The organism is Arthrobacter sp. D5-1, from assembly GCF_017357425.1.
Lineage (GTDB): Bacteria > Actinomycetota > Actinomycetes > Actinomycetales > Micrococcaceae > Arthrobacter.
In genome coordinates, this window is sequence record NZ_CP014571.1 from 4455196 (window position 1) to 4566769 (window position 111574).

The window sequence follows — 111574 nt, forward strand, 5'->3', positions numbered from 1 at the left end:
TGCAAAAGCGTGCGGTCCGTCATGATGATCTCGAGGTCGACTCCACTGATTCCGCCGCGCCTGCCGGTAATGCGTTCGACGAGGGTATCTGCCATGACTTGGCCTCTGTTCCGTGATTCACCAGCGGAACGCACAGAATCTGCCTTCCGGGTGAGCGCAGCATAGACGGCAACCCCATGGGCGACCGGAAGCAGGGCGGTCAAATACGTCATGGCATCCGGCGCGGGGCGCAGGCTGACGTTCCGCTCCGTGGCAGCCTGGCTGGCGCGCTGGGCAACAGTTCGGGGATCGCGCCGATAAGCGGCGGCTTTCGCTGCGGCGATGAGGGTTTTGTCGCCGACACCGTCGAAGGTGCCTGCGTCAGGTGCGAGTTCCTCGTCCACGGCGCGCCGATCTTCCAAGGAGAGGCAGGCTGTCTCTTTCACGAGCAAAGTGGCGCGCCATTCATTGAGCTGTCCGGATTCCAACGCAGCCATGGTGCGCGGCATCTCCGTCACCAACGCCTTCGCCAACCCAAGGAGACGTGAGCCCCGGCTTGGTGATTCGCGACGCGCCAACGCTACCTGCGCCCCTGTGCCCTGCCCTTGCTCGGAGATGGGAATGCCGGCCGACGCTTGCTCGCGGCGCTGCGCGAGGTCGAAGGCTACGGCCGCCCTGGCCTGGACACTTGCGATAGCGGACTTCATATCCTCCAAACCACGCAGTTGGTCAATCAGCTCACCGCTGCTCGACCCGAGGCAAAGAGCCTTCAGCAGCCCCGTGAGGGCGGAGACACTGGGCACGGAGCCGTCAGAGCGAAACCCCAACAGCAGGGCATGTGCGTCCGAATCAATCGCTGGCCGCTCACGAATCTTCTCCATGGCCCAACTCTTCCAGCGGGCTACGGGCGCCATAAGGCCGAAATCTCCCTATGTGGAAAACAACCGCATCCCGGGTCCAGCAAACTACCGCAGGCGCGCGTCACCCCTCAGAGCGTCAGCTTCATGCCCTCATGGCTGGCTACAAAGCCGAGCCGCTCGTAGAAACGGTGCGCTGCCGTACGGGATTTGTCGGTGGTGAGCTGCACCAGGGAGCAACCCCGCTCCCGGGCCTGCTCAAGTGCCCACTCGATCATCAGCGCCCCGACACCTTGGCCACGCAGCACGTCCGACACCCGAACCGCCTCGATCTGGGCACGCCAGGAACCCTTACGGGACAAGCCGGGCAGGTAGCTGAGCTGGAACGTGGCCACCACTTCGCCCGCGAGCTCGCCCACCACCAGGAGGTGGGCCGGGTCGGCGTCGATCGCGTCAAAAGCCTTCTGGTAGGGCACTAAATCGGCGGCATCTTCGCGGGTGGCACCCAGCTGGTCATCCGCGAGCAGCGCGAGGATCCGCGGCAGGTCGGCTTTGGTGGCGCGCCGAAGGCTGAAGGTACCAAGCCCGACGTCGGCGGTCATCAACGTGGGCGAGGTACCAGATTCTGCAGTCACCACCCCAGCATGCCATTTAGACCAGAACTCAGTATTGCTAAGTACCGGTACTTAGTTCTACTATGTAGTGGTAGCTAGTAATACTGAGTACTGAAGGAGGTGTCCAATGGGCAAGCAGATGACGGAGATGCTCAAAGGCACACTGGAGGGCATTGTGCTGGCCCTCCTGACCGGAAAGGCAGCGTATGGATACGAGATCACCACGTTGCTCCGGGAGCAGGGCTTCACCGAGATTGCTGAGGGCACCGTGTACGCGCTGCTGGTCAGGATCGAACAAAGGGGGTTGGTGGACGTTGAAAAGCGGCCTTCCGAAAAAGGACCACCCCGCAAGGTGTACACGCTCAACCCCCAGGGCCAAAAAGAACTGAATGAATTCTGGAACACCTGGAGCTTCTTGTCCGAACGGCTTGAACAGCTCCGCAAGGAAGGAAATTAACATGGCAGCAAAATGGATCGAACTGGTCACCGGATCACTCGAACAGAAGAAGCAGTACAAGCAAGCCAAGGCGCGGTTGGATTCCTTGCCCGAGCCCTACCTGACCGTGGCCGCCGCCTTCAACCGGTACTTGATGTACTACGGCGGCGTAACCGAGGGCGACACCATGGTTCAGATGTTCACGGACCTCGCAGACCTTTGGGAACGCGCCGCAATCGACGGCACGCCCGTCAGCGAAATCGTGGGCGAAGACCCCATCGAATTCGCTGAAAGCTTTGCCCAGGCCTACGGCGGAAAGCGCTGGATCGACAAGGAACGCGATCGCCTTAACAAGGCCATCAACACAGCGAAGGAGGCGGAATCATGACCGCTGCAGCAATCAGGGTGGAGGGCATTGAGAAGTCCTACAAGGATCTCCACGTCCTGCGTGGCGTTGACTTCGAGGTGGCGTCGGGCAGCATTTTTGCCCTTCTCGGCTCGAATGGCGCCGGCAAGACCACCATGGTGAAGATCCTCTCCACGCTGCTCACAGCGGATGGCGGGCATGCCGCTGTCGAGGGCTTTGATGTTGCCACCGAGTCGCTCCAGGTGAGGCAGTCCATCAGTCTGACCGGACAGTTCGCCGCAGTGGATGAGGTCCTGTCCGGGAAGGAGAACCTGATCCTGGTGGCGAAGCTGCGCCATCTCAAGGACCCGGCACAGATCGCGGATGAGCTGTTGGCCCAGTTCAGCCTCACCGACGCCGGGGCACGCAAGGTAGCAACCTACTCAGGCGGCATGCGTCGCCGGCTGGACATCGCCATGAGCCTGATCGGCAACCCCAAGGTGATCTTCCTGGACGAGCCGACCACGGGCCTCGATCCGGAGGCGCGGCTTGAGGTGTGGCAGATCGTCAAGAACCTCGCCCATCAGGGGACCACGGTCCTGCTGACGACGCAGTACCTCGATGAGGCCGAGCAACTGGCAGACCGGATCGCCATCCTTCATGAGGGCCGCATCATCGCCAACGGCACGCTGGCCGAGCTGAAGCAACTCCTGCCGCCGGCCAAGATCGAATACGTCGAGAAACAACCGAGCCTGGAGGACATTTTCCTGACCTTGGTTGGCACCGGCACCGGCTCCCAAAAGGCTGGTAACGAGTCAGTAAAGGACAAGTCATGAATACCCATTTCTTCGCAGACACGTCCGTGCTGCTGGGCCGTTCCATGCGGCACATCTTCCGCAGCGTGGACACCATCATCACCACGGCCATCACACCGATCGCGCTCATGCTGCTGTTCGTCTACGTTTTCGGCGGCGCCATCAAGACCGGCACTGAAAACTACGTGAACTACCTACTGCCCGGCATCATGCTGATCGCCATCGCTTCGGGCATCGCCTACACGGCAGTCCGGTTGTTCACGGATATGCAGAGTGGCATCTTTGAGCGGTTCCAGTCCATGCCGATTGCACGCTCCTCGGTTCTGTGGGCACATGTGCTGACGTCCTTGGTAGCCAACGGACTTTCGCTGGTGATCATTGTGCTGGTGGCGCTCCTCATGGGGTTCCGGACGTCAGCCAACATATTTGATTGGCTGGCCATCGCGGGAATTCTGGCGTTGTTCACCCTGGCACTGACATGGATTGCCATTATCGCGGGGCTTTCGGCAAAGTCCGTGGATGGCGCCGGCGGGTTCTCCTACCCGCTGATCTTCCTGCCATTCATCAGCTCGGCCTTCGTCCCGACGGAGACCATGCCGGGCCCGGTCCGCTGGTTCGCAGAGAACCAACCGGTCACCTCCATTGTGAACACCATCCAGGATCTCTTCGCGCAGCGTCCGGTGGGCGGCGACATCTGGGTAGCCCTCGCATGGTGCTTGGGGATCCTGGTTGTCTCCTACGCCTTTGCCACTGCCGCCTACAAGCGCCAGATCGCCTAGTCACCGCAGCATAAGGACCAGCGCCCAACAAAGGCCTAAGCTCCCCCTTCATCAGGGCGGGAGCTTTCGCCATTCAGACCGATTCGCCATTCGTCAGGCATTAGCTATAGCTTTATCGAACAGATTTGTAACGGCCGTCACTATTATGGCGGATCCTTCGAAGGGTTCTTGAACTAATGTCCGACCAGACAACACAGGGGCAGCTCCGCGCCTCCAGCAGGGACAGCGAGCCCCACCTGTCACGCTCGCTCAGCAACCGCCACATCCAACTCCTGGCCATCGGCGGCGCCATCGGAACCGGCCTCTTCATGGGCTCCGGCAAAACCATTTCCGTCGCCGGGCCCTCTGTGATCTTCGTGTATATGATCATCGGCTTCATGCTCTTCTTCGTCATGCGGGCCATGGGACAGTTGCTGCTTTCCAACCTGAACTACAAGTCCTTCAGCGACTTCGCAGGCGACCTCCTTGGCCCCTGGGCCGGCTTCTTCACGGGCTGGACCTACTGGTTCTGCTGGGTAGTCACCGGCGTGGCAGACGTCATCGCGATCGCGGGCTACGCCAACGAACTCTGGCCGGGAATCCAACTCTGGATCCCGGGCATCGCCACCATCATCATCCTGCTCCTCCTGAACCTGCCCACCGTTAAGGCGTTCGGCGAGACCGAATTCTGGTTCGCCCTCATCAAGATCATCGCCATCGTGGCGCTGATCGTTGTGGGCCTGGTGATGATCTTCACTGGTTTCCAGTCCAACGCAGGCACGGCCAGCTTCACCAACCTGTGGAGTCATGGCGGATTCTTCCCCAAGGAATTCATGGGCTTCGTGGCCGGCTTCCAGATTGCCGTGTTCGCGTTCGTGGGCATCGAGCTTGTTGGCACCGCAGCAGCCGAAACCAAGAACCCGGAGCACAACCTGCCCCGCGCCATCAACGCCATCCCCTTGCGCGTGATGCTCTTCTACGTAGGCGCACTCATCATCCTCATGTCCGTCACGCCGTGGACCGAATTCAAGGCAGGCCAGAGCCCGTTCATTGCCATGTTCTCCTTGGCCGGTTTGGGCATGGCAGCCACCGTGGTGAACCTCGTAGTGCTCACCTCGGCCATGTCATCGGCCAACTCGGGCATCTACTCGACGTCCCGCATGGTCTACGGCCTGGCCAACGACGGCGACGCACCCAAGCTCTTCGGCCGCTTGTCCACCCGCAAAGTACCCCAGAACGCACTCTTCCTCTCCTGCGTCCTGCTGCTGGCCGGCGTCGCGCTTCTCTACGCGGGCAAGGACGTTGGCGTGGCGTTCGACATGGTGACCACCGTATCCGCCGTCTGCTTCATGTTCGTCTGGTCCATCATCCTGGCCAGCTACCTCGTGTACCGCAAGCGCCGGCCCGGGCAGCACGCGGCCTCGCCGTTCAAGATGCCCGGCGGCATCCCGATGGTGTGGGTTGTCTTCGCGTTCTTCGCGTTCCTCGTCTGGGCGCTCACCACGCAGCCGGACACACTCACCGCGCTTATGGTGACGCCCATCTGGTTCGCGATCCTCGGTATCGCCTACGCCGTGGTCCGCAAGTCCCCGCTCCACCAGGCCCGCGTGGCCGAATGGAAGGCCATGTCAGAGGCCGAAACCGCGGAAGCGCGCTAACGCTTCAAAAGTAAAGCCCGACGTCGGCACCCACCCTGGGTGCCGACGTCGGGCTTTCTTGATGCAAGCGAGAGAGCGTCCGGCCCCACCACGCGAAAGGTGAGCGAGCGTCAGGCGAAGTACACGCCGATTCGGTTCCCGTCGATTTCCTCAATGCGGATGTCGATGTCGTAAACGTCGTGCAGCATCCCGGCGCGCATGATCTCCGAGGGCGTGCCCTGATGGATGAGCCGGCCGTCCTTCATGGCCAGGATGGTGTCCGAGTAGCAGGACGCGAAGTTGATGTCATGGACCACCAGGACGATCGTCTTTCCGAGCTCGTCGGCCAGCCGGCGCAGCAGCCGCATCATTTCCACGGAGTGCTTCATGTCCAGATTGTTGAGCGGTTCATCGAGCAGCAAGTATTCGGTGTCCTGCGCCAAGACCATTGCGATGTACGCGCGCTGGCGCTGCCCGCCGGACAGCTCATTCACGAACTTGTCAGCCATGGACGTCAGATCCAACTGCCGGATGGCCTCGTCCACGTGCTCAAGATCCTCCACCGTGGGCCGGCCGCCGCTGTGCGGGAAGCGGCCGAAAGCCACGAGGTCGCGGACCGTGAGCCGCATGGTCAGGTGGTTTTCCTGCCGCAGGATGGCCATGGTCTTGGCCAGTTCCTTGCTGGGCGTCGCTGTGACATCCAAGCCAGCCACCGACACTCCCCCGCCGTCCATGGGCTGGAGGCGGCTGATCAGGGAGAGCAGAGTGGACTTGCCCGCACCGTTGGGTCCAATGATGGACGTGATGCCGCCGCGGGGGATCTCGCAGGTGACGTCGTCCAGCACGGTGGTGCCGCCGTAGCGCTTGGTCACGTTCCGGACGGTAATCATGGGCACTTCCCAATCATTTCAGTGAGCCTTTCAGCAACAGGTAAAGGAAGAGGATGCCGCCGGTGAACTCGATGATCACGCTGAGGGCAGTGGCGAACCCGAACACGCGTTCCAGCAGCAACTGGCCACCTACCAAGGCGATGGCGCCAATCAGGACCACCATGGGGAGCAGCCAAGCGTGCCGGAAACCGCGGCAGAGCTGGTAACCGAGGCTGACCACCAGCAGTCCGAAGAACGTCACCGGCCCCACCAGTGCGGTGGAAACCGCCACCAGCAGCGAGCAGGCGAGCAGCACCCGCATCACCACGCGCTTGTGGTCGACGCCCACGTTGATGGCCACTTCCCGGCCCAGCGCCAGCACGTCCAGCGTGTGCCGCATCCGCCACACCCCAACGCACACCAAGGCGATCAGCACCGCAGAAACACCCAGAAGTCCCGGGTCTACGTTGTTGAAACTGGCGAAGAACAGATCCTGCAGGATGATGAATTCACTGGGCTCCATAAGCCGCTGCAGCAGGGAGGAGAAGCCACGGAACAGCGTCCCCAGGACGATGCCCACCAGCAACAGCAAATGCAGTGATCGCGTGGCCCCAGTGAACATCCACCGGTAAAGGAGCACGCTGAACCCCACCATCAGTACGATTTCCAGCCCGAACTTGAGCGTGGACGGAGCCGTGGCCAGCGTCGCAGCACCCGCCACGAACGCCAGCGCCGTCTGCACCAGGATGTACAGCGAATCGAAGCCCATAATGGACGGCGTCAGGATCCGGTTGGCCGTGACGGTCTGGAACAGCAGCGTGGAAACACCCACCGCCGCGGCCACCAAGAGCATTGCCGAAACCTTGATAACCCGCCGCGGCAGGACGTAGGCGATGTTGCCCTTGAGGTCGATGGTCAGGAAAACGGCAACAAGCACGACGGCGGCAATCGCCAACACGGCGATCACCAGTCCCGGCGGGGTGCTTCGGATGGCGTCGCGCCAACGGGTGCGGGCGGACAGGCGGGGTGCGGTCAGGAGTGTTTCAGGCATTGCGTTTCCTCAACAGCAGGAAGAGGAACAGGATGGCGCCCAGGACCGACATGACCATGCCCACCGGCACTTCGTAGGGGAACCGGATGGTCCGGCCGATGATGTCGCAGACCAGCACGAACGCTGCTCCGAACAACGCCGTCCAGGGAACAGCCCGGCGGAGGTTGTCGCCGAAGAGCAGGGACACAATGTTGGGCACTACCAAGCCGAGGAACGGCACGGCACCCACCGTGGTAACCACAACGGCCGAGATCAACGAAACGATCATCAGCCCCAACCGCATGGTGCGCGCGTAGTTCAGACCAAGGTTGGTGGTGAAGTCCTGCCCCATGCCGGCCACGGTGAAGCGGTCGGCAGCAAAGAGGCCCACCAACACCAGGACAGCCACGATCCACAGCAGTTCATACCGCCCGCGGAGCACGCCGGAGAAGTCTCCGATCATCCAGTTACTCAGGGTCTGGAGGAGATCGAAGCGGTAAGCGAAGAATGTGGTGACGGCTGCGATGATGCCACCCAGCATGATGCCTACCAGCGGAATCAGCAGGGTGTTACGGGCAGGAAGGCGCCGCAGGATCGCCAGGAAGAGGGCTGTGCCCAGAACGGCGAACACAGAAGCCACCAGCATCTTGGTGGGAATCGGAGAGTCGGGAGCCAGCACGGTGACCACCAGGATCCCGAGTGTCGCCGACTCCACGGTGCCCACAGTGGACGGCTCAACAAATCGGTTCCGGGCCATGAGCTGCATGATCAACCCGGCAACGGCGACGGCCATGCCGGCCAGGACCACGGCCACGGTGCGCGGCACCCGCGAGACCCAGAAGATTTCCCAGGCACCGGCGTCGTTCGCCAACAGAGCGGGCAGTGAAACATCGCTGACACCCACAAAAATGCTGGCCACGGCGATCACCACCACAACGGCAGCGGCCGCAACCAGGCGGGCAGTTTCGCCAGTCCGGTTGCGGCTTGCTGGCACCGTGGGGCGCACGGCGGTAGTTGTCACGTCAGGATTTCAGGTGGAGCGGTTGTCAGGCGACCGATTCGGCCACTGCGGTGACCATGGCCTGGACGTTGTTCAGGCCGTAGCCCACGATGTACCAGCCTGCGGGATCCAGGTTGATGATCTTGTTGTTCTTGGCGGCGTTGGTGGACTTCACGAGCTCGTTGTCCAGGATGGGGTTGGCGGTGGAGCCTGCGGTGCCGATCGCGGTGTCGCGGTTGATGACGTAGAGGATGTCCGGGTTGGTTTCCTTGATGTATTCGAAGGAGACAGCCTCGCCGTGGGATCCCTCGGACTTGACGTCAGCGGCCGTCGGAACGCCCAGGACATCGTGGATGATGCCGAAGCGTGAGCCCGCGCCGTATGCGGTGACTTCGCCACCGGAGGTCAAAACGATCAGGCCCTTGCCGGCCGAAGCGGCTTTGGTCTTGGTGTCGGCAACGGTCTTGTCCACTTCTGCGAGCTTGGACGCGACCTCGTCTTCCTTCTTGAAGATCTTGCCGAGCTTCTCGGTCTGTGCCTTGAAGCTTTCCATGGGCTTGGCCGCATCAACGGAGAGGTCGATGGTGGGGGCGATCTTGCTCAGTTCCCCATAGGCGCCGGCAGTCCGGCCGGAGACGATGATGAGGTCCGGGGCTGCGGAGCTGACGGCTTCGAAGTCGGGTTCCTTAAGCGAACCCACCTTGGCGTACTTGGCCTCGGAGAACTTCTTGAGTGCCTCCGGGTAGCTGGCCTCGGGAACTCCGGTGGGCTCGACGCCGAGCGCGTTCATGGTGTCCAGGACGCCGAGATCGAAGGTGACAACCTTGGCCGGATTCACGGGAACGTTGGTGGTTGAACCCTGGGCGTGCTCGATGGTGATGGTGCTGGCCTCCTCGGGTTGCGAAGACGCCGTTGCCCCGCCGCCACAGGCCGTAACGGCCAGCAAAGCAGCGCCTGCAGCCAATGCCCCAATGTAGCTCGACAGCCTCTTTTTCACGCCAGTACTCCACTCACTAATAAGTCATAGATGTGTTGCCTAATTGCTTTTTGACTCTATTAGTAAGGTGAGGCTAACTTCAAAACCGAAAGGCCCTCCAGCGGGAATTTGTGACTGAAGTCACCCTTTTTTCTCCCGCTGGAGAGCCTTTGTTACTTTCGAGTGGCGCTTACGCCTCGGCCTGCCGATCCTCCACGAGCTTTTGGACCGCCGGGAAGAGCGGGTGCGACGGCGTCAGTTCCGTGATGCGTTCGACGGCGGCAGCCGCGTCCAGTTCGGACAGCAGCGTGGCAAGTTCCACGGCTTCGTCATCGTTGCCGTCGTCGAAACGCAGCGCTGCGGACATCGCCTCAAGGAGTGCCACTGGGGTGACACCGCGTTCAGCGAGCTCCGCGGCAGGACCAACGAACCGCTCATGCCGGCCCAGTTTCCGCAGCGGGGCACGGCCGACGCGGACCACCGTGTCCGGCAGGTGCGGGTTGGTAAAGCGGGACAGGATCTTCTGCACGTACGCTTCCTGCTCGGCCTCGACAAAGCCGTGCTTGGCCACCAACAGTTCCTTGGTTTCCTCCAGAACCGCCCGGACCTTCGCGGCCACGGACGGATCGGCCATGGCATCGGAGATCTTCTCCAGCCCGGCTTGGTAACCAAAATACGCTGCCGACGCATGCCCGGTATTGACCGTGAACAGCTTGCGCTCAATGTACGGGCCCAGTTCGTCTACGAACGTGGCGCCGGGGATCGTGGGCACCTTGTCACCGAACGGCGTGCGGTCAATGACCCACTCGTAGAAGGTCTCCACCGTGACGTCAAGGCCCTGGCCCGGAGCCTGGTTGGGGACAATGCGGTCCACAGCCGTGTTGGCAAAAACCGCGATGGCGTCCAAATCACCTGCGGAATTGTCCCAAGCCGACAGGATCGCCGTATGCAGGAGGTCCGTGGCGTTGATGGCGTTCTCGCAGGCCATCACGTGGAGAGGCGGCAGGTCTGTGGGACGGGCCGCCAGACCACGGGCGATCACCGGTGCCACGAACTTCAGGATGTGCGGCCCCACCGCCGTGGTGACCACATCCGCCGTCGAGATTTCCTCCACAACAGCGGCCTCCTGCGATGCGGAGTTGAAAGCTCGGAAACCAGTGACGGTCTTGACCGCTGGATTCTCACCAACCTCGTGGACGTCGTAGCTGCCGGCCACCGCGAGCTGGCTGATCAGCGCGTCCGCGACATCCGCGAACACCACCTCATAGCCGGCTTCATGAAGCAGCAGCCCCACGAAGCCGCGCCCGATGTTTCCTGCCCCAAAATGGACTGCCTTCACTATGCATTGACCTTTCTGAACAGCTCCAGGACCTCGTCAACCGTGGTGGCCTCCTCCAACTGGGCAACTTGTGCCTTGTTGGTGAAGATCTTGGCAATGGAAGACAGGATGTGGAGGTGCTCATTGTTGACGCCGGCGACACCGACCACGAACTTCACTTGCTTGCCGCCCCAGTCGATGCCCTCTGGGTAGCGGATGATGGACACGGCCGAGTGGTTGATGTGTTCCTTGGCATCGTTGGTGCCGTGCGGGATGGCCAGGAAGCTGCCCATGTAGGTGGATACGGATTCCTCGCGCTCGTGCATCGCGTGGACGTAGCTGACATCCACGGCGCCGCGGTCCAGCAGGAGCTTTCCGGCCTCGTCGATCGCCGCGTCACGGTCAGTGGCCGTGCCGTTCAGGACCACACTTTCGCGGAGGAGGACACCTTTGCCCCCGGCTGCCTGACCATCGACGGCGGGGGCCGGTTCAGCGGCATGCGCACCGTGGGTGGCGGCTGCTGCGGCCGCGGGCTGTGCGCTGGCTGCGGGGGTAGTGCTGTTGCTGCTCCGCACCAGTTCAACGATCTCTTCGTACTTGGGACTGTTCATGAAGTTGTCCACCGAGTAGTGCACTGCGCTGGACGTGCGCGGCTGGGCGCGTTCGGTGAGGTCCTGGTGCGTGACCACCACATCGTAGTTGTCGTTGAGGTTGGCGATGGCCGAGTTGGTGACCTTGACGTCCGGGAAGCCGGCGGCCTTGATCTTGTTGCGGAGGACTGAGGCACCCATGGCGCTGGAACCCATGCCTGCGTCGCAGGCAAACACGATGTTCTGGACCGGGCGGGTGAGCACGGTACCGGGCTGGGAGCCTGCCGGTTCGCCGGCGCGGTCACCAACAAGCGCGGAGGAGACGGAGCTCTTCTTGCCCTTCATGGCTTCCATGCGGGATGTCGCTGCCGAGAGATCATCCTCGCCCTTGTTCTTGGAGGCACGGAGGATCACCGAGGCGATCAGGAAGGAAACAGCCGTTGCAATAATGACGGCCAGGATGACCCCCAGGTAACTGTCACGCGCGGTCTGGGCGAGCACAGCAATGATGGAGCCCGGAGCAGCCGGAGCCACCAAACCTGCGTTTGTGATTGTAAGTGTCGCGATACCTGCCATGCCGCCACCGATCGCAGCGAGGATCAGGATGGGCTTCATCAGCACGTACGGGAAGTAGATCTCGTGGATGCCACCAAAGAAGTGGATGATCGCAGCGCCGGGCGCTGAAGCCCTGGCCGCACCGCGTCCAAAGAACATGTAAGCCAGCAGGATGCCGAGACCCGGGCCTGGGTTGGCCTCAAGCAGGAACAGGATGGACTTGCCCTCTTCCAAAGACTGCTGGATGCCGAGCGGCGTCATCACGCCATGGTTGATGGCGTTATTGAGGAACAGGACCTTGGCAGGCTCAATGAAGATGGAGGTTAGCGGCAGCAGGCTGTTGTTGATCAGGAACTGGATCACCGCGGTAGCGCTATCAGTGAACACCTTGACCACGGGTGAGATGGCAAACAAACCGAGCAACGCCAACAGCGCCCCCCAGATACCGGCGGAGAAGTTATTCACCAGCATCTCGAAGCCGGGGCGGATTTTGCCATCCCACAGGGCGTCGAGCTTCTTCATGGTCCAGCCGCCCAGCGGGCCCATGATCATGGCGCCGATGAACATAGGAATGCCGGCACCAACAATCACACCCATGGTGCCAATGGCACCCACCACGCCACCACGAACGCCGTGGACCATCTTGCCGCCTGTGTAAGCAATAAGTAGCGGCAGCAGGTACTTCACCATGGGGTCAACGAGGCCCAGGTTTTTGACTCCCTCAGCATCAGTACCGAATCCGCCGAGGACGGGTACTGGAATCCAGCCCTTCTCGATAAAGAGGGCTGTGATGAGGCCCCAGGCGATGAAGGCGCCGATGTTGGGCATGATCATGCCGGACAGGAATGTTCCGAACTTCTGAACACCAACGCGCACGCTGGTGCGGGGCTTCGCAACTGTCTCTGTTGCCATGTGAATTCCTAACGTGTGTCCCGCGGCGGCGCGGGGTCAGTCGATAAAGATCGAGAGAACGCAGCCTTAGGAGCTGCTGGAAATGCGGTGAAGCCATTCAAGGAAAAGCTTCAGTTCAGAGCTGGAAAGTTGGTCTGAATGTGAGGCCTGCAGTGCCGCATTCAGGGCGATTGCCGCAACAACCACGGACGATTTACCGGAGTCGTCCGCTGCGGCGCCACGGGCGGTGTCCGTGGAGACGGCAAAAATCATGGAATCCCGGGTCATCGTTGAGAGCTCGAGGTTCCTTTCTTCCACCGGTTCTGCGATCAGCATGAGCGTGACGCCCACGTTGGCCGCCAGGATGCTACGGGCCGCTTCGCGGGGCGGCACGTTGATCTGACCGGAAATTGCGGCCTTGTTCAGCATTTCCTCCAGAAGCGCTTCAGCATCGGCCACGATTGCAGGGCGGCTTTCCGGCCTGATGTTGCCGAACATCACCAGGTACAGATGCGGCTGGCTCAGCCCGAACTGGACATGGTTATCCCACATCCGCCGGACGTCTTCCAAAGGCTCCCCGGACGGCGCAAAATCCCGCTCCCCCGCCACATACTCTTCAAATCCGGCTGAAACGACGGCGTCGAACAAGCCTTCTTTGTCGCCAAAGTGGTGGTAAAGCGTTGGTGCGGTGACCCCGGCCAGCTTGGTGATCTGGCGCGTTGAGACCGCTGACCCCTCCGAATTCGCCAGCAACTCGGCAGCTGCGCGAAGCAACCGAATTTTAGGCGGAAGCTGGTCATCGAAACTCATAACCGCTACCCTAGCACCTATAGCGTTGCTATATGAGGTGGCTCACAAAGGAATTTTGTAGGCTAGTTTTCGAGGCTCCCGGTGCCGTCGCCGGCGGGTCTGAACCAACAAGCAGGAACAGAGGATTCAGTGCAGAATTTCCAAGGAGTAGGGGTAAGCCCTGGCCGCATCATTGGTTCCGTCCGCCAGATGCCCAAGCCGGTGAGCGAACCGCCGTCGGGAGAACGGTTGGCTGCGGACGTTGCCCCGGAAGACGCCGTCGCAGGCTTGAAGGCTGCCGCGCAGTCCGTCCATGACGAGCTCAAGGGACGTGCGGAGAGCGCTTCGGGCGACGGCAAGGCCGTGCTCGAAGCCACCGCCCTCATGGCCAAGGACACCATGCTCCTGAAGTCGGCGGCGAAGCTGATCAACGCCGGCTCCTCTGCTGAGCGTGCCATCTGGGAAGCCGGCGCGTCCGTCTCCGAGATGCTGCACAACCTGGGCGGCTACATGGCCGAACGCGCAACTGACGTCCTGGATGTGCGCGCCCGCATCGTGGCTGAACTCCGCGGCGTGCCCGCACCCGGCATTCCCGCTTCGGACACGCCCTTCATCCTGGTTGCCGAGGACCTCGCGCCGGCAGACACCGCAACACTGAATCCCGCGGTGGTGCAGGCGCTGGTGACCTCAGGTGGAGGACCGCAGTCCCACACGGCCATCATCGCGCGCTCGCTCGGCCTGCCTGCAGTGGTCGCGGCTCACGGCGTTGACGACATCGCCGACGGAACCGAGATCTACGTCGATGGTGCGGCTGGCTTCGTGGCGGCTTCGCCCTCTGACGAGCACCGGGCTTCTGCCATCGCATGGGCCGAAACGTCAGCCACCCTCGCCGAATTCGACGGAAACGGCACGACGGCGGACGGGCACTTGGTGCCGCTCCTCGCCAACGTTGGTGGAGCCAAGGATGCCGTGGCGGCCGCCGCTTTGGGCGCCCAGGGTGTTGGCCTGTTCCGCACCGAGTTCTGCTTCCTGGAACGTGACACCGAGCCCTCCGTGGACGAGCAAGCCGCAGCGTACAAGGCCGTGTTTGACGCGTTCCCGGGCAAGAAAGTTGTCCTCCGCACGCTGGACGCCGGCGCCGACAAGCCCCTGCCGTTCCTCACGGACGCCACCGAACCCAACCCTGCGCTGGGTGTCCGCGGCTACCGCACCGACTTCACCACGCCGGGGGTCCTGGAGCGCCAGCTTGAAGCCATCGCCCGGGCTGCCTCCGATTCCGACGCTGATGTGTGGGTCATGGCACCCATGATCTCCACGGCTGCCGAAGCCGGACGCTTCGCTTCACTGTGTGCAGCTGCCGGAATCCGGACGCCCGGTGTCATGGTGGAAGTTCCCTCTGCCGCCCTGACCGCTGCCACCGTGCTGCGCGAGGTGGGGTTTGCTTCCCTGGGCACCAACGACCTCACCCAGTACGCCATGGCCGCCGACCGCCAGCTCGGCCCCCTCGCCGAACTCAATACCCCCTGGCAGCCCGCCGTACTTCGGCTCGTGCAGCTCACCGTGGAAGGCGCGGCGCAGGAAAGCTCGGGCCGTGAAGGTGACGCCAAACCCGTGGGTGTTTGTGGTGAAGCAGCTGCCGACCCGGCCCTCGCCGTCGTTCTTACCGGGCTGGGTGTCACCACACTGTCCATGACCGCCCGGTCGCTGGCCGCCGTCGGGACTGTCCTGAAGACCGTGACCCTGGAGCAGGCGCAGGAACTCGCCCGCCTGGCCCTTTCTGCGCCCAGCGCCACCGAGGCCCGCGACTGGGTCCGCGCCAAGCTCCCCGTGCTCGAAGAGCTCGGCCTCTAATTTTCACTTCCGACCTTAGGAGAAACCATGCCCGAACGCACAGCCACCATCGCCAGCCGCTCCGGCCTCCACGCCCGCCCCGCCGCGCTGTTCGCCGAGGCCGCAGGCGAGCAGCCGGTTGAGGTCACCATCGCCATGCAGGGTGACCCTGCCGATGACGCGCTCGACGCCGCCAGCATCCTTTCGCTCATGACGCTCGGCGCCGCGAAGGGCGACGTCGTGGTGCTTCGGGCGGAGGGTGACGGTGCCGACGCTGCGCTGGACGCACTGGTGAAGCTGCTGGAGACGGACCTGGACGCGGAGTAGTTTTAGCTGGGCTGTCCCGGTTAGATGGTTTGCTGCGTGTTGGACGGCAGGAGTCGCCCAACGCGCAGCGAACCATCGAAATGGGTAGCGCTTTCAAACGCACGGCTCACGCTAGGCTTCTGCCATGGCATTGATAGCTCCCCGCGTCACCGCAGGACTCCCCGCCGACGACGCCCGGAATCTGGCGCGCTCCCTCCAGGACAGCGACGACATCACCGTGTTCGTGGACGGCACAGTCCACCGCCTGCCTGATGAGGCGAGGGATGCCGTCGTCGACCTTCTCGCACGGCTGGGCCGCGGCGAAACCGTGACGGTCAGCAGCGTGGAGGAAATGCTTACCACCTCGCAGGCCGCCGAGCTCGCCGGGATCTCGCACACCTATCTGCGCAATATGACCGACCGCGGCGAGATCCCCGTGGAATACCGCGGAACACATCGTCGGATCCGGCAAGCTGCCATCATCGCTTGGCTGGAATCCCAGAAGAAGAAACAGGCTGCCGCGGCGGAGGGCCAAGCCGGCGAAAGTGACGCCGACGCCGACTCATAGGGTCGACAGTGATAAGGATCAAGCAACGATCCCAGCCAACAGGCGGGCACCCCTTAAAGCCGGGGTTACGCTTGATCGGTGGGCAATTTCAAAGGGTGGCATATCGTGGCCGGGTTGGCCGCAATGGCCCTTGCCGCACCCTTGGGCTCTGCCATGGGATTGAACTTTGTGGCAACCTTCATGTTCGCGTGCACAGTGTTCGTGGCCGTTGCGATGTGGACGGAATCAAAAATTGCACGACGCCGGGACGCGGCTGAGGCGTCCGCCGCCGCCGAATCGGCACGCCCGGCAGGCGACCCCAACGAATCCGATGACGCCACAAGGTCCGACGACGCCACAAGGGAGTAGGCATGGGGTTCAATAGCGGTATGGCTTCGACTTCCCCCTCCGTTGTGTGGCCCGTGGTGCATGAGGAACGTCGCGCCCTGATCCGGGACCTTGAACCACTTCAGCCCTCCCAATGGAGGACCCCGTCACTGTGCCCTGGCTGGGACGTCCATGATGTCCTGGCGCACGTGATCGACAGCGCCAAAACCACGCGCCTTAATTTCATTCGCCGGATGATTGCCTCCCGGATGGACTTTGACCGCGACAACGCCGTAGGTGTTGAGCGCGAAAGGACCCCTGACCCGGCTACGACCCTGAGTCAGTTGAAAGCCGTGCTCTCCCGGACATCGGGGCCGCCTGCAGGCCTGGGGACCCGGTTGGTGGAGGCGTTCGTCCACGGCGAGGACATCCGCCGCCCGCTGGGGATGCGCCGCGACTACCCCGCCGCGCACGTGGCCACTGCCCTGCACTATCAGGTGCGGACCAGCACCAAGATGGGCGGAGGCAAGGAGGTGGCAGGAGGCTGGCGCCTGGTGGCCACCGATGCATCCTTCGATCACGGGGATGGCCCTGCTGTGGAAGGGCCGGCCATTGCCCTGCTGCTGGCGGTGTCCGGCCGACCAATAGCAGAGGACGAGCTGAGTGGCCCCGGGGCTCCGGTGTTCTTGCGGCGGACACCATCATGAGGGCGCGGAGCAGGCCGGCAGCAATGCTGTCTGCAGACGTAGAAGTTCTGGGATTGAAGGGGCGGATCCTGTGGGCTGGGGGCACGCCTGAGCCTGCCGCTGTCCCCGCTGCCGGCTCTGAGGCCGATCCCACCGGGCCCGTCTATGTCCTGGTTCACGGCATCGGGGTCTCGCACCGTTATTTGGCCCGGTTGCACACAGTCCTTGCAGCGAGCGCACCCACCTACTCCTTGGACCTCCCGGGGTTTGGAGGGACTCCAAAGCCTGATCGACAGCTTTCGGTGGAGGACTACGGCGCCTTCATTGCGGAGGCCCTCGCTTCCCGCGGCATCGGTTCGTACGTTTTGGTGGGCCATTCGATGGGTGCGCAGTTTGTTATCGAGGCGGCTTTGCATTCACCGGATCGGGTCCGCCAGGTGGTGCTGATGGGGCCAGTGGTTGATTCGCGGCACAAAAACGTGAGGCGCCAGTCCGTGGCTCTTCTCCTTGACGGGATGCTCCGCGAAAGCCCCTCCTCCAATTTGATCGTCACGTCGGACTATCTCCGCTGCGGTCCGCGCTGGTACCTTACTGAACTGCCGGTGATGATGACGTACCCCACCGAGAAACGCTTGACTGGCATCAAGGTCCCTGTGCTGGTCCTAAGGGGAAGCCGCGACAACGTGGCCGGCCCGGACTGGTCGCTTCGGCTTTCGAGGGCCGTTGACCAGGGGCGCTTGGTGGAGATCCCGGGCGTCGGGCATGTAGCGCAACACATGCGACCCCAGGCCGTGGCGGACGCCATCCGGAGTTTCGTTGCAGCGACAGCGCTTCACGGCCAGGCGCCTTGATGAGTCCACGCGTCCCGGCTAGGCTGGCGAAGCCATCGCATTAGTAAGTTTGCTTATGAAAGGGCTGATCGTGACCACTGGAGATAACAAGGACGAGCAAGGCTTCGGCGCAACCGGCGCCACTGGCCCCTACGGTGCCGCAACGCCCCCGGCCACCACCAAGGATGACGTCAACGCCGACCCCGAATTGCGCCAGGACGAAGACGAGGACCCCGCCGCATCCTCCAACCCCGATCCCCTCGACGGGAACGTCACGGGCTTGGAACCCGGCGGAGGAGTGCCTCCGGGAGAAACCCCGCCGGCCGAGGGCAGCATGAGCAGCGACCAAGGACACGAGGAGTAAGCAACTGCGGGCGCCAAGCTAGGGCAGCCCCAGGAGCTCCCCAAGATCATAATCCGCCGGCTCTTCCAACTGGGAGTAAGTGCAGCTCTCCGGCGTTCGGTCCGGCCGCCACCGCCTGAACTGCGTGGTGTGCCGGAACCGCTCGCCCTCCATGTAGTCGTAGGCCACCTCGATGACCAGCTCGGGACGCAGGGGTACAAACGAGAAATCCTTGCCCGCGCTCCACCGGCTTTGGGCACCTGGCATCCTGGAACCGCCGGCTCCGTCGCCCTGGCTGGCCCACTCACCCCAGGGATGCTCGCCCAGTTCAACCTGATACGGCTCGAGCTCAGCTACCAGGCTTTCCCTGCGGGCCATGGGGAAGGAGGCCACCACCCCCACATGCTGGAGCCGGCCGGCGTCGTTATAAAGACCCAACAGCATGGACCCCACAACTTTCGCGGTCTTGTGCCAGCGGAAGCCGGCCACCACGCAGTCCGCAGTGCGCTCGTGCTTGGTCTTGAACATCACGCGCTTGTTGGGCAAATACGTCCCATCCAGGGGCTTGGACAGCACACCGTCCAGGCCTGCGCCTTCCAACTGCACGAACCATTCCTTTGCACGCTCAAGGTCCGTGACTGCAGGGGTGACGTAAACGGGCGGCTCCGCCTTGGCGAGCGCATGTTCCAGGATGGCCCGACGCTCCGAAAAGGGAGTGCCCATCAGGTCGTCATCGCCGAGGGCAAGGATATCGAACGCGATCATGGACGCCGGAGTCTTCTCGGCGAGCATCCGGACCCGGCTGTCCGCGGGGTGGATCCGCTGCTGCAGCACCTCGAACTCCAGCCGGTTGCCCTCGATCAGGACAATCTCGCCGTCGATCACGCATTTGTCCGGAAGGTTCTTCCGCAGCGCCTCCACCAGTTCGGGAAAGTAGCGGGTCATGGGTTTCTCGTTGCGACTGCCCAGAATGATCTCATCGCCGTCCTTGAAGACTATGGTCCGGAAGCCGTCCCACTTGGGCTCGTAGTGCCCAACATCGGGGATGGCCGGAACGGATTTGGCGAGCATGGGCGAGACGGGTGGCATCACAGGCAGGTCCATAGACAATGTCTACCTGCCGGTGCACGCGGAAGCTAGTCCCAGGCGATGGATATCTTGGCCGTGGTGGCTGCCGCACCGGGAGCTCCCAGCGCCGGCCCCGAAGCCTAAGCGCCAGGACCCTCTCATCCGGGGAGGCCTACCGTCCGTTATATTAATGTGACTTTACTTTCCGGCTCATGTACCGTCGTAGGGCGACCCGTATCTCCGCTGGGCCGCTTCCGGAATGACGCCGAGCTCTGCCGCATTCCGGAATCCGCCAGACCCGCGGCAGAGGCGGGGGACCCAAAAGTTCCCGGACTTTCCCAAGTCCTTGGGGTGAAGCCGCTACGGCGGCCGGACGGCCTCGTCCGAACCCGACAGCTAACCTCGAAGGCGTTGAGAGGCAACCACCATGTCCCCAACCATGGATCAGCCGCGCCGCGCCGAGACTGAACGCGGGCGCACCAAGCCAACCGGACGCCGTCGGGCCCACCCCAGCGGATCCCCCCTCAGCGCGCAGCCAGACACTGTGGCCGCACCCGGAACGACAAGCACGACGCCGGAGGCCGCCACCGCGGCTATCCCAGCCGTCGCAACACCCACCACGCGTGCAGCCGCGCGCGCGGCCGAGCGGGAGCGTGCGGCACGGGCCGTGATCGCGCCTGAAGCACCGGCCTCGCAGCCGGCACCGGAAACGGCCGCACAGGAGGAACCCGCAACTGCGGCGATTCCCGTCGTGGAGGCAGCACAGGCTGCAGCTCCGGCCTCCACTACGCCAGGGCCTCCTACCGCGGCCATTCCCATCGTGCAGCAGGCCGCCCCGAACCACGGTTCTCAGGAACCCGACACCCCGGAGCCCGTAACTGCCGCCATTCCGGTGGTGGCCGAGTCCGCCCGCACTGAGCCACCGCGGGGCAAGTCCCCTGCCCAGGTCGCGGCGGCCGCAACGGCCTCGGCAGCACTGGCGAGCCGCAAGGACCTACGCAAACCGGCAGCTGCGCCCACGGCCGCCAAGTCGGGTTTTGGCGGCTCTTCGCCGGGCCGGGAACCCCATACGGTCCTGCGGAAAGCTGCATCCGTCAAACACATGAGCCAGCGCATGGCCGTGGTGGCCGGCGCCCTCGGGCTGGTCCTGACAGCCGGTACCCTGGGGCAGGCCCTCGAGCTGCCATTCTTCGGCCAGGAGACCCCCTCCCAGGAAGCCAGCGGCGCCGACCGGAATTCAGGCTCCGCGGCTCCCGCGCCCAGCGCCTCCTATTCAAGGGCATCATCGCCCTCCGCGTCAGCTGCTGCGACGTCGGCAGGCGGCCAACCGGCCACGGTTCCGGAGGCACCCGCACCAGGGGCGCCGTCGTCGGTTCCCACCCCGAAAGTTTCCTTGGCCGACCCCGTATGGGTCCCGTCCGCAGTGCCGTCAACCATCGCCGCGGACCCGGCCACCGCCAGCCCGATCCCAACCCAGCCGGCGCCGGCACCCAGCGAGGTGCCGTCGGACACGATCACCACGCCACCCACGACGCCGACGCCCACAACCACACCGACGGTCACACCCACGCCGGCTCCTACCCCCACGCCGACGGGGACTCCCACGCAGACCACCAAACCCAAGCCCTCGGGCAAGCCCAGTGCGGCCACCGCGCCGCAGCCCTCCGGGACGGCACTTGAAGAAATCCTTGACGCGGCAAAGGACACCCTCAAATGAGCACCCGCTTGCCACGCACCACCACGCATGTGGGATGGCACAGCCGGTACTGCAGCAGCAGCCGGACGGCCACGTTCCGGCGTCGATTGGGCCGCTGGAGCTGCCAGCGGCTGAGGCGGCCGTAAAGCAAGACCATGCCAATGAGCAGGCGCCCGCACCGGGCGCCTGCTCATTGTTCTTGACAACCTCAGATCCGCGGCCGGCCGGCCCAGCGGCGGGCTTTCAAGGCAGCGTGCAATTCGACGCGGATCGCTCCGCTCAACGGGTCAGCGCCGATGAGCTGCCGGATCCGGCCGAGCCTGTTGTAGATGCTGCTCCTGTGGAGATGGAGTTTGGCCGCGACGTCCTGCACTGAACCATCACTGTCATAGAGGAGTTCCAGGACGGGCAGGAGTTCGCCGTTCTTGTCCTGGTCCTCCAGCGTTCGGAAGTGCACGGAACCTGTGTCGTCCCAACCTCCGGGTGCCAGCAAGCGGTCGAAGAGCTGATAGACGCCTACGGACCGGCTGTCCACGAGCTCGCCGAGGGGTTGATCGACGGCGGCAGCCTGCGCTGCAACCTTGGACTGCCGGTACGCTCCTGCGAGCTGCCGGATCACCTGGAACGGCTCGCTGATGCCCAGGATCACCCGGTCCACCGCCCTGCCGGAGCGCTTGGCGAGTTCCAGTTGATAGTGGACCAGCACCTGGGCGTGGTCCGCCCGACCACCGGACTCTCGAAACAGGACCACGGAATGCGTCTCCGTTCCGGCGCTGAACAACGCAGCGTTGACGCCGATGGTGGACTGCAGTGCAGCTGTTCGGTGCGTCAGGGTTGCGGCGAGGGGATCGACGTCGGACCTCGCGCCGTCCGCGTCCAGGATGGTCACCAGTTGCCATGGACCGCGGCCTTGGATCTCCTTCCACCCGGCCACGGCCGCCACGGCATTCGATTCGCCACTGCAGGCCGAGAGGAACTCCTGCTCACGCCTGCGCCGGAATTCCGACTCTGCAGTGTTGGAATCAAGGAGCAAACCCGCCAACAGGTCCAACTCATCACGCACGCCGGGCAACTCGGCGAGTATCGCCGTCGGACTTTGCTCTTCAACGTCCAGCTGGACCCACAAGTAGCCCACGCGGAAGCCGCGCACCAGGAGCGGCACGCAGACGCGGCCCAACATTCCGAGTTCCTCGTTGGCGGGAACGACGACGGGACGCACCGCCGTGGCGATGCCGTGGGACAGTTGCCACACGCTGACGTCGCTGGGGACACGCTTGCTGAGGAGGAAGTTCACGCGGACGCGGTCGGCGTGCGACTGGTTGGAGCTGTACGCGAGGAGGACGCCGTCGAGGTCTTCGAGGGACAGGCCGCGGCCCAGCTTCAACGCCACGCGTTCAACGATCTGTTCCACGTCCTGCTGCATCAGGAAAGCGTACCAACAGCAGGCGACACCTGACGCTCCAGGGCTCGACAAATGTCGAGCTGCAGAGGTGAAGATCCTTGAGTTTCCGGGGCGCCTCCGCCTGTCCGCGGCAAAACCCATGTCGCCTGCCTCACAGCCGGATTTATTCTGGAATCACAGCCCGCAACACATTTTCGGCCGAAAAGGCCGCTAACGATGGAGCCCACAGATGATCATCGGCGTCCCCAAAGAAATCAAGAACAACGAGTTCCGCGTAGCCATCACGGCCGCAGGTGTCCACGAATTCCGCACCCACGGACACACCGTTCTGGTTGAGCGTGGCGCAGGCCTCGGCTCGGGCATCACCGACGAGGAATACTCGATCGCCGGCGCCGAAATCGTCAACGAAGCTGACGACGTCTGGGGCCGTGCGGACATGGTCATGAAGGTCAAGGAGCCCATCGCGGCCGAGTACCACCGCTTCCGCAAGGGCCTCATCCTCTTCACCTACCTGCACCTCGCCGCAGAACCGGAGCTCACCGCCGAGCTCATCAACTCCGGCGTCACGGCCATCGCTTACGAAACCGTGCAGGAAGGCCGCACCCTTCCGCTGCTCGCTCCGATGTCCGAGGTAGCAGGCCGCCTGTCCGTCGTGGTGGGCGCTTCCTCGCTGATGGCTCCCGCCGGTGGCAAGGGCGTCCTCCTGGGCGGCGTACCGGGTGTCCGCCCGGCCAAGGTTGTTGTCCTCGGCGCCGGCGTTGCAGGAACCAACGCCGCTGCCATGGCGCTGGGCCTTGGTGCTGATGTCACCATCATGGACATCAACATCAACCGGCTGCGTGAACTCGACGCCCTCTACCAGGGCCGCCTGAAGACCGTTGCCTCCAACGCCTACGAGATCGAGAAGTCAGTCATCGATGCAGATCTCGTCATCGGTTCCGTCCTGATCCCGGGCGCCAAGGCTCCCAAGCTGGTCACCAACGAGCTCGTTGCCCGCATGAAGCCGGGCTCGGTCCTGGTGGACATCGCTGTTGACCAGGGCGGCTGCTTCGAGGACACGCACCCCACCACCCACCAGGAACCGACGTACAAGGTCCACAACTCGATCTTCTACTGCGTTGCCAACATGCCTGGCGCTGTTCCCAACACCTCCACGTACGCACTGACGAACGTCACCCTGCGCTACGCCGTGGCACTGGCCAACCTGGGCGTCAAGGCTGCCTTCGACCGCGACCCCGCGCTGGCTGCCGGCCTCAATATCGCCGCCGGCCACGTGGCACACCACTCCGTTTCCGAGGCGCACAACCTGCCCCTCGTCAACGACTGGCACACCCTGGTCTCCGCGTAGTTCCAAGGCCTGACAAACACGACGGCGGGGTGCGGCTTCCACACGAAGCCGCACCCCGCCGTCGCGGTTTAACCCGCACCGTTATCCACCCCGGTAGTTCTCCCCATGGCAGCCCTGTTCCGCAGTAGTTATGCTCGGGAGACGCCTGGTGCCACGACTGGTCCGCAGGTTTTTACCAATGTCGCTACGTTCAGGGGATGCGTGATGGGGCTGAGTACATAATGGGGCAGGGACTGGTAGGCGCCGACGTCGGTGATCTCCGCCGACTCTCGGCAGTGATGGACTCCGAAGCTGAGAAGATCACCACACTTCAACAGCAGCTCAATGTGCTCATCCAGAATGGCCACTATTGGCGGGGAAACGATGCCGAGCAATTCCGCAGCAACTGGCACAGCCAGCTGTACGGACGGCTCGGTGCGGCAGCGGTTTGCCTCAAGGACAACGCCCGCGCCCTGAAACTCAATGCCGACCAGCAGGAGCAAGCCTCGCTGGGCGGGGCGGGACGGGGGCTTGGCGACGGAAAGGGCAGAAGCCCCTCAGGGCCGCTGGGATTCACTTTTGATCCCACCACCTTCGGTCCGGTCACTGTGGAAGGCAATGGCGGATTCGACAGTCAGGCATCGGGCGAAACGCACGGATCCATGGGGCCGGGCGGAATCGCGATTGGTGGCTCCGGTGACGCGTCCACTGGCGGTGAGATGACGTGGACAGCGGAATCCGGATACGGGCCGGTGGACACCACTGTCACCAACGAAACATTCATCGGAGCGCGCGCCAACGGCGAGTTCGATGCAAGCGTGCCCTCCGGGCTGCGACTCCCCCATGCCAGCGCCACCGGCGAAGCTTTTGCAGGGGCCGAGAACACCACCACCGTGCGGTCCGACTTCTTCGATGGCTGGGTCACCAACACCTCTACCACGCGAATGATGACCGGAGTAGAGGCCAGCGCACACGCCGAAGCGACCAGCCCATTCCTGTTTTCTGCGGGCGGTGAGGGTTTTGCCGGTCAGAAGGTCACGATGGATAACAAGACCGACTTCGCCGGAGGGCTGTTCTCCCTGGGGCAGGGCGGAGAACTGCGCGCCGGTGCCTGGGCAAGCGCCGGCGAAGGCGAGCTGAGCGTCAAGGGCAGCGAGACAACCGGTACAGCCTTCAGCGCAGGTGCCGGAGCGGAACTGACCGGGAGCCGGTACGTCGAAGTTTTGGGCCAGACGCTGACCCTCAACGCGACAGTTGCCGCCGGAGCCGGGGAGGGTCACTTCTTTACGGCTTCCATGGACGAAGACGGACTGACCCTCGGCGCGGGTGCCAAGATCACTGCGGAGCTGGGACTGGGAGCAGGTGGCCAGATCACCATCAGCCCGTCCGGGTTCGTTGATTCAGTGACCGGGTTCGTCGACTTCCTCAGCAAATAGCTTCCTGCACTGACAGCGCTCCGAAAGGGCTCCCATGACATCGCACCAGGTTTTCCCATCCGCCGAGTTCCCCGCCTACCCCTCCATCAAACTCAACGCGCCCGCGGGATGGTCCCAGCAAGTTGTCCCCGATGCGGTGGGCGCCCTGATGGCACCCGCTGCGGAAGGACGCTACACGGCGAATGTGGTGATTTCCGTGTCGCGCCGCTTGCCCGGCTATCAGCTCAGGGACATCGCCGCGTCCGTGGACTCGTTCCTGGACGCCTTGCCGGATGCAGTTCTGCTGGGCACGGAGCCGGTGGTGATCAATGGCCGGGATTGGCACGTACGCGAAGCACGCTACACGCATCCGCAGGCCGGCTCGCTGGCCCAGTTCACCGCCGTCACGGTAGTTCACCACGAGACCGCAGCGGATATTGTCCAGCTGACGGGCAGTTGCCAGCCCACTGAAGGCAACGACGACCTCAAGGCCATCTACTCGCTGGTTGCCAGCGCGGACGTTACGCCAGCGTCCTAGCCTGCTCAATCAGCTTCAGCACCGCAACGGAGCCGTCCGGATCAACAGGCAAGGGAAGCGCCGAGGCTGTGCCGCCGTCGTCGAGCTTTTCCGCCAGAATCCGGTAGAACTCGGGGTAGGCGCCACGCTCTGTGGGGACTTGGATGCGCTGCCCGTTCAGTTCCAGCGTGCCATGGTTTTCTGCGGGTTCGACGCCGTACCGCGCGTCCGTAGGGAGCCCGCCTCCCAGCACGTAGGGCTCCTGGGGGTCGGTGCCGAACTTCACGAAGCCACCCTCGGTGCCGAGGACGCGGAAGCGCGGGCCGTGCAGGTGGCTGGTCAGGTTGATGGTGACATGGCTGACCACGCCGGACTGGTGCCGGAGTGCCAGGAAGACATCGTCATCGACGCTTTCCTGGGGACGGCGCGCCTGGATTTCCGCGTAGGTGACGGTGGCTGGACCAAAGAACTGCAGGCACAGGTCAAGAACGTGGGTGCCGAGGTCGAACAGGACACCGCCGCCGTCTTCCGCAGTAGCACTGGCCTTCCAGGCTTTGGCAATCTCCGGCGCCCAACGCTCCATTCCCACCTCGAACCTGGTCACTGTCCCCAGCGTTCCGGCGTCGAGCAATTTCCTGACGGTGAGCGAGTCGCCGTCCCAGCGCCGGTTTTGGTACACGGTGAGGACACGGCCCAATTTCGCCGCCAGTCGGATCAGTTCCTCGCCCTCGGCGCTGCGGACCGTGAACGGTTTGTCCACGACGACGTCGAGCCCGGCTTCCAGCGCGGCTTTCGCGAGCGGGAAATGGGTTGCGGGCGGTGTGCCCAGGACGATGAGGTCCAGCTGGTCAGCCAGCGCCAGGATGTCCTCCGGCGTGCTGACAATGGTGGCCTGCGGGTAGCGGTCCTTGGCCTTGGCTTGGCGCGACTCGTCCGAGGTGGAGATGACGGCAAGCTCATATGCAGGGTTGCTGGCAATGAAGGGCGCGTGGAAGACGCTGCCCGACAGGCCAAAACCTGCCACGGCGGTACGGATCGGCTGGGAAGTCATGACCCTAGGCTACCGACCCTCTCTCACATAACAGCCCTTTCACGCCAACCCTCTATCACCGGGTGAGAGAGAGTCCGACCCAAGCACGCGGGACGTGAGAGAGCGTGGGGACGGCGAAGGCCGGGAACCTCCCCGACCCGATGAACAGGTTGGGGATGTTCCCGGCCTTCTGGAAACTACATCTTGGACAACTACAGCGGGGAGGCTACTTCTTGGCGCCCTTTTCCCAGCCGAGGGTGGTCCAGTCCGGAACGTTGGAGAGGCTCTGGAACAGGGACGGGCCGTAGTTGGCCAGCCCCTTGCGCACGAACTGGATCTCCGGGCCGTTCATCACGACGCCCATGGAGAAGTACTTCTCCATGTGCTTCTTCTCTACCTCCATGGCGGCCTTGTTGCGCTCGGCGTCATCCGCGATGCTCGAAAGTCGCTTGATCTCGGCATCAAGTTCAGCGTCGCCCAAGCCATTTTCGTTGGTCTCGGAGTCGTAGTACTGCTTCACAGCGTCGGTAGCGTCCGGGCCAACGGTGTACCCGGAGATGGTGACATCGAACTCGCGTGAGCCAACAACCTTGCCGAAGTCAGCGTCGCCGCGCTGGTCGATGGAAACATCCATGCCGGCGGCCTGGAGCTGCTTCTGCAGGGTCTGGGAGGTGGCAGCGGTAGTGGGGTCGTCACCGAAGTTGGTGATCTTGAAGGCGACCGGGACGCCATCCTTCGCCATGATGCCCTTGTCGTTGGCCGTGTAGCCAGCGTCGGTCAAGACCTTCTTGGCTGCATCTGCTCCGGTGTCCTTCACGGGGTAGTTGTCCTGGTAGTACTCGGAGAACGGCATGAGCATCATGGAACCTGAGCTCTCTTCGGACCAGTTCAGGCCGTTGAAGCGGACATCGCGGATGGCCTTGCGGTCGACGGCGGTGAAGATCGCCTTACGCACGGCAACGTCGGTGAGGGCAGGGCGCTTGGCGTTCAGGTTCAAGCCACCTGCGAACAGGCGCTGGCCACGACGGATCTCGGAGTCGGTGGTCCCTTCGAGCTGCTTGTAGCGCCCCAGGGTGCGGCCGTTGGCTGCGTCGATTTCGCCGTTCTTGAAAGCGGCGATGGTTGCACTCGGCTCCATCTGGCGCCAGATGACCTTCTCGAGGACCGGCTTCTGGCCCCACCACTTCTCGTTCGGAACCATGGTGACCGTCTTGGCGGTGGTGTCGTAGTTTTCAACCTTGAACGGGCCGGCCATCCACTCGGGGTGCATGTTGCCCGCGAAACCGGTGTTGAAGGTCTCCGCGGAGTTATTGGCCGGGTGGATCAATCCGAAGAAGAGTGAGTCCAGCGGGTAGACAGGCTGGGTGGTGGTAACAACGACTTCCTTGTCGTTGGCGCCGGCCTCGACCGAATCAACGAAGGCGTAGTTGCCTGCCGTGACAATGTCGATGGCCTTGTCTTCACCCTTCAACATGTTCCAAGTGTTCTGGAACGTCTTGACGTCGATCGGTGTGCCATCGTTCCAGGTGGCCTTCTCGTTGACCTTGATGGTGATGGTCTGCTTGCCATCCTTGACTTCGCTCTTGACCTCTTCGCAGAAGTCCTTGTTGGGCTCTGCCTTGCCACTGAAATCCAGTTTCCAGCAGCCACCGATTCCACCGCTGCTGATGGCAGCCGGGTTGACCGGTGTCAGCAGTGCAGAAGTATCCGCGCTGTTGCCGACATTGGAGAAACCATTGAAGTCCGGTCCAATGCTGCCCACGCCCAGGGTGACAGTGCCGCCCTGCTCAAGATCTTTTGCTTCCTTGGCGTTGACGCTGATCAGCTTGCTGATGTCGCCGCCACTTTCTTCTGCCTTCTGCGAGGCCGGACCCGACGGCGTTCCCCCGCCGCAAGCGGTCAGCATGAGCGTTGCTACGAGCGCTACGCCGCCAATCGTCGTGTACTTCTTCATGGTTTGCCCTTCGTGTTTACGACTGAAATATCTTTGCGAGTTGAGACCAGGGATGTATTCAATGCTTCATATGTCGTCAGGCATGCACCACCAGCATGTCGGCATCCAGCTCTCCGTCCGGGAAGAAGCAGGCGAAGTCCTGCGCGCCTTCCTTCTCAGAAGCCAATGGCGGCTCCAGAGTAAGGCACTTCTCCTGCTTTGCGGCAGGTAGTGCGGCGAACACGGGACAACGGGTGGCGAAATTGCATCCCTTGGGAGCATCAAGCGGGCTGGGAAGGTCACCCTGCAGGATGATGCGTTCGCGGGTACGTTCCAGGTTCGGGTCGGGCACCGGGATGGCGGACAAAAGCGCCCGGGTGTAAGGGTGGCGCGGATTGTCGAAGACATCGTCTACGTCGCCGGTCTCCACGATCTTGCCCAGATACATCACGGCAACCCGGTCTGAAATGTGGCGGACCACGGAGAGGTCGTGGGCCACCATCAGGTAGCTCAGCCCCAACTCGGCCCGGAGCTTGTCCAACAGGTTGATAACTCCGGCTTGGACGGAGACGTCCAAGGCAGAAACCGGCTCGTCCAGGACCACGAGCTTGGGATTGACCGCCAGAGCCCGGGCTATGCCGATACGCTGGCGCTGGCCGCCGGAGAACTGGTTGGGGAAGCGGTTCACGTGGTCAGGCTGCAGGCCCACCAGCTTCATGAGTTCCATGATGCGTTTCTTGATGGCGGCCTTGGGCATCCCGAGGTTTTCCAAGGGCTCAGCCAGGACTTCATACACGGTGAAGCGTGGATCCAGGGCGCCGGTGGGGTCCTGGAAAACCATCTGCATTTGCTTGCGCATGGCCATCTTGGTCTTGTGGTCGGTAGCCACTTTGTTGCTGACGCCCCCGATGATGACTTCGCCCATCTGATCCGGGTGGAATTCCATGATCTCCAGGAGCGTGGTGGTCTTACCGCAACCGGACTCGCCCACGATGGAGACGCACTCGCCCTCGCGGATGTCGAAGCTCAGCCCGTCCACGGCCTTGACCGTGCCGATCCGCCGCTTGATCAGGGCACCCTTGAGCAGCGGGAAGTGCTTTTTTACATCCTTGAGTTCCAGGACCTTGTCGCGCTCGACGCGGGCAACGCCGTCGAACTTTGACACCGGCTTGGGCGGCGCGTGGAAAATCTTGTGGGCGTCAGCGTCGCCGCTGAGCTGGTCTGCCTTAATGCAGGCTGCCTTGTGACCCAAAGTCTGACCTTCAACTCCGGGCACCGGGAACAGTTCCGGTTCGCCCTGAAGGCAGGCATCGCTCACCATCGGGCACCGAGCGGCGAAGGAGCATCCAGTGACGGGCAACGCCAGGTTGGGCGGGGTCCCTTCGATGGGCACCAGCGACTGCTTGCCCGAGGTATCCACACGCGGCACGGCCCCGAGCAGGCCCAAGGTATATGGCATCCGGGGGTTGTAGTAGATGTCCTCCACAGTGCCGGTCTCCACCGGCTTGCCCGCGTACATCACCATGATGTCGTCGGCCATGCCCGCTACGACACCGAGGTCATGGGTGATCATGACGACGGCGGCGCCGGTCTCCTCCTGCGCCGTGTGCAGGACTTCCAGCACCTGCGCCTGGATGGTGACGTCCAACGCCGTCGTGGGTTCATCAGCGATGAGCACCCGAGGATCGTTGGCAATCGCGATGGCGATCATGACGCGCTGGCGCATGCCACCGGAAAACTCATGTGGGAAGGCCTTCAGCCTGTCCTTAGGGCTCGGGATGCCCACCATGCGTAGAAGGTCGACGGCGCGGGCTTCTTTGGCCTGCTTGCTCATGGTGGGATTGTGGACCGTCAGCGCCTCAATGATCTGGTTGCCCACCGTGTAGACGGGCGTCAGCGAGGACAGCGGATCCTGGAACACCATGGCAATGTCACTGCCGCGGTGCTTGCACATGGCTTTGTCAGACAGGCCAAGGAGCTCCTTGCCCTTGAAGCGCACGGAGCCGGTGATGTCCGCGGTTTCGGGGAGCAGTCCCATGACGGCCATGGACGTCACGGACTTGCCGGAGCCGGACTCACCCACGATGCCCAGGGTCTTGCCGGGCATGAGGTCGAAATCCACTCCGCGGACAGCATGGACCACGCCGTTTTCGGAGTTAAAGCGAACGTTGAGGTCGCGAACGCTGAGGACGGCGTCGCCGGGAGCGTAAAGTCCAGCGTCACGGAGGCGTTCGGCCGGCGTGTGGGAGATGTTGGTGCTCATTTGTTGACCTTCTTTGCGGTCTTGGTCTTCGCCCGGCCGATGGAGCTGGAGCTGGGGTCGAAGGCGTCGCGGAGGCCGTCGTTCATCATGGCCAACGATCCGGTCAGCAGGAACATGACAGTCAGCGGCACCCAGAACATCCACGGGAAGGAGGACACTTGGCCCGTGGCCTGGCCAATCAGGACACCCAGGCTGACGTCTGGAAGTTTGATGCCGATGCCGATGAAGGAGAACGCAACTTCGGCCAGGATTGCGCCGGTGATGCCGCGGGTGAAATCGAGCACCAGCAATGAGCCAATGTTCGGAACCAGGTGGCGCCACACGATGCGGCGGGACGGGACGCCCATGTACTTGGCGGCTTTGACGTAATCGCGCTGCATGAGCGACAACGACAGCGAACGCACCAGGCGGGCAGTTCCCATCCAGCTGAAGAACAGCAGGACGACGACGAGCAGGAGCCAGCTGGGGAGGTCCTTCAGACCACCGCTGCCGCTGGTTGCAACGGCCACCACCAGGATGGCGGGCATCATGATGAGTGCTTCGAGGATGAACAGCATGGTGGCGTCCACCTTGCCGCCGAAGAAGGCCATGGTGCAGCCATACACCGCGGAAATCAGCACGGAAATGCCGCCCACGATCAAGCCGATGAGGATGGAAGTCCGTGTGCCGTCCACAATGAGCGCCATGAGGTCGATGCCGGCCTGCGTGGTGCCCAGCAGGTGGTCCGGCGAGGGCGGCATACCAATGTTCAACGGATCAAGCGTGTCTTTGTCCCACGACGTCAGGAACCCGCCGAAAATCGAGAAGAGGAACAACGCGAGGAAGATGAACAACCCGGCGACGGCGGTACGGTTCCGCATGAAGCGACGGAAGATGATGCGGGACTTGCCGATGACGACGTCCTGGTCGCCGACCCGGGATTCGTCGATTTCCGCAATGGGATCGATGATGTTGGTCATTACTGGACCCTCACTCGTGGATCGACCAGCGTGGTGGCGAAGTCGGCAAGGATGGCCCCGATCGCGAAGATCACGGAGCCGTAGGCCAGCGTGGCGGTGGCGACGTTGACATCCTGCAGGCTGATCGCCTGGATGCTCCAGAGGCCGATGCCCGGCCACGCGAAGATGGCCTCGGCGAAGAAGCCGCCGGTGAAGATCGCCGGGATGGTGAACGCGATGCTCTGGGCGACCGGGATGAAGGAGACGCGCAGGGCGTGCTTTCGGATGGCCTGGTTGCGGGTGAGCCCCTTGGCCCGTGCTGTGCGGACAAAGTCGGCATTGACGTTGTCCAGGAGGTACTGCCGCTGGGCGATCTGGTAACCGGCCCAACCAAAGATGGTCATCGCGAAGGTGGGCACGGCGTAGTGGGCAACCAAGTCCACGAAAGCCGGCCAGCCAGGGTCGATTCCCGGCGTCGAAATTCCCGTCACGAAGAAGATGCGCTCCCCAACGGCCTCGTTGATGCTGATGGCGCCGAGCTGCACCAGGAAGTAGGCGATGGGCGCTGGGAGGATGTGGACCAGGTAGCTGTAGGACGTGATGACACGGTCTTGGAACTTGTACTGGCGTGCGGCGGAATAGACACCGAGTGCGACGCCGATGACCAGGGTCAGGATGATGGAGGCGATGAACAGCCGGGTGGAGACCATCACGCGGTCCGCGAACTCGGCGTTGACGAATGCGCCGTTGGGGCTGCGTCCCCAGTCCCAGCGGGTGACGATGCCGCCAAGCCACTGAATGTACCGTTCCCAGGGGTTTAACTCCGGGTCAAGTCCCAGTCCACGGAATGACGCTGCTACCTGTTCCGGGGTTGGCCGCGGAATTTTCTCTTGCTCCAGAACCGCCGGCTTGAGGGAGGAGACTGCCAGGAAATACCCGGCGCTGGTGGTCAGGAAGATCATGATCAGGTAGATGCCCGACCGCTTCATCAGATATTTCAGCATGTCGGGCGGCTGCCCCGAATCGTGGCAAAACTCAATGCTCGTCCTTCCGCGGTTCCCGGCTGTGGCCGGCGTCAGCTACGAATTGATGCAGCGGGTTCTTGGGTCCCCCACACCCCTTCAGTGATCACCAGCCCTGTATGGCATGCGTCACATTCAAGAGGAAACTACCACAATAACTGCTTCACGTTTTGCTTCCTCGCGTCCAGTTTCCCGCCTGCAGCCAGATTGTTATGTGCAGACTGCGTCACGTTACCGACGCCAATGGCACTTATGCGCCTGAAGTAGCGGCAATGGGGGCGCTAACAGAGCGGGGCGGCGGGTTGCGCGGCCGGCAGTGGCGGAGCGCGGCCGGCAGTGGCGGAGCGCGGCCCACCCGCGGGCAGTCAGGTGGCGGGCAGCAGCCGCGTGATCAGTTCGCGCCAGGAGTCCGTGAGGCGCGTGGGTGAAATGCCGCGCACTCGGACGTCATCGACAATGCGCTCAGGGTCCAGGGCATAGGTCAGGGACATGGCCATCACCCAGGGATCAGCAATCCCGGCCTCGCGGAGCAAGATCTCCATGTGGCGGTGGGAGAGCTTGGTTGCGGGGACATCGAACCTGTTGCGGGTGGCAGCACCCGCCGCCTTCAGGAGTTCGCCGTTTTCCAGGACGAAGAAGATCCGCCCTTCGCCGAACGCAATCAGTCGTTCCTTTGCGGCGGCGCCTGGACCCAGCGGCGGTGGCCCGAACATGAAGCCGTGTTGAAACTCGGATTCAGAATCGCTCAACAGAGTCATCATGAGCCCCGCCCTGCTGCCGAACCGGCGGAAGACAGTGCCCTTGCCTACATGGGCCTTACAGGCGAGCGCGTCCATAGTGAGTGCTTCCGCGCCGAACTCAGCCACCAGGTCCCGGGCAGCGTTGAGAAGGCGCTCACGATTTCGGGCGGCATCGCTGCGCTCGTGGGGCGCGCCCAGGGGCACGTCCGGCCGAAGAGGGATGGAGCTCACAGAAATATTCTAGACCCCGGGAATAGAAAGCGGACCATAGTCCGTTTAGTATCGATGAAGGCTCCAAAGCCCAGATACCGCAGGTCGGGTTCCGCAAGGTACCCGGCCAGACACAAGGAGACACCATGTCCAAGAGCACCGTTCTTACCCTCGTCGGCAGCCTCCGCGCCGATTCCCACAACAAGAAGCTCGCCGAAGCCATCCAGCTGAACGCGCCTGAGAATGTTGATGTGCAGATCCACGGCTCGCTGGGCAACATCCCGTTCTACAACGAGGACATCGACGTCGAAGGTCAGGTCCCCGCCGAAGCCGCCGCACTCCGCGCCGCAGCAGCCGACGCCGACACCATCCTGCTGGTCACCCCCGAGCACAACGGCACCATGCCCGCCTCGCTGAAGAACGCCATTGACTGGCTGTCCCGCCCGTTCGGCGCCGGCGCCCTCTCCGGCAAGCCGACCGCCGTCGTCGGAACCGCTTTTGGCCAGTTCGGTGGCGTGTGGGCCCAGGACGAGGCCCGCAAAGCAGCCGGCATCGCAGGTGCCAAGGTCCTGGAAGACGTCAAGCTGGCCGTCCCGGGTTCGATGATCCGCTTCGCCGAACTGCACCCGAAGGACGACGCCGAGGTCGTAGAGCAGATCAAGGGCATCTTCGAGCCGCTGACCGCCGCCCAGGACGAAGAAGCAGCAGCCTAGTCTTTCGCCTTCAATGCCCCCGTTCCGCTTTTGTGCGGGGCGGGGGCGTTCGCGTTCCTGCCGACTGTCGGCCTGCCGGACAGCCCCAGCGTGACCAACTCTTGTCCGAACCGTCACCGTAGCGGCATGTTGTGTTCCGTCCACCCGGCCTAACGTTGGAGATACAGGTGGACAGGAGCGCGGGGCTGTCATGTATGCCGGACGGGGACTAAAAAGTACGACGGCGATCACGGCTGCCTGCCTCTTCTTCAGCCTGGGAGTGGCTGGCTGCACCACTGTCCCCGCAGATCCTGCTGTCCCCGAAGGCGCAGCCCCTTTGCCGACCGTCTCCGTGACGCCGACGGCACCCTCACAGAGTGCAACGCCTTCTGCGTCGCGCCCTGTTGCCTCGGCTTCTGCCCCCGCAGTCCCCGGCACGCCGTCCGTTTCCGTATCCGCCGCGCCGCCCTCGCCGGCAACACCAACACCGCCGGCACCTTCATCCGCTCCCCCGGGCACCCCGGACGTTTCCGCAGCCGCACCTACCCAGCCCCGTGCCGCCGTCGAGCCTTCACCCGAACCGGGCACCAGCGCTCCGGAGCCTGCAGAAACCGGCACGGTAAAGACCGTGGATGCCTCCGGTCCGGCGGTGTACTACGTGGCAATCGACGACGGCGGCGCCCGTGGCGTGCGGTTCGGCTGCAACGACAGCCTTGTTCCCGTCCGCGGCATGGCCGTTCCCGGGGATCCGCTGACCGTGGCGCTGGGCCGGCTGCTGGAGGCAGGAATGCCGGTGGACAGCGATGCAGCCCTCTACGATGCCCTGGCCGGTTCCTCCCTGCGCTACCTGTCCGGCTACATGAGCGGGGCCACCGTGGTGGTGAACCTCAGCGGGTCACTGCGGCCCGGGGGTGTATGCGACATTCCACGCATCCAGGCGCAACTGACGCAGACCATCGTGGCGGCCAGCGGTGCGTCGCGGGCCGAGATCTATGTGAACGGCAGGACGTTGACGGAGGCCCTCAGCGTACGGTGAGCAGCGGTACGAGGAGCAGAGTCTTTGGAGAGCAACTCTTTGGGGGAAAACGCTTGATGACATGTCCTGACGAACAGGTCTGGCCCGCTGCTGCGACGGGCTACCGCCGCTCGGAGATCACTGCGGTGATATCTCCGAGCACGGGAGCCATCGGTGTTTGGGAACGCGCCACGGAGCAGGTGCTGCGGTGGGGAGTGAAGACCGCAAGTCGATTCACCGAATCCCGTGTCTCGTGGTGATCGGGTGCTGGTTACCGCACATACCTTCAGTTTCAGGGTGCTGGAACCCGTGGAAGTGGTCGCGGCGGTAAAGGAGCCGGACCGGTCCTCGAAGAATCGGCCACCTTCATCACGCAGTCGCGATCGCCAGCACCCTCCGGAGGGCCCAGGCCACCCGCAACAAAGCCAAGGCAGAAGCGAACGCCAGTACGAACACCACACCCTCAGGAATCCACAAGCCAGTGGGCGCGCCTCCTTCCAGCACCATGGTGACCAGCGCAGCGATCAGCAGCAGGCCAAGCCCGGGGATGGCGAACAGGAACACCTCACCGATCTGGCGGCGATGGGTTGCCGATAATTTCTCCAGGGGAAGTTCCCGCTGGCCCGGCGCGGCTTTCTTGCCCAGCACGTTGATAAGCATGGAAACACTGGTGAGTGTCAGCCCGGCCGTGGCGCCGGCCAAGGTGGCGAGCGTTTGGAAGAGGGTTCGCCGGGTTCCGACATCAACCCCTTCCAGCAACAACGGCTGACGCGCCAGCAATGTAATGCCCCACCAGATCAGGACGGCAAGAACCGCCCACAGGTAGTCGGCAGTGGGATGCAGCAGGAACCACCGCCACAGGGTCCGTCGCCTTCCGGAGCGTTCGATATCAACCTCGTACAAGCTCATGGCCGGCACCGCCTGCCGCGGCTTCATCAGCGAGTGCCGCGGCGGCGAGAGCCTCGCGCACAGCAGTCATTCCGCCCGCAACGATGTCCGGCACCAGGCTCGAGTCAGCAGGGCCCTTGACGTCCGGCAGGGTCCTGGCAAAGAAGGCCTCGTTGTCCCGGGCTTGTTTGTTGAGGATGGCAATGGCCTCGGCCACTGACTTCTGAGGATCGTTGAACACGTCCGGGTCAACCTCGATGTGTGAAACGAACCGTTCCTTCAGGAGATCCACCACCTCCCGGTCACCTGTCAGCGAGTCCTTGCCCTCCGCCACCACGTAGTCAAAGTGCTCCACGGACCCAGCCCGGCGGAAGAGGTCGATGAGTTGCTGAATACGATCCCGGATCCGCTGCTTATCCTCCGCCCTCCCGGAACGGCCCACGCTCAGGGAAATGCGGAACGTTCCTTCGTTCATGAGGCGCGAGGCGCTCTCCAGGACGTCGGCCCATTCACCTTCCATCAGCTTCCCTGAAAGGCGCTCCGCGGGAAGCGCAAACTCGAAACGGCTTACTTCAAGCCGGGTGAGGATTTCCTCGATGTCCTCCCTCACCACAGGAACCAGTGCGGGTTCCAGTCCCAGCATCCCTCCGAGGTACTCCCCCATCCGGGATGCCCGGGGCCCGTTACCGCTGGTGAGCACGGCGATGACGTTCCTTTTTAGGAAAGCGAAATAGGTGGTCTCCAGGAGGTGGTCGCCGGGAGCCAGCGGGAGTGGTTTACGCCGGCCAAGGGCGTCGCCGACACTCGGCAGGTTGGTATCCCGGACACGGTCCAGCAACAGCACAGGATGAGGCGAGGATGCCACCGCCTGCGCGAGCAACACAGTCCCGTCCACACTGGTGAAATGCCGGTCCGTCGCGGAATCCTGGGCTTTCTTTAGGACCTCCACTACCCGGCGCGCCGGAAAGGGACGGCTGAGCTCGTCACCGTTCAGCTGTTCGATCCGCCAAAACTGCACACTGCGTCGTGCCATCCGTACTCCCCTGCCGTGGTGGCCTTTGCTACAGATCCCAAGCTATCGGTGAGGTCCGACATTAAAGGCGGGCTCCGCCGTCGTGCGTTGCATCAGTTCACAAGCTGTACTTGGGCCCCTCCGCAAAGAGTGCATCCATCTCGTCGTGGCTGCGCGTGCCGGCGAGGCCGGCCCAGTTGCCGTCGGCCAGGATCTCCTTCGCAACCCGGGCCACCTTGGCGTAGGCAGCCTTCGCGGTGTTGCCGCCGATACTGACGCGACGGACGCCGGCGTCGTGCAGTTCCAGCGGCGACGGCGCCCCTACGCCCGCCAGCGCGTTCAGCGGCGCCGGTATGCGGCTGGATAGTTCATGGAGGACATGCAGATCCAGGACGCCGGGCACGAAGACGCCATCGGCACCGGCAGTGAGGTAGGCCTCGGCACGCCGCAGCGTCTCGTCGAAAGCCTCCTCCGGAAACCGTCCGGACAGATACGTGTCCGTGCGGGCATTGATGAACAGTGGGATCCTGCGGTCATCGGCCACGGCGCGGATGAGGGCTATGCGACGCGATTGCTCGGCGATGTCGGTGAGCGGTTCGGCCGCGGAGTCCTCGATGTTGATGCCCACAGCACCCTCGTCCAGGACGGCGTGGACGGTTGCCCGCAGTTCATCATCGGTGCGTCCGTAGCCCGTCTCGATGTCCGCGGTCACCGGCAGGGTAGTGGCGCCAACAACGCGACCCAACGCGGCCATGGCCAGCCCCCACGGCACATGGTCCCCGTCCCGGAAGCCCAGGCTCCAGGAGACGGCCGAGCTTGAAGTGGCAATCGCCGTCGCCCCTGCTTCCTGGACAACGCGGGCGGAAGCGGCGTCCCACACGTTCACCAGCACCAGCGGCACAGGCCCTGCATCATGGAGTTTGTGGAACTGTTCGGCCTTGGTCACGGATCCCCGGTGCGCTGTCATAGCTACATTCCAGCCCTTCCCGATCACGACGTAAAGCGGGGACTGCCAAACTGGGAGAGATCCGAAAACAACTGTTGCCTCATTAGCAACATCGAGGAGTATCCTGTCACTGTGACCCACGAAACATTGGATGCCGGCGCAACGCTGCCCGCTGAAGCCATCGACGCCATTGAGCGGGCCGCCACGGCCGCCCACCCGCACGAGGAACTGTTCTCCGCGCGGGCCGCCAACATCAAGCAATCCGCCGTCCGCGATGTCTTCGACATCTCGATGCGGCCCGGCCTTGTCTCACTCGCCGGGGGCAACCCCTACCTGCAGTCGCTGCCGTTGGAGAAGCTCGGCCAGACCGCAGCCCGCATCATCGCCGAGGAAGGCATGACGGCCCTGCAGTACGGCGGCGGCCAGGGCACCGAAGAGCTCCGTGCCCAGATCTGCGACATCATGGCGGCAGAGGGCATCACCGACGCTGATCCCGGCAATGTGGTCATCACCGCCGGCTCACAGTCGGCGCAGGATGTGGCCACCAAGGTCTTCTGCAACCCCGGCGATGTGGTCCTGGTGGAAAACCCCACCTACGTGGGCGCCTTGAACACGTTCGAGGCATACCAAGTCGAGGTGGCACCGATCGACATGGACGACGACGGCCTGGTACCTGAGCTTCTTGAGGCCAGGATCGCTGCGCTCCAGTCAGAGGGAAAGAACATCAAATTCCTCTACACGATCCCCAACTTCAACAACCCCTCCGGGATCACCCTGGCCGCCGAACGCAGGCAACGGATCGTCGATATATGCCGGGACGCGAACATCATTGTCCTGGAGGACAACCCCTACGGACTCCTGCGTTTCGATGGCCATCCCATCGCCCCGATGCGCGCGGCCAACCCGGACGATGTCATCTACCTCGGCTCCTTCTCCAAGATCTTCGCTCCCGGCCTCCGGATCGGCTGGGCACTGGTTCCCGCGCACCTGCAGCGCCGCTTCTACCTGGCCTCCGAAGCCGTGACGCTCTGCCCGCCGCCACTGAACCAGATGCTGGTCTCGGCATATCTCCGCGACTATGACTGGAAAAGCCAGATCGATACGTACCGCACGCTGTACGCGGAGCGGTGCGAGGCCCTGCTCTCCGCGTTGGATGAGTACATGCCCGCCGGGCTTACATGGACCCGCCCGGACGGCGGCTTCTTCGTCTGGGTCACCCTGCCCCAAGGCGTGGACACGTACCCCTTGCTCGCCAAGGCCATCGACGCCGGCGTCGTCTTCATCCCCGGCGCAGCCTTCTCCCCCGTCGACGGCCCCTCCAACAAGCTCCGCCTGGCCTTCAGCGCAGTGCCGCCCGATACGATTGCCGAAGGCGTCCGCCGCCTGGCCCCAGTTTTGGCAGAAGCCATCACAGCCACCAATGAAGGAGCAGCACAATGACCGGAGTTGTGATTGTCGGAGTAGACGGCAGCGAGACGGCAATGAGGGCAGCACAGGCCGCCCAGCAGCTGGCCATCGGACTCGGAGCCAGCCTGCGCGTTGTCAGCGCTTTCGACAGCAACCGTACTGAGGTGGTTGAGATCGGCACCGACAAGTGGATCGTGTCAGACGCCGCCGAAGCGGAGACCGTGGCCCGTACCGTAGCGGAGCGACTGACCCATGAGGGCCTGGACATCACCTACTCCGCGGCGCGTGGCAAGCCCGGCGAAGCCTTGGTGAAGGAAGCCGAAATGCAGGATGCCCGGCTGATCGTGGTGGGCAACCGGCGCATGCAGGGCCTGGGCAGGGTTCTGGGCAGTGTGGCAAACACCGTGGCCCACACGGCACCCTGCGATGTCTACATCGCCAAGACCGACCAGCCGTAAAGCGAGCTGAATCACGCCGCCGGGTGGGGAGCCTCACCCGGCGTTTGGCGTCTTTCGAGCCATTCCCCTGAAGTCATCGTTATAAAATCGAGATGCCCCCAATGGCGCGTGCCGCCTCCACCATCCGACTTCAGGGGATCATTTTCTTGCTTACTTTGCAGCCGCGCCAGCGCGTGGGACACGACATTCTGCTTGCCCGCCACGGCAACAACATCAGCACCATGCGCTACGACCGCAGTAACGATCGCATCATCGCGATGCTCGACGACGGCTCCTGGGACAGCGCCCCCAACATGATCACTCCGGGACTTGATATGCCGGAGACTTTCGGCAGCGTGTTCCGTAAGGACTGGCGCTTCCTATCCGTGGCATGCGTTGCCATGCTCACCGTCGCCGCTGTTGCCATGGGCATCAGCGTCGAGATGGCCAACCACATGTCCACCACCGAACTCCAGGCGCTGCTGGTCAGCTACCCGGCGTTTTAGCTGAGACGGGATGCGGCTCCTCAAGAGGGGTTGCGTCGTCGAAATCCAGGGCGATATTGCCTCCGGCCCTCCTGCGGCTCACCACGTAGATGGTTGCACCCACCGCAAGCCACGCTGCTCCCAGCAGATACGTGAACCAGGCGAGTGACGTCCACAGCCACGCGATGAAGGCGAATCCCAGCAGCGGCATGATCAGGTTCCGCAGCGCGCTTTGGGGACCGCGCTTACGCAAGTCAAAGAACAGCACCTTGATGGTGGCCAGGTTGACCGCGGCGAAGGCGAACAAAGCCCCGAAGTTGATCATGTAGACCGCCTGTTCCAAAGTGATGAACAAAGCAACCAGTGAGACTGCGGATACCAGCAGCGCCGCCACATGCGGCGTGCGAAAGCGCAGGTTCAGCGTGGAGAAGGCCCCGGGCAGGATCTTGTCCCGCCCCATGGCATAGATGACCCGGCTGACACTCATCTGGGCCGCCGTGCCGCAGAGAACAAGTCCGCCGAGGTTAACCACCACGAAGACCACCATCAGGACATCGCCGCCGGCACGTTGCATGAGCTCCGTTCCTGCTGCATCAAGGTTCTCAATGGCCCTCCACTCGGGAGCGATGAGGCTGCCGGCTACGGAAAACAGCGCGTAACCAACACCTGCGAACAGCGTGGACAAGATAATGCCCCGCGGCACGTCCCTCTTCGGGTTGCGCGCTTCCTCGGACAGCGTGGAGACGCCGTCGAACCCCAGGAACGCAAAGGACACCATTGCAGCGGCGGCCATGACCGGCGCCAGCCCACCCTCCCCAAGAGTGAGGGGCCGGATGAGGTTCTCCACAGTCAGGTCCGGAGCGTTGAGGACCGCCAGCACGAGGAAGACAAGAATGACGACGACGGACGCCGCCACCACTACAAAGTTCATCTTCTTGATCCACGCAACACCGATCACACTGAAGAGGCCCACCACCAGCAGACAAGCCAGGACTGCGAGCTGTGATGGTATGGCAGGCAGCAGGCTGTTGAGATAGAGGCCGAAGAGCAGGAAGTTGACCATGGGCAGGAACAGGTAGTCCAGCATCATGGCCCAACCCACCATGAAGCCCACAGGCTTGCCAAAAGCCCTTGACGCGTAGGCGTACGCGCCACCGGTGACAGGAACATTGCGTGCCATTTGTCCGTAGCTATGAGCTGTAAAGAGCATGGCTACCAGGGCAGCTATGTAGGCTGCTGGAAGATGTCCATCACTGATCTCCGTACCGGGTCCGTAGACCGCCACCACGGACAAGATACCCATGGACGTTAACCCGAAGGCGACCAATGACGGCAAGCCAAGGACCCTCTTGAGCGTTGGCCCAGAGGGCGGGATTTGGGTAGCACTTGCTGGGGTAGTGTCCATGGGCTTCTCCTCGATGCGATTCACATCACATAAATGAATGGTGATCATTAGAGTAGGCGCTCGATCGAGTTCTGTATAGATTTGGTATTCCAAAAAGCTTGTCTCGTTCTTTTGTAAGCTGATTTTCAAGCGTTTTTCCTGCAAAACTCCATCGTGGTGGCACTTTGGTATACCGTTGAGACATTACTTGGGAGGCCTTATGACAACACATTCACCAACCCGCGAAGTAGGCCAAAGCCGTTGGTCCGGCGGCCCGTCTCTCCTCACGACGCGGGGCTTAGTGGACGCACACATTCACCCGGATAAGACCACAGTGGGTTCTGCATGGTTGCCCCGCCGATCCGCCCCCACGCTGGCCGACCTCATCGAAAACGATCTCCGTGCACAGCTCTCGTTCCAGGACAGCGTGGAGGAACGTTCCTTCGCGTTGATGAGGCAAGCTGTCCTCCAGGGGACCATGGCGATGCGGGCGCACGTTGACGTCGGTACCCAGATCGGGCTCAGGAACATTCACGGCGTCAGGGCGGCCGCGGAACGCCTTGCACCCTTCCTCGACGTCCAAATCGTCGCTTTCCCGCAGTTCGGCCTCCTCAGTAATCCGGGGACGCTCAACCTCATGGAAGCGTCATTGGCTGAGGGGGCAGACCTGGTGGGCGGCCTTGACCCTGCTTCGCTGGACGGTGATCTGGATGGCCATCTGAAGGCGGTCTTCGGACTGGCGAACAAGCATGGCAGGGACGTGGACATCCACCTCCACGACGCCGGACCGGACGGACTGGCACAATTGCGGGACATCGCACAGCGCACGCGGGCGGAAGGCATGCAGGGCCGCGTCACCATTGGACATGCTTTTGCTCTTTGCGACCCTGCGCAACCCGGGCTCGAAGCCACCCTTGATGCCATGGCCGAGGCCGGAATGTGGATGGCGACGTGTGCCCTGGGTGCCGATCCGGTCCCTGTTCTGGATGTCATGGAAAGACACGGGGTCAAAGTTGCGCTCGGCTCCGACGGAGTCCGGGACGCGTGGTCACCCTTTGGTACGGGGAGCATGATGGACCGCGCGCATCTGCTCGGATACCGCACTGGTGCTTCCACCGATGCTGAGCTGGAACGTTGCTTCAGGATCGCTACGGTTGCAGGCGCAGAGCTTGTGGGATCGGCGGCTGTGAGCGATTTCTCCGGTGCGGAATCAGGTGACCGTCTCGAATTCGCAGCAAACTCAATCCCCGAATTGGTGGTCGACCGGCCATCACCGCTGAGGGTTATCCGGGATGGGCAACAAGTGGTGATCTAGGCGGCAAGCCAGCAGTGCTAGAGCATCATGTCCTGCAACAACCACCACAGGCCGGCGATCACCACGCCACCAAACAGCGAGCCGACGATGACCTGGCCCAAGGTGTGGGCACGCAGGACCAGTCGTGACCAGCCCACTGCTGGCACCAGGAGAAGTACAGGCAGCCATGCAGGCCCAAACATGGCGACCACAATGACGGCCGCCGCGGCAAGGGCAGACGCATGCCCGCTCATCTTCCAGAAGGCGCTGACCACCGCCAGGATCCCGATACCACCGATGAGCGCGATGATCATTACCAAGACGCTGACCGGACCATTCATCAGGTGCAGCACCACCAGGCCAACCACCACCGACACCAAGGCCATCAGCAGCAGGGCCGGCCGTTGGCGCCGGTCGCTGACATGGTGGTCCGTGATCCGGCCCAATTTGACCATCACCAGCACATAGGCCAGCGGGAGGACACAAACGAACAACGCGGCCAGGAGGCCGAACCACATGGTTCCAGGAAATCCGGGCTCGATCGCGGGGCTGATCAATAACAGCCCAAACACCACAACCGGCGGCTGGAACACCTCCGTCAGGGCACGGGCAACCGTGCGCCACGGCCCCGACACCAGTTGAGGGGGCACGTGGCCTGGGACGTTGGCGGACACCTCAGCGACAGGCGCGGCGTCCGGGTAGGGCGCGGCGTCCGGGTAGGGCGCGGCGTCCGGGTAGGGCGCTGCAGCGTCCGCTTGAGACGCTGCACCCGGACGCGGTGAGGCGTGCCTGTCAGTCAAGCAGCAGCGCCGGTTCTTCGAGAATGGCCGCAACATCGGCCATGAACCGCGCCGACAGGTCGCCGTCCACCACGCGGTGGTCGAACGAACCGCCCAGCGTGGTGATCCAGCGGGGAATGACTTCGCCGTCCAGGACCCAGGGCTTCTGCTTGATGGTTCCGAACGCGATGATGGCAACCTCGCCCGGGTTGATGATGGGCGTTCCGGTATCAATGCCCAGTGCACCGATGTTGGTGATGGTCAGGCTTCCGCCCTGCATCTCCGCCGGCTGGGTCTTGCCTGCACGTGCCTTGGTGGCCAACTCGTTGAGCGCCAAGGCCAATTCCTTGAGCGAGAGGTCCTGGGCGTCCTTGATGTTGGGGACCATGAGGCCGCGCGGGGTGGCGGCTGCAATGCCCAGGTTCATGTAGTGCTTCACCTGGATCTCGGCGTTTCCGTTCCCGTCAGCATTATCCACCCAAGTGGCGTTGACGCTGGGGTTGCGGGCAGCGGCCCAGATGACCGCTTTGGCCAGGATGAGCAGCGGCGAAACTTTGATGCCTTCGAAGTCGCGCGAGACCTTGAGACGCTTGACGAACTCCATGGTGCGGCTGGCATCCACGTCCACAAAAATGCTGACGTGGGGAGCTGAGAACGCTGACTCCACCATGGCCTTGGCGGTCGCCTTGCGCACACCCTTGACGGGTAGACGCTCAACGCGCTGGTCCTGCGGTTTCTTGGACGCGCCCCAGAACGAGTCAGCCTGATCGTGTTCGGCATCGCGTTGCGCCTGGTAGCTGACCAGGTCCTCACGGGTCACCTCGCCGCGCTGGCCCGTGGCCACGACGTCGGCGAGATCGATGCCCAGATCCCGGGCGAACTTGCGAACAGGAGGCTTGGCTAGGACCTTGTTCACCAGGCCACTGATGGTGCCGCTGATGGCTGCACCCCGGGAAGCGGCCGTCGGCGTGCCCGCGGGCTGGGTTGCTGGTGCGGACGGCGCCTGGATAACCGGCGCCTGGGCGACAGGCGCTTCGGCGACAGGCGCTTCGGAGACAGGCGCGACGACGGTGCGTGCCGGCGTCGTGCGGTGGGAAGCCGGCGCTTCGGCCGCCCTGGCTTCAAGAACTGCCTGGTGGTCCTGAACGGTACCTTCGGCATTCTCGGCGACCGTGGCTGCCTCTACCGAAGCTGCCGGCCGCTTACGCGCGCGGCGCTTGACGGCGTCGGCCTTCGGTCCCGAACCGACCAGCGGGCCACCGGCTGGACGGTTGTCATCGTGGTCGTCATCGGCGGGCAGTTTGCCGTACAACGGCATCTCGATGGCGGGAGCTGCCGGCGCGACATCGCCTGTACCCTCTGTGCCTTCCACGCCTTCGGCAACAGCGATGATTGCCGTGCCGACCTCCACTGTGATGCCCTCTTCCACCAGCAACTCGGTAACTGTGCCCGCGAAGGGCGACGGCAGCTCGACGAGGGACTTGGCGGTCTCGATCTCGCACAGGACATCGTTGATCGCCACAACGTCGCCGGGCTTGACCTTCCAAGCCACTACCTCGGCCTCGGTCAGGCCCTCGCCTACGTCCGGCAGGTTGAATTTCTTTACAGTCACAGTGGTCCTCGGTTTCCGGTTACCTGGCAGCGAAGCCGGGCAGGATCAGGGCGGTTTGGTAGGCCAGTGGGCGCTGGTAGGCCTCTGGGCTTTAGTAGGCCAGGGAGCGGTCGAGCGCTTCGAGGATCTTGTCGATGTCCGGCAAGTAGTCCTCTTCCACCTTGGCAACGGGATAGGGCATGTGGAATCCGCCCACACGGATCACAGGAGCTTCAAGGTGCAGGAACGCCCGCTCGCTGATACGTGCCGCGATCTCACCTCCGATGCCGCCGAAGGTGGGGGCCTCATGGGCGACGATCAGCCGGCCGGTTTTCTTGACCGAGGCTTCCACGGTGTCGAAGTCCAGGGGCGAGATGGAACGGAGGTCGATCACCTCGATGCTCCGTCCGTCCTCGGTGGCAGCGTTGGCGGCTGCCAAGGCCACAGGCACCAGCGGTCCGTAAGCCACGATGGTGGCATCGGTCCCCTCGCGCACAACGTGCGCCTTGAAGGGATCCTCCGAAAGGCCGGCATTCTCGACGTCCACTTCACCCTTGAGCCAATACCGGCGCTTGGGTTCGAAGAAGATGACAGGGTCCTGGCACTCAATGGCTTTCTGGATCATCCAGTAAGCATCGTGGGCGTTGGACGGCGAGATGATGCGCAGGCCGGCAGTGTGTGCGAACAGCGCTTCCGGAGACTCGGAGTGGTGCTCGATCGAACCTATGCCGCCGCCGTACGGAATGCGGATGACAACAGGCACGGTGAGTTTGCCGAGGCTGCGGGCGTGGATCTTGGCAAGCTGCGTGGTGATCTGGTTGAAGGCCGGGTAGACAAAGCCATCAAACTGGATCTCGCACACCGGTGAATACCCACGCAGGGCCAAGCCGATTGCCGTACCCACAATGCCCGATTCGGCCAACGGCGTGTCCAGGACGCGTTCGTCGCCGAATTCCTTGATGAGGCCATCGGTGACGCGGTAGACGCCGCCAAGGTGGCCGATGTCCTCACCCATGAGCAGGGACTTGGGATTATCCGTCAGCGATGCGCGCAGACCCTCGTTGATGGCCTTCGCAATGGTCATGGTTACCATCAGTTAGCTGTCTCCTCATCGCTTTCGAATCCGGCCGAGTACTCCTCGAACCAGGCCAGTTCCTCCGCAATCAGAGGGTGTTGTTCGGCGTAGACGCTGGCGAACGCATCCCGGATGTCCGGAACTTCAAGGCCATGCGTGGTGCTGCGGACATACTTGGCCAGCTCATCGCCGTCGGCTTTGACCTGGTCAAAGAAAGCTTCGTCCGCAAGCCCTTCGGCGCGCAGGTAGGTCTCCAGGCGGTCCAGGGGATCCTTCTCGCGCCAGGCAGCTTCCTCGGCGGATTCGCGGTATTTGGTGGGGTCATCAGCGGTGGTGTGCGCACCCACCCGGTAGGTGTACGCCTCGATCAGCACCGGGCCGCGGCCCTCACGGGCATGCTCCAAGGCCCACTCGGTGACGGCGTGAACTGCGATGACGTCATTGCCGTCCACACGGATTCCCGGGAAGCCGTAGCCCTTGGCTCGATTGGCCAGCGGCACTTTGGTCTGGACTTCGGTGGGCACGGAAATGGCCCAGTGATTGTTCTGGCAGAAGAACACGACCGGTGCGTCGTAGGACGCTGCAAAGACCATGGACTCGTGGACGTCGCCTTCTGAGCTGGCTCCGTCACCGAAGTAAGCGATGACTGCGGCTTTGGGGTCTGTGGAGTCAGTTGCTGCGGCAAGCTTCTGGTCCCTCTGGATACCCATCGCATAGCCAACTGCGTGCAGCGTCTGGGCTGCAAGAACCAGCGTGTACAGGTGGAAGTTGTTCTCACGGGGATCCCAGCCGCCGTTGGACACGCCGCGGAACTGCTTGAGCAGTTCAGCAAGGTCCACATTGCGGACCAGCGCGACACCGTGTTCGCGGTAGGTGGGGAAGATGTAGTCCTGGGGCTGGCTTGCATGGCCGGACCCGATCTGCGCAGCTTCCTGGCCTGTCAGCGGCACCCACAGCGCCAACTCACCTTGGCGCTGCAAGGCGGTGGCTTCCTGGTCAAAACGACGGATCCTCGCCATATCTGTGTAGAAAACACGCAACTTCTCCGGATCGATGCGCTTGGCGTAATCCGAGAACACTGGATCTGAACCCAGTTTTCCGTCAGGGCCTAGCAACTGAACCATTTCCACCGGTTCGCCTGGCGCGGCTGCTGCCGCGGAGGTTGCCGCGAGAGTGTCTTCCGTCCCGGGGGGCAGTTGTGTCGAGCCCATTCCGTCTCCTTGCTTGCCACGGCGGGTGCCGGGCAATGTCTGTCGCTGGGATATATGCCCGTTCCGGAATGTATTCCGGAACGGGCATATTATTGGCTTTCGTCCCTTACTTTATCGGCAGTAAGTTGGGTTGGCGCATTTGTTAACCGCTAGGAACCCAGCGGCGCCTTTGTATAACCTGCACAGAGTTCCAGGAATCGGGTGTTGGCCTCGACCTCACCGATGCTCACCCGAACACCCTCATTGGCGAAGGCCCGCACGGACAATGCTTGCTCTGCCGCCAAGGCCGCAAACTCGCCACTGTGCTCACCAAGATTCAGCCAAATGAAGTTGCCCTGGGCTTCAGGAACAAACCACCCAAGGTCCCGCAGACCGGCTGTGACACGGTCCCGCTCGTCCACCAGGCTTTGTACCCTTTCCACAACCTGATCGAAATTCTCGAGGGAGGTAACGGCGGCGCGTTCTGCGATTTGGGAAACTGCAAAAGGAGTGGCGGTGACGCGGAGGTGCTGCGTGAGCGCGGGGCCCGAGACACTGTATCCAACCCTCAAACCGGCCAGTCCGTGTGCCTTGGAGAAGGTCCTCAGTACCACCACATTGGGATAATCGCGGTACAACTTGATGCCGTCCACCGCGTCTGCATCCCGAACGAACTCCTGATACGCCTCATCGATGACCACCACCACGTGTGGGGGTACAGACTGGATGAAGCGCTCAGTTTCTTCTGCCGTGAGGATGGGCCCTGTGGGGTTGTTCGGGGTGCACAGGAGGATCACCTTGGTGCGGACAGTGACGGCCGAGGCCATGGTCTCGAGGTCGTGCCGTCCGTCGGCCAGCAATGGGATCTGGACACTGGCGGCACCTGCAAGGCCGACACAGATGGGGTATGCCTCGAAAGAACGCCAGGCGTAGATGACCTCGTCCTGCTTGCCGTCGTCGTTCTGCCCGGCAAACGTTGCGAGAATCTGGTTCAGCGCTCCAAGGCTGCCCGCACCAGTGACGACATCGTCGGCGGGGACATCAAGGAAGCCGGCAAGCGCGGTTCGCAACTTGGTGGCGAGTGGATCCGGGTAACGGTTGATATCGGACTGGTCAGCAATTGCCTGCAACACTGCAGGAATCGGAGGCAGCGGGTTTTCGTTGGACGACAATTTGTAGCTGGTGAGGCCCTCAATCGCAGCGGGGGGTTTACCTGCCGCGTACTTCGGTAGCCTGTCCACGACCGGTCGAGGGAGTACGCCCTCCGGTGCGTTGTCAGTAGTAGTCATGGCTTCAAGCCTACTTGGCTGCTTATGGCTAATGCTGAGCTGATTAACAGCTCCGTGTGAAAGCATGGGCCCATGGGTTCATTCATCATTCGCGTCCTCATTAATGGGCTTGCCCTGTGGGTGGCCACCTGGCTCCTGCAAGGAATGGATATCACCACAAGTGCCACCGAGACAGCCGCCACCAATGCAGGACTCACCCAGGGCGCAGACACCGCCGGCATCATCCTGGCGTACTTGTTCATAGGACTGATTTTTGGTGTAGTGAACGCAGTCGTCCGCCCTCTGGTCAGGCTGCTGTCCCTTCCGGTAACCATCCTCACGCTTGGTCTGTTCACCATCGTGATCAACGCGGCGATGCTGTACCTCACTGCCTGGCTGAGCTCTTTCACGCCGGTGCACCTCACCCTCGACTCGTTCTTCTGGACAGCCATTCTGGCCTCGCTCATCATCAGCATCATTTCGATGGTGGCGGGCCTGATACCTGGAGCCCGCAAGCGGTAGGAGCAGCGCACCTACCGCGTTCCGGCCCCCTTCCTCGTGTCCTGGACTGTCGGCGGCGAATCCGGCTTCACCGCCAACGGCAAAACTGCCAACCGCGAGACCGGCATCGGCGCCCTTTCCATCTTGAACCGCGTCACTCTTGCTACCCCACCGGCCCCCACAACCCCCGCGAATACGGCGGTCGAAGCGACCAGTGACTCGTCGTGGCTCGCGGCAACCAACTCTGCACCTGCCGCGTAATTCTCCTGATCGTGTCCCGGGCCAAGGCCAGAGTCCTGGCCTTCGGGCGTCCTGACCTCGTCTGTCAGCGACACCGTCACCCTGTCTTTCGTATCGGCGTTTACTTGGCCGTCTATTCCCGGGACCCAGTCCTGCACATGCTCCAGGTGGAGTGAGGTAATGCCCGGCTCGGGGGTAATGCCGCCGACAGGGGCTCCGGCTGTCAACACGTATTTGAGGTCGAACTCTCTGAGAAAGGCCTGGTTCCGACTGAGGTTCATGGCGTGTATACCGCCTTGGCTGTGCCCCACCGCTACGACGTGGTCTCCGGCTTCTGCTCCGGCTTCGCGGAGGGCCTGGCCAACAGCCGGGATCACTTCCTCCGAATCGTAGGCAACAGCCTCGCCGATCCCTTGAATATCGAGCGGGTTCGTATTGGGTGAGTTGGGTTGGGTTCCAGGTATCAGCACCATCCAGGACGACGAGCCGTCCTGTTCGAACTGGATGACCTCGATCTCGCCGTCATTCCGGGCGTGAAGCCTCTCGAGCCGGCGAAGGCTTTCTGCCATTGAAGGCTCCACATGTTCTACTGCTTGCTCAACTTTTCCGACCCTGACGTCTCTGGGTTGAAGGACTTCCAGGAGCGGCGACTCCAGAATTCCGTGAAGGGTATCCCTCGTGTTCGTCCAAGGTGGAACCACGACACCCCTGAGGACGTTGTGCGTCATGTCGCGGCCAGGGAACCAGCCTGTTCCGGAGACCCTTAGCTCATCGAGACGCAGTTGCTGCCGGAAGCCGTTGCCTGCTTCCATTAGCTCGTAATCCCGGTGGCTGGCCCGAACACCCGCGCTGACCTCAATCAACTCCTGACGCACTTGCGCCACGTCCCTCCTGCTCCCGGCAATGGCGTCGGCGGCACTGCGGCCCGAGTCGAGGGACTCGTATAGATACGGTTCCAGATCGTCTTGGACCCGACGTGCCTCGTCTTCGATACCAAGGAGCTGTTGGACTACGTCATCGAGTTGGGTTGCGCCCCGCAGAAGTTCCTCCAACTGGAAAGACATCCCTCCCACCCCGCCCCGTATGGTGAGAATTCCGTCCGGCGCCGGTGGTAAGGGTCGTGGCGCTTCCCCGGCTCCCACTGGAGCTGAATCGGCCATTACTGGCCCCTCTCACCGGAAACTGAAACGTTCCGGGAATGACGCAACACCAAGGCAGCTGCGGCGTCCATGGCCTCACGGGCACGCATCAGCGCTGAAGCATGCAGGGCAACGGTTGTCCGGTAGGCGCGTCCGGCGGGAGACTGCCAGTCATCCATTTGGGTTCTTCGCAAGGACGTCAGAACAGCATCCACTTGGTCCACGCACGTCTTGAGGCGCCAAGCGAGCCGTTGGACTTCGTGGCTTCTGGACGCACACTCCAGGGGGCCAAAAGTGGGCGGGTTGGCTGCAGGCATCAAGCCGACGCTCATGTCCGTATACTCCATTGATTGTTCTGCTGATCGGTAGGTTCGACGCTACGGAGTGCCAGAGCCCGACGAAAGCGCTGACGTTGCGTATGTGGATAACCCGGGGGTCGTCCACATAGCGTCGTCACCGACTCGGGCACCATTGCGGAACATGAAAGAATAGGGACCATGGCTGAATCCCCTCGCGTGTCCCTCGCTTCCGAACCCCTCGCCCTTGGCGCCCTTGACGGCCGCTACCGTGCCGCCGTCGCGCCCCTCGTGGATTATTTGTCCGAGGCTGCACTTAACCGCGATCGCGTTCACGTCGAGGTCGAGTGGCTCATCCACCTGACCAGCCAGTCAGTACTGCCGGGTGCCGGTCCTCTCTCCGACGAGCAGATCGCGCAATTGCGTGCCATCGTTACCGATTTCAATGCCGAATCGGTCAACGAACTCGCCGAGATCGAGGCTGTCACTGTCCACGACGTCAAGGCCGTGGAGTACTACATCGGCCGCCGCCTGCCCGCCATTGGCATCGAGAACCTCACCGCCATGGTGCACTTTGGCTGCACCTCGGAAGACATCAACAACCTCTCCTATGCCGTCGGCATCAAGGGCGCAGTGGAGAACGTGTGGCTCCCGAACGCCGCCGCCCTCGTCCAGCAGATCGAGGCCATGGCGGAAGAGAACCGCGCTGTGCCCATGCTGTCCCGCACACATGGCCAGCCCGCCACCCCCACCACACTCGGCAAGGAACTGGCGGTCATCGCCCACCGCCTGAACCGCCAGCTTGCACGCATAGCCAAGACCGAGTTCCTGGGCAAGATCAACGGCGCCACCGGCACCTACGCCGCACACGTCGCGTCGGTCCCGAATGCTGACTGGGAAGCCGTCGCCAAGACGTTCGTTGAAGGCCTGGGCCTCACCTGGAACCCACTCACCACCCAGATCGAAAGCCACGACTGGCAGGCCGAGCTCTACGCCGACATCGCCCGCTTCAACCGCATCCTGCACAACGTTTGCACGGACATTTGGAGCTACATCTCAATCGGCTACTTCCGCCAGATCCCGGTTGCCGGCGCCACCGGTTCCTCCACGATGCCGCACAAGGTCAACCCGATCCGTTTCGAGAACGCGGAAGCCAACCTTGAAATCTCCAACGGTCTCCTGGACACCTTGGGTGCCACGCTGGTGACCTCCCGCTGGCAGCGCGACCTGACGGATTCCTCATCGCAGCGCAACATCGGTGTTGCCTTCGGCCACTCGCTGCTGGCCATCTCCAACGTCGCCAAGGGCCTCAAAGCCCTCGACGTCGCCGAGGAAGTCCTCGCAGGCGACCTCGACGCCAACTGGGAAGTCCTGGGTGAAGCCATCCAGATGGTCATGCGCGCAGAGGCCATTGCCGGCGTCGAAGGCATGGAAAACCCGTACGAACGGCTGAAGGACCTCACCCGCGGCCAGCGAGTGGACGGTGCCCGAATGCAGGAATTCGTGCAGGGACTTGGCCTCTCCGCCGACGCCGAGGCCCGCCTGCTCGCCCTGACCCCGGGCAAGTACACGGGCATCGCCGACAAGTTGGTGGACCACCTGCAATAAGAACAGAAGTACGACGACGGCGGGCCGGGGCTTGGGGCCGGTTCTAGCGGTCGTTGCAACACCCAGAATTTTTGGGAGTTGCAACGACCGTGTCGTCTTTAAAGAAGGTACCGGTAAACCGGCGGATGTACGCGCCTGAGCTAAGGACTCAGTTCTTTCAAGCCCTTGATCGTCTTGGCAGCGTCACTGCCGCAGCTTCGGAACTTGGACTGAATCGGGTGACTTGTTACCAGTGGTGCCGGAAGGCTGGCGTCCGGAACGAGAAGGTCGTCAGGACGCAGTACGCGCCAGAGCAGAAAGAAGAGTTCTTCACGGTCCTCCGGCGCGTGGAGAGCGTGACTCTGGCCGCTGCCGAACTTGGTTTGAACGTCAATACCTGCCACCGCTGGGCCTCGGAAGCGGGAATTGCCAGCAAAGCCCCAGGATCCGACCGGCGGGAAAAATTCCTCCGGCTGCGGAAGGTCGGAATGAGCCGAAGCGAAGCCATCACCGCCGTAGGTGTCAATCCTAAGACCGCCCGGGAGTGGGAACGCGGGATCAGGAAGTCTGGTGGGCGACGCATTTATCCGGATGGCCGGGTGGTCGATTACAAACGTGGTGTGACCACTAAGACCTCTTCCACCGGCACACCAGGAGTGGTGCCGGTGGAAGTATCAGCGTTAGAGAAACCTATTGACCCGCGATACCTCAATGTTCAGGAACGGGAATTGATCCGGGATCTGCAGGCAGCTGGCTCCTCGGTGAGGGCGATCGCCCGCACCATCGGCAGATCGCCTTCAACAGTCAGCCGGGAGCTGGCACGAAATACCGACCCCCTCCTGGGCTACTTGCCCCACGGAGCGCATCGCAAGGCAGCTACCCGGCGGAGGCGGCCCAAGTCCGCCAAACTGGCCATCGAGTCGGGCCTGCGCAACTACGTGAAAGACAAGTTGCTCCTACGCTGGTCTCCAGAGCAGATCAGCCACACCCTGGTCGAAGAATTCCCCGACAGACCGGAGATGCGCGTGAGCACCGAGACCATTTATCAGGCCCTCTACCTCCAGGCACGGGGCGGACTCAAACGCGAGGTCCAGGCAGCGCTACGCACCGGCCGGACCCGCCGGAAACCCCACCGCACGGACGAGCAGCGCACCCCCAGATTCGTCGACCCGATGATCATGATTTCCGAACGACCACCCGAGATCGAGGACCGCGCGGTGCCCGGCCATTGGGAGGGCGACCTCATCACCGGGGCCCTGAACCAGTCCGCGATCGCGACCTTAGTCGAGCGCACCACCCGATACGTGATGCTCGTCCACCTCCCGGGCGACCACACCGCCGAAACTGTCCGCGACGGCCTCATCAAAACAATGGCGACATTGCCGGCACACCTGCGAGGCTCCCTGACCTGGGACCAAGGCGCCGAAATGGCAGCCCACAAATCCTTCACCCTCGCCACCGACATGCAGGTCTATTTTTGCGACCCCGCCAGCCCCTGGCAACGCGGCTCAAACGAAAACACCAACGGCCTGCTACGCCAATACTTCCCCAAAGGCACCGACCTATCCGCCTACGGACCCGAAGACCTCGAACACGTCGCCCAGGAACTCAACGGCCGCCCACGCAAAACGCTCGGCTGGAAAACCCCAGCCGAGCGCCTACGTGATTTACTACTAACCACCTAACCAACAGGTGTTGCAACGACTCCTAGAAACCGCCTGGTGCCTCGGCCCGCCGTCGGCGTTAATCGTGCTTTCTCCCAGCTTCCCTCCCGGGATCGAGCGCGGAATTCCGGGCCACGGCGTGTCGGGTCCCTCCGGTGCTTGAGTGGCTGATTGGCTGGGAAGACTGGAGGAAACTCGCGGTGCAGCCAGTGGAAACCAGCACAGCCGGCGCAGCCAGTGCGGCGGTTCATGTGACCGCGCGACCCTCTCTGGAAAAGGATCAGTGACGACGTAAGGAGCGGAGCACTTATGAAGCTCCTGTTGATCAGGCACGGACAAACGCCCGGAAATGTTGCCGGCCAACTGGACACAGCTTTTCCAGGACCGGGACTGACAGAACTCGGTGAGCGCCAAGCAGCGGCCCTCCCGGATGCGCTGGCGGACGATGCCATCGAGGTGCTCTACACCTCCACGCTGCTGCGCACCCAACGGACTGTCGCTCCTTTGACGAAGGCCACAGGCTTGAAGCCAGCCATTCTGGAGGGGGTCCACGAGATTGAGGCGGGCGCCTTGGAGAAGAAAACAGACCATGAGTCGCACCTCCGCTACATGAGCACAGTCTTTGCCTGGACGGACGGCGACTTGGACGTCCGGATGCCGGGCGCTTTCACTGGACATGACTTCTTCGCCCGGTTCGATGCGTCCGTGGAGGAAGTTGCGGCCGCTGGACACTCCACGGCCGCGATCGTCAGCCATGGTGCCGCGATCCGCTGCTGGGCGGGACGCCGGGCGACGGACATCGACACTGTTTTCGCTCAAACCCATCAACTCCCGAATACCGGAATCGTGGCTCTCGAAGGCGACCCCCGGAATGGCTGGAAAGTGCTGCACTGGGACCAGATCCCCGTGGGCGGAATGGCCTTGGCCGACCGAACCGCGGAGGATCCCACGGGCGAGGCCCGTCAGCCCTGATCGGCGCGAGTCCGCTGCGGGCGGATTCTGATTCTTGGCGTTGTGAGGCCGGCTCTGCACCCCATAACGCCTCCGGAGTGCGCAGAGCGGGCCCCACAATGCGGGAAAGGCCGGCAATTCTCCGGACGCTTACGCGCAGGAAACACCGCGGTAACCACTGCTCCCTAGGCTTGAGAGGCATAGACACCTCCCCGAAAACCGGCGAAAAGAGGCAAGATGCAGACCAACCCACGGCTCAACATCCGGCAGGTCACATGGGCCAACCCCGTGGGTGCTGACCTCCGGGCCGCACAGCAGGCTGAACTCGATGCCCGGTTCGGCAGCAAGGACCATGAGCCGGGGCCTCCGCCGTCGGAAGCAGATACCGCCGTATTTGTTGTGGCGTACGAGAAATGCTCAGGTCAACCGCTGGGGTGCGGCGGACTCAGGATGCTCGACGAGAAGACTGCGGAGATCAAGAGGCTGTACGTGGTTCCCTATGCCCGTGGTTCGGGAGTCGCGAGCTCCATCCTTGCCGCGCTGGAAGCCCAAGCGCATTCCCACGGGTTCAGTGTCATCGCTGCGGAGGCGGGTTCGGCCCAGTCTGACGGTCGAAGCTTCTACGAGAGCGCCGGTTTTGCAGCGGTACCGAATTTTGGCCCATATGTTGGCGCCACCGAATCGTATTGCTACTCCAAGAGGATCGACTCCCACAGCGCTTCGCACACAGCCATGGCGTAGCAAGGCCGGCGTGGCTGGAGTTGGTGTACGGGGTTGCGAATTCCGCGCCGGGACGCCCCCACTGGGCGTTGTGAACACGGCAGCGTCGGAGCCGGGCGGCGGTCCTGCGTCGCAACATCAAGCGGCCGCCGCCGCAGTTCGATAATCTCGGATTATGGAAAAAGCAGACATCACCTTTCGCACCCGCAAATGGGTGCGGCCCGAGGACCTCAACGCCAACGGCACGCTCTTTGGTGGCAGCCTGCTGAAGTGGATCGATGAAGAGGCCGCGATTTACGCCATCCTCCAGCTTGGCAACGGCCGGGCCGTGACCAAGTACATCTCCGAGATCAACTTTGTGAGCTCGGCTGTGCAAGGCGACCTGATCGAGATGGGGCTGACAGCCAAGCGCTTCGGCCGCACCTCCCTGACCATGCGCGCCGAAGTGCGCAACATGATCACCCGCCAGGCCATCCTGACCATCGAGGAAATAGTCTTCGTGAACCTGGGCACCGACGGACGGCCGCAGCCGCACGGCTACACGGAAATCACCTACGACCGGGACCGCATCCCCACGCATCACCTGACGGAAACGCTCGACGAGGACTGAACCACCCGGCGTCGTGCTCTTTGTACGGACGCTGGGATGGCGGCACAGCGTTCAGTCGCGTTGCTGACTCCGGCAACGCGGGACAATGCCAAGGTGCGCGCCCGGTCCGGTGCTGGTCGACGTCACGCGGATCAAGGTCACGGGGCAGGATGGCGTGTGGTCGGAAGCAACCTACTGCAGGTACCGGAAGACGGTCCAGGACCTGGAATTCAGGCAGCAGTCGGCGGAGTGCCGCGCGCTGAAAGTTGCCTTGCGGCCAACACCGGCTGAGCGGAACATGGCCTTGCCTCCGCAGGCCAAACAGACCAATTGCTGCCGCCGCGGTTCCTGCCGGTACTCATCAAGGTTGTCGAAGTCCTCGGCGTCCCAGTCCTTCCGGTCGGCGAGGCACAGTGCCCTTCTCATCTGCGGTGGCTTTCGATCGTAAACAGCGGTTAAAACGGGTGCTGGCGGCCGCGGGAACGCGGCCGCCAGCTTGTATTTCCGGTGACGGGAGTGATGCCACCGGAACCTGTGGGGTGCTGACCGGTAGGATCAGCAGCGGTCGAACGTCAGCGCCGGTCAAACGTCAGGCCGCCGGGCACCTGGAACGTCGGCATGAGTTCGAGCATGCCCACGTTGACGTGGCGCGGCGTTTCGATGGCGTAGTCCAGGGCATTGACGATGTCGTCCGTGGTGAGGGACTCGTAGCCTTCGTAGTAGGTCTCCCATGCTTCCTTCATGGCCTCGGGCGTGCCGCCCATGTTGCGGCCGAAGATCTCGGTCTCCACCCGGCCCGGGCAGATCTCGGTGACACGGATGCGCTTGCCGACGGTGTCGTTGCGCAGTTGCCGGGAGATCTGGTGCACTGCGGCTTTGGTGGCGTGGTAGACCGTGTGGCCGTAGAAGTTGTAGGTACCGGCGATCGAGCTGATGTTGATGACGTGGCCGAGGTCGCGCTCCACCATGCCCGGCAGCACCAGGCGCGTAAGCTGCAGCAGGCCGCGAAGGTTGACGTCCACCAGTTCGTCAATGTCCGCTTCAGACGAGTCCAGGATGTTGCCGGGCCGGGATACTCCGGCGCAGTTCACCAGGACGTCCACCTTCAGGTCGCTCACGACGGCGGCCAGCGCGGCCGTGTCGGTCAGGTCCACCACGTGCGGGACTGCTCCGGTTCGGTCGGCCAGTTCGGCGAGGCGTTCCTCGTTCCGGGCCACGGCGTGGACGGTCAGTCCGCGCTTGGTCAGGCGCTCGGCGATGGCTGCACCCATGCCGGTTGAAGCTCCGGTGACGAAGGCTGTGGTGTAGTCAGAAAAAGACATTGGTTTCTCCAAAGGTGGGGACTCGGTGGGGCTCAGTGCGCCGGGCCCGGAAGCCCGGCGCATTGCCCGGAGGTCGGTGGTGGCTAGGCGTCACGCAGCGGTTCGTGTGCACGGTCCTTGACGGTGCTGACCGCGATCAGCGTGCCAAGGGCCGTGACGACTGCGTAGAACGCGGGCATGTAGATGTTGCCGGTGCTGCCGATGAGCCAAGTCATGAGCAGCGGGGCGGTGCCACCGAAAAGCGCGGAGGAGATGTTGTATCCGAGGCCGTATGCCGAGTAGCGGACACGGGTGGGGAAGAGCTCAACGATCAGGATGTGGATGACTGCGGTGTGGCCGGCGAACACGACGGCCATGATGGAGGCACCCAGGATGGCCAGGCCCATTTCGCCTGTGGCGATGAGGGCGTAGGACGGGATGCCAAGGACTGCCATGGCGATAGCGGAGCCGGCGATGACCTTCTTGCGGCCAACACGGTCGGACAGTGCGCCCATGAACGGGATGGCGATGCAGATGACCACCAGGCTGCAGGCGGTGACGAGGAGGGCTTCGCCGATGGTGAAGTTCAGTTGCTTGCCCTTGAGGAACGTGGGCATGTAGGAGAAGAGGACGTAGTAGCCGGAGCCGTTCATCAGCGGGATGAAGAGGGCCAGGAGCATGGCGCGGCGGTGCTCCTTGGACTGGAAGGCTTCCTTGAGGGGGTTCTTGGAGAGGCCGCCCTCTTCCTTCAGCTTTTCGAAGTTGGGGGTGTCGCTGATGGCCTTGCGGATGTACCAGCCGATGATGCCCATGGGGATTGCCACCAGGAACGGGATGCGCCATGCGAAGGAGCCGAAGCCGCCGCCGTCAATAGCTGCCTGGGTGAGCCACGGCGACATGGAATAAGCCACCAGGGTACCGGTGAGCAGTGCAGCGAAGGATGCGATCTGTGCGTAGGAGGTGATGATGCCGCGCTTGCCTTCGGGGGCGTGCTCGGCGAGGAAGGTCATGGCGCCGGCGGCCTCACCGCCAACGGAGAAGCCCTGCAGGAGCCGCATGAGGACCAAAAGAATGGGAGCGGCGATGCCGATGGCTGCGTACGGGGGCAGCAGGCCGATGCCGGCGGTGGCGACACTGATCAGGAGGATGACAAAGACCAGGAGTTTTTGCCTGCCGATCCGGTCGCCAAGGTAGCCACACACAACAGCGCCGAGCGGGCGAACGAAGAACGAGACTGCGTAGCCTGCGAACACGAAAAGCAGGGCGTTGTCCGGGTTGCCCGGGGCCAGGAAGACGAGCGCCAGCGTTCCCGCCATGAAGGCAAAAATGCCGTTGTCGTACAGTTCCACGAAGATGCCAACACAACCTGCGGTGACGACCTTGCGGGTTTGACGGCTCGTAAGCCGCTCATGCTGCACTGGCGCAGCGTTGGTGCTTGCGGTCATGACTTTTCCTTACTGAGATGAGCGTAGCAACGCCTACTGGGTATTACGACAGGTTCTTTAGCTGCATGCCGCAACCGGTAGGTCCTGCCACTGGGGACGGCATCCGATGCCGAGGAGTCCGAAGACGGTATTGACGGATTCGCGGAGTGTTTCGAGTTGGGCCCGCGAGCGCCGATGGGCGGCAGTTGCTTCTGCCACTGTGGTTTTCCGAAAACGGACCTTGTCCCCTGGCCGTGCTTGGGCCAGGACATCCAGTCCGGTGCTGGTGACCACTGCGAGTACGGGATACCCGGCGGTGACGCCGCGTCCCCGGTGCAGTACCAGCAGCTCTTCCCTTGAGGGGACCTCGACGGCGCCCACTGGGACACCGCGGGAAAGCACCTCACCGCTTGAGGTTCTTTCCGGAAGTTCTCCGCCGAGCCGCAGGCCGATGTGGTTGCTGCGTCCGCTGACGGTGTACTCGGAGGTAAAGAGCAGTTCACCGGATTCGCCAAATTCGGCGACGTCCGGCCCGTCGGTCACATCGACCGACAAGTCTGAGTCCATGCTTGGCCGCTCAAGGCCGAGCCGGAACAAGGGAAGGTCGAAGTACGGCTGGCGTACCGGTCCCACACTGCGGCGTGTGACGAGTGTGGTTCCTTCCCGCAGTTGAAGTCCGAAGCCCACCACCGTGTCGGGGGCGGCGCTGTCCAGCAGCGTCTCCGCTTCGATGGAGCCGTGGATCGCGAGGTAGGCGCGCAGTCCCCGGTGGATGCCGCGGATGGAGACGGTTTCTCCTGCGCGAACGGAGACAGGTTCCCACTGGCTGGACGGACGGCCGCCCACGGTCAGCGTGAGGGGAGCACCGGTGACCGCGATCAGGATGTCAGCGGTGGCCTTCATCCGGAAGTCCAGTGCTGTGATTTCCACCAGCGGATCGTTATCAAGGTTGCCTGCCAGGATGTTGGCTGCCCGGGCGGAGTACTGGTCCAGTGCACCGTTGACGGGAAGGCCGAAGCGGGGTCCCCTGGTCCGGCCGAGGTCTGTGACGACGGAGTTGCCCGGCTGTTGGATCAGGATTTCGCCGGTCATGGCCGAAGCTCCCGTGGTTCCAATTCCATCCCGGTGTACTGGCCGAAGTCTTCGGTACGGATCTGTCGAAAACGGAGGACGTCGCCCGGCTTGTACGGCACCAGTGGCTCGCGTCGGATGTTCAACACGGACAGCGGAGTCTGGCCAATGACGCACCATCCCCCAGGGGCTACCGCCGGAGCGATGACCGCTTGGCGGCCGGCCACGGCCACCGCACCTGCAGGCACGCTCAGCCGGGGGTCCTTCAGCCGCGGTACGGGACGGGGAAATGCGGGACCGTCCAACATGGGCGAGCCTGCGGGGGCACCCAGGCAGCGGACAATGTAGGTCTTTTCCGTGTGCAGGCGGATGACTTCAGCGGTGGAAATGCCTTGGTGTTCGGCAACCTTCCCGAGGTCCGGTCCGTACTCTCCGCCGTACACTACGGGGACGTCGAACTCGCGGGGAGCTGAATGGGCACCCTCGGAGCGGCCAAGCTCGGTGAGCCCCAGCTTCACGAACGCGCGGACCTGGCGGGCTGAAACGAGGACAGGATCGAACTCCACCAGCACGGAGTCGTAGGTGGGGACAGCACCGTGAAGACCTTCTGCGCCACAGCTTTCCAGCCAGTCTGCCAGCCGGTGCACGGTGAGCCAGTTGTCTTCGCGGGCCTCCGAGATCGCCACGACACGCAGCGCGGAATCGCCGGACTCGTAGATCTCAGTCGGGGCTGCTGTGAGTACCGGCATGTCAGGCTGCCTTCCTCTTGGCGTCCATGACCTCTGCCAGAGGGGCGATGCGGACGCCGGCCGAGATGAGCTCCGAACGAATCAGCCGGGCCAGTTCAACGGCGCCGGGGTTGTCTCCGTGGAGGAGGACGGTATCGACGTCGATATCCATGTCGGCACCGTTGGCGCAGCGGATCTTGCCCTCAACCACCATGCGCAGGGTCCGCTCCACGATCTCAGCAGGATCGTGCAGGACAGCGCCGGGCTGGCTGCGGGGAACCAGCGTGCCGTCTTCCTGGTACGCCCGGTCCACGATGCCAACGATGGCAACGTTCAAGCCGGCTTCGCGTGAGGCCTTGGCCAGTTCGCCTTCCTGTGCCACCACGATGAGTTCGTTGTCCACGCGGGCTGCGGCTTCTGCCACTGCTTTGGCGTAGTCGGCGCGGACAGCGACGAGGTTGCCCAACCGGCCGTGCGGTGCGAGGTGCGTGACCCTTGTCCCGTGGAATGCGGCGAAACCGTTCAAGGCGCCGAGTTGGTAGAGGACATCGTTCTGAACCTCTGCTGCGGAGAGGCCCATGTCCCTGCGGCCGAAGCCGCGCAGATCAGGGAAGCTCGGGTGTGCTCCGATGCCGACTCCGCGGCGAACACATTCGGCAACAGTGGCGGCCATGATGTCCGGATCACCGGCGTGGAACCCACATGCGATATTTGCGCTTGAAACGATCTCCAGGAGTTCGGAATCGTCGCCGATGGTGTACGCGCCGAATCCCTCTCCAAGATCCGCTACAAGATCAATTGTCGGGTTCACGTGGTTCTCTTTCCGTGGTTTTGCATTCATGGTTCGGAATTCAAGGATCACCCTCAGGAGGTAAGTTGAATTTCCGGGAAATGGCTGGCGCTTTTGGATATCCAAAGCATCGCCTGAAGTTCTTTCCAAAAGTCTCGCACCCTCCAACTGCCTTGCACAAAGACCTATTCACTATCCCGTGATAGCTCTCCGTTATGACGTGGGCCACTGAGGCCTGTGGTGGTAGTCGCAGAGGGTGGCCTACGGCGGGTGCGTCTATATTTGAACAACCAGAAAGGTGGATCCATGGACACGCGGAAGCTCTCGTACTTCGTGCAAATTGTCGACTCGGGGAGCATAACGAAGGCCGCTGCGGCGCTGCATGTAGCCCAGCCGGCCCTGAGCCAGCAGGTGTCTGCGCTTGAGAACGACCTCAAGCAGCGCCTGCTGATCCGTAGCAAGCAAGGCGTGGAACCTACAGCCGCCGGACACACCCTTTACCGTCACGCGCAGTCGATCCTGCGCCTGGTTGAGCAGGCCCGTCAGGACGTTGCCTCCTCCGGCGCTGCGCCATCGGGCAGGGTTTCCATCGCCATCGCGCCCTACAGCATGGCATCCAGCCTGACACCGCACATCATCAGCGAAGTAGGCCGCCGCTACCCCGACATCGTGGTCCACTTGACCGAGATTTTTGGCGGCGTCCTGAGCGAGGCCATCAAGAACGGCCGCCTTGATATGGCGCTGATCTACGAGCCGGGAAAGATCCGCGGCGTCCAGTTCACCACCATGATCGTGGAGGACCTTCACCTGGTGGTCCACCCCGACATGGACGTGGCCCAAGGCAGCGCCAGCCAGGACACCGTCACGCTGAAGGAAGCCAGCACCGTGGGGCTTTTCCTTCCCGAGAAGAACCACACCCTGCGCCAGCTCATAGAGAAAGGCCTGTCGGAGCAGGACTTGCCGTTGCGGCTGGTGGGCGAGGTGGAGTCTGTCCCTTCGCTGACCAGGCTCATCCGGGCCAACCTGGGTGGCACCGTACTGCCGAAGTCAGCCGCCGACGCGCTCTTCCCGGAGCAGGACTTCAAAGTGTTGCGGATCGTCGAACCGGGCCTGCAGAGCAAGATCGCCCTCTGCACTCCGGATCATGAGCCCCTGTCCGAGGCGGCCTCGGCTGTGCTGCTGGTGGTCAAGGAGATGCTGCATCAACAGCTCATCAACAAGTACGGAACGGACCCCGTCCAGCTGCCCGCCCATCCATAACAAAGTCTTATCCGGACAAACAGCTTTGGTCTTATTCAAGCCGGTTTTAATTTCCTAGTATCGAATTAAGAAGTAATTCGAAAGCAGCCTCCGGCGGACCGGAAGCATATTCAAAGGATAAAACGGTGAAAAAGATCAGCACGGCCGGATGGGTTTCAAATCCAACCCGCGGAACGATCAGCGCACGGACAGGATTTCACTGCCCACGAAATGGTTTCTGGCGTCCTGTTGGCGGCATCGGCGAGCCCCTGTTCATTTTTGAAGGCAGCCTGATACCCACGCATGCCGGCAACAGCATCGAATGGCATCTGGTGGACACGCGCCCCGGCCATTCCGGACTGGACTGACGCCGGATTCGCACCGACCCGCCGACCCGGCCGTCCGCCGTCGAACGCTAACTGAGCCTGCAGCACCCTAAGGCGCCTTGCCACCCGGCACGGCGCCTTTTCCGTGCCTTCGGCACCGCGCCTTTCCGCGCCCTCGGCACCGCCGCGACACCGGGCACACGCGCCGTACCCACCAGACAGGGCCCCAACGCGCCGTACCGGGAACAAGAGCACGCCAAAGGGCCGGTCACCGCAGTGACCGGCCCTGGCTGGAGAGTCAGTCCTCGACCAGGAGGCCCTTTTCCTTGAGCTTTTCCGTGAGGCCGCAGAGCTCGATGGTGTTGCCGCCGTCATGGTAGAGCTTGATGAGCTCGCGCTCGTGGTCGTCGCGCGCCTGGGAGAGGGCGATGACTTCCTCAGCCTCTTCGCGGCGGACCACCACCACGCCGTCGGCATCGCCGCGGAGAATGTCACCGGGGTAGATGATCTCGTCGCCGAAGACGATGGGGTGGTTGATGGGGCCGAGCGTTTCCTTGACCGTGCCCTTGATGCTGACGCTGCTCGAGAAGACAGGCAGGCCCAGCTCGATCAGGTCCTGTGTGTCGCGGACGCCTGAATCGGTGACCATGGCGGCGACGCCCTTGGCCTTCATGGCGTTGCCCAGGACGTCACCGAACGTGCCGGCCTCGGCCATCTCCTGCGCCCCTACCAGGACGACGTCGCCAGCCTGGGCGTAGTGGATGGCGACCTGGAGCATGAGGTTGTCCTGCGGAGCACAGGCCACAGTGACTGCCGGACCGCAGAAGGACATGGAGCGGTCGATCGGCTTGATCTTGGAGCTCAGCGCGCCGCGGCGGCCCTGGGCTTCGTGGATCGTGGCAGAGGAGAACTTTGCGAGGCGGCTGACGACGTCAGCGTCGGGGCGCTCGAACTTGGTTTTGACGTGGATCATGGTCGGATCTTTCTGTGGGGGCCTGGTGAGGGCTTAGGTGAGGGCGTTAACGGCGTCGCGGATGGAGTCCACGCCGGCGTTGATGGTCTCCAGCGACGTGGCGAAGGAGATCCGGAAGTACGGGCCAAGTCCGTAAGCCGAGCCCTGGATGACGGCGACGCGCGCAGCGTCCAGCAAGTAGAGCGTGAAGTCCTGGTCGTTTTCGATGACATTTCCGTCGGGCGTGGTCTTGCCGATCGCACCGCTGCAGTTCACGTACGCGTAGAACGCGCCTTCCGCGGGCGCAACGGACAGGCCGTTGACGGCGTTCAAACCGTCGACGGCGGTGTCCCGGCGTTTGCGGTACACCTCCGCGCTGTCGCGGACGAAGGACTGGTCGCCGTTCAGCGCCGCCGTGGCGGCAGCCTGGCTGATCGACGACGGGCACGACGACGTCTGGGACTGCAGCTTGTTCATGGCCGCGATCAGCGGGGCAGGTCCGACGCCGTAGCCGAGGCGCCAGCCGGTCATCGCGTAGGCCTTGGACACACCGTTGACCAGCAGGATGCGGTCCTTCAAGGCGGGTACCGCGGTGACCAGGCTGGTGACGCGGCCGTCACCGAAGTAGACCTCGTCGTAGATCTCATCGGTCAGGATGAAGACATGCGGGTTCTCCTCGAGGACCGCGCCCAGGGCCTGGAGCTCTTCGCGGGAGTAGACGGCACCGGTCGGGTTGGATGGTGCGTTCAGGATGAGCCACTTGGTCCTGGGGGTGATGGCCTTGGCCAAAGCATCAGGGGTCAGCTTGAAACCGGTGTCTTCGCCACAGGGGACGATCACAGGGGTGCCGTCGTTGGCGAGCACCATGTCCGGGTAGGAAACCCAGTACGGGGCCGGGACGATCACTTCATCGCCCTCGTTAAGCGAAGCCATCAGCGCAACGTAGAGGACCTGTTTCGCGCCGCCGCCGATGGTCAGCTGGTTCCGCTCGTAGTGCTGCCTCGTGTGGCCTTCGATCTTGCGGAGGATGGCGGTCTGCAGTTCAGGTGTACCGGTCACCGAGGTGTACTTGGTCTCGCCGGCTTTAATGGCGTCGATCGCGGCGGCCTTAATGTGGTCAGGGGTGTCGAAGTCCGGCTCGCCGACGGTGAGGTCGATGATCGGGATGCCTTCAGCTTTCAGTTCGCGGACGCGGGCGGCCGCGGCGACGCTCGCTGAGGACTTGATGCGGGTGACCCTCGACGCCGGCAGGTAGTCGGACATGTCTCCTCCAGGAATGTGGAACTCAGGACGCGCGGATTCGCGTATCCCCTTTTTCGAGACTAGGGATTGGTTCGCGCGCTGGATAAGACCTAATGTGCGTGGATCTATAAGGGGGTCTTATGACACGGGGGCCTTTATGGGTTCCCTGCTCCCAAACGGGCACATCTGTGCGCATATGGGTACCCTTCCATGCACTTTGCTTATGGGTTCACGCGGTATTGGTATTTCCTTGGTGCGGTGAACGCTGCCTAGATTCGAGGTGTCAGAAGAGTCAGTCAAAGAGTTTCGAAGGGGAGCCCATGCCAACCCGCAACCGGTCCGCCCTGCCCTCCCCGGTCCAGCCACGGCAAGGCCGTTCAGTAACCGGCAGGTACACCTACCGGGCCAAGGCGCCGCGGTCGCAGGTCGACGGGGAGCATGCCAGGCTCGCGCGTGCCCTCGCCGCGCACCGGCAACTCCTCTCCCATGCGTCAAGCGCCATCCGGACCCTGACAGCCGCGAGGAACGAGCTGATCGCCCAAGCCCTGGAGGACGGGCTGACTCTGACCACGGTATCTGCGGTGACTGGAGAGAATCTGCGCGCCGTCCGGACCATCGGTTTGGCTTATGACGATCTCCACCCAAGCGGACTCCCCCGCGATGCACACGTCGCGGCGTTGAGGGCCAAAAGCACCGAGTTGGCAGCTGCGGAACGGCATCGGGACCAGATCACTGACCGCCGGGAAGCGTTGATCGTCATGGCCCTGCGGAACCAGGTCTGTGATGACCTTGAGTTGGCTTCCCTGACAGGGCTGACACCGGACCACATCCGCAGGTCCACCCGGGGAATCGCGCGTCCTGCTTAGTTTCATGGCAGCGTCCCGTTGAACCCGGCCCAGCAGCAGGGTAGAACGGAGGAATGAGCGACGTGAACTCTTGGATGGACCAGTACGAACGGGCGTGGACCTCGAATGACCCTGAGGAAATCAGGGCACTTTTCACCGAGGACGCCGTCTACAACGACCGCCCCAACACGGCGAAACCATGGAACGGCCACGAGGAAATCGTGAAGGCATGGGCCGCCGCCGGTGACAAGCCTGAGGACTGGACCTTCGAATGGACGCTCCTGGGCAAGGACGGTGACACGGCCTTCGTCCAAGGCTTGACCACGTACCTGAACGGCGACCCCACCTACGACAACCTGTGGGTCATCCGCTTCGCTGAGGATGGCCGTGCCCGCGAATTCACTGAATGGTTCATGGCGCGGAAGTAGCCTTCCACGGTTCAGCGGGCGACGATCAGCACATTCTCGTGAATCTGCTTCCAGCCCTCATACTTCGGTTGGCTGGCGTCGACTCCGTCCCTGATGAACTTCGTCGTGGACCCGTCAACGCCAGTCAGGGCAAGGATCTCCTCGTCCGTCGCCGCTCCGCCGCAGGCAGCACGCCACCGTTCCGGGACAGCTTCGGGGGCCACGATCAAGCAGACGGTCCCTGCAGTGGAACCACGGGCTGCGAAGTACCTCACGCCGTCGTCGGTTGCCAGCAACCGGACTGTCCCGGCGTCGACGTCCAGATCCACGCCTGTAAGGCTCATGGACTCCGGAAGCTTGTCCTCCGCCGTCGCTTCCCTGTCCAGCGCTTTCAGCCCCGCCGGCGCCGAGCAGCCGGCAAGTCCAATACCGGCTGCAACAGCAAGCACGGCTAAGACACGACGATTCATGGCTCTGCCCCCTCAGGCTCTCGTTCCGTCGAGCCTAACCCACTGGGGACGGTCAGTAGCTTTCGCGGTCAGCCGTTTCGGACACAGGAAGGAACGTGGACGCGAACCCTTCCGACGCGCGGGCCAGCACAGCAACATCCGCGCCGACCAGCACGAAGGAGGCACCGGCGTCGAGATACGCCCGCGCGGTTGTCTCGTTGAAGGCGTTCACGCCCGCCGGCTTTCCAGCCGCTTTGGCGGCTGCCAGGCAATGCTCGACGACGGCCCTCACCAAGGGATTCTCCTGCTGTCCCAGCAGGCCCATGGAAGCGGCGAGGTCCGAGGGGCCGAGGAAAATGCCATCGACACCGTCGACGGCCAGGATCTCCTCCACAGCCGACGCCGCAGCCTCGGATTCGATTTGGACCGTGAGGCTGATGGATTCCGACGCCGACGCCAAATAGTCGGGGACCCGGTTCCAGCGCGAAGCCCGGGCGAGTGCCGAGCCAACACCGCGGACACCATGCGGCGGATAGCGGACAGCGGCGACGGCGGACGCGGCCTCGAAAGCCGAGTTCACCATGGGAATGAGGAGGTTTTGCACACCGAGGTCAAGGTATTGCTTGATGACCACGGTGTCGTTGACGGGTGGCCGGACCATGGCCTGCACTGGGTATCCGCTCACGGCATGAAGCTGGGCAAGGATGGATTCCAGTCCGTTGGGGCTGTGCTCGGCGTCGATCAGGACCCAGTCCAGGCCGGAACCGGCGCAAATTTCCGCAACCAAGGGACTACCGGAACAAACCCACATGCCGGCCAACGGACGGCCAGCCTCGGAGAGGGCCGAATAGAAGGTGGGGCTCAGCTGAAGTGACATGTCACAACTCCCAACGGTCCGTAGTCAGCGTGCACGGTATCACCTTTGTACACCCAGAGTGGGCGCGTAAACGAGCCCGCCAGGATGATATCTCCGGCCTTCATGGAATCCCCGTGCGCGGCGATCTTGTTGGCCAGCCAGTGCACGCCGTTGGCCGGATGATCCAGCACCCCGGCGGCCACTCCGGTCTCCTCCACGGTCTGGTTTTTGTACAGGATGGCGGACACCCAACGGAGGTCGACCGCGTCGGGCCGAACCGGGCGGCCACCCACCACCATGGCACCCATCGCGGCATTGTCCGAGATGGTGTCCACGATGGTCCGGCCCTCCATTTCGATCCTGGAGTCCAGGATCTCGAGGGCCGGAACCACGTAATCGGTGGCGTTGAGGACATCGAAAATCGTGCAGCCGGGCCCTTTGAGGCCGGACTTCAACACGAAGGCCAGTTCCACCTCAACCCGGGGATGGGTGTACTTGTCCCACTCCACGGAACAGCCGGTTTCCAGGACCATGTCATCGAAAATGGCACCATAATCCGGCTCGGTGATGCCCGTGGCGGCCTGCATGGCCTTGGACGTGAGGCCGATCTTGCGCCCCACCAACGTGCGCCCCGCTTCCTCGTTCCGCCGCATCCACAGCTGCTGCACGGCGTACGAGTCCTCCACCGTCATGTCGGGGTAGCGCGCGGTCAGGCGCGGGACCGGTTTACGGTTCCGGCCGGCTTCGAGGAGCTCGTCGGCAATGGCTTCGATCGTCTTCGCGTCCAGCATGGTTTAGACCTGGGCTCCCAGCTTGAAGCCCTCCGCCGTATCTGAAGCACCCTCGGGTCGGGTGTAGGAGAAGCCGTCGGCGCCGACGGTGACAGCCATCTCAGAAGCATCAGTCCGCTCGATGATGGGCTGCGGGTTGCCGTCGAGGTCCAGGACCAAGGAGGCCTCGGTGTACCAGGACGGGACGACGGGGTTGCCCCACCAGTCGCGCCGCTGGTTGTCGTGGACATCCCAGGTGACGGTGGGGTTGTCCGGGTCGCCGGTGTAGTAGTCCTGGGTGTAGATCTCCACGCGGTGGCCGTCCGGGTCCAGGATGTAGAGATAGAACGCGTTGGACACACCGTGGCGTCCGGGTCCGCGTTCGATCCTGTCGGAGATGCGCAGGGCACCCATCTTGTCGCAGATCTGGATGATGTTGTGCTTCTCATGCGTGGAGAAGGCGATGTGGTGCAGGCGGGGTCCGTTGCCTCCGGTCAGGGCGGTGTCGTGCACGGTCTGCTTGCGGTGCATCCACGCGGCGTACGTGACGCCGTCGGAATCCTTGATGTCTTCCGAGACGCGGAAGCCCAGGTCCTCCAGGTACTTGCGGCCGCGTGGGACGTCCGGGGTGACCTGGTTGAAGTGGTCCAGGCGGACCAACTCACCGGCGGAGTAGAGGTCGTAGCGCTGGGTGAGGCGTTCGACGTGCTCCACGTCGTAGAAGAACTCGTATGGGAAGCCCAGCGGGTCCTCCACGCGGACGGAGTCGCCCACGCCCTTGGTGAAGCCTTCCTTGCGGCGCTCCACCCGGCAGCCCAGTTCGCGGTAGTAGGCCTCGGCGGCGTCCACCTCCGCCGGGGACTTTACGCGGTAGGCGAAGGCTGCAGCGGCTGCGACCGGGCCCTTGCGGAGGACCAGGTTGTGGTGGATGAACTCCTCGAAGGAGCGCAGGTAGATGGTGTTCTCGTCCTCTTCAGTGACGTGCAGGCCGAGGAGGTCCACGTAGAACGCGCGGGACTTGGCCAGGTCCGTGACCACCAGTTCCAGGTAGGCGCAGCGGACGATGTCCGGTGCCGGGACTGTGGGGGTGGGGATGGGGCCGGTGAAGTTGCTCATGGGATTCTCTCTTCGTTGAAAGGTCTGGTGGGAAGCGCTAGGCGCCGAATTTGGGAGTGTGAACAGCTCCGAGGGTGATGTGCACGGCCTGCTGGTCGGTGTAGAAATCGATGGAGCGGTAGCCGCCCTCATGGCCCAGTCCGGAGGCTTTCACGCCGCCGAACGGGGTGCGGAGATCACGGACGTTATGGCTGTTGAGCCACACCATGCCGGCTTCGACGTTCTGGGAGAAGTTGTGGGCCCGGGTCAGGTTTTGGGTCCAGATGTAGGCCGCCAGGCCGTACTTGGTGTTGTTGGCCAAGGCGAGGGCTTCGTCGTCGTTCTCGAACGGCGTGATGGCCACGACGGGACCGAAGATTTCCTCCTGGAAGATCCGCGCGTCAGGCGCGACGTCGGCGAACACCGTCGGTGCGATGTAGTTGCCTTCGGGCAAGTGGTCGGGCCTGCCGCCGCCGGCGAGGAGCCGACCTTCAGACTTGCCGATCTCCACGTAGGACGCCACCTTGTTGTAGTGCTCCGGGTGAACCAAGGCACCCACCTGGGTCTTGGGGTCGTGGGGATCGCCCACCACGATGTTCTTGGCCCGGGCGGCGTACTTTTCGCAGAACTCGTCGTAGATGGCACGTTCCACGAGGATGCGGGAACCAGCGGTGCAGCGTTCGCCGTTGAGGGAGAATACCCCGAACAGCGCCGAATCGATTGCGGCGTCCAGATCGGCATCGGCGAACACGACGCACGGGGACTTGCCACCGAGCTCCATGGACAGGCCTTTGAGGTTGGCGGCGGCGTTGCGGAAGATGGTCTGGCCCGTGGTGGTCTCGCCGGTGAAGGAGATCAGCGGCACGTCGGGGTGCTTCACGAGGGCATCGCCGGCTTCTTCGCCCAGGCCGTTGACCAGGTTGAACACACCGTCGGGCAGGCCCGCATCCTTGAAGATCTGCGCCCAGAGCGAGGCGGACAAAGGCGTGAACTCGGCCGGCTTCAGCACCACAGTGTTGCCGGTGGCCAGCGCCGGGGCGAGCTTCCAGGACTCAAGCATGAACGGGGTGTTCCACGGCGTGATCAGGCCTGCGACGCCAATCGGCTTCCGGTTCACGTAGTTGATCTGCGAGCCCGGGACCTTCATGGCGTCGTCGAACTGCGCCACGATCAGATCAGCAAAGAAGCGGAAGTTTTCGGCAGCCCGGAGTGCCTGGCCCTTGGCCTGGGTGATTGGCAGACCGGTATCGAACGTCTCCAGCTCGGCGAGGCGGGCTTCCTGTGCCTCGACGGCATCGGCGATCTTGTTCAGCACCCGGGCGCGTTCGCGCGGCTTCATCTTCGGCCACGGGCCATTGACGAATGCCTCACGTGCCGCGGCGACGGCGAGGTCGATATCTTCCTTCTGGCCGGCGGCAGCGGTGGCGTAGTTGCCGTTCGATACCGGGTCCAGGACATCGAAGGTCTTGCCGGATACCGAATCAACGAACTCGCCGTTGATGAAGTGCTGGATGTGGGACGGCAGGTTCTCTGGGATGTAGTGCTTGGCGGTCTCTACTGAGGTCGTCATCGTTGAAGTCCTAACTAGCGATCAGTGGTTGGTAGTTATTGCTTGGCTTGGGCCAGGTAGGCGTCCAGGGTGGAAGCGCGGTGCTGGCGGGCTGCTTTTTCGATGGTGTCGGCGTCTGCACCGCTCTCGATGAGCTGCAGCAAAGCTTCGTGTTCCCGTACCGATTCCTGCGCTCGGCCAGGGACGAAACGGAAGGTCGAGGACCGGATGGAGGCCAGCCGGTTCCAGCCCCGGTGGACCAGGTCAAGAATGTGCGGGTTGGGGCAGTGCTCAAACAGGACACTGTGGAAGTCCTGGTTCAAGGAGGTGAAGCGGACCGGATCAAAGTGCTCCAGGCACTCCCGCATCTCCTCGTTCACCGCACGGGCACGGGCAATGGAGACCGAGTCAATCAGCGGCGCGGACAACGCCGTGGCCGCACCTTCCACGATGCTCAGGGTCTGCATGGTGTACAGGTACTCGGTGGGGTCGATTCCGGACACCGTAGCGCCCACGTTCCGCTCGAACTTCACCAGCCCTTCAGCCTCCAGGCGGCGGATCGCTTCGCGAACCGGGACCACGCTGAAACCCAAGTCCTCAGCAATCTTGGCGAGTACCAAGCGGTAACCCGGCGTATAAGCGCCCTCAACGATCCTCGCCTTCACGGCGGCATACGCCTGCTGGGACTTACTTTGGGCTCCGGCGTTTTCGACGGCGGTACTTCCGACGGCGGTTTCAGTCACTGTGGGCTCCTTGCCGGCTCTGCCACTCCTGGAAGCGTGCCTGCCAGTCCTTGTTCATCGGGTACAGCCCGTCCACGCTGTTGCCTTCCTGGACCATCTGGAAGATGAAGGTCTCTTCTTTTTCCTGCTGGATGCAGTCGTCCACCAGTTCCTCGGCGATGGCCGGCGGAATCACCAGGATGCCGTCGGAGTCGGCCACGATGATGTCGCCGGGCTGGACAGTTGCACCACCGCAGGCGATGGTGATGTCCGTGTCCCACGGGATGTGCCGGCGTCCGAGGACTGCCGGGTGCGGATTGGCGAAGTAGGTGGGCATCTCCAAGTCGGCCACGGCGGAGTAGTCGCGGACGCCGCCGTCGGTAATGATCGCCGCCGCTCCACGGACCTGGGCACGCAGCGCCAGGATGTCACCCACGGTGCCGGTGCCTTTCTCGCCGCGGGCTTCCATGACCAGGATTTCGCCGTCGTTCACGGAGTCGATGGCCCGCTTCTGGGCGTTGAATCCGCCGCCGTGGGTTGCGAAGAGGTCTTCACGGTTGGGCACATAGCGCAGGGTGCGGGCCAGCCCTACTACCTTGCGGTCGGGCCGGGTGGCCTGCAGGCCGTCGATGCTCACATTGTTCAGCCCTCGCTTGCGGAGCTGGGAGGACAGGGTGGCGGTGGCGACGGACTCCAATTTCGCCTTCAACTCCGGCGTCAGGACACTCTCGGCAGCTGCCGGTCCCGAAGCCTCCAGACCGGCAGCTTCCCGCGATCCGTAGGCCTCCTCACGCTGAGTATCATCAGTCTTGGGGCGGGCACCAAAGTCCGCGAACGGCGTCGTGCCTTCCGTGACTTTGGTGGCCAGGCGGCCACTGCTGAAGTCACCGCCGGTGACCTCGATTTCGACGACGTCACCCGGCTTGGCCACCGAGGCGCCTGCCGGTGTTCCGGTGAGGATGATGTCGCCCTCCTCGAGCGTGAGCAGCTGCGAAAGGTCCGCAACGAGCTGCGCGAAAGGGAAGAGCAGGTCCTCGGTGGTGTCATCCTGGACGAGGTGGCCGTTGTGCCAGGTGCGGATCCTTAGAGCAGCGGGATCAACGGCGTCGGCCGGAATCAGCGCCGGGCCAACGGGGGTGAAACCATCGCCGCCCTTGGACCGGACGTTGGAGCCCTTGTCCGCATAGCGGAGATCGTACACACCAAGGTCGTTGGACGCCGTGACCCACTCGACGTGGCTCCATGCATCCTCGAGACCCACGCGACGGGCGGACTTGCCAATCACCAGCGCGATCTCGCCCTCATAGCCAAGCAGTTCGCAACCTGCGGGACGCTCAACAGTGCCCGGGGCGTCGGCGGAGCCGAGCGCCAACGACGACGACGGTTTCAGGAAGTACGACGGCTGATCGGGAGTGCGCCCGCGCTGGGCCGCGCGGCTGGGGTAGTTGACGTGGACGGCAATGACTTTGCGCGTCCGGGCCAGCATGTCCTGGCTGACTTCCTGGGTCCGGAACTCCACTGTCACGGCGCCTCCTCTTCCTCGAGCTGCATCAGGTACGAAATCGTATACGATAACTATGAACCCGATATGTGACCCGCGTCAACCCCCCTTTCCGCGCCCAAGCGGGTGGGAATGCTGGTCCTTGGTGGGGGCAGTGGGAGGCCGCTTAGCCGACCACCCTTACATCCTGTCGGAGGCCTCCCGTAGGGTACCGGCATGGACATCATCCTCGTACCCGGTTTCTGGTTGGACGCATCGTCGTGGGAGGAGGTGACTCCCCCGCTGGTTGCCGCCGGCCATACAGTTCACCCACTGACCTTGCCCGGCCTGGAATCTGCCGATGCTCCACGCGCCGGCATCGGTCTTCGGACGCACATCGAGGCGGTGGTAGCGAAAGTGGACTCGCTGGAGGGCAACGTTATCCTGGTGGGCCACTCAGGCGGCGGCGCCATCATCCACGGCGCAGTCGACGCCCGCCCGGACCGTGTGGCCCGCGCCATCTATGTGGACAGCGGACCACTTGGCGAGGGTGGGGTCATCAATGATGAGCTGCCCGACGACGGCGACGACATCCCGCTGCCGCCTTGGGAAGCGTTCGAAGACGAAGACCTGGTTGACCTCACCGATGACCTGAAGGAAACTTTCCGCGCCCGCGCCATCCCCGAGCCCAAGGGAGTGGCACTCGACCAGCAGCACCTGAGCGACGTCCGCAGGTACGACGTTCCGGCCACGATCATCGCGTGCCAGTTCCCGTCGTCGCTCCTCAAGGAATGGATGGACGCCGGGCACCCATTCACCGCCGAACTCGCACGGATCCGGGACGTGGACTACATCGACCTTCCCACGGGCCACTGGCCGCAATTCACCAAGCCGAAGGAACTGGGAGAGGCGATCCTGACCGCTGCGGAGCACGCCAAGCAGCCCCCGACGCCGGCCCTCCCCTGACACCGAAGCCCAGGGACCGGGGCCGTCCAACGTGAGGGGTACTACGCTCGAGGGATTTAGGCCTTGGGCGGCGTGTTCGTGGCGGGCCCCTCCGGCACTGCGCCACCCTCATCCGCCCAGTCACTTCCGGTGGTGTCATCACGGGCTGGGTCCGACACGACGTCGGACGTGACCGTGGGGACGGTGGTGACAGTAGGGCCAGTGGAAGAGTTGCTGGTATGTGAGGGACCAGACCGCTGGTCCGCCTTCGGCGAGGTAATGCCGGGGAACATGCTCTCGGCCTTCTCCATCAGCTTTTTGCCGGCCTCATAGAGGTTGTCCAGGATGTCCGGAACCGACTCCTGGACAGCTTCAGTTGCATGGTGGACGTTCTCCTGGACTTCCGGATTCTTCCAGACCTTTTCAGTGCCTCCGCGGAGGCGCCGATACACCTCCGGCCAGGACTTGGATCCCCAGACGTAGCCAACGGCCACTCCAACGGCGAACAATGCTTTCCCTTTCACAGGAATCACTCCTTTCGAGGCGGTATTCTTCGACACTAGTCCCGGCGGGCATGACCTGTCACCTGCCCATTGATTACGGCATGCTCAATAGTAATTTGCCGAAATAGAACATTTGGAATATCCGCAAAGCCAGCCAGCGGGTAACCGCGGGAAGCAACACCGGTGACGGCGGCCTCCAGGCCGGGGCACGGCGGGCCATCTCAGGCAGACCTCCAGCAGTCGGGTGGGAAAATCGAGGCCGCCATTAAGGGCGTAGTGGACTCCCCCGAGGGCCACTGGGGCGCGGATCCCCGGCATTCCGGGCCCGCAAGCAAGGCTGAGCTAATAGTCAGGTTACTTGCTACTAGCCCCGGGAGCCGCTAGCGTTACTGGTGTAGTACCGAGACCGACCCAATCGGCAGGAGTGCTTTATTGGCTGCTTTTCATAAATTCATCGGGGTTGCATAAACAGTTCCAATCCCCACATTCCATAGGGCCTCCAGGGGCCCCATTACGGTGCCTATACCTCGGAACAGGCACCCGGTGAACTTACTCGCTTCATCACGTTCATGGAATTTCCATCAACAAGAAAGTAGGACCAAAAATGGGTTTCTTTGGTTTTCTTCTGCTCGGTCTTCTGGCCGGCGCTATCGCTAAACTTATCCTTCCGGGCCGCCAGGGTGGCGGCTGGCTGATCACCCTCCTGTTGGGCGTCGTCGGCGCTCTTCTGGGCGGCTGGATCGGTGGCCTGATCTTCGGTACGGGCCTGCAGGAATTCTTCTCCTTGACCACTTGGCTCCTGGCTATCGGCGGCTCCATCATCGTGCTGCTGATCTACGGCCTGGTCACCAGCCGCAGGACCCACCATGGCTAACAACCAGAACCGCGACGCCAACGGCGACGACCTCGAAGGCCAGTACTCCGAGGGCGACTACGGCGATTCCGGGGTATCCCCGGAAACCCTGAAAGAAGACGCCGGAGGCGACTACACCGCAGGGGACTACGCCGAGAAGACGGTACCCTCGGCCGACGCTGAGCTGGACGAGCACAACACGGAAGACATCCCTGAGGACCGGCCCTTCTCATCCGAACCGGATGAAGAAGCATCCGGCTCCAGTCGCCCGTAAGAATGAACCGGTTGTCACCTAACCGGCAGTAACTGAATAACACCAAGGACCCGGAGTGCTGCAGCCGCAGCCTCCGGGTCCTTGCGTTGCATCGGATTCCGGCAGCGGAGGTGGCCCCGTTTCGGGGCTTCGCTGCGCGGCGTGCCGTCCGATCGGCTCTGATCGCAACGGGCCATCGAAGCGGGCCCTGATATTTTCGGGCAAGGATAGGTGGGGCATCGGTCCCAAGCCCTCCGTAGTGTCAAGGGCAGGAATGAAGACACGGTAGGGAAACAAGGCGAGGAACAGGTCAGCATGCAGGAGTGGAACCGGGCAATAGAGGCAATCGAGCAGGACCTCACGGCAGACATTGACGTGGCGACTTTGGCCAGGATCGCCTTGACGTCCGAGTATCACTTCCGGCGGATGTTCTCCTCCTTGGCCGGGTTGCCGGTTTCGGAGTACATCCGGAGGCGCCGCCTGACAGCGGCCACGGCGGAGATCATCGACGGCGGCACAGTCCTGGCCGTTGCTGTCCGCTACGGCTATGCCTCTGCTGAGGCGTTCACCCGTGCGTTCAAGGCCATGCACGGCCTCACGCCGTCTGAAGCGAGGCAGGCCGGCGCCGTGCTTCATTCCCAACCTCAGCTGAGGTTCCACCTGCGAGTCGAAGGGAATACCGACATGAAACACCGTATAGAAGACAAATCCGCTTTCCGCCTCATTGGCCTGAAAGCCCGCGTCCCCCTGGTCCACGAAGGACCCAACCAGGCCATCATCGAATTTCAACGGGGCCTGGATCCCGCTGTCACCCAGCGCCTGCTGGGGCTGTCAGACATGGAGCCGGCGGGCCCGCTGTCCGTCACTGACAACATCGATGAGCAGCGGAGCGAGGGAAGCGGGCTGGACTACTGGCATGCCGTGGCGTCCAGCCAGCCGGCACCGGAGGGGTTTGACGTCCTGGACATTCCAGCGGGCCTGTGGGTGGTTTTCGAAACCGAGGGGAGTTTCCCGGAGGTCCTGCAAAGCATGTGGGCGGACGCTGCTACTGAGTGGTTTCCGGCCAACCCGTACAGGTGGGCACCGGGGCCGGAATTGCTCAGCGTCCAGGCGGAGGAAGGGGGCAACCGCGGCCGCGGACAGCTCTGGATTCCGGTGGAGCGGGAAGAACCAGGCGATCGCTAGGACCAGGCTGGGGGCCCGGCTTCGAGGAACCGCAGGATCTCCTCCAGCGGCAGCACGGCTTGCCGGTATTCGCGGGTAAAGACCCGCAACACCGACTCGGCGGCCTCGGCGTTCTCCGTGCCGGTGGCCTCTGCAGCATAGATCACCCTGATGTTGTGGGCGAAGGCGTCGGCCGCAGTCTGCGCGATGCAGTTATGGGCGGAGATTCCGGCCAGGATCACAGTGTCCACCTCCCAGTTCCGGAGCCGCATGGCGAGGTCTGTCCCGAAGAAGGCGCTGTCCCGGGTCTTGAAGAGCCGGGGAAGGTCGGCAGTGAGCAGGCCGGCTACGAACTCCGCCTGCCCACTGCCCCGGAAGATGAAACCTTGATCGTCGTCCAGCATATTCAGGCTCCACGTGGATTTGTCCCGTTCATGCACGGTTCCCACCAAGAGCACGTATGCGCCCGCTTCACGCGCTGCGCTGGTCAGGGAGTTGCAGGCAGCAACAACTTCTTCCTGGCGGGCCTTCAATGCGGGGTCCTCGAAGTAAGCGTTCTGCATGTCGATGACCAGCACGGCGATCATGGGCGCCCTCCGGCCAAGCGGCTCACAATCCCTTGCCTCCCGTCACAGGAAGCACGGCCCCGGAAATGTAGGAGCCTTCATCCGAGGCAAGCAACACGTAGGCCGGGGCCAGCTCAGCAGGCTGCCCGGCCCTGCCCAGCGGCGTGTCCTGGCCGAACGTGGGAAGCTTGTCCGGCCATTCCGTAGCGGGAATCAACGGAGTCCAGATGGGTCCCGGGGCCACGGCGTTGACCCGGATTCCCTTGGGCCCCAGTTCTTCGGCCATGGCCTTGGTGAAGGCCACCTGGGCAGCCTTGGTCATGGCGTAGTCCACCAACTGGGCGGAGGGGTTGAAGGCCTGGATAGAGGCCGTGACAATGATCGATGCTCCTGGCCTCAGGTGGGGAATGGCCGCCTGCGCAGTCCAGATGAGTGAGTACAGGTTGGTCTTGAAGACGCGGTCAAACTCCTCCGTGGGGATGGTTTCCAGGCCTTCACGGTTCTTTTGGTAAGCGGCGTTCAACACCACCACGTTGAGACCGCCGAGTTCCTGCACGGTCCGCTCCACGATCTCGGCCGCGAACGCCTCGTCCCGCGCATCACCGGGCAAGAGGAGCACCTGCGAGCCGCACTCGCGGATCCATTCCGCCGTCGACCTTGCGTCTTCTTCTTCCTCCGGCAGGTAACTGATGGCTACCTTCGCGCCCTCGCGGGCGTAGGCGATAGCCACAGCGGCGCCGATCCCGGAGTCTCCGCCCGTGATGAGCGCGGTTTTGCCTTGCAGCCGGCCGTGTCCCACGTAACTCTTCTCGCCGTGGTCCGGCTGCGGATCCAAGGGCCGGGTCAGGCCCGGTTGTTCCTGCTCCTGTTGTGGGAACTCGCCGGAGTGGTATCCGCGACGGGGGTCCGCCGGCGGAGAGGTGAGACGATTCTGTGGCTGGCCGGAGTTGTCCGGATCATGATGAGTCATGATTGTTCCTTACCCGCATTCGGCGCCGCCTAACCGCGCTGACCGCTTCTCGCACTTACCGCTGAATCCGTATCCGCCCTTCCCGCCATAACAGTCCGGAAAAACTAGGTCCGCAGGGTTCGCGCCTTGACCATCAGGAACAGGCCGTACGCGATCAGCCCCACTGCCACGGCAGCCAGCAGGTACACCCCGTAGGGCTGCTCCCTGAGCGCCTTCAAACCGCCGTCGAGCCCGGTTGACTGTTCGGGTTGGGCCCGCACCGACGCGATGACCACCAGCAGGCCCACCAGGAAGAGGGCGATCCCCTTGGCGATGTACCCCACCACGCCTACCCCCATTTGGAACTTCTTCACCGAACTGTTGGAGGACAACGTCAGGTCCTTGGTGAATTTCCGGCGGAATCCCCGCACTGCGAAAACGATTCCCGTGATGGCGATGCCGGCACCAACGGCGACCAGCAGAAACACCCCAAACGGGGCCTTGAGGAGCGTGACGGTGAAGTCACTGCTGGACTCCCGGCTGTTCTGGCCCTTGCCGGCAATGAAGGAGACGATGGTGGTGGCGAGGGCAGCGAAGACGATCGCCTGCCCTATGGCGGACAGCTTCTTGGTGATCTTGTCCGAGCCGTTCCGGTGGCCAAGGATGGCGTTTCCCAGTTGCCACAGTGCCAGCGCGGCGCAAGCAGCGAAGCACGCCCAGAGCAGCAGCGGCCCATAGGGCTGGCTGGCGAGGGACGTCACGGCCCCGCTGACATCGGCTTCGCCGCTGCTTCCGAACGCCAGTTGGAGGGCAATGACGCCAATGAGCACGTGCAGGATTCCGCTGACCACATACCCGCCGCGCGCAACAGCGGCAAAGGCCTGCGAATTCGACGCTTCCTCAGCCACTTCGGCGGCCTTCCTCATCTCTTCCTTGATGACAAGCCTCCTTATTTATTGAGCTGCATCCATCGTCCCTTAAAGGACGCCGGGCAGGGTACCTCCCGGATGGGGGAGGTGCCTGCCCGCTTTAAAGCTCCAGGTTTCTGGGTCAGTACGACCCTTCTAGAAACCGACCACCGACTGCGGCCAGATGCTGCGCAGTCCTACGCCCAGCGGGTTGAACTGCTCACGGACGGCCACACGCGTCTGGCCGAGAACCTCGCCGGCATGCCGGACGGCCTCTGCGGTGCCTGACAGGGCGTCATGAACGACGCTGGCGTTCTGGGACTGGGTGGAGATCTGGTCAGTCATTTGGGTGGTCCTTCCTGGAAGCTCCGTCAGCGGTTGGCTGATGTTTCAACCATCGGACGGAGCCCTCAAGAAGGGCGCCGGGTCATCTCAAGATTCGCTCAAGATTCCGGGCCGGCACTTCAGAGGGCGAACTCCACTTCCAGCACCTGGTCCGGGCCCAAGGCGAGGCGGGCGCTGACGCTGGCGCCGTCGTCGAACAGCTCAAAAGCGGGAGGAGGCCCGACGGCGGGAGGAACCCAGGCAGGCGGCTCGCCGCCGAGGTACACCAGGGAGGCGAAACAGCTGCGCTCCCCGGACAGTCTGCCCTCCAGATAGCGGCAACTGGCAAAGGCGCCAAAAGGGGACACCCCATGGGCCTGATACGTGCCGCTGTCCGTGTAGCCGTGGAGCGGCCAGATGGCTGTGTGCAGCCGGCCGTCAGCAAGGACGCCGCTGCTTGGCATCGGCTGATCACCCGCGAGCGCATATCCGCCGTCCCGGACCGCGAGGATGGAGCTGTCCGGCGCCTCCACTGCGTGCACCCGTAGTTCGTATCCGCCTGCAGCGGCGGTCCCCGTCGCGGCGCGCCAGTCCGAATCAGCGGGATCCTCGGCATCGTTCCACACCGGGGCGTGCCAACTGGCTGCTTGCCCCGGCCCCGCAGGCAGCCGGTGGATCCGCGAGCGCCGGCTTGGCGTCCCAGCATCGTTGAGGAGGGCGAAGTGGTTGTCGACGGGGTGCTCCGTGAACAGCGGCGCCGTATGGCTTGAATAGGCGAGGCGGCGGTAGAGGGGATCATCCGGGCCGGGCGCATAGTACTTGTCGCTGCCATGGTTGAGGAGGCGGGCGATGCCGTCCGCAGCAGTGGAGTGGAGCAGGTAGTTGGGGGCTTCGGCATGCTTTAGGCCGTCTGCGGCTTCCAGGGGCGAAGGCTCCTCAACGGCGGTCCACACCGGGTGGTCGGCGGGAAGGAGCAGCCCGACGAATGCCTTGGAGGTCCAGTACGGCGAGGCCGGCCCGGAGTATTCCTGGGTCATCGGTTCAAAAGCGCCGAGCCATCCCAGTGACGGCAGGCCGTCGTCGTAGGCTCCGTTGTCGAGGAAGTACTTTGCTGCACCGCTGGCGATCCTGCGGGTCTGGCCGGGGGCGAGCGGCGTTGCGCAGATCGCCTCTCCCATGAAGAGGGGCGCGACGGCGGCGTAACGGTAGATCGGGGAGCGGCCTTGGAACATCGGGGCACCGTTGGCGCCGAAGAACCTGACATGGTCCTCCAGGAAGGTGGCGAGGCGGCGGCGGGAGATTTCAAGCCGGTGATCGGCTTGTGGATGCCGGCCGGCAGCAAACTCGGCCCACAGGATGGGGTACAAGTGCATGGCCCAACCGCAGTAGTAGTCGAAGAAGTCGCCGGTGCCGTCGTTGTCTCCGTCCCGGTACCAACCTCCGCCCGCGTACCAGTCGTCCAGCCTGTCCAGGCCATGCCCTATCTGGGCTGCGTTGTACTCAAAGCCCGCACCGGCCAGGAATTCGGCGATCATCACTTGGAAGAGCACCCAGTTGTTGTCCACACAGGTGCTGCGCGAGGAACCCCGCAGCCAGGCAGCCACCCGATCCTGTTGCGCAGCGGACAGCGTGTCCCACAACCAGGGCTTGGTGAGCTGGAGCCCCAGGACCACGGAGGCGGCTTCCACCATGGGCTGGGAGCGGTCGGTGATGGGCAGCCACGCTTCAGGCCCGTTCTTCTGCGTGCCGTGAAGCAGGCCCTCACGGTAAAAGTCCAGATGCCCGAAGGGGTCGCTGCCCTGCTCCCCCGCCACCCGGAAGGCCGCCAGCAAGAACGTCCGCGCGAAGCCCTCCAGGCCATCGGACACAGCTCCCGACGACGACGGGCGGCCACCCAGCCGGATGGCCGCCTTCAGCGGGGAGAAGTGGGGGCGCACCGCGAGTAACTGCTGATCAGCGAAGGCTACCCAGTGTTCCCGGGTCCAGCCCGTGATGGGGCTGAGGTTAAAATCCGGGGCGGGCATGGTGATTGCGGTTGCCATGATTCTCCTGCAGGGGCACGTAGTAGTAGCCCCACCACAGTAGGAGTTCCATCCTTCGCATGACGCGAGTTGAACAATAGTGAACCCGACGCCAGGCCTACTGCATGAGGCGCTCGATGTCGGCAAAGCCCAGGCCCGAGGCAATCGCAAGGTCCGGAAGGCCTGCTCCCGCCGCCGTCGCGTTTCGCATGGCCCGTACCAGGCAATCCTCAGCCTGGTCCATTTCCCACTGCAACCCCTCCACCCGGGCGGCAGCTGTCCACACTTCGTCCAACACTCCGGTTCTTCGGGCCGTAGCGGCCTCGGTGATCAGTACTGGGGGCGTTACTTCGAGGGAAGCTCCACCTTGCGATTCCCTCACAACTACTGCAGTCACTTGGTGCCTTCCCGTGTAAGAATGTGTCTCGACAAACTAGTTATATGTGAATCTAGCTAAATTGGCGAGTTGCGGTGGGGGTGATGCACATCACTAAAACTCGAGCGTGAGGAATCCCTGCATCTGCACGTCTTATTCATGACGGCGCACAACAAGCGCTGCAACCAACGGACAGGAGCAATCGCCATGACGATCCAGACGCACACCCCCGCAGATGTCCCGGCCAGGAACACCACGGCGGGCGACAACCCCACAGCGGCCCATGACACCACCACTCCTGCACTGAATAAGGGCAAGGATGGCCGCGGGGCCACCACGGTTGCCGACGGCGTCGTCGCCAAAATCGCCGGCATCGCCATCCAGGAAATCCCGGGCGTCCACGCCCTCGGCGGCGGTGCTGCCCGCGCCATCGGCAACCTGCGCGAGAAGGTGGGCCAGAAGGACCTCACCCAGGGCGTCACCGTTGAAGTGGGCCAAACCCAGGTGGCCGTAGATGTCACCCTGGTTGTTGAGTACCCGCACCCGCTCCAGGAAGTAGCGGACAACGCCCGCGACGCCGTCTACACCGCCATCGAGGACCTGGTGGGCATGGAAGTGACCGAGGTCAACATCACCATCACCGACATCCACGTTCCTTCCGAGGATGAAGACGCAGACGACGCCGGGCGCGAGCCGAGGGTCGCATGAATCCCACCATCGCCGGCATAGCCATCGGAGCGGTCCTGGCCCTGGCAGGGTTGGCCTTTGGTTTCTGGGGCCTCCTGCTGACGGCACTGTTCATGGGCGCCGGGGCTGTGCTGGGCCGTTCCGCCGAGGGAAAGCTTGACCTGCGTGGCGTGCTGGATGCACTGCGGGGCAAGCGCTCCTCATCATGAACCGCGCCGGAACGAACCGCCCCGGACATACCCGCATCACCCAGCACGCCCTCCGGAAAACCCTGGAAGCCGTCACCGCCCAGGCGTTCCGGGTGGGAGCGGGAAACGTGGCAGCCGAGCTGGAGGACGATGCCGGCAAGCTCGGAGTAAGCCTCTCCGTCAAGCTGTCGCTCGCGCCGCTTCCGGGCCCGCGGAAAACCACAGCCACCGTCTTTCAGCAGGCTCAAACAGCACGAACACAACTGGTGTCCCGCGGCCTGGAGCTGACCGGGCTCGAGATCGGCCGGGTGGATATCCGCCTCGCCGGAGCCAAGGAGCAGCCCCGTACCAAGGAACACTCCACGGAACGACTCAAGGAAAGGAGCGTGCTGTGAACCAGGACCGAACCCAACGGCGGATGATCCGTCGGGAAACGCACTCTTCGCGGGCTCTTCCGTCCATCCTTTCCGCCTGCATCCTCATGGTCGTCTTCCTCTGGCTCGCAGTGGAAGCCGTGCTGTGGATACTTAAGGACCAGGCGTTGCTGGCAAGCCCCGCACAGATGCTCCAGTGGCTCGTGGACCTTCCGGTCACCACACTCCCGGTGGGAATGGCAGCTGCGGGAGCGGGCCTTGGAATTCTGGGCCTGCTGTTGCTGGGACTTGCCGTGGGCAGGGGACGGAAGGCCCGACGCTCCCTGGCGAGCCGGCGCGCCGCCGTGGTGGTGGACGACGACGTGATCGCCGCAGCTCTCTCCAACACCACCCGGCTCGCCGCCGGCCTGGCCCCCGGGCAGGTGACCACCACCGTCGGTGGACGGTCCGTACGCGTCCGGGTGCGTCCGACGTCGGGCGTTCCGTTGGACCTTGAGTCCGTGACAACAGTGGTCGACGGCGAACTGGCCGCCTTTGCGCTGGACCGCCGGACCTCATCTGATGTCCAGGTATTGAACCAAGGAGCAGTGGGGCAATGAGGCAAACAAACCGTGCACTGAACCGTATCCTGCTTGCGCTCCTGGGCCTTGCACTGCTGGGAGCCGGTGGCGCAGTCATTGCAGCTGGCACCATGCCGGGAGCAGCGGATACCTGGACAGCAGTGGCATCGTCCGTCCGCGAATCCGCCAGGAACCTCGTGGGCGCCGCACCTCTACCGGACCCCGTCCGGAGTTGGTGGCTGGTGGCAGGAATCGCCGTGTTGCTTGTGGGGATCGCCCTCAACGCAGCCTGGCTCGCCTCCCAAGGCGGAGGACGCACTCCTCGCCTCGCCGAGCAACTGGACGGGACGGTCGCAGGCAACGGCCCCCCGGGGACAGGCGGGGCCCGGGGCCGGACAGTGGTGGATGTCAGCCTGGTCTCCAGAGCCCTCCGGGAAGCCCTAGGCGGGAACCGCGACGTCCTTGCCACGTCCGTTTCGGCGTGGGAGTCACGGCGGGGAACCGCCCTCCGGCTCCGCGTGGAAGCCCGCAAGGGAAGCTCGCCACGCGAACTTGCCGACACCGCCGAAGAACTCATCCGCGAAATAGATGCCCTGCTGGGACATCCCATCCCCGTCCTGATCCGAATTACCAGCGGCGCCCGAACCCAGGTGTCAGGATCCCGACGTGCACGTTAACCGCTGGAACGCACTTCTCTCCACTCAAACCTGCGCGGCACCACAGAGCACGCGCACTGAAAGAAAAGGGAACACCATGGGAATCAACGACAAGATCAGCAACGCTGCCACCGAACACCTCGGCGCTGCCAAGGAAGGTGCCGGAAAACTGACCGGCGACCAGTCACTGGAGCGCGAAGGCCAGCACGATCAAGCCCAGGCAAAACTCCAGCAGGCAGGCGAGAAGGTCAAGGACGCTGCCGCCGACATCGGAGACAACATCAAAGATGCGGCCCGGAAACTCAAAGAGGGTTTCACCGGGAAGTAGGCCCCTCCCGGGCCGGCCCCTTACCGATGGGGGGCCGGCCCCTTTCCACCACTAACCTCGACCCCACTGGGAAGGCAGAACGTGACTGGTTCACCCGTGGCGCAGCACCAACTGGACCTCGTTCCGGATGCCTTGCTGGCCGGCCGGGCAGCAGACGGTGACACGGCAGCTTTCGAAGCGCTTGCCCGTCGCCACGGCCCTCTGATGCGGGCCACCGCCCGCCGGTTGACCGGCAGCCTGGCGGACGCCGATGACGTGGTCCAGGAAACACTGGTGCAGGCCTGGAAACAGCTGGACACCCTCCGGGAGCCTGCCGCCGTCAAAGGCTGGCTGTTGAGGATCCTTGGCAGCCGCAGCATCGACCACCTCAGGAAACGACGCCACCACATGGATCTGGACGACGTGGAAAACCAGCGCGATGACAGCCCCCGGACGAGAACCCAGGATCCGGAAAACAACGCAGTCAATGCCTCCCGGGTGGAAGCCCTCAAGGCCGCACTGGCCGCACTCCCCGAGGAACAACGACGCTGTTGGGTACTCAAGGAGTTCAATGACCAGAGCTACGAAGAGATTGCGCTGACGTTGAACATCAGCCCAGCCAGTGTCCGCGGCCGGTTGGCCCGGGCACGGATCACGCTCGCACGCACCATGGAGGAATGGCGATGAACACCCCCAGCGACACCCTCGAATGCGGGCACAGCCTTGCGGATCTCAGTGCCTATCTGGACACGGGACAGATTGATGATCCCGCCCACCTGGAGAGGTGCCCCGAATGCCAGGCCGCGTTGGCCTCCTTGCGCCATCTCTCCCAACTCGGCGGAGATTTGCTCCGGTCCGATGTAGCAGACGCGGGCTCAGGCAATGACGACTGGATGCAGTCCATCCTGGACAACCTGCGCCTGGAACTGCGGCCCGGACGGAGCATTCCCTTGCAGGCGGAACACCCGGATGACACGCTCTGGGAATCCGAAGGAGCCATCTCCGCCCTGATCCGGTCCGTGGCCGATGCACTCCCTGGAACAGCCGCCGGCAAATGCCGGCTGCAGGGAGAGGTGACCACCATGGGAGCCCCCATCACCGTGGAGGTGGAAGTGGCCGTGGTGTACGGACACCCGATGGAAGAACGCGCAGCCACCCTCCGCGACGAGCTGGCAAGGACCCTGGCAGCCCAGACAGAACTGAACATCCAAGCCATCAATATCACCGTGACGGACGTCCTTGAGCCGCCGGCACCGCCGGTCCAGCCCACAGATACACCCGCCACCACCGGACCGCTGAGCACGGAGGACCAGCCATGACGGAGTTTTTGAAAGCCGCGAACACTTCCCCTTCAGGCGGGTCGGCAGCCGCGTCAACCACCCTGGCTGAGGAACTGCTCGTGCTCGTCCAGGCGGTAGAAGGGGTCCACTCGGTCTATCCCGCGCAGCCGTTGTGGCAGTCCATAGCCGGCGCCGCCCTTGCCGCGGTCACCGGAGAGACACTTCCCCTGATCGGCCTGGCCGGGACCGCCGACACACTGGCAGTGAAAGTCAGGATTGGCGTGGATGCTTCCCGTCCTGCTCCGGCTGTTACGCGCGAAGCAGCCGCCGCGATCCGCAGGCACCTTCTCCCCCGGGCCGCCGTCGTCGAGATATCCGTGGTGAAGCTGGGCAGTTAGCCGACGGGTCCACGCAGCCGGGTTCTGGTTCATAATGAACAAACTGAACACAAGTGAACTTGATAGGCGGACACCTGCATGCTGACCGAGGATCGTCAACAGCTCATCCTGAGGGAACTCGCCCTGAACGGTTCCCTCAATGCCAGCGAATTCGCGGCGAAACTGGGCACCTCGGGGATGACCGTGCGGCGGGACCTCGCAGTGCTCGCTGAACAGGGCCTGCTCGAACGGGTCCACGGCGGCGCCATCCCGGTGGGCGGCAAGCCGTCGGCAGGACCCGCTACGCAGCCCTCCACGTCCTGGCGGCCTGGCGGGAGGCGGCCTTTGGCCACCATCGGGATGATCGTGCCGTCGGCGTCGTACTATTTCCCGGGCGTCATTCGCGGCGCCGAAGCCGCCGCGCAGGAAGCAGGCGTCCGCTTGGTGCTGGGCGTCACCAACTATTCAGACGCGGAAGAGCGGCGGCAGCTGCGGCGGCTCTACGAACACGGCGTGGATGGAATCCTCATTACGCCCAGCGGGCAATCGTTGGCAGGTACCGAAACACTGGACCTGCTGGCCGAGGCAGAGGTGCCGGTGGTAGTGGTGGAACGGTCTATCGACGACGCCTTGGACCACGGCCGGCTCGAAGCCGTGCGGAGCGACCATGTCCGCGGCTCGGAAATCGCCGTGAACCACTTGTTGGGCCTCGGCCACCGGAAAATCGCCATTTGCCTCCGTGAAAACAGCCCCACCGCCCCGCAACTCATCGATGGCTTCCACCTGGCCATGCACCGTGCCGGACATGCCCGCGACGACTCGATGGTGCGTGCCATGTCCCGCGCCCAAAACGATCCCCAGGCCCACCGTGAACTGGTGGACCGGATCCTGGATTGGTGCGGATCGGCGGAGGTGACGGCCGCTGTTGTCCACACCGACGAGGACGCGCTCCAGTTCGTCAGTGCCTGCCTGGAACGGCAGATCCGCGTGCCGGAGGACTTCGCTATCGTTTCTTACGACGACGAGATCGCCGCCCTCGGCGCCGTCCCGCTTACCGCTGTGGCACCGCCAAAATACGACGTCGGCCACCAGGCTTTGGTGATGTGCCTGAGCCGCATCGGGGCGCGGCGCGGAAGCACGTCCGCGCTGCAACGGGTGAACCTGTCCCCGGCGCTGGAAGTGCGCGGCTCCACGCAGGTGTAGCCTGCCCACACCTGCGATTCGACTGTTTACTTCTGTTCATTTTGTTGATGATGTTCACTTTTGTGGATTTCATGGTGCCTAGTCCGAAAGTGCCCCCAGAGCACCACGACTTTCGCATCGTGAACTTCAAAGGAGAACAGAATGAAGCGTCGCCAGCTTCTGCTTGGAGCAGCCAGCCTCATGGCCAGCGCTGCACTCGTCACCGGCTGTGGCAGCACCCCCACCGCCACGCCAGCCCCAACCCCGGTGGAAGACCCCAGCGGTAACATCACGTTCTGGTCCTCCATGGCCGGTATGGACAAGGTGGCGGAAGCGTTCAACGCCAGCCAGGACAAGATCAAAGTCACGTTTGAAACCATCCCCAACGGCGGAGCCGGCGGTTATGCCAAGCTCTCCACTGCCATCACCGCAGGCAACGGCCCGGACGTCGCCACCATCGAATATCCGCAGTTGCCCCAATTTGTCAGCAACGGCCAGCTACAGCCTCTTGACGGCTACATCAACAAGGCTGAAACCGTGGACAAACTCACGGATGAAACCAAGGCCCTGGTGCAGTTTGGCGAGCAGACCTACGCACTCCCCTACGATGCCGCGCCGATGATCATGTGGTACCGCAAGGACATGCTGGACAAGGCCGGAGTCTCCACTCCCAAGACCTGGCAGGAGTTCGAGGAGGCCGGTAAGAAGCTCAAGGCCGTTGCCCCCGAAGCGCATTTGGCCAGCTTCAACCCGAACGAGGCTGCGCTGACTGCTGCGCTGTCCTGGCAGGCGGGCGGCAAGTGGTTCGGCACCGAAGGCGACAGCTGGAAGGTGGGTGTTAACGACGAAGCCACCCGGAAAGTCGCCACGTACTGGCAGAAGCTTATCGACCAGAAGATCGTCAAAGTCCAGCAGTCCTTCAGTGACGAATGGTCCGCAGACCTGGCGAGCGGCGCCGTCGTCGGAGTCCTGGGTGCCAACTGGAGCGCCACCGGTATCCAGAAGCGGACGGAGGCCAGCGGCCAAAAGGGTCAGTGGATCGCTGCCGAGGTGCCCAACTGGGGCACTCCGGCGGACGCGTTCTACGGCGGCTCCAGCTTCAACATCACCAAGAGCAGCAAGAATCCGGCCGCCGCGGCGAAATTCATCGAGTTCCTTGCCACCAGCAAAGAGGCCATCTCTGCCCGCGGCAACACCGGCTCTGCGTTCCTTGCCTACCCGGGCCTGACCCCCGTGGCGCAGAAGGCCTTCGATGCCAGCTACTTCGGCAACGACATCTACGAGGTCTTCGACAAGGCATATTCCACCATCACGCCGGGCTGGCAGTGGGGTCCCAACTGGGACATCACCAACACCGCGCTCAAGGACGCCTACGGCACGCTGACCAGCGGCGGCAAGGTCCTGGACGCCGTCGATACCGCCCAGGACGCCACAGTGGCCGGGCTCAAGCAGAACGGCCTCTCCGTCAAGGAGTAGGCCCGCACAGTGGGGCGGCTCCGCACTTACGGAGCCGCCCTGCCAGCGAGGAGAATCATCATGGCCGACCGTGCCACACCGTCCACAGCAACTACTTCACCCACACTGCCCAAGGCAGCCAACGCCGTCGAGCCTCGAAACCCGAAGAAACCCCGTGCAATGTCCGGAACCGGGGGCCGGACGGCTGCACTGTTCCTGACGCCGTTCTTCACCATTTTTGCCCTCGCCATGGTTGCGCCAGTGATCTACGCGATGGTGCTCAGCTTCTTCGCCCAGCAGAAGTCCGGGCTCGGCTTCGGTGAGGCCAAGACCGCGTTTGTGGGCTTCGAAAACTACGTCCAGGTCCTGCAGTCCGAGAGCTTCGTTGGCGGCATCGGACGCCTTGTCCTGTACTGCCTGCTCTACATCCCCTTGATGATGGGCGGCGCCCTGGCATTTGCGCTGCTGCTGGATTCGGCCGTCGCGCGGGCCAGGAAACTGTTCCAACTGCTCGTCTTCCTCCCCCACGCAGTGCCCGGCGTCATCGCCGCATTGATCTGGGCCTACCTCTACACACCCGGAGTCAGCCCGATCGTTTCAGTCCTGGAAACCGGCGGAATCTCGCTGAACTTCCTGGACAACCAGCTGATCCTGCCGTCCATCGTGAACATCGCCGTGTGGGAGTGGACGGGCTACAACGTCATTGTGCTCTTCACTGCCCTGCAGGCAGTGCCCCGGGAAATCCTGGAAGCTGCCCGTGTGGACGGCGCAGGGGAGATCCGTGCAGCCATGAGCATCAAGCTGCCTCTGATCCTCCCGGCGCTGAGCGTGATCATGCTCTTCACCGTGATCGGCACGCTGCAGCTCTTCACCGAGCCGAACATCATCTCCAAGGCCACGGCATCAGTAACCAGCACGTGGGTGCCCAACATGTGGGCCTACGACGCCGCGTTCAACCGCCACAACCTCAACCAGGCCGCGGCTGCCTCCATCATCATCGCGCTCATAGCCGCAGTCCTGTCCTGGGCCGTGACCCGCTTCAGTTCAAAGAACACAGCATGAGCACCTCCACGATGTCCCGGACCCCAGCCGAAGCCCCCGCGCCGTCACAGGGCAGGCGCCGGCACGCCCGCAACGGCGGCTTCGCGAGCACGTTCACCGTGAATGCCCTGCTCATCCTGGGCTGCGCCTACATGGTGCTTCCCGTGGTGTGGCTGTTCTTCGCCTCCACCAAAAACACTGCGGATCTCTACGGAACAGCCGCCTACGCTTTTGGTGAACCGGCCTTCTTCGAGAACGTCCTGGCGGTCGTGAACCAGGACGGCGGGATGTTCCTCCGCTGGATGGCCAACTCCATGTTCTACGCCGCCTTCGGAGCAATTCTTGGCGGCCTCATCTCCGTCATGGCCGGTTACGCATTCGACAAATTCCAGTTCCGCGGCAAGGATTCGTTCTTCGGGATCGTCTTGGTGGGCGTGCTGATTCCCAACACGGCCACGGTTCTGCCCATGTATCTCTTGGCCTCCGTTTTCGGCATCACCAACACCATCTGGGCCATCCTCATCCCGGTGCTCTGCAACCCGTTCGGGGTGTACCTGGCCAGGGTGTATTCGGCGGCCTACGTTCCTGCCGAGACCCTGGAGGCAGCCCGCGTTGACGGAGCCGGGCCCATCCGGTCCTTTTTCTCCTTGGGCCTTCCCATGATGATGCCCGGGTACATCACTATCGCCCTGTTCCAGTTTGTGGGCGTCTGGAACAACTTCATGCTCCCGCTGGTGATGCTCCAGGACCAGAAGCTGTTGCCCGTCAGTGTGGGTATCTCCATCTGGCAGGGCTATTCCATCCCCCAGCCCGAATTCACACCCATGGTCATTACCGGTTCCTTGCTCTCGATCATCCCGCTGCTGCTCGCGTTCGTCATGTTGCAGCGGTTCTGGAAGTCCGGCCTCACAGCAGGGAGCGTCAAGTGACCTTGAACGTTGCCTTGGCCATGCCGTCCCACACAGCACGGGCGGTGTTTCCGCCCAGGAGCCTGGATCCCCTGGAGCCAGCACTGACGCTGCTGAGCCGTGACCCCATTCAGGACTTCACCACTGCGGAAGGCCGCGCCGTATTGGCGGAGGCCGATATCCTCATCACCGGTTGGGGGTGTCCGATGATCGACCACACCGTCCTGGATGCCGCACCCCGGCTGCGCTATGTCCTGCATGCCGCGGGCAGCGTCAAACACCACATCGGTGACGCCTGCTGGGAACGGGGCATCCAGGTCAGCTCCGCCGCGGACGCCAACGCCATCCCGGTGGCCGAGTACACCGTGGCCATGATCATCCTCGCCAACAAGCGCGTCCTCCAGATCGCCCGCGCCCTGCACACCACCCGGACCGACGTCCTGGCTGAGCAACTCTTCCCGGACATGGGCAACTACCGGAAGCGGGTCGGCATCATTGGGGCCTCGAAGATCGGCCGGCACGTGATCAGGCTGCTGGCTCCGTACGAGCTGGAGGTAGTGGTGGCCGACCCTTACCTCTCCCCCGAGGAAGCGGCCGTCCTCGGCGTCGGGCTCGTCAGTTTGGAGGAGCTGGTGTCAGGCAGCGATGTGGTCAGCCTCCATGCGCCGTCGTTGCCCTCCACCAGGAACCTCATGGACGCGGGGTTGATCGAGCGGATGCAGCGGGGCACCACGTTCATCAACACCTCCCGCGGCGAACTGGTGGACCAGGATGCACTGCTCGCACGGATAGAACGCGGCGACCTCTACGCGGTCCTGGACGTGACCACCCCGTGGGTGCTGCCCGCCGAATCCCGCTTCTACACGCATCCCAACGTGCTGCTCACCCCGCACGTGGCGGGGTCGCTGGGCAACGAGCTGGAGCGCATGGCGGCGAGCGCCGTGAACGAGGCCCTGCGGTTGTCCCGCGGGGAAACGCTGAGGTTCCCGGTGAGGCTGGAAGACCTGGCGTTCACAGCCTGACCGCACCACAGCGCAACCGAAACAGCGCACGACGGCGGCCTCCCGCCGTCGTGCGTTTGCCGCTTTTGCTGGTGGCCGGCTCAGCGCGCGTCATTCTTGGCTAGGCGTTGGGCGCTTTAAGACCCCTCGGAGGTTTCCCGGAGCCAGGAGAGAGCTTCCGTGTGGGAGGTGAAAAAGCGCGTGGGGCAGGGCGGTTCTTGGACGGCCAATTGGTAGTCGGCGAGCATGCGGTCCACGGGATTGTTCCCCAGCAAAGCAATCCTCGAGGCAGCGCAGGGTTCAACAAAGACGTCGCGGGCTGCGCGGCTAAGATGCGCGGTCTCGGCCATGGTCACCAAGAGGGGGTACCTGCTGCCTGCGGCGAGGTCGTTCACAGCCTCGACGGCGGCCCGCGCGTTGGCAGCTTCGATGCGGACCCCGGAATTCCACACCAAAAACATCACGTCGTCCGGTTCAAAGCCAATGACGTAGTCGCAGGGATCCTTCTCCTCCATGGAAGCACCTCCCTCTCTGTGGCGCTGCCCCCGGCGCCACGGTCTGACTCAACCCTGCACCCAGGGACAATCATGCCCTCTCATCCGAAAAGAGTGATCTTTGGGTGCTCGTCTGCCCTGGTTTCGGGTCAGTCAGGCGGAATCAACACCTCAACCTGCCGCTGAAGAGTCCGCGTTCTCGGGTTCCTCCGATGCTGTCTGCGCATACGAGGCCGAGACACGCCGGTAGACCGGGGTCAGGAAGGCAAGCAGCGCCACGGCAATCATGATGAGGCCGGCCACCAGGAATACCAAGGCGATACCACGGGAAATGCCCTCACCCAGCAGCGGTTCCAGTTGTGCTGCCCCCTCGGACGAACGGGCGTAGGGGATGATCCAGAACTGGGCGATCGGGGCAATGAGGAAGGCGGTGATGGGTGCGGCCGCCGACTCGAATGCCATGGCGAAGCCGAACACCCTTCCTTGGCGGGGCAGCGGAACCACCTTCTGGATAACTGTCTGCTCGGCTGCTTCCACTACCGGAACCAACGCCATGTACAGCCAGATCCCCACGATGTAGAGCCAGGCCCATTCCCGCAGCGTAAACACGGCACCGATGAGGCCCATCAGCCCCACCGCGATGAGCATGGTCCGCAAGGGGTTGGGTCCCAGGCCAAACTTGCCGATCAGCGCGCCGCCCACCACAAACCCGGTGGCTCCTATCGCGAAGACGGTTCCCCACATCTCCACGGAGAACATTTCCAGGCCGTAGGGGTCCATCAGCGCCATGTAGACGCCGCCGATGAAGTTGTTGAACGTGGAGAAGAGAATCAGTGCGAACAGTCCGGAAATTGCCATAACGGCAGCCCAAGAGCCGCGCAGGTCGAATCCACCTTCGGCGTCGGAGGCGGCTGCCCGTACTTCTTCCGGCAGGCGCAGCGTCAGCAGGTGTCCGAAGGCCAACGCCGTAAGCACCAGGGCGACAACCACGGTCCACCCCATGCCCAGCAGCCCCACGGACAACCCGGACAGCACCGAGGTAACAATGAACATGAGCCCCTGCACCATACCCACCAGCCCGTTGGCGTTGGCCCGGCGGTCAGGCTCTATCAGGATGGTGACCGTGGTGGACAGTGCGATGTTGCGCATGTTCTCCACCACCGCGCCGATCAGGATGATCATGGTGAAGATCCAGAACCAGGGCTGTGTCAGGTCAAGCAGGGCTTCCTCCGGTGTCAGGAGGAACATGACCCCTGACAGCACGAACATCACCAGGGTGAACGCGGCGGCGAACCGCATCACGGCCAATTTCCTGTAACGGTCCACGAAGGTTCCGAAGCTGATGCTGGAGAGGGCAATCAACAGCATGTAGGCGCCGCCGATTACCCCCGTGGCAATGACGTTGCGGGTCTCCAGGTACACCCAAAAGGTCAACGCGAACCAGAGATAGCTCGTGGTGATGTTGGCCATGGCTGTATTGACCAGGATCCCGGTGAACGTGCGGGATCTTTGTGCCGGGGTCCGTAGGGAGAGATCGATGCTGTCAGTAGACGCGGCGGTGGCCGGTTCCTGCTCGGTCATGCGTTCCAGTAAACCACCGGGTCCAACCTCCCGGTAGTATCGGCAGGGAATTCACGAGACGCTGGGGGGATTGTTTTTATGACGGAAATTCAGGGGCAGCTGTCCTTCACCAAGGACGCCGGCAGGGACTTGGAACTCCAGGAATACGGCCTCGACCCCGCCATGGATTCGACGCTCCTGCCCAATGCCGCCGTCATGAGCGCCTTGCAGAACCTCGTGAGGCTGGCCACGGAGCTGTGCGGGGCGCCGTTTGGCGTGGTCAACATCATCAGCGCCGAGTACCAGCACCAGATAGGGGCCTGGGGCGTGGACCCGGGGGTTTGCTCCCGCGAAGACTCCATGTGTGCCAAGGTTTTCCTCTCCCGCGAGAGGACGGTGGTGGCGGACGCATCCAAGGATCCGCGCTTCGCGGACAATCCCTTTGTCACCGGGGAAATCGGCAAAGTCCGCTTCTATGCCTCGGTTCCCTTGCAAACAGAGTCCGGGTTCGTCCCCGGGACCCTGTGTGTTTTCTCTGATAAGACCCAGGAGCTCCGCCCCGAACAGGTCAGCATGCTGGAGGTCCTGGCCAAGCAAGTAGTGGAGTTGCTCGAGCTGCAGCACCGCACCGTCCAGCTGGACCGCACCTACACCGAGTTGAGGGACAGCAACGCCAAACTCGCCGGATTTGCGGGCCGCGTCAGCCACGATCTCCGCATCCCGTTGACCACCATCCTCGGCTACGTGGAATTGGTGGAGGATGATCCGGACGTGGAACCCGACAGCACTGCTGCGCGGTACCTGGACCGCATCGGTGCCAGCGGCCGCCGGATGCTCGGGATGCTCGAAGATGTCCTGAGCTACTCCCGCGTGGGCGGTGGCATCCAGCCCACCAACGTCTCCCTGCACGAGGTCACCCAGGAGGTTGCCCGGGACCTTGGCATCGAAAACGACGGCATCGTGGAGGTCCAGGAGCTCGGGCTCCACGCGGACCGCGGCCAGCTCCGCACCCTGCTGCAGAACCTCCTGTCCAACGCCATGAACTACCGCAGCCCGGACCGCGACCTCCGCATCCGGATCAGCGGCGTTTCCAACTACCATGGGGCCACCATCTACGTTGCGGACAACGGCAAGGGGATCGCCCCCGAGGACCGCGCCAAGGTCCTGGAACCGTTGGTACGCCTGCGGAGGCAGGGCGATGGCCCGGGTTCCGGCCTGGGACTGGCCACCTGCAGCAGCATCGCCAAAGCCCACGGAGGCGACCTCACCCTCGCGGAAACCCCGGGCGGCGGAACCACCGTGGCAGTGAGCTTTCCCTCCGGAAGTTGATGCACGACGGCGGCAGGTCGCCGTCGTGCGTTGGCCACCAGCGCTTGGACTACTTCCCGTTGCCCTTGCTGTTCTCGGACTTCTTGTCGTTCTTGCCCTCGCTTTTCTGGCCTGCGAGGTCCTTGCCCGTGAGGGGCGCCTGCTCAACGGCGGGCGGGTTGGCGGGCGCTGGAACCTGCTCCGGGCGGGTTGCCTCCGAGAGGTCCACCACTTCCGCCTGCACGCTCCCACCTGGCGCAGTCTCCGCAGGGACCGGATCCGCGATTACCGGATCCACGGGCGCGGCCGGGGCGGCAGGACTGCTTGGCTGCGGCTCGGCCTGCGATACGCCGGGATCAGCGGGCTGTGACGGATCGGCAGTGTTGTTGCCGGACGGATTGATCCCCTGCGAGAAAATCAGCAGCGCCAGCGGGATGGTGACGGCGGCTGCTGCGACACCCCTGACCGTCTTGGGCCGGCGCCTGCCGAAGTCAAGGATGCTGGTAACCGTCGCCTGCTTCCGGGTCGACGAACGCAGCGGACGCTTCGGAAGCACGGTCGGAAGCACGGTCGGCAGCAACGCAGTCCTGCGGCCGGACTGGATGCCTTCTTTGGCCAGTGACTGTTCCACATGGTGGGCGCTGGGACGCTTATCGGGATCCATGTCCGTCATGGCTTCCAGGAGCTCCCTCAGCGGGGCGGGCAATTCCATGGGGACCTGTGGCGCGCGATGCAGGCGCGCTGATGCCGTTTCGATGGGCGTCCCCGGGTATTCTGCCTTGCCGGTGAGGCATTCAAGGAGCACCAGGCCCAGAGAGTAGATGTCGCTCGCCGGTGTCAGATGCAAACCCTGGGCTTGTTCGGGACTCAGGTACTGTGCCGTGCCCACGGTGAATCCGGTGGCGGTCAGGCGGTTGTCGTTCATCACCAGCGCCACGCCGAAGTCCGCCAACTTCACCGACTCCCCCAGCGCGTCGTCGTCGGATACCAGAATGTTGGCAGGCTTGATGTCACGGTGGATGACGCCCTGCTTGTGAACCTGGGACAGCGCCCCGGCCAACCGGATCCCTATGCGGGCGGTCTCAGGAACGGTGAGCGGTCCATCCGACAGCACGGCCCGCAGGTCCCGGCCTTCCGCCAGTTCCATGACCAGATAGGCGCGCTCTTCGTCGTTCCTGGTGTCCACGCCGGCATCGAATGCGGCCACGAGCCCTGGATGGTCAAAGGCGGCGAGGAGCCGCATCTCGTTTTCCTGGCGGGCCCGGAATGACTCGTCGCCTGAGCCGGGCAGGAAGATCTTGATGGCCACCTCGCGGCCCAGCAGCAGATCTGTCGCACGGTAGACAGCCGACATGGCGCCACGGCCAAGGACGGGCCCCAGCTGGTAGCGGCCGTCAAGTGTGTCGTCAATGGAATCAGGGACGGGGGAGTCCACAGCCTCGTCAATGGTGCCCACGAATGTCACGTCCTTCAGGCAAACCTGGAGCCCCGGACCCAAACGCTGTCCTTGCGTCACCAAGCAATGCCGTCAATCAAACTTTCACGATGGCCGCGCGGCCGACTGCTTCAGCCACGTGCGGCCCAGGCAAGGAGCCCGAACAGCATCATCCGGTTTCACCAGATAAGTCATCAGGATACTGATTAAGGAGCTGGAAGGACAATGCGGAGTGCTGCGTTACGGCGGGAATCAGGCCTCGCGCACCTGATCCACCGCCGCCCGCAGCGTTCCCGCGGGCACGCCAAGGGACCATTCGGCAACATCGGCGACGAACCGAGTGAACGCTTCATAGTCGAAGGTTCCGGGGTTGTTGACGTAGGAGCCGACACCGTCGATCGCCACCCAGATCCGGATGCAGGCCGCGAAGGGGTCATCCACGACGAAGTCACCGGACGTCACGCCATGCTCAATGAGGGTTGTAAGCCGTGTCCGGTCCAGATATTCCTGGGCCAGCATGGCATCCGCCAACGCTGGCGTGAAGCGGCAGAGGTGCCTCGCATTGAGCCAAAGCCGGGTGAGCTCCAAGGCGCCGCCGCCCTCGATGCGGGAAATCAGGTGGGCCATCCGGGCGAGCGGCGTTCCGCCGTCGGGAAACAACTCTTCCCGCTCTTCCGATACCGCCAGAACAAAGGCTGCGACCACCAGATCCTCGGCAGCGGGGTAGTAGTGGCTGATCAGGCCGGGTCGCACACCCAATCGGTCCGCGACAGCGCGGAGGGTTATCCGCTCGAGCCCCTCACTCAGGGCAATCGACGCGGCCTCGGCGAGGATTTCGGCACGGCGCTCGCCGGGTAATTTTCGAACGCGTTGGGATGTGGGGCTTGACACCATGCTCCTCAGTCTATTGGATTAGTGACCAATAGCACGTTGGTCGCATGACCAATAGCACCAATGGCCCGGTATCCCATCGTCGTGAGCCGGACCTTGCCCGAGAGGAACAGCGTTGTCCCAGCCCCATGTCACCGATCCGGTCAGCTACCCGGAACCCCTTGCCCATCCCGAAACCCGCGGCATCGAACTCATCGAAGCCTCCGAACGGCACGGCCGCGCCGGCGACCTCTTCCCCGTGTGGGCGGCCCCCAACGTCAGCGTCCTGAATTTCACCGTGGGTGCCTCGCTGATCCTGCTCGGCCTGGAACTGTGGCAGGCCCTTCTGGTCATTGTTGCCGGCAGCCTCCCATGGATCCTCACCGGGATCGTGGCCACCAGCGGCCCGGCCGCAGGAACATCCGGCTCCGTCATCACCCGCGCCATTTACGGAATCCGCGGCAACAGGGTTGTCGTCGCCTTCTTCGGCTGGTTCATTTCCGCCGTCTTCCTGGCCCTGAACTGGCTCGCCTCTTCCTTCATGGGCGCTGAACTCCTGGCACAGCTTGGCTTCACGGATCCCGTAGCCGGCCCGGTGATCGTCACCATCGTTGTTGCCGCGGTTACCGTGCTGGTAGCTGTTTTCGGCCACAGCCTGATCCTCCGCAGCTACCCCGTAGTGGCCTCGGTGCTGCTGGCCATCTTCCTGCTGGTCACAGTGTTCGTCCTGCCCCACGTGCAGTGGGGATATGCGGCTCCGGCACCATTGGAAGGAGCACCGCTGTGGTCTGCCGTGACCATTGGGATCGCCATCCTGGCCTCCACCCCGCTTTCCTACACCAACAGCCCGGATCTGGCCCGCTACCTCCCGGAGACCACCAAACGCTCCCACATCATCGCGGCCACGGCCTTTGGCGGCGCGTTGCCCTGCATGTTCTTCACGGCCGTGGGAGCTTTGCTGGCCACCGGCATCAGCCCAGCAGCCATGGACCTCGGCATCGAGTCGGCACTCCTGGCCCTGCTCCCTGCCTGGTTGGGACCAATCTTCGTGGTGGGGGTCATCATCAACACGATCTCGCTCAACGGCATGACCACCTACACCGCCAGCATGGCGTTCCAGTCCATCGGCGTCCCGATCAGGCGCATCCCTTCGGCCATCGTGGTGGGGGCCATCGGCACAGCACTGACCATCTACCTCGTCATGTCCACCAGCCTCCTGGACGCCGTCAACCTGATGCTGCAACTGCTGGTCCTGATCTCCGGCCCCACCATGGCCATCTTCGCCGTGGACGTCATCCTTCGCCGCAATCGATACAAAGGTGAAGACCTTTTCAACGAGAAACCGGGCGGCCCGTTCTGGTACAGCCGTGGCTGGCATATCCCCGGCTTGCTCGCGGTGGTCCTCGGCGCCACCGTGGCCTCGCTCTTCCTCACCAACGCCGTATGGACCGGACCCGTCTCGGCAGCCATGGGCTTCCTGGATCTCTCCGTACCCGTTTCCATGATCGTCACCGCCGGCGCGTACGTCGCCTTGACCCCTTCCCTGCGCCGCAGTACCACCACACCATCCGTCATCCAAGGAGCGCACGCATGACCGCCCCCACCGGCCACCACCCTGACCGCTATCCCGGCGCCACCGGCCAGCCGACGCTGGACACCTGGCAGGAAGGACCGCACAACCGTTGGACGTTCGCGCACCTTGGCGAGATAGTCCCGACGGCGGTAGTTGCCCGCCGCCGTCGGGACAACCGCGTTGCGGCTGCTGACAGCCTGGACGGCCTGGGGCTCCCGGGCCTGAAGCGCCGGCTCGAAGAGACCTATACCGATGCCTTTCTGGTCCTGCATCACAACCAGGTCATCGGAGAGTACTACCGCCCCGGCTTCGCACCGGATGACCTGCACCTGGTGATGAGCGTATCCAAGTCCATGTGTGGCCTGGTGGTAGGGGCCCTGATCGATTCGGGAGAGATTGTCCCGTCCGCCCGCGTGGTGGACTACGTTCCAGAGCTGGCCGGCTCCGCCTACGACGGGCCCACCATCCAGCACGTGCTGGATATGGCCATTCACCTCAATTACAGCGAGGACTATGTGGACCCAGCGTCCGAGGTTCAAACCCATGACCGCTCCGCAGGGTGGCGCACCCGTCGTCCCGAGGATCCCCAGGACACCTACGCGTTCCTGACCACGCTCACCGGCAACGGCACAGTGTCCGAATTCCAGTACTGCTCGGCCAACACCGATGTTCTTGCCTGGATCATCGAACGCGTCACAGGGCTGCGCTACTCCGAGGCGCTGTCCACGTATCTGTGGTCCAAACTCGACGCCGACCGGGATGCCACCATCACCGTGGATTCCGCCGGCTTCGGCTTCGCGAACGGTGGGGTCTCCTGCACCGCCCGGGACCTCGCCCGGGTTGGGCAGTTAATGCTCGACGACGGCAAAGGTCCCCTTGGCAGGGTGGTTTCCCCGGAATGGGTGGGGAGCATCCTCAACGGCGGGGACCGTGAAGCCATGGCAGACTCCTCTTTCACAGCCATCCACCCGCAGGGCTCCTACACCCGTCAGTGGTGGTGCACGGGCAACGGGAGAGGCAACGTCACCGGCATCGGCATCTACGGTCAGTACCTCTGGATAGACCCCGCCACCGATACCGTGATCGTGAAGATGTCCACCTGGCCTGAGCCCGAAAGCGAGCACCTCCACCAACTCCAAAACCAGTTGCTCCTGGACGTGAGCCATTCCCTGGACAGCCGGATTGCGGCAGCAGCAGCCGCCACGGACGAAGCAGCAGCCGAAACAGCACCCGAAAGCAAGGACAACGCAGCGTGACCACCCAGCTCTACACCAACGCCCGCATCTTCACCTCCGACACCCGCCGCTGGGCCGAGGCCATCCTCGTCCAGGGCGGGCGCATCCTGTACGTCGGCGACACCGATACCGCCGAACGCCTTTGCCCGGACGCCGAACTGGTGGACCTTGGAGGCCGCCTGGTGGTCCCCGGATTCGTGGACGGTCACGCGCACGTCGTAGGTACTGGAGAAGCCCTGGGACAGGTCAGCCTGTGGGGAGCCAAATCCGTGGAGGACATCCAGCAACGCATCAAGGCAAGGGCCACAGAACGCCCGGACGTTGACCGGATCCTGGCCACCGGCTGGCTGCACGGCGCCATTCCGGGCGGCGTGCCGGACGCGGCGATGCTGGACGCCGTAGTTCGAGACAAGCCCGTGTACGCCTTCGCCTACGACTTCCACTCCGTGTGGGTCAACACTGCGGCGCTGGCTGAACTCGGCATTGACCACCACACCGAGAACCCGCACGGCGGCACCATCAAGCGCGATTCCCGCGGGAACGCCACCGGCTACATCGACGAGAACGCCTTCTACGACATCGTGCTCCCCTACCTCGATGCCCAGGTCAGCGAAAACGAACACGAGGCCAGCATCGCCGCAGTCCAGCAGGCCTACCGCGAAACAGGCGTGACTACCGCCTGCGACATGGGCTTCAACGAGACCGACCTTGAGGCCTTTAAGCGTGCGGACAAAGACGGCACCCTGACCAGCCGGCTCATCGCCTACTGGAGGGTGAACAACGCGGGATCGGCCGAGGAGAACATCGCCCAGGTCCAGCGGGCGGCCGCGCTCGCCGTCGAGCATGAATCTCCTTTCCTGAGCGTGGTGGGCATCAAGGTGATCATCGACGGCACCATCGATGGCTGCACTGCCACCCTCGGGATGCCCTACGCCGATGGTTCGAATGCGGAACCGATCTGGAGCCTTGCAGAACTCGCGCCTGTGGTTGCCGCGGCAGACGCTGCCGGTTTGAAAGTTGCCATGCACGCGATCGGCGATGAATCCGTGCGGATCGCCATCGGCGCCGTGGAACACGCAGTGGCGGAGAACGGCCCCCGCGAACGCCGTCACCGCATTGAGCATCTGGAGTTGGTGGACAGGGCCGACGTCGATCGCCTCGCCGCACTGGGTATTACCGCGAGCATGCAACCGGTCCATGCTGATCCCGCCATCAGCGAAAACTGGTGCGCCAAGCTGGGCGATGACCGCGTGGAACGCGGCTTCCCATGGCCTTGGATCACCGCTGCCGGCGCCCGGCTGGCTTTTGGCACGGACTCGCCCACCTCCCCGCACGCGCCGCTGCCCAACATGTACGTGGCCACCACGCGGGCCTCAGCCTTGGATGCCACGGCCGGAACCAACGTCCCGGACTTCGCCCTGCCACTGGCCGAATCGATCGAACACGCCACCCGTGATTCGGCCTGGACGTGCGGGGCGGAACACAACATCGGCCGCCTGGCTGCTGGGTTGTACGCGGACTTCGTGGTCCTGGACACCGACGTTTTCACTGCAGAAGCCCCGCGTGCGCTCCTGGACGCAAAGGTCCTGCGGACAGTTGTGGGCGGGCGCACGGTTTACGAACAGGACCCATCACTCGCCTGAAACCACCGCGCCGATCCAGAACGCCCGCTGCTCCGAATCACTGGCAAAGACCAGGAGCAGCGGGTGACCACGGAAGTTCAACAGGAAGCGTCCCTACCGGGCAGCGCAGTTTTTAGGCGGGAGGTGATTCCCACCCAACTGGGTCCGTGCGCTGTACGCGTTCAGGAAGCCCCGAGGAGGCGTGACCACATCGCCGACGTCTACCTCCACGGCGCCGCGGGATCGTGGACGACCTTCCAACCACTGCTCCCCGGCTCCCCTGAACGCGACCAAATCCTCCTGGACCTGCCCGGCTGGGGTGACTCCACCGTAAGTGCGCGGCTGGAGTCCGCTACCGTCGAGGCCATGGCGGGTGCCGTGGTCGAGGTTCTGGACAGCCTCGGTTACCGCACGTGGAACCTGGTGGGCCACTCCATGGGTGGCGTCATTGCCTTGCATCTTGCTGCGGCGTGGCCTGAACAAACACGCAGCGTTGCGGCTATATCGCCCACGGCCTTCGGCGTTGCCCACTCTGTCCGGCATCCGTGGCGCGGGCTCGCGACGCTGCCGTGGTTTGTCGGGATGCTCCTGCTCATGCGTGCCATGGCAGCCCCGGGCGCCTGGGGCCTGCCCCTGATCCGAGGTGTCGGCGCCACTCCACTGATGCGGCTGCTGTTGTCGCCCCTCTTCGCGGACCCTGCGGCCATTCCGGCGGACGTCATCCGCGGGTTGGGACGCAACGCCCGCCCACGGGCCTTCTGCGCAGCAACGCGGGCCGTGGCGCAGTACGACTTTGCCCAGTGGAACGGCATCAGGTGTCCCATCCTTGCAATCCGCGGGGACAGCGATGCGTTCACTCCCCCATCCGATCTTGATCAGCTGGCCTCCGCTGGGCCGCATGTCAGGACCATGACAGTGCCGAACTGCGGCCACTTCGCGATTGCCGAGCAACCCACCCTCGTCACGGAACTGCTGGACGAACTGCGGCACCGCTGAACGCCCGACGGCGACCTCCCGCCGTCGTGCGCTTCCTTACGTGACGTACGGAACTGCGGTCCCGCAGGTACGCAGGGCACAATGGAAGGCATGACCCTCACAACTTTCGCCCTCGTCCGCCATGGCCAGACCGACTGGAACGCGGAGCGCCGGTTGCAAGGGTCCACTGATATTCCGCTGAACGACGTCGGTCGCGGCCAGGCGCGCGAAGCCGTCGCCTTCCTGTCGGACCAGCCGTGGGACGCCGTAGTGTCCTCGCCGTTGGGCCGTGCCGCCGAAACTGCGGAGATCATCGCCGAAGGGCTTGGCTTGAAGGTTGCCCGGCTGGTTCCTGAGCTCACCGAGCGCAGCTTTGGACCCGCCGAAGGATTACAGGCCGGCCCGGAACTGGAGGCCCTGCGCATCCCGGGCGGTTTCCGCGGCGGCGAAAGCGATGAAGCCGCAGCCGATCGAGGAATCGCAGCGTTGGAAGAATTGGCTCAAGAATTCGCCGGCAAGCGCGTCCTCGTGGTCGCGCACGGCACGTTGATCCGGCTGACCCTCAGCCGCGCCATCGGCCGCACCTTGGACAGCGTCCAGAACGCGGTGCTGAATCTGGCCCATCACCACGTGACCGACGGCTGGCAGCTGGCGTACTTCAACGGCGAGCGCGTCACCGCCGACGTCGAGGCCTGATTTCGCGTTTTGTCCAAGGAAAAGCGGCCGCCGGTGTTGGCGACCGCCTTCGCCCTCCCGACGGCTGAACCCTCGGCGGCGGGCAGCTTAGTAGTTGTAGCCGAAGCTGCCGATGTACATCCGCTGGTACTTGTTCCAGTGGCACGGAGTAACCGCAGTTACCGAACCCCCATAAGCCTGGATCGCTGCACGGAGTTCTGCTGAACACGCAGCGTTGGTGGCCCTGACCACTTGGTAGGTGTTGTAGTCAGCATGGGCTGGCGCGGCCATCACCAGCGCCCCTGCACTGAGAGAAATTCCCGCCACTGCTGTTGCCAGGACCGTATTGAGCTTTTTCATCGTTACCCCCTGTTGGATTACCTTGCCCCCCACATTAGGGGCGCCTTCGATGCGACGGGAATGGGCAGAAGTCCCCTGCCAGCCGCTCAGCGCGGCTTCCAACCAGCGGTCACAAGCTGGACATTCCGGTCCTGGGAGGGATTGCCGTGATCACGGCGCCAATAGCAGACCGACTAGTCGGTCTGCTATTGTTTTTCCATGTCCATGAGGGAACAGATTCTTGCCACAGCCCGTCAGCTGGCCATCAGCACCGGGTCCGTACCCTCGATGGATGCTGTGGCAGCCGCGGCGAAGGTGTCAAAGGGTGGCTTTACGCATCACTTCAGAACCAAGGCTGCATTGCTCGAAGGCTTGGCAGTCCAGGCCATCGAATCCTTGGATGAGGCCCTCAACGCGGCCGTCACCAGGGGGAACGTGGTTGAGACGTGGCTGCGCATCTCGATGTCACAAGATGACGCGGATCTCTACAGGGCGCTACTCGTGTCCTTCACGGACCTGGGAGAGAACGCAGACGGGCTGTTGAGCCTTTCAGCGGAGGCATCAAAGCGCTGGGAGCAACTCCTGGCAGCCGAGCTCGGAGACCCCGTGGCAGCGTCGATCGTTCGACTCCTTGGAGATGGCATGGTGATGAACTCCCTGACGAGGGAGGCTCTTCCCCCGGTCGAGAACATCCTGACGTGGCTGGAGCCACGAAGCAACGCCGAATGACCGCCGGCCTGCTGTGGGCGATCCTTGGTCTCGGCTTTGCGGACAGCCTCAATCCGGCGACAATCGTGACCATAACCCTCATCCTGCTCACGGTCCGCAAGCACCCGGTGACCTCGGCATTGTCGTTTGTCGTGGGCGCCTTGAGCACCGTGTTCATTCTGGGTACAGTGATCTTCCTCGGCGCCGGAGCAGCAGCAGACACCGTCAGTGACGGACTTGTCTGGCTCCGGAGAATCGTCTTCCTTGTGGCTGCCGTAACACTGTTCATCACCGGCTACCGGCGCCTCAAGGATCGCCCTCGAAAGGGCATCGGCTTGCCATCCTGGTTCGGGATAGGCACAGCATTTCCGTTCGGTGTACTGGTCACCGGCGCCGATCTTCCCAACGCGTTCCCCTACTTCATTGCCATTGAACGGATGGTGGACGCAGATACATCCATGGGAACGGGCCTGCTTGTCCTCGCCGGATACGCGCTCATCTATTGCGTGCCATGCCTGATTCTGCTTGCCCTCGGCATCGCTCACGGCGACAAGGTCCGCGAAAAACTTCAAAAGGTCTACGACCGATTCGCCACGGGCACCACCCAACGATCGGTTGCTGCAGCAGTGCTCTATCTTCTCTTGGGGGTCGGCGTCCTCGCGATCGCCCTCTGGCCTTAACGGGCGGGCATAGACCCGCCGGCTACCGTGCTTCCAGCCGCGCCTTCAGCTGTTCAGCGTAATCCGTATAGGCGGCAGCAATCTCTTCCAGGTCCACTGTTTGGGGGAAGTCGATCACCGGCTGGTGCTCGGCCAGGTACGACGTGGTTTCTTCAACAACGAGCTGCTCGTCGAATCCGCCAAGGCCAGCCTCGGCAAGGAACTCCGGGTTGGTGTGGACCAGGGATTCCCCGGTTTGGCCTTCCGAGGCCCAGCGCACCAAGTATTCGTTCTGATTGACCAGTTCAATATCGAATGACTTCTCCATGCCAGCAGCCTAACGCCGGGCGCGCCGTTCGCCGTTACGTGGCCGGTGCCGATCGTGCGCCCATGCGCTCCAGCAGCGCCCCAGCCGGCAGCCCCAGAAGGGCGGACGCCAGGCTCCCCATGAGATCCAGCACGTACTCACTGCCGGCACTTCCGGCCAGCACATCCATCACCAGCCCGTCTTCCTGGGCAACCAGGGTCCTGGCGATCTTGGCCGGGTCCAGAAGGGGAGAGAACTCGCCGGAGCGGGTTCCGGCGTCGATGATGTCGCGGTAGATCTGCTCTTGGGCGCTGGTGAGCTCGTCCTGGATGCGCCGCTGCTCGGGGTCACGGAGCATGTGGGGCCAGTATTCGTAAAGGATCCGGGAGACGTCATCGTCCAGTCCGGCAGTAGTGCCCGCGCTCATGACGGCGGCGAGCCGCGCCGTCGGGCTCATGTCAGGGTCAACGGATTCGGCGAGTTTCTCAAGAAACCTGCTGGAGGAAGCGCGCACGGCTGCAGCGATGATCTCGGCATGGCTGCCGAAACTCCGGGACCAGGAAGGTTCGGCGGCGCCCACTTCCAGTCGCCGGACTGGAGCGAGGATTCACCCGGTGCGCGGCAGGGCACCGGAACGGCCTGACCGCCCGCCCAAGGCAAGCAGCGTTCGACGGCGGGCTGCCGCCGTCGAACGCGCCTCCTCCTAGAGAAGATCAGGTTACTTACTTCTATAATGGCATTGTGATGGCATCACTGTGGTTCGGATTGATTGCCTCCAGCGCCTTGGTGATAGGCGCGCTCATCGGTGTGCGTTTCGAGTTGCCGAAGCGGCTCCTCGCCATCCTGCTGTCCTTCGCGGCCGGCTCACTCATTACCGCGCTGGCGTTCGAACTGTTCGAGGACGCCTACCAGCAAGGCGGAATTGTGCGTGCGGCCGTGGGGCTCCTTGCCGGGGCCATAGTGTTTACCGCGCTCAGCGCCTTCCTGGATCGCCTGGCCCAACCCGGCCGCACATCGAAATCCAAGCCCGCAGACGAAGTGCAGGGCAGCCCGAAGCTGGACACCGACGCCGCCGCGTCGGATAGGGCAGCCACGTCAGCCTCCACACGCGGGGCTGCCGGAATGGCGTTGCTGGCCGCAGTGACCCTGGACGGCGTACCGGAAAACGTGGCGTTGGGCATCTCCCTGGAAGAAGGATCCGGCGGCCTGGCACTACTGGCGGCCATCTTTGTGTCCAACTTCCCCGAGGCCCTGGTGGGGGCCTCGTCCATGCGCAGCCAGGGGCGCAAGGCCGGGTCGATCATGCTGCTCTGGAGTGTGTGCGCCGTGCTGCTGGTGGCAGCCGTGGTCCTTGGCGCCGGCCCCCTGTCCTCCGCCGAACCCGCCACCATCTCCCTGCCGTTGGCGTTCGCCGCCGGCGCGGTGATCGCGTCGCTGGCGGACACCCTCATGCCCGAGGCCTACGAGCATGGCGGCCCCGCAGTGGCACTGAGCACGGCAGCGGGCTTCGTCCTTTCGTTCACCCTCTCACTCGTGTGAGCGGTGAGCGACCGGACTGCTGGACGACGGCCGACTGGGCGCCCGACGCAAGAAGCGCGCTACGCAAGAAGCGCGCTACGCAAGAAGCGCACGACGGCGGCAGTCCGGCGTCGTGCGCTACTTGTTGTCTTGCTGGTGCAGCGGCTGCTAGACCTCCGGGCGACGCTCTACAACCGTTTCAGGGGCGGCGCGTCGCTCGACCACTGTTTCAGGGGCGGTGCGGCGCTCGACGACCGTCCGGCGGGTCCTGTTGGACATGGCGATGGAGATGATGAGGCCAATGACGCCGACCACCATCAGGATGTAGCCCACCAGGACTTGGTCCAGGAAGGGAATGAGTCCCGGGGCGAGCGCGAAGGCCAAAATAGCGCCGATGGCAATCAGGGCAATGGAAGAACCAATTCTCATAGCGTGCTCCTCGTGTCCGTTCGGCGCGTGGTCAGGGATCGTCGGCCGAATCTATACAGTCAGCATACTTATGAACCACGGCTCCCACCAGCCATACGAAGCCCTCCGACGGGCCCTGCATCAGTGGCCGTACCGTGCGGCCACCCGGGCGATGGCGTCCTCGGGAGTCGGCGCGGGCCCGAACACCTGCTCCTGGCGGGTGGTGTCCGCAACATATTTGCCGGTCTCGAACCACGCCACCATGCTGGCCATGTCTCCTACCAGCGGAAGGACTTTCGAGGTCACCTTGCCGAGCCCGGCAATGGCACCCGCGGGAATGGACATCACCTTGATCTGCTTGCCTGCCCGCTGGCCGGCAATGTCCGCAGCGTCCTGAATGCTGACGGGGCGGCTCCAGCCAACATCAATGTGCTCCCCCTCAACAATGTCCGCGTCAACAGCCTCCGCGAGGTACCGTGCCACATCGCTGGCCAGGACAAAAGTGAGCCTGGCGTCCTTGGAGCCAAGCCATACAAAGCGGCCCTTGGCGAAGGGGTCGCCGCCCATGCCCACCGCCTGGTCAAAGAAAGCACCCGGGCGGAGAGCCACAAAGGGAACGCCGAGCTCCCGGAACTTGTCCTCAGCCAGCTTCTTGTTCCAAAAATGCGGGATCTGTGGCGTTTGGTCGCTGGTGACGATGCTGATCAGCACGAAGCGGGGCACGCCGGCATACTTGGCGGCGACGGCCAGGTTGCTGTTGCCAAAGGTGTCGATGGCCTGGGCGTTCTTGTCATTTCGCGTATAGCCGGCGGCTGTCGAGACAACCGCCGAAACGCCCGTCATCGCGGCGATCAAGGAGGCGGCGTCCAGCATGTCCCCGCGGATGATCTCAACTCCCTTGGCCTCGACCTTGGCGGCGTTGGATTTGGGCCTTACCAAGGCCCGGACGTTCTTGCCGAGCTTCAGGAGCTCATCCACCACTTGGCCACCAAGGAATCCCGTGGCACCAATAACAAGGACAGGAAGGTCTTCGGCCACGATTTCTCCTTTGGTTTTGCTCCTAGGGTCAGTGGTAGCACGAGCGCGGGACGGCGGCCAGCCCCCGATTCACCCCGCCTCGGACCTCGCTGATAGCGAGAGTGCACTGAAAGTGCAGTATGCTGCACTTATGGATGACAGCACCACCACCCTCTCCCTGGCCATCGGCACCCGGGTCAAGCAGGAACGCCAAGCCCGCGGATGGACCTTGGACCACCTGGCCGAGGCTGCAGGCGTGAGCCGCCGGATGATCGTCAACGTGGAGCAAGGAGCCGCGAACCCCAGCATCGGAACACTGCTGCGGATCAGCGACGCCCTGGGAGTTGGGCTCCCGGCCCTGGTGGAGTCCCCGCGCCCCAAGCCCGTCAAGATCACCCGCAGCGGCGAAGGCGCAACACTCTGGAGCAGCGGACAGGGCGGCCAGGGAATCCTGGTGGCCGGGACCGACTCACCGGACGTAGTGGAACTCTGGGACTGGACCCTGGGCCCCGGCGACAGCCATGCCAGCGAGGCCCACACGGCGGGCACCAAGGAACTCCTGCAGGTTCAAGCCGGTGCGGTGACGGTAGATGCCGGGGAGCACTCAGTAACCCTCGAAGGTGGTGATGCCATGACCTTCCCAGGCGACATCGCCCACTCCTACGCCAACCTTGGCGCTACGCCGGCCCGATTCATCCTTGCTGTTTTTGAGCCTGGCGTGGGCTCAGGGCATCGGCAGGACACGGATCCCAGCGGCATGGGAATCAACAAGTGAGCGCCCGCAAAGGCGGCCCCATTCCGCCTTGGGGCCTTGCTGTTGCAGCCATGTTCTCGGTGCAGCTCAGCTCCGCCCTCTCGGTGGGCCTCATCGCGGAGGTGGGTGCGGCCGGAACAGCATGGTTGCGGCTCAGCCTGGGTGCCATCATCTTCCTTGCCATCGCGCGCCCACCCCTGCGATCGGTTCGTCGGCCGGACATCCTGCCACTCCTGGGCCTCGGCATCGCTACCGGGCTCATGACCATCATGTTCCTCGCTGCCGTGGAGCGGATCCCGTTGGGCACCACCGTCGCCATCGAGTTCCTGGGCCCACTGACGGTGGCGGCCATCCGCAGCCATAACCGCCGCGCCTTGGCATGGCCGGTGCTGGCGCTGCTGGGAGTGGTCCTGCTGACCGAGCCCTGGCATGGCCGCGTCGACTTCCTGGGAATCATGTTCGCGGCCATCGCAGCCGCTGGGTGGGGCGCCTATATTCTTCTGACGCAGCTGATCGGCGACCGTTTCACCGGCATCGGAGCGCTCTCCCTGACAGTCCCCATCGTCGCCGCGACGGCCGCCGTCGTCGGCATTCCACAGGCTGCCGGGCACCTCAACTGGGGCATCCTGGCAGGTGCCTTGGGCGTCGCCATCCTGATGCCGGTCCTGCCGTTCGTGTTGGAGCTGAAAGCACTGCGCCGGATGACGTCCACGGCTTTCGGCACGCTGATGTCGCTGGAACCTGCCTTCGCCGTTCTCCTGGGACTGCTGGTGCTGCACCAGCAACCCACCATCGTCCAATTCATCGGTATCGCGCTGGTTGTTGTTGCCGGCGTCGCCTCCCAGCGCGGGGGCGAGAGGAAACTGCCTCCCCTGGCCGAGCCCACCACCATGGGACCCGCACCTGAGACCTTATCCGCCACCGGTCCCGGCAAAGAGAACTGACGCACGACG

121 protein-coding genes and 1 riboswitch (1 of these 122 cut by a window edge) are annotated in these 111574 nt (G+C 63.5%); of the genes, 62 read left to right on the plus strand and 59 right to left on the minus strand.

The features are described 5' to 3' along the window. On the minus strand, window positions 1-860 hold the 5' portion of the coding sequence (locus AYX22_RS20510; RefSeq protein WP_207595312.1) for an HNH endonuclease signature motif containing protein. The gene continues 598 nt to the left of window position 1, outside the view; only the first 860 of its 1458 coding nucleotides appear in the window; the start codon lies at window positions 858-860; the stop codon falls past the left edge of the window. 107 nt (window positions 861-967) lie between these two features. After that, on the minus strand, window positions 968-1438 hold the full coding sequence (locus AYX22_RS20515) for a GNAT family N-acetyltransferase (RefSeq protein ID WP_207597671.1): 471 nt from the start codon (window positions 1436-1438) through the stop codon (window positions 968-970). Between the two features lie 139 nt (window positions 1439-1577). Here AYX22_RS20515 and AYX22_RS20520 point away from each other — a divergent pair, with 139 nt between their 5' ends. The 5 genes from AYX22_RS20520 (at window position 1578) to cycA (ending at window position 5463) form a co-directional block, all read left to right on the plus strand. Then, a complete protein-coding gene (locus AYX22_RS20520) occupies window positions 1578-1907 on the plus strand; it encodes a PadR family transcriptional regulator (RefSeq protein WP_207595313.1) in 330 nt (109 codons plus the stop codon). A 1-nt stretch (window position 1908) separates the two neighbouring features. Beyond that, window positions 1909-2274: a DUF1048 domain-containing protein gene (locus tag AYX22_RS20525; protein ID WP_207595314.1), complete on the plus strand. Its 366-nt coding sequence runs from the start codon at window positions 1909-1911 to the stop codon at window positions 2272-2274. Next, entirely contained in the window at window positions 2271-3068 is a 798-nt protein-coding gene (locus AYX22_RS20530; protein ID WP_207595315.1) for an ATP-binding cassette domain-containing protein, read from the plus strand. The genes AYX22_RS20525 and AYX22_RS20530 overlap by 4 nt, the downstream gene beginning before the upstream one ends. Continuing rightward, on the plus strand, window positions 3065-3826 hold the full coding sequence (locus AYX22_RS20535) for an ABC transporter permease (protein ID WP_207595316.1): 762 nt from the start codon (window positions 3065-3067) through the stop codon (window positions 3824-3826). The genes AYX22_RS20530 and AYX22_RS20535 overlap by 4 nt, the downstream gene beginning before the upstream one ends. 176 nt (window positions 3827-4002) lie before the next feature. Beyond that, window positions 4003-5463 (plus strand): D-serine/D-alanine/glycine transporter, encoded by a 1461-nt coding sequence (cycA, locus tag AYX22_RS20540; RefSeq protein ID WP_207595317.1) that lies wholly within the window; start codon window positions 4003-4005, stop codon window positions 5461-5463. Between the two features lie 110 nt (window positions 5464-5573). Here the strand turns inward: cycA and AYX22_RS20545 are convergent, their stop codons facing one another. The 7 genes from AYX22_RS20545 to AYX22_RS20575 all read right to left on the minus strand — a co-directional run bounded on the left by AYX22_RS20545 (window position 5574) and on the right by AYX22_RS20575 (window position 13481). Then, the gene (locus AYX22_RS20545; RefSeq protein ID WP_207595318.1) at window positions 5574-6332 is read right to left on the minus strand and encodes an ABC transporter ATP-binding protein; all 759 of its coding nucleotides are present in this window, start codon (window positions 6330-6332) and stop codon (window positions 5574-5576) included. A 13-nt stretch (window positions 6333-6345) separates the two neighbouring features. Next, entirely contained in the window at window positions 6346-7362 is a 1017-nt protein-coding gene (locus AYX22_RS20550) for an iron chelate uptake ABC transporter family permease subunit (RefSeq protein ID WP_242703430.1), read from the minus strand. Beyond that, on the minus strand, window positions 7355-8362 hold the full coding sequence (locus AYX22_RS20555; RefSeq protein ID WP_207595319.1) for an ABC transporter permease: 1008 nt from the start codon (window positions 8360-8362) through the stop codon (window positions 7355-7357). The genes AYX22_RS20550 and AYX22_RS20555 overlap by 8 nt, the downstream gene beginning before the upstream one ends. A 25-nt stretch (window positions 8363-8387) precedes the next feature. Next, window positions 8388-9338, minus strand: a complete 951-nt coding sequence (locus tag AYX22_RS20560) for a siderophore ABC transporter substrate-binding protein (RefSeq protein WP_207595320.1) — start codon at window positions 9336-9338, stop codon at window positions 8388-8390. A gap of 169 nt (window positions 9339-9507) precedes the next feature. Continuing rightward, entirely contained in the window at window positions 9508-10656 is a 1149-nt protein-coding gene (locus AYX22_RS20565; protein ID WP_207595321.1) for a mannitol-1-phosphate 5-dehydrogenase, read from the minus strand. Further along, on the minus strand, window positions 10656-12692 hold the full coding sequence (locus AYX22_RS20570; RefSeq protein ID WP_207595322.1) for a PTS mannitol transporter subunit IICBA: 2037 nt from the start codon (window positions 12690-12692) through the stop codon (window positions 10656-10658). The genes AYX22_RS20565 and AYX22_RS20570 overlap by 1 nt, the downstream gene beginning before the upstream one ends. A gap of 66 nt (window positions 12693-12758) precedes the next feature. After that, window positions 12759-13481: a TetR/AcrR family transcriptional regulator gene (locus AYX22_RS20575; RefSeq protein WP_014923084.1), complete on the minus strand. Its 723-nt coding sequence runs from the start codon at window positions 13479-13481 to the stop codon at window positions 12759-12761. A gap of 129 nt (window positions 13482-13610) precedes the next feature. Here AYX22_RS20575 and ptsP point away from each other — a divergent pair, with 129 nt between their 5' ends. The 7 genes from ptsP to AYX22_RS20610 all read left to right on the plus strand — a co-directional run bounded on the left by ptsP (window position 13611) and on the right by AYX22_RS20610 (window position 18350). Then, the gene (gene ptsP, locus AYX22_RS20580) at window positions 13611-15311 is read left to right on the plus strand and encodes a phosphoenolpyruvate--protein phosphotransferase (RefSeq protein WP_207595323.1); all 1701 of its coding nucleotides are present in this window, start codon (window positions 13611-13613) and stop codon (window positions 15309-15311) included. A 27-nt stretch (window positions 15312-15338) separates the two neighbouring features. Further along, window positions 15339-15617, plus strand: coding sequence for an HPr family phosphocarrier protein (locus AYX22_RS20585; protein WP_011776464.1), 279 nt, complete (start codon window positions 15339-15341; stop codon window positions 15615-15617). 124 nt (window positions 15618-15741) lie between these two features. Then, window positions 15742-16164, plus strand: coding sequence for a helix-turn-helix domain-containing protein (locus AYX22_RS20590; RefSeq protein WP_207595324.1), 423 nt, complete (start codon window positions 15742-15744; stop codon window positions 16162-16164). 78 nt (window positions 16165-16242) lie between these two features. After that, window positions 16243-16512, plus strand: a complete 270-nt coding sequence (locus AYX22_RS20595) for a hypothetical protein (RefSeq protein ID WP_207595325.1) — start codon at window positions 16243-16245, stop codon at window positions 16510-16512. A gap of 2 nt (window positions 16513-16514) precedes the next feature. Next, window positions 16515-17177: a maleylpyruvate isomerase family mycothiol-dependent enzyme gene (locus AYX22_RS20600; RefSeq protein WP_207595326.1), complete on the plus strand. Its 663-nt coding sequence runs from the start codon at window positions 16515-16517 to the stop codon at window positions 17175-17177. Window positions 17178-17200: 23 nt separating this feature from the next. Beyond that, the gene (locus AYX22_RS20605) at window positions 17201-18007 is read left to right on the plus strand and encodes an alpha/beta hydrolase (protein WP_242703431.1); all 807 of its coding nucleotides are present in this window, start codon (window positions 17201-17203) and stop codon (window positions 18005-18007) included. A 70-nt stretch (window positions 18008-18077) separates the two neighbouring features. After that, a complete protein-coding gene (locus tag AYX22_RS20610) occupies window positions 18078-18350 on the plus strand; it encodes a DUF6480 family protein (protein WP_207595328.1) in 273 nt (90 codons plus the stop codon). An 18-nt stretch (window positions 18351-18368) separates the two neighbouring features. Here AYX22_RS20610 and AYX22_RS20615 read toward each other — a convergent pair whose 3' ends face one another. Further along, window positions 18369-19433 (minus strand): ATP-dependent DNA ligase, encoded by a 1065-nt coding sequence (locus AYX22_RS20615; RefSeq protein WP_207595329.1) that lies wholly within the window; start codon window positions 19431-19433, stop codon window positions 18369-18371. A gap of 244 nt (window positions 19434-19677) precedes the next feature. Beyond that, window positions 19678-19822, plus strand: a riboswitch (cyclic di-AMP (ydaO/yuaA leader). A 2-nt stretch (window positions 19823-19824) separates the two neighbouring features. Here AYX22_RS20615 and AYX22_RS20620 point away from each other — a divergent pair. Beyond that, complete coding sequence (locus AYX22_RS20620) at window positions 19825-21114, plus strand: hypothetical protein (protein WP_207595330.1); 1290 nt, start codon at window positions 19825-19827, stop codon at window positions 21112-21114. Between the two features lie 187 nt (window positions 21115-21301). Here the strand turns inward: AYX22_RS20620 and AYX22_RS20625 are convergent, their stop codons facing one another. Next, window positions 21302-22516, minus strand: a complete 1215-nt coding sequence (locus AYX22_RS20625; protein WP_242703432.1) for a helix-turn-helix domain-containing protein — start codon at window positions 22514-22516, stop codon at window positions 21302-21304. 208 nt (window positions 22517-22724) lie between these two features. Here AYX22_RS20625 and ald point away from each other — a divergent pair, with 208 nt between their 5' ends. From ald to AYX22_RS20640, 3 genes are all read left to right on the plus strand, one after another. Continuing rightward, a complete protein-coding gene (gene ald, locus AYX22_RS20630) occupies window positions 22725-23843 on the plus strand; it encodes an alanine dehydrogenase (RefSeq protein WP_091463716.1) in 1119 nt (372 codons plus the stop codon). 197 nt (window positions 23844-24040) lie between these two features. Further along, entirely contained in the window at window positions 24041-25258 is a 1218-nt protein-coding gene (locus tag AYX22_RS20635) for a hypothetical protein (protein ID WP_207595331.1), read from the plus strand. Between the two features lie 34 nt (window positions 25259-25292). Then, complete coding sequence (locus AYX22_RS20640) at window positions 25293-25775, plus strand: hypothetical protein (protein ID WP_207595332.1); 483 nt, start codon at window positions 25293-25295, stop codon at window positions 25773-25775. Here AYX22_RS20640 and AYX22_RS20645 read toward each other — a convergent pair. From AYX22_RS20645 to AYX22_RS20670, 6 genes are all read right to left on the minus strand, one after another. Beyond that, window positions 25759-26805: a Gfo/Idh/MocA family oxidoreductase gene (locus AYX22_RS20645; RefSeq protein ID WP_207595333.1), complete on the minus strand. Its 1047-nt coding sequence runs from the start codon at window positions 26803-26805 to the stop codon at window positions 25759-25761. The two genes, AYX22_RS20640 and AYX22_RS20645, sit on opposite strands and share 17 nt — an antisense overlap. Window positions 26806-27010: 205 nt before the next feature. Next, a complete protein-coding gene (locus AYX22_RS20650; RefSeq protein WP_207595334.1) occupies window positions 27011-28738 on the minus strand; it encodes an ABC transporter family substrate-binding protein in 1728 nt (575 codons plus the stop codon). A 76-nt stretch (window positions 28739-28814) separates the two neighbouring features. After that, a complete protein-coding gene (locus AYX22_RS20655; RefSeq protein ID WP_207595335.1) occupies window positions 28815-30980 on the minus strand; it encodes an ABC transporter ATP-binding protein in 2166 nt (721 codons plus the stop codon). Beyond that, the gene (locus AYX22_RS20660) at window positions 30977-31939 is read right to left on the minus strand and encodes an ABC transporter permease (RefSeq protein ID WP_207595336.1); all 963 of its coding nucleotides are present in this window, start codon (window positions 31937-31939) and stop codon (window positions 30977-30979) included. Before AYX22_RS20660 ends, AYX22_RS20655 begins: the two co-directional genes overlap by 4 nt. After that, window positions 31939-32922 (minus strand): ABC transporter permease, encoded by a 984-nt coding sequence (locus AYX22_RS20665; protein WP_207595337.1) that lies wholly within the window; start codon window positions 32920-32922, stop codon window positions 31939-31941. Before AYX22_RS20665 ends, AYX22_RS20660 begins: the two co-directional genes overlap by 1 nt. A 383-nt stretch (window positions 32923-33305) precedes the next feature. Next, window positions 33306-33911, minus strand: a complete 606-nt coding sequence (locus AYX22_RS20670) for a TetR/AcrR family transcriptional regulator (RefSeq protein ID WP_207595338.1) — start codon at window positions 33909-33911, stop codon at window positions 33306-33308. Window positions 33912-34036: 125 nt separating this feature from the next. On the opposite strand from AYX22_RS20670, the gene AYX22_RS20675 reads away from it, so the two are divergent. The 3 genes from AYX22_RS20675 (at window position 34037) to AYX22_RS20685 (ending at window position 35857) form a co-directional block, all read left to right on the plus strand. Continuing rightward, window positions 34037-34603, plus strand: a complete 567-nt coding sequence (locus tag AYX22_RS20675) for an NAD(P)H-dependent oxidoreductase (RefSeq protein WP_207595339.1) — start codon at window positions 34037-34039, stop codon at window positions 34601-34603. A gap of 190 nt (window positions 34604-34793) precedes the next feature. Continuing rightward, window positions 34794-35618: a GerMN domain-containing protein gene (locus AYX22_RS20680; protein WP_207595340.1), complete on the plus strand. Its 825-nt coding sequence runs from the start codon at window positions 34794-34796 to the stop codon at window positions 35616-35618. A 56-nt stretch (window positions 35619-35674) separates the two neighbouring features. After that, window positions 35675-35857, plus strand: coding sequence for a hypothetical protein (locus AYX22_RS20685; protein WP_207595341.1), 183 nt, complete (start codon window positions 35675-35677; stop codon window positions 35855-35857). A 109-nt stretch (window positions 35858-35966) separates the two neighbouring features. Here the strand turns inward: AYX22_RS20685 and AYX22_RS20690 are convergent, their stop codons facing one another. The 3 genes from AYX22_RS20690 to AYX22_RS20700 form a co-directional block, all read right to left on the minus strand. Beyond that, complete coding sequence (locus tag AYX22_RS20690) at window positions 35967-36506, minus strand: hypothetical protein (RefSeq protein ID WP_207595342.1); 540 nt, start codon at window positions 36504-36506, stop codon at window positions 35967-35969. Beyond that, a complete protein-coding gene (locus tag AYX22_RS20695) occupies window positions 36487-37518 on the minus strand; it encodes a hypothetical protein (protein WP_207595343.1) in 1032 nt (343 codons plus the stop codon). Before AYX22_RS20695 ends, AYX22_RS20690 begins: the two co-directional genes overlap by 20 nt. Window positions 37519-37615: 97 nt before the next feature. Continuing rightward, window positions 37616-38464, minus strand: a complete 849-nt coding sequence (locus AYX22_RS20700) for an isocitrate lyase/phosphoenolpyruvate mutase family protein (RefSeq protein WP_207595344.1) — start codon at window positions 38462-38464, stop codon at window positions 37616-37618. Between the two features lie 111 nt (window positions 38465-38575). Here AYX22_RS20700 and AYX22_RS20705 point away from each other — a divergent pair, with 111 nt between their 5' ends. The 3 genes from AYX22_RS20705 (at window position 38576) to AYX22_RS20715 (ending at window position 40793) form a co-directional block, all read left to right on the plus strand. Beyond that, window positions 38576-39883: a PLP-dependent aminotransferase family protein gene (locus AYX22_RS20705; protein ID WP_207595345.1), complete on the plus strand. Its 1308-nt coding sequence runs from the start codon at window positions 38576-38578 to the stop codon at window positions 39881-39883. Continuing rightward, the gene (locus tag AYX22_RS20710) at window positions 39880-40308 is read left to right on the plus strand and encodes a universal stress protein (RefSeq protein ID WP_207595346.1); all 429 of its coding nucleotides are present in this window, start codon (window positions 39880-39882) and stop codon (window positions 40306-40308) included. The genes AYX22_RS20705 and AYX22_RS20710 overlap by 4 nt, the downstream gene beginning before the upstream one ends. Window positions 40309-40481: 173 nt before the next feature. Further along, entirely contained in the window at window positions 40482-40793 is a 312-nt protein-coding gene (locus AYX22_RS20715; protein ID WP_207597674.1) for a hypothetical protein, read from the plus strand. Here the strand turns inward: AYX22_RS20715 and AYX22_RS20720 are convergent. Next, the gene (locus tag AYX22_RS20720) at window positions 40774-42177 is read right to left on the minus strand and encodes an APC family permease (protein WP_207595347.1); all 1404 of its coding nucleotides are present in this window, start codon (window positions 42175-42177) and stop codon (window positions 40774-40776) included. The genes AYX22_RS20715 and AYX22_RS20720 overlap by 20 nt on opposite strands. Before the next feature lie 199 nt (window positions 42178-42376). On the opposite strand from AYX22_RS20720, the gene AYX22_RS20725 reads away from it, so the two are divergent. Then, on the plus strand, window positions 42377-43471 hold the full coding sequence (locus AYX22_RS20725; protein ID WP_207595348.1) for an amidohydrolase family protein: 1095 nt from the start codon (window positions 42377-42379) through the stop codon (window positions 43469-43471). A gap of 17 nt (window positions 43472-43488) precedes the next feature. On the opposite strand, the gene AYX22_RS20730 is transcribed toward AYX22_RS20725, so the two are convergent. The 5 genes from AYX22_RS20730 to AYX22_RS20750 all read right to left on the minus strand — a co-directional run bounded on the left by AYX22_RS20730 (window position 43489) and on the right by AYX22_RS20750 (window position 49374). Next, window positions 43489-44085 (minus strand): phosphatase PAP2 family protein, encoded by a 597-nt coding sequence (locus AYX22_RS20730; protein ID WP_207597675.1) that lies wholly within the window; start codon window positions 44083-44085, stop codon window positions 43489-43491. A gap of 157 nt (window positions 44086-44242) precedes the next feature. Next, window positions 44243-45841, minus strand: a complete 1599-nt coding sequence (locus AYX22_RS20735) for a dihydrolipoamide acetyltransferase family protein (RefSeq protein WP_207595349.1) — start codon at window positions 45839-45841, stop codon at window positions 44243-44245. 91 nt (window positions 45842-45932) lie between these two features. After that, window positions 45933-46913 (minus strand): alpha-ketoacid dehydrogenase subunit beta, encoded by a 981-nt coding sequence (locus AYX22_RS20740; RefSeq protein WP_207595350.1) that lies wholly within the window; start codon window positions 46911-46913, stop codon window positions 45933-45935. Next, window positions 46913-48106, minus strand: a complete 1194-nt coding sequence (gene pdhA, locus AYX22_RS20745; RefSeq protein ID WP_207595351.1) for a pyruvate dehydrogenase (acetyl-transferring) E1 component subunit alpha — start codon at window positions 48104-48106, stop codon at window positions 46913-46915. Before pdhA ends, AYX22_RS20740 begins: the two co-directional genes overlap by 1 nt. A gap of 149 nt (window positions 48107-48255) precedes the next feature. Continuing rightward, on the minus strand, window positions 48256-49374 hold the full coding sequence (locus tag AYX22_RS20750; RefSeq protein ID WP_207595352.1) for a histidinol-phosphate transaminase: 1119 nt from the start codon (window positions 49372-49374) through the stop codon (window positions 48256-48258). Window positions 49375-49446: 72 nt separating this feature from the next. Between AYX22_RS20750 and AYX22_RS20755 the strand changes: the two genes are divergently transcribed. Beyond that, the gene (locus AYX22_RS20755; protein WP_207595353.1) at window positions 49447-49875 is read left to right on the plus strand and encodes a phage holin family protein; all 429 of its coding nucleotides are present in this window, start codon (window positions 49447-49449) and stop codon (window positions 49873-49875) included. 11 nt (window positions 49876-49886) lie between these two features. Here the strand turns inward: AYX22_RS20755 and AYX22_RS20760 are convergent, their stop codons facing one another. Further along, on the minus strand, window positions 49887-51158 hold the full coding sequence (locus AYX22_RS20760; protein WP_242703433.1) for a hypothetical protein: 1272 nt from the start codon (window positions 51156-51158) through the stop codon (window positions 49887-49889). Between the two features lie 95 nt (window positions 51159-51253). After that, entirely contained in the window at window positions 51254-51565 is a 312-nt protein-coding gene (locus AYX22_RS20765; RefSeq protein WP_207595355.1) for a hypothetical protein, read from the minus strand. Between the two features lie 165 nt (window positions 51566-51730). Between AYX22_RS20765 and purB the strand changes: the two genes are divergently transcribed. The 5 genes from purB to AYX22_RS20790 all read left to right on the plus strand — a co-directional run bounded on the left by purB (window position 51731) and on the right by AYX22_RS20790 (window position 57061). Beyond that, the gene (purB, locus tag AYX22_RS20770; RefSeq protein WP_207595356.1) at window positions 51731-53137 is read left to right on the plus strand and encodes an adenylosuccinate lyase; all 1407 of its coding nucleotides are present in this window, start codon (window positions 51731-51733) and stop codon (window positions 53135-53137) included. A gap of 467 nt (window positions 53138-53604) precedes the next feature. Then, entirely contained in the window at window positions 53605-54801 is a 1197-nt protein-coding gene (locus tag AYX22_RS20775; protein WP_207597452.1) for an IS30 family transposase, read from the plus strand. A 288-nt stretch (window positions 54802-55089) separates the two neighbouring features. Continuing rightward, complete coding sequence (locus AYX22_RS20780; RefSeq protein ID WP_207595357.1) at window positions 55090-55752, plus strand: histidine phosphatase family protein; 663 nt, start codon at window positions 55090-55092, stop codon at window positions 55750-55752. 216 nt (window positions 55753-55968) lie between these two features. Then, window positions 55969-56472 (plus strand): GNAT family N-acetyltransferase, encoded by a 504-nt coding sequence (locus tag AYX22_RS20785; RefSeq protein WP_207595358.1) that lies wholly within the window; start codon window positions 55969-55971, stop codon window positions 56470-56472. 154 nt (window positions 56473-56626) lie between these two features. Then, window positions 56627-57061 (plus strand): hotdog domain-containing protein, encoded by a 435-nt coding sequence (locus AYX22_RS20790; protein WP_207595359.1) that lies wholly within the window; start codon window positions 56627-56629, stop codon window positions 57059-57061. Window positions 57062-57232: 171 nt separating this feature from the next. Here the strand turns inward: AYX22_RS20790 and AYX22_RS20795 are convergent, their stop codons facing one another. The 6 genes from AYX22_RS20795 to AYX22_RS20820 form a co-directional block, all read right to left on the minus strand. Then, window positions 57233-57466 (minus strand): hypothetical protein, encoded by a 234-nt coding sequence (locus AYX22_RS20795; protein WP_207595360.1) that lies wholly within the window; start codon window positions 57464-57466, stop codon window positions 57233-57235. A gap of 146 nt (window positions 57467-57612) precedes the next feature. Next, complete coding sequence (locus tag AYX22_RS20800) at window positions 57613-58362, minus strand: SDR family oxidoreductase (RefSeq protein WP_207595361.1); 750 nt, start codon at window positions 58360-58362, stop codon at window positions 57613-57615. A gap of 83 nt (window positions 58363-58445) precedes the next feature. Beyond that, window positions 58446-59786 (minus strand): MFS transporter, encoded by a 1341-nt coding sequence (locus AYX22_RS20805; RefSeq protein ID WP_207595362.1) that lies wholly within the window; start codon window positions 59784-59786, stop codon window positions 58446-58448. Window positions 59787-59843: 57 nt separating this feature from the next. After that, entirely contained in the window at window positions 59844-60857 is a 1014-nt protein-coding gene (locus AYX22_RS20810; protein WP_207595363.1) for a biotin-dependent carboxyltransferase family protein, read from the minus strand. Beyond that, window positions 60854-61585, minus strand: a complete 732-nt coding sequence (locus AYX22_RS20815) for a carboxyltransferase domain-containing protein (protein ID WP_207595364.1) — start codon at window positions 61583-61585, stop codon at window positions 60854-60856. Before AYX22_RS20815 ends, AYX22_RS20810 begins: the two co-directional genes overlap by 4 nt. Window position 61586: 1 nt before the next feature. Next, window positions 61587-62375, minus strand: coding sequence for a 5-oxoprolinase subunit PxpA (locus AYX22_RS20820; RefSeq protein ID WP_207595365.1), 789 nt, complete (start codon window positions 62373-62375; stop codon window positions 61587-61589). A gap of 285 nt (window positions 62376-62660) precedes the next feature. Here AYX22_RS20820 and AYX22_RS20825 point away from each other — a divergent pair, with 285 nt between their 5' ends. Then, on the plus strand, window positions 62661-63614 hold the full coding sequence (locus AYX22_RS20825; RefSeq protein WP_207595366.1) for a LysR substrate-binding domain-containing protein: 954 nt from the start codon (window positions 62661-62663) through the stop codon (window positions 63612-63614). 125 nt (window positions 63615-63739) lie between these two features. Further along, on the plus strand, window positions 63740-63961 hold the full coding sequence (locus tag AYX22_RS20830; RefSeq protein WP_207595367.1) for a hypothetical protein: 222 nt from the start codon (window positions 63740-63742) through the stop codon (window positions 63959-63961). A 256-nt stretch (window positions 63962-64217) separates the two neighbouring features. Here AYX22_RS20830 and AYX22_RS20835 read toward each other — a convergent pair whose 3' ends face one another. Further along, complete coding sequence (locus AYX22_RS20835; RefSeq protein WP_207595368.1) at window positions 64218-64892, minus strand: 4-carboxy-4-hydroxy-2-oxoadipate aldolase/oxaloacetate decarboxylase; 675 nt, start codon at window positions 64890-64892, stop codon at window positions 64218-64220. Between the two features lie 33 nt (window positions 64893-64925). Continuing rightward, on the minus strand, window positions 64926-66134 hold the full coding sequence (locus AYX22_RS20840) for an aspartate transaminase (RefSeq protein WP_207595369.1): 1209 nt from the start codon (window positions 66132-66134) through the stop codon (window positions 64926-64928). 299 nt (window positions 66135-66433) lie between these two features. Here AYX22_RS20840 and AYX22_RS24180 point away from each other — a divergent pair, with 299 nt between their 5' ends. Both AYX22_RS24180 and AYX22_RS20850 read left to right on the plus strand, forming a co-directional pair. After that, on the plus strand, window positions 66434-66979 hold the full coding sequence (locus tag AYX22_RS24180; protein ID WP_242703434.1) for a hypothetical protein: 546 nt from the start codon (window positions 66434-66436) through the stop codon (window positions 66977-66979). 53 nt (window positions 66980-67032) lie between these two features. Next, complete coding sequence (locus AYX22_RS20850) at window positions 67033-67386, plus strand: nuclear transport factor 2 family protein (protein ID WP_207595370.1); 354 nt, start codon at window positions 67033-67035, stop codon at window positions 67384-67386. A gap of 11 nt (window positions 67387-67397) precedes the next feature. Here the strand turns inward: AYX22_RS20850 and AYX22_RS20855 are convergent, their stop codons facing one another. From AYX22_RS20855 to AYX22_RS20885, 7 genes are read right to left on the minus strand one after another with little or no spacing between them, the layout of a single operon-like run. Continuing rightward, on the minus strand, window positions 67398-67835 hold the full coding sequence (locus AYX22_RS20855; RefSeq protein WP_207595371.1) for a hypothetical protein: 438 nt from the start codon (window positions 67833-67835) through the stop codon (window positions 67398-67400). Between the two features lie 52 nt (window positions 67836-67887). Further along, window positions 67888-68691, minus strand: coding sequence for an HpcH/HpaI aldolase/citrate lyase family protein (locus AYX22_RS20860; RefSeq protein WP_207595372.1), 804 nt, complete (start codon window positions 68689-68691; stop codon window positions 67888-67890). Next, window positions 68676-69461: a 2-oxo-hept-4-ene-1,7-dioate hydratase gene (gene hpaH / locus AYX22_RS20865; RefSeq protein WP_018779811.1), complete on the minus strand. Its 786-nt coding sequence runs from the start codon at window positions 69459-69461 to the stop codon at window positions 68676-68678. Before hpaH ends, AYX22_RS20860 begins: the two co-directional genes overlap by 16 nt. Before the next feature lie 3 nt (window positions 69462-69464). Continuing rightward, window positions 69465-70556: a 3,4-dihydroxyphenylacetate 2,3-dioxygenase gene (gene hpaD / locus AYX22_RS20870; protein WP_207595373.1), complete on the minus strand. Its 1092-nt coding sequence runs from the start codon at window positions 70554-70556 to the stop codon at window positions 69465-69467. Window positions 70557-70593: 37 nt separating this feature from the next. Further along, on the minus strand, window positions 70594-72105 hold the full coding sequence (gene hpaE, locus AYX22_RS20875) for a 5-carboxymethyl-2-hydroxymuconate semialdehyde dehydrogenase (protein WP_207595374.1): 1512 nt from the start codon (window positions 72103-72105) through the stop codon (window positions 70594-70596). Window positions 72106-72140: 35 nt separating this feature from the next. Then, window positions 72141-72827 carry a GntR family transcriptional regulator gene (locus tag AYX22_RS20880; protein WP_207595375.1) on the minus strand — a complete coding sequence of 229 codons (687 nt, stop codon included), beginning with the start codon at window positions 72825-72827 and terminating at the stop codon, window positions 72141-72143. Continuing rightward, entirely contained in the window at window positions 72820-74292 is a 1473-nt protein-coding gene (locus tag AYX22_RS20885) for a fumarylacetoacetate hydrolase family protein (protein ID WP_242703653.1), read from the minus strand. Before AYX22_RS20885 ends, AYX22_RS20880 begins: the two co-directional genes overlap by 8 nt. A gap of 231 nt (window positions 74293-74523) precedes the next feature. Here AYX22_RS20885 and AYX22_RS20890 point away from each other — a divergent pair, with 231 nt between their 5' ends. Then, on the plus strand, window positions 74524-75252 hold the full coding sequence (locus AYX22_RS20890; protein ID WP_207595377.1) for an alpha/beta hydrolase: 729 nt from the start codon (window positions 74524-74526) through the stop codon (window positions 75250-75252). 56 nt (window positions 75253-75308) lie between these two features. Here AYX22_RS20890 and AYX22_RS20895 read toward each other — a convergent pair whose 3' ends face one another. Continuing rightward, complete coding sequence (locus tag AYX22_RS20895; protein WP_207595378.1) at window positions 75309-75755, minus strand: hypothetical protein; 447 nt, start codon at window positions 75753-75755, stop codon at window positions 75309-75311. A 583-nt stretch (window positions 75756-76338) separates the two neighbouring features. Between AYX22_RS20895 and AYX22_RS20900 the strand changes: the two genes are divergently transcribed. The 3 genes from AYX22_RS20900 to AYX22_RS20910 all read left to right on the plus strand — a co-directional run bounded on the left by AYX22_RS20900 (window position 76339) and on the right by AYX22_RS20910 (window position 78025). Further along, window positions 76339-76608 (plus strand): GlsB/YeaQ/YmgE family stress response membrane protein, encoded by a 270-nt coding sequence (locus AYX22_RS20900; RefSeq protein WP_089596629.1) that lies wholly within the window; start codon window positions 76339-76341, stop codon window positions 76606-76608. After that, window positions 76601-76861 (plus strand): hypothetical protein, encoded by a 261-nt coding sequence (locus AYX22_RS20905; protein WP_207595379.1) that lies wholly within the window; start codon window positions 76601-76603, stop codon window positions 76859-76861. Before AYX22_RS20900 ends, AYX22_RS20905 begins: the two co-directional genes overlap by 8 nt. A 294-nt stretch (window positions 76862-77155) precedes the next feature. Continuing rightward, entirely contained in the window at window positions 77156-78025 is an 870-nt protein-coding gene (locus AYX22_RS20910; RefSeq protein ID WP_207595380.1) for an AraC family transcriptional regulator, read from the plus strand. On the opposite strand, the gene AYX22_RS20915 is transcribed toward AYX22_RS20910, so the two are convergent. From AYX22_RS20915 to AYX22_RS20940, 6 genes are all read right to left on the minus strand, one after another. Further along, window positions 78022-78591, minus strand: a complete 570-nt coding sequence (locus AYX22_RS20915) for an isochorismatase family cysteine hydrolase (protein WP_207595381.1) — start codon at window positions 78589-78591, stop codon at window positions 78022-78024. The genes AYX22_RS20910 and AYX22_RS20915 overlap by 4 nt on opposite strands. A 22-nt stretch (window positions 78592-78613) precedes the next feature. Then, window positions 78614-79540 carry an SDR family oxidoreductase gene (locus AYX22_RS20920; RefSeq protein WP_089596635.1) on the minus strand — a complete coding sequence of 309 codons (927 nt, stop codon included), beginning with the start codon at window positions 79538-79540 and terminating at the stop codon, window positions 78614-78616. Between the two features lie 104 nt (window positions 79541-79644). Continuing rightward, complete coding sequence (locus AYX22_RS20925) at window positions 79645-80445, minus strand: DUF1206 domain-containing protein (RefSeq protein ID WP_207595382.1); 801 nt, start codon at window positions 80443-80445, stop codon at window positions 79645-79647. A 138-nt stretch (window positions 80446-80583) separates the two neighbouring features. Beyond that, window positions 80584-80772 (minus strand): hypothetical protein, encoded by a 189-nt coding sequence (locus tag AYX22_RS20930; RefSeq protein ID WP_207595383.1) that lies wholly within the window; start codon window positions 80770-80772, stop codon window positions 80584-80586. A gap of 119 nt (window positions 80773-80891) precedes the next feature. Further along, window positions 80892-82793 carry a DUF2264 domain-containing protein gene (locus AYX22_RS20935; RefSeq protein ID WP_207595384.1) on the minus strand — a complete coding sequence of 634 codons (1902 nt, stop codon included), beginning with the start codon at window positions 82791-82793 and terminating at the stop codon, window positions 80892-80894. 97 nt (window positions 82794-82890) lie between these two features. Further along, window positions 82891-83169, minus strand: coding sequence for a hypothetical protein (locus AYX22_RS20940; protein WP_207595385.1), 279 nt, complete (start codon window positions 83167-83169; stop codon window positions 82891-82893). A 186-nt stretch (window positions 83170-83355) separates the two neighbouring features. Between AYX22_RS20940 and AYX22_RS20945 the strand changes: the two genes are divergently transcribed. The 14 genes from AYX22_RS20945 to AYX22_RS21010 all read left to right on the plus strand — a co-directional run bounded on the left by AYX22_RS20945 (window position 83356) and on the right by AYX22_RS21010 (window position 93185). Then, window positions 83356-83856 carry an Asp23/Gls24 family envelope stress response protein gene (locus AYX22_RS20945; protein ID WP_207595386.1) on the plus strand — a complete coding sequence of 167 codons (501 nt, stop codon included), beginning with the start codon at window positions 83356-83358 and terminating at the stop codon, window positions 83854-83856. After that, the gene (locus tag AYX22_RS20950; RefSeq protein WP_207595387.1) at window positions 83853-84044 is read left to right on the plus strand and encodes a DUF2273 domain-containing protein; all 192 of its coding nucleotides are present in this window, start codon (window positions 83853-83855) and stop codon (window positions 84042-84044) included. Before AYX22_RS20945 ends, AYX22_RS20950 begins: the two co-directional genes overlap by 4 nt. Beyond that, window positions 84041-84418: a hypothetical protein gene (locus AYX22_RS20955; RefSeq protein ID WP_207595388.1), complete on the plus strand. Its 378-nt coding sequence runs from the start codon at window positions 84041-84043 to the stop codon at window positions 84416-84418. Before AYX22_RS20950 ends, AYX22_RS20955 begins: the two co-directional genes overlap by 4 nt. Further along, window positions 84415-84996 (plus strand): hypothetical protein, encoded by a 582-nt coding sequence (locus AYX22_RS20960; protein WP_207595389.1) that lies wholly within the window; start codon window positions 84415-84417, stop codon window positions 84994-84996. Before AYX22_RS20955 ends, AYX22_RS20960 begins: the two co-directional genes overlap by 4 nt. After that, the gene (locus tag AYX22_RS20965; RefSeq protein ID WP_207595390.1) at window positions 84993-85634 is read left to right on the plus strand and encodes a hypothetical protein; all 642 of its coding nucleotides are present in this window, start codon (window positions 84993-84995) and stop codon (window positions 85632-85634) included. Before AYX22_RS20960 ends, AYX22_RS20965 begins: the two co-directional genes overlap by 4 nt. 76 nt (window positions 85635-85710) lie before the next feature. After that, complete coding sequence (locus tag AYX22_RS20970; RefSeq protein WP_207595391.1) at window positions 85711-85941, plus strand: CsbD family protein; 231 nt, start codon at window positions 85711-85713, stop codon at window positions 85939-85941. Between the two features lie 81 nt (window positions 85942-86022). Beyond that, on the plus strand, window positions 86023-86607 hold the full coding sequence (locus AYX22_RS20975) for an RNA polymerase sigma factor (protein WP_207595392.1): 585 nt from the start codon (window positions 86023-86025) through the stop codon (window positions 86605-86607). After that, on the plus strand, window positions 86604-87239 hold the full coding sequence (locus AYX22_RS20980) for an Asp23/Gls24 family envelope stress response protein (protein WP_207595393.1): 636 nt from the start codon (window positions 86604-86606) through the stop codon (window positions 87237-87239). The genes AYX22_RS20975 and AYX22_RS20980 overlap by 4 nt, the downstream gene beginning before the upstream one ends. After that, window positions 87236-87598 (plus strand): hypothetical protein, encoded by a 363-nt coding sequence (locus AYX22_RS20985; RefSeq protein ID WP_207595394.1) that lies wholly within the window; start codon window positions 87236-87238, stop codon window positions 87596-87598. Before AYX22_RS20980 ends, AYX22_RS20985 begins: the two co-directional genes overlap by 4 nt. 78 nt (window positions 87599-87676) lie before the next feature. Further along, the gene (locus AYX22_RS20990; protein WP_207595395.1) at window positions 87677-88780 is read left to right on the plus strand and encodes a substrate-binding domain-containing protein; all 1104 of its coding nucleotides are present in this window, start codon (window positions 87677-87679) and stop codon (window positions 88778-88780) included. Between the two features lie 141 nt (window positions 88781-88921). Continuing rightward, the gene (locus tag AYX22_RS20995) at window positions 88922-90235 is read left to right on the plus strand and encodes a sugar ABC transporter substrate-binding protein (protein WP_207595396.1); all 1314 of its coding nucleotides are present in this window, start codon (window positions 88922-88924) and stop codon (window positions 90233-90235) included. A gap of 60 nt (window positions 90236-90295) precedes the next feature. Further along, on the plus strand, window positions 90296-91276 hold the full coding sequence (locus tag AYX22_RS21000; protein WP_278251941.1) for a sugar ABC transporter permease: 981 nt from the start codon (window positions 90296-90298) through the stop codon (window positions 91274-91276). Continuing rightward, a complete protein-coding gene (locus tag AYX22_RS21005) occupies window positions 91273-92184 on the plus strand; it encodes a carbohydrate ABC transporter permease (RefSeq protein WP_207595397.1) in 912 nt (303 codons plus the stop codon). Before AYX22_RS21000 ends, AYX22_RS21005 begins: the two co-directional genes overlap by 4 nt. Then, on the plus strand, window positions 92181-93185 hold the full coding sequence (locus AYX22_RS21010; RefSeq protein WP_207595398.1) for a hydroxyacid dehydrogenase: 1005 nt from the start codon (window positions 92181-92183) through the stop codon (window positions 93183-93185). Before AYX22_RS21005 ends, AYX22_RS21010 begins: the two co-directional genes overlap by 4 nt. A 116-nt stretch (window positions 93186-93301) precedes the next feature. On the opposite strand, the gene AYX22_RS21015 is transcribed toward AYX22_RS21010, so the two are convergent. Both AYX22_RS21015 and AYX22_RS21020 read right to left on the minus strand, forming a co-directional pair. Continuing rightward, a complete protein-coding gene (locus tag AYX22_RS21015; RefSeq protein WP_207595399.1) occupies window positions 93302-93679 on the minus strand; it encodes an STAS/SEC14 domain-containing protein in 378 nt (125 codons plus the stop codon). Between the two features lie 150 nt (window positions 93680-93829). Continuing rightward, a complete protein-coding gene (locus AYX22_RS21020; RefSeq protein ID WP_207595400.1) occupies window positions 93830-95239 on the minus strand; it encodes an MFS transporter in 1410 nt (469 codons plus the stop codon). Between the two features lie 78 nt (window positions 95240-95317). Here AYX22_RS21020 and AYX22_RS21025 point away from each other — a divergent pair, with 78 nt between their 5' ends. Further along, window positions 95318-96547 carry a GAF domain-containing sensor histidine kinase gene (locus AYX22_RS21025; protein ID WP_207595401.1) on the plus strand — a complete coding sequence of 410 codons (1230 nt, stop codon included), beginning with the start codon at window positions 95318-95320 and terminating at the stop codon, window positions 96545-96547. Between the two features lie 49 nt (window positions 96548-96596). Here the strand turns inward: AYX22_RS21025 and AYX22_RS21030 are convergent, their stop codons facing one another. Then, window positions 96597-97982, minus strand: coding sequence for a serine/threonine-protein kinase (locus tag AYX22_RS21030; protein ID WP_207595402.1), 1386 nt, complete (start codon window positions 97980-97982; stop codon window positions 96597-96599). 231 nt (window positions 97983-98213) lie between these two features. After that, complete coding sequence (locus tag AYX22_RS21035) at window positions 98214-98855, minus strand: TetR family transcriptional regulator (RefSeq protein WP_207595403.1); 642 nt, start codon at window positions 98853-98855, stop codon at window positions 98214-98216. Between the two features lie 112 nt (window positions 98856-98967). Between AYX22_RS21035 and AYX22_RS21040 the strand changes: the two genes are divergently transcribed. The 5 genes from AYX22_RS21040 (at window position 98968) to AYX22_RS21060 (ending at window position 104932) form a co-directional block, all read left to right on the plus strand. Further along, window positions 98968-100425 (plus strand): cytosine permease, encoded by a 1458-nt coding sequence (locus tag AYX22_RS21040; protein WP_207595404.1) that lies wholly within the window; start codon window positions 98968-98970, stop codon window positions 100423-100425. Beyond that, complete coding sequence (locus AYX22_RS21045) at window positions 100422-101660, plus strand: serine hydrolase (protein ID WP_207595405.1); 1239 nt, start codon at window positions 100422-100424, stop codon at window positions 101658-101660. Before AYX22_RS21040 ends, AYX22_RS21045 begins: the two co-directional genes overlap by 4 nt. Then, the gene (locus tag AYX22_RS21050) at window positions 101657-103282 is read left to right on the plus strand and encodes an amidohydrolase (protein WP_207595406.1); all 1626 of its coding nucleotides are present in this window, start codon (window positions 101657-101659) and stop codon (window positions 103280-103282) included. Before AYX22_RS21045 ends, AYX22_RS21050 begins: the two co-directional genes overlap by 4 nt. A 123-nt stretch (window positions 103283-103405) precedes the next feature. Then, window positions 103406-104257 (plus strand): alpha/beta hydrolase, encoded by an 852-nt coding sequence (locus AYX22_RS21055; RefSeq protein WP_242703435.1) that lies wholly within the window; start codon window positions 103406-103408, stop codon window positions 104255-104257. Between the two features lie 81 nt (window positions 104258-104338). After that, window positions 104339-104932, plus strand: a complete 594-nt coding sequence (locus tag AYX22_RS21060) for a histidine phosphatase family protein (RefSeq protein WP_207595408.1) — start codon at window positions 104339-104341, stop codon at window positions 104930-104932. Window positions 104933-105019: 87 nt separating this feature from the next. Here the strand turns inward: AYX22_RS21060 and AYX22_RS21065 are convergent, their stop codons facing one another. Next, window positions 105020-105271, minus strand: coding sequence for a hypothetical protein (locus tag AYX22_RS21065; protein ID WP_207595409.1), 252 nt, complete (start codon window positions 105269-105271; stop codon window positions 105020-105022). A 198-nt stretch (window positions 105272-105469) separates the two neighbouring features. On the opposite strand from AYX22_RS21065, the gene AYX22_RS21070 reads away from it, so the two are divergent. Then, the gene (locus AYX22_RS21070; protein ID WP_207595410.1) at window positions 105470-105979 is read left to right on the plus strand and encodes a TetR/AcrR family transcriptional regulator; all 510 of its coding nucleotides are present in this window, start codon (window positions 105470-105472) and stop codon (window positions 105977-105979) included. Beyond that, complete coding sequence (locus AYX22_RS21075) at window positions 105976-106638, plus strand: GAP family protein (protein ID WP_207595411.1); 663 nt, start codon at window positions 105976-105978, stop codon at window positions 106636-106638. Before AYX22_RS21070 ends, AYX22_RS21075 begins: the two co-directional genes overlap by 4 nt. A gap of 22 nt (window positions 106639-106660) precedes the next feature. On the opposite strand, the gene AYX22_RS21080 is transcribed toward AYX22_RS21075, so the two are convergent. Together AYX22_RS21080 and AYX22_RS21085 are read right to left on the minus strand one after the other, a co-directional pair. After that, window positions 106661-106945: a hypothetical protein gene (locus tag AYX22_RS21080; protein WP_207595412.1), complete on the minus strand. Its 285-nt coding sequence runs from the start codon at window positions 106943-106945 to the stop codon at window positions 106661-106663. Between the two features lie 34 nt (window positions 106946-106979). Then, on the minus strand, window positions 106980-107504 hold the full coding sequence (locus AYX22_RS21085; protein WP_242703436.1) for a TetR family transcriptional regulator C-terminal domain-containing protein: 525 nt from the start codon (window positions 107502-107504) through the stop codon (window positions 106980-106982). Window positions 107505-107665: 161 nt separating this feature from the next. Between AYX22_RS21085 and AYX22_RS21090 the strand changes: the two genes are divergently transcribed. Next, complete coding sequence (locus AYX22_RS21090; RefSeq protein ID WP_089596784.1) at window positions 107666-108463, plus strand: ZIP family metal transporter; 798 nt, start codon at window positions 107666-107668, stop codon at window positions 108461-108463. A gap of 147 nt (window positions 108464-108610) precedes the next feature. Here the strand turns inward: AYX22_RS21090 and AYX22_RS21095 are convergent, their stop codons facing one another. After that, window positions 108611-108871 (minus strand): DUF6458 family protein, encoded by a 261-nt coding sequence (locus AYX22_RS21095; protein WP_089596786.1) that lies wholly within the window; start codon window positions 108869-108871, stop codon window positions 108611-108613. A 120-nt stretch (window positions 108872-108991) separates the two neighbouring features. Beyond that, window positions 108992-109888: an SDR family oxidoreductase gene (locus tag AYX22_RS21100; protein ID WP_207595413.1), complete on the minus strand. Its 897-nt coding sequence runs from the start codon at window positions 109886-109888 to the stop codon at window positions 108992-108994. A 130-nt stretch (window positions 109889-110018) separates the two neighbouring features. On the opposite strand from AYX22_RS21100, the gene AYX22_RS21105 reads away from it, so the two are divergent. Both AYX22_RS21105 and AYX22_RS21110 read left to right on the plus strand, forming a co-directional pair. Then, window positions 110019-110642, plus strand: a complete 624-nt coding sequence (locus AYX22_RS21105) for an XRE family transcriptional regulator (RefSeq protein WP_207595414.1) — start codon at window positions 110019-110021, stop codon at window positions 110640-110642. A 50-nt stretch (window positions 110643-110692) separates the two neighbouring features. Beyond that, on the plus strand, window positions 110693-111565 hold the full coding sequence (locus AYX22_RS21110; protein WP_207597677.1) for an EamA family transporter: 873 nt from the start codon (window positions 110693-110695) through the stop codon (window positions 111563-111565). The last annotated feature ends 9 nt before the right edge of the window (window positions 111566-111574 follow it).

Coding starts and splice junctions, on each gene's coding strand:
- AYX22_RS20515 (WP_207597671.1), bottom strand. CDS start 1,438: ATGACCGCCGACGTCGGGCTTGGTACCTTCAGCCTTCGGCGCGCCACC.
- AYX22_RS20520 (WP_207595313.1), top strand. CDS start 1,578: ATGGGCAAGCAGATGACGGAGATGCTCAAAGGCACACTGGAGGGCATT.
- AYX22_RS20525 (WP_207595314.1), top strand. CDS start 1,909: ATGGCAGCAAAATGGATCGAACTGGTCACCGGATCACTCGAACAGAAG.
- AYX22_RS20530 (WP_207595315.1), top strand. CDS start 2,271: ATGACCGCTGCAGCAATCAGGGTGGAGGGCATTGAGAAGTCCTACAAG.
- AYX22_RS20535 (WP_207595316.1), top strand. CDS start 3,065: ATGAATACCCATTTCTTCGCAGACACGTCCGTGCTGCTGGGCCGTTCC.
- cycA (WP_207595317.1), top strand. CDS start 4,003: ATGTCCGACCAGACAACACAGGGGCAGCTCCGCGCCTCCAGCAGGGAC.
- AYX22_RS20545 (WP_207595318.1), bottom strand. CDS start 6,332: ATGATTACCGTCCGGAACGTGACCAAGCGCTACGGCGGCACCACCGTG.
- AYX22_RS20550 (WP_242703430.1), bottom strand. CDS start 7,362: ATGCCTGAAACACTCCTGACCGCACCCCGCCTGTCCGCCCGCACCCGT.
- AYX22_RS20570 (WP_207595322.1), bottom strand. CDS start 12,692: ATGGCAACAGAGACAGTTGCGAAGCCCCGCACCAGCGTGCGCGTTGGT.
- AYX22_RS20575 (WP_014923084.1), bottom strand. CDS start 13,481: ATGAGTTTCGATGACCAGCTTCCGCCTAAAATTCGGTTGCTTCGCGCA.
- AYX22_RS20585 (WP_011776464.1), top strand. CDS start 15,339: ATGCCCGAACGCACAGCCACCATCGCCAGCCGCTCCGGCCTCCACGCC.
- AYX22_RS20590 (WP_207595324.1), top strand. CDS start 15,742: ATGGCATTGATAGCTCCCCGCGTCACCGCAGGACTCCCCGCCGACGAC.
- AYX22_RS20600 (WP_207595326.1), top strand. CDS start 16,515: ATGGGGTTCAATAGCGGTATGGCTTCGACTTCCCCCTCCGTTGTGTGG.
- AYX22_RS20605 (WP_242703431.1), top strand. CDS start 17,201: ATGCTGTCTGCAGACGTAGAAGTTCTGGGATTGAAGGGGCGGATCCTG.
- AYX22_RS20615 (WP_207595329.1), bottom strand. CDS start 19,433: ATGGACCTGCCTGTGATGCCACCCGTCTCGCCCATGCTCGCCAAATCC.
- AYX22_RS20620 (WP_207595330.1), top strand. CDS start 19,825: ATGTCCCCAACCATGGATCAGCCGCGCCGCGCCGAGACTGAACGCGGG.
- AYX22_RS20625 (WP_242703432.1), bottom strand. CDS start 22,516: ATGCAGCAGGACGTGGAACAGATCGTTGAACGCGTGGCGTTGAAGCTG.
- ald (WP_091463716.1), top strand. CDS start 22,725: ATGATCATCGGCGTCCCCAAAGAAATCAAGAACAACGAGTTCCGCGTA.
- AYX22_RS20635 (WP_207595331.1), top strand. CDS start 24,041: ATGCGTGATGGGGCTGAGTACATAATGGGGCAGGGACTGGTAGGCGCC.
- AYX22_RS20640 (WP_207595332.1), top strand. CDS start 25,293: ATGACATCGCACCAGGTTTTCCCATCCGCCGAGTTCCCCGCCTACCCC.
- AYX22_RS20645 (WP_207595333.1), bottom strand. CDS start 26,805: ATGACTTCCCAGCCGATCCGTACCGCCGTGGCAGGTTTTGGCCTGTCG.
- AYX22_RS20650 (WP_207595334.1), bottom strand. CDS start 28,738: ATGAAGAAGTACACGACGATTGGCGGCGTAGCGCTCGTAGCAACGCTC.
- AYX22_RS20655 (WP_207595335.1), bottom strand. CDS start 30,980: ATGAGCACCAACATCTCCCACACGCCGGCCGAACGCCTCCGTGACGCT.
- AYX22_RS20660 (WP_207595336.1), bottom strand. CDS start 31,939: ATGACCAACATCATCGATCCCATTGCGGAAATCGACGAATCCCGGGTC.
- AYX22_RS20665 (WP_207595337.1), bottom strand. CDS start 32,922: ATGCTGAAATATCTGATGAAGCGGTCGGGCATCTACCTGATCATGATC.
- AYX22_RS20675 (WP_207595339.1), top strand. CDS start 34,037: ATGTCCAAGAGCACCGTTCTTACCCTCGTCGGCAGCCTCCGCGCCGAT.
- AYX22_RS20680 (WP_207595340.1), top strand. CDS start 34,794: ATGTATGCCGGACGGGGACTAAAAAGTACGACGGCGATCACGGCTGCC.
- AYX22_RS20685 (WP_207595341.1), top strand. CDS start 35,675: ATGACATGTCCTGACGAACAGGTCTGGCCCGCTGCTGCGACGGGCTAC.
- AYX22_RS20690 (WP_207595342.1), bottom strand. CDS start 36,506: ATGAGCTTGTACGAGGTTGATATCGAACGCTCCGGAAGGCGACGGACC.
- AYX22_RS20695 (WP_207595343.1), bottom strand. CDS start 37,518: ATGGCACGACGCAGTGTGCAGTTTTGGCGGATCGAACAGCTGAACGGT.
- AYX22_RS20700 (WP_207595344.1), bottom strand. CDS start 38,464: ATGACAGCGCACCGGGGATCCGTGACCAAGGCCGAACAGTTCCACAAA.
- AYX22_RS20710 (WP_207595346.1), top strand. CDS start 39,880: ATGACCGGAGTTGTGATTGTCGGAGTAGACGGCAGCGAGACGGCAATG.
- AYX22_RS20720 (WP_207595347.1), bottom strand. CDS start 42,177: ATGGACACTACCCCAGCAAGTGCTACCCAAATCCCGCCCTCTGGGCCA.
- AYX22_RS20725 (WP_207595348.1), top strand. CDS start 42,377: ATGACAACACATTCACCAACCCGCGAAGTAGGCCAAAGCCGTTGGTCC.
- AYX22_RS20740 (WP_207595350.1), bottom strand. CDS start 46,913: ATGGTAACCATGACCATTGCGAAGGCCATCAACGAGGGTCTGCGCGCA.
- pdhA (WP_207595351.1), bottom strand. CDS start 48,106: ATGGGCTCGACACAACTGCCCCCCGGGACGGAAGACACTCTCGCGGCA.
- AYX22_RS20750 (WP_207595352.1), bottom strand. CDS start 49,374: ATGACTACTACTGACAACGCACCGGAGGGCGTACTCCCTCGACCGGTC.
- AYX22_RS20755 (WP_207595353.1), top strand. CDS start 49,447: ATGGGTTCATTCATCATTCGCGTCCTCATTAATGGGCTTGCCCTGTGG.
- AYX22_RS20760 (WP_242703433.1), bottom strand. CDS start 51,158: ATGTCTTTCCAGTTGGAGGAACTTCTGCGGGGCGCAACCCAACTCGAT.
- AYX22_RS20765 (WP_207595355.1), bottom strand. CDS start 51,565: ATGAGCGTCGGCTTGATGCCTGCAGCCAACCCGCCCACTTTTGGCCCC.
- purB (WP_207595356.1), top strand. CDS start 51,731: ATGGCTGAATCCCCTCGCGTGTCCCTCGCTTCCGAACCCCTCGCCCTT.
- AYX22_RS20775 (WP_207597452.1), top strand. CDS start 53,605: ATGAGCCGAAGCGAAGCCATCACCGCCGTAGGTGTCAATCCTAAGACC.
- AYX22_RS20780 (WP_207595357.1), top strand. CDS start 55,090: ATGAAGCTCCTGTTGATCAGGCACGGACAAACGCCCGGAAATGTTGCC.
- AYX22_RS20785 (WP_207595358.1), top strand. CDS start 55,969: ATGCAGACCAACCCACGGCTCAACATCCGGCAGGTCACATGGGCCAAC.
- AYX22_RS20790 (WP_207595359.1), top strand. CDS start 56,627: ATGGAAAAAGCAGACATCACCTTTCGCACCCGCAAATGGGTGCGGCCC.
- AYX22_RS20795 (WP_207595360.1), bottom strand. CDS start 57,466: ATGAGAAGGGCACTGTGCCTCGCCGACCGGAAGGACTGGGACGCCGAG.
- AYX22_RS20800 (WP_207595361.1), bottom strand. CDS start 58,362: ATGTCTTTTTCTGACTACACCACAGCCTTCGTCACCGGAGCTTCAACC.
- AYX22_RS20805 (WP_207595362.1), bottom strand. CDS start 59,786: ATGACCGCAAGCACCAACGCTGCGCCAGTGCAGCATGAGCGGCTTACG.
- AYX22_RS20810 (WP_207595363.1), bottom strand. CDS start 60,857: ATGACCGGCGAAATCCTGATCCAACAGCCGGGCAACTCCGTCGTCACA.
- AYX22_RS20815 (WP_207595364.1), bottom strand. CDS start 61,585: ATGCCGGTACTCACAGCAGCCCCGACTGAGATCTACGAGTCCGGCGAT.
- AYX22_RS20825 (WP_207595366.1), top strand. CDS start 62,661: ATGGACACGCGGAAGCTCTCGTACTTCGTGCAAATTGTCGACTCGGGG.
- AYX22_RS20835 (WP_207595368.1), bottom strand. CDS start 64,892: ATGATCCACGTCAAAACCAAGTTCGAGCGCCCCGACGCTGACGTCGTC.
- AYX22_RS20840 (WP_207595369.1), bottom strand. CDS start 66,134: ATGTCCGACTACCTGCCGGCGTCGAGGGTCACCCGCATCAAGTCCTCA.
- AYX22_RS24180 (WP_242703434.1), top strand. CDS start 66,434: ATGCCAACCCGCAACCGGTCCGCCCTGCCCTCCCCGGTCCAGCCACGG.
- AYX22_RS20850 (WP_207595370.1), top strand. CDS start 67,033: ATGAGCGACGTGAACTCTTGGATGGACCAGTACGAACGGGCGTGGACC.
- AYX22_RS20855 (WP_207595371.1), bottom strand. CDS start 67,835: ATGAATCGTCGTGTCTTAGCCGTGCTTGCTGTTGCAGCCGGTATTGGA.
- AYX22_RS20860 (WP_207595372.1), bottom strand. CDS start 68,691: ATGTCACTTCAGCTGAGCCCCACCTTCTATTCGGCCCTCTCCGAGGCT.
- hpaH (WP_018779811.1), bottom strand. CDS start 69,461: ATGCTGGACGCGAAGACGATCGAAGCCATTGCCGACGAGCTCCTCGAA.
- hpaD (WP_207595373.1), bottom strand. CDS start 70,556: ATGAGCAACTTCACCGGCCCCATCCCCACCCCCACAGTCCCGGCACCG.
- hpaE (WP_207595374.1), bottom strand. CDS start 72,105: ATGACGACCTCAGTAGAGACCGCCAAGCACTACATCCCAGAGAACCTG.
- AYX22_RS20885 (WP_242703653.1), bottom strand. CDS start 74,292: ATGCTGGCCCGGACGCGCAAAGTCATTGCCGTCCACGTCAACTACCCC.
- AYX22_RS20890 (WP_207595377.1), top strand. CDS start 74,524: ATGGACATCATCCTCGTACCCGGTTTCTGGTTGGACGCATCGTCGTGG.
- AYX22_RS20900 (WP_089596629.1), top strand. CDS start 76,339: ATGGGTTTCTTTGGTTTTCTTCTGCTCGGTCTTCTGGCCGGCGCTATC.
- AYX22_RS20905 (WP_207595379.1), top strand. CDS start 76,601: ATGGCTAACAACCAGAACCGCGACGCCAACGGCGACGACCTCGAAGGC.
- AYX22_RS20910 (WP_207595380.1), top strand. CDS start 77,156: ATGCAGGAGTGGAACCGGGCAATAGAGGCAATCGAGCAGGACCTCACG.
- AYX22_RS20915 (WP_207595381.1), bottom strand. CDS start 78,591: ATGATCGCCGTGCTGGTCATCGACATGCAGAACGCTTACTTCGAGGAC.
- AYX22_RS20920 (WP_089596635.1), bottom strand. CDS start 79,540: ATGACTCATCATGATCCGGACAACTCCGGCCAGCCACAGAATCGTCTC.
- AYX22_RS20925 (WP_207595382.1), bottom strand. CDS start 80,445: ATGAGGAAGGCCGCCGAAGTGGCTGAGGAAGCGTCGAATTCGCAGGCC.
- AYX22_RS20930 (WP_207595383.1), bottom strand. CDS start 80,772: ATGACTGACCAGATCTCCACCCAGTCCCAGAACGCCAGCGTCGTTCAT.
- AYX22_RS20935 (WP_207595384.1), bottom strand. CDS start 82,793: ATGGCAACCGCAATCACCATGCCCGCCCCGGATTTTAACCTCAGCCCC.
- AYX22_RS20945 (WP_207595386.1), top strand. CDS start 83,356: ATGACGATCCAGACGCACACCCCCGCAGATGTCCCGGCCAGGAACACC.
- AYX22_RS20950 (WP_207595387.1), top strand. CDS start 83,853: ATGAATCCCACCATCGCCGGCATAGCCATCGGAGCGGTCCTGGCCCTG.
- AYX22_RS20955 (WP_207595388.1), top strand. CDS start 84,041: ATGAACCGCGCCGGAACGAACCGCCCCGGACATACCCGCATCACCCAG.
- AYX22_RS20965 (WP_207595390.1), top strand. CDS start 84,993: ATGAGGCAAACAAACCGTGCACTGAACCGTATCCTGCTTGCGCTCCTG.
- AYX22_RS20970 (WP_207595391.1), top strand. CDS start 85,711: ATGGGAATCAACGACAAGATCAGCAACGCTGCCACCGAACACCTCGGC.
- AYX22_RS20980 (WP_207595393.1), top strand. CDS start 86,604: ATGAACACCCCCAGCGACACCCTCGAATGCGGGCACAGCCTTGCGGAT.
- AYX22_RS20985 (WP_207595394.1), top strand. CDS start 87,236: ATGACGGAGTTTTTGAAAGCCGCGAACACTTCCCCTTCAGGCGGGTCG.
- AYX22_RS20990 (WP_207595395.1), top strand. CDS start 87,677: ATGCTGACCGAGGATCGTCAACAGCTCATCCTGAGGGAACTCGCCCTG.
- AYX22_RS20995 (WP_207595396.1), top strand. CDS start 88,922: ATGAAGCGTCGCCAGCTTCTGCTTGGAGCAGCCAGCCTCATGGCCAGC.
- AYX22_RS21000 (WP_278251941.1), top strand. CDS start 90,296: ATGGCCGACCGTGCCACACCGTCCACAGCAACTACTTCACCCACACTG.
- AYX22_RS21005 (WP_207595397.1), top strand. CDS start 91,273: ATGAGCACCTCCACGATGTCCCGGACCCCAGCCGAAGCCCCCGCGCCG.
- AYX22_RS21015 (WP_207595399.1), bottom strand. CDS start 93,679: ATGGAGGAGAAGGATCCCTGCGACTACGTCATTGGCTTTGAACCGGAC.
- AYX22_RS21020 (WP_207595400.1), bottom strand. CDS start 95,239: ATGACCGAGCAGGAACCGGCCACCGCCGCGTCTACTGACAGCATCGAT.
- AYX22_RS21025 (WP_207595401.1), top strand. CDS start 95,318: ATGACGGAAATTCAGGGGCAGCTGTCCTTCACCAAGGACGCCGGCAGG.
- AYX22_RS21035 (WP_207595403.1), bottom strand. CDS start 98,855: ATGGTGTCAAGCCCCACATCCCAACGCGTTCGAAAATTACCCGGCGAG.
- AYX22_RS21045 (WP_207595405.1), top strand. CDS start 100,422: ATGACCGCCCCCACCGGCCACCACCCTGACCGCTATCCCGGCGCCACC.
- AYX22_RS21060 (WP_207595408.1), top strand. CDS start 104,339: ATGGAAGGCATGACCCTCACAACTTTCGCCCTCGTCCGCCATGGCCAG.
- AYX22_RS21065 (WP_207595409.1), bottom strand. CDS start 105,271: ATGAAAAAGCTCAATACGGTCCTGGCAACAGCAGTGGCGGGAATTTCT.
- AYX22_RS21070 (WP_207595410.1), top strand. CDS start 105,470: ATGTCCATGAGGGAACAGATTCTTGCCACAGCCCGTCAGCTGGCCATC.
- AYX22_RS21075 (WP_207595411.1), top strand. CDS start 105,976: ATGACCGCCGGCCTGCTGTGGGCGATCCTTGGTCTCGGCTTTGCGGAC.
- AYX22_RS21080 (WP_207595412.1), bottom strand. CDS start 106,945: ATGGAGAAGTCATTCGATATTGAACTGGTCAATCAGAACGAATACTTG.
- AYX22_RS21095 (WP_089596786.1), bottom strand. CDS start 108,871: ATGAGAATTGGTTCTTCCATTGCCCTGATTGCCATCGGCGCTATTTTG.
- AYX22_RS21105 (WP_207595414.1), top strand. CDS start 110,019: ATGGATGACAGCACCACCACCCTCTCCCTGGCCATCGGCACCCGGGTC.
- AYX22_RS21110 (WP_207597677.1), top strand. CDS start 110,693: ATGTTCTCGGTGCAGCTCAGCTCCGCCCTCTCGGTGGGCCTCATCGCG.